Below are 115,343 nucleotides of genomic sequence, written 5' to 3' on the forward strand. Positions count from 1 at the left end.
CAGGGGGAATTCCTAAGCGACGTTTGATAAAAGAATTGGGTAATTCAGATAAGTTAAACACTAATCCAACCAGTAACCCATACTCTAACCAGTTAAAAGATGCCAAAGATATCCAATTAGGCAGAGGGTCTTTGATGAGCAAAGGTTCTAATATTTGGCATAATAAGACGCTGACCGCATTGGTTAAGGGAAGACTGACTAAGCCGCGCCATTTTTTGTTTGCTCCAAATAATGACTGGTTAATGGGAAAGTTTAACGGTTCAAATAGTGGAGTTTTCCAGAGGAATGCTTCGATTATTCCCGCGATAAATAATGGACAAATTAGCCAGAGTATATTGGATGTATCCTGAAAAAATACTTGTAAAATCGGGGGCATAGTGGTAAAATATAGAGTGAGCGAAATTTCTCAATTTATTATAGCGCATTTTCAGTGAAATCAAATAGGAAACAGGGAATAGAAAAATGTTGGTTGGGCATGGCCGACCTGTTTAAGTAGCAAGCATTGGCCACCCTAGCCAAAAATATATCGCCAATATATCGCCAATATATCGCCAAATTTATCTGATTAAGTTAATCATATAAATATTGCATCATTTATATGATGTATTAACTAATAATATTGCAGAAAAAAAGCAGAAAAAAATGCAGGAAAAAATTACGGAAAGAATGCAGGAAAAAATCCAGGAAAGAATATTTAGCGATTGCCTCTGGTTTATAGATAGCCCAAAACCGTTGGCGGAAAATACCCCTGATTATCCTTTAGGGTATTTAACGGAAAATTACTTGATATTTTTCCAGAATAGCCAAGAAAGCTATTTAAGCTTAGACGATGTAGTTGGGGTATCTATATGCGATAGATTAGAAAATATTGAGGAAGCATTTTTTCAAGTTAAAGCTTATCATTTGGTAGAATTATCAGCAGTTTTGGGTTTGGGAAAAAAACGCCAACGCCGGTTAAAAACTTATGAATTTGCTTGTCCCAATACTGAGGTGCGATCGCGCTGGATAGTGGCGATTCAAAACCTGATTCGAGGTTTACCGATTGACAACCAAAATCCGGCAGTTAATCAGCGGTTACAGATATTTTTAAATCCGACAAGTGGCAAAAAACAAAGCCGGATAATTTTCCAGCAAATTAGTCCATTATTAGACAATAGTCATCTGGAATATACCTTAACAGAAACCACCCGTACTGGTCAAATTCAAGACACCTTAAGTGAAATTAATCTCTCAGAAATTGATGGGATTATCATCGTCGGGGGTGATGGCAGCATCCATGAAGCAATCAATGGATTAATGAATCGTTCTGATTGGCAAACAGCAATCCTCAAACCCATTGGCATTATTCCAACGGGAACGGGGAATGGGTTAGCTAAAACTTTATTAGAAATTTCCGGTGAACCGGACGATCCCTTAAGTGCGGCTTTTCTGATTGCCAAAGGAATTACCCAAGGAAAATATCGCCCTTTGGATCTTGCTAAAACTCAACAATCTGGCCAAATATTTTATAGTTTTCTTTCTCTTGGTTGGGGAATTATTAGTGATGTAGATATTGAATCAGAAAAATTAAGGTTTTTAGGCAGTCTCAGAACCGATATTTATGCCCTGATGCGAATTGCGACATTGCGTCATTATCCAGGAAAATTTGCTTATTTACCCGCTTATTTACCAGAAACAGAGGCGATTACGCGTAGCGGATCCCTTACGGGAGTCGCCTCTCTCATGGGTGAATACCAAAGTGAATGTCAAACCTTTAAAAAATGTCCAAATTGTCTGGCAGCAGATAAACAAATACCGCCAACAAAGCAGCAAGATTGGCAAGTGATGCAAGATGACTTTGTATTAATTTGGGCGATGAATATTAGTCATGCTACCCAAAATATCAAAGCGGCACCTCACGCCCATTTATCTGATGGGATGATGGATATTATTATAGTCCGCCGGGGAATTTCTAAGTTAAACTTACTCTTAGCTTTCTTAAAAGCTGCCCAGGGAAAGCATCTCTCGTTACCGGGAATCGAATTTTATAAAGTACGGGGTTTTCGCTTAGAACCCTTAACCCCCCAGGGTATTTTAACGGTGGATGGGGAGCAAGTCGAGTATTTACCAATAGAAATGGAGGTAAAAAGAGGATTAGCCAGAGTGATTTGTGCGTGAAAAATGCGATCGGCTATCAGTCTTGGGCGTTAAATATCGGCACCAAATATCGGCCTTTCATATTCAGAATAAAGCTGAAAGCTAAACCCTGAAGGCTGACCTCTGAAAGCTGACCTCTGAAAGCTGACCTCTGAAAGCTGACCTCTGAAAGCTGACCTCTGAAAGCTGACCTTTGAAAGCTGACGCTGTATTCTCAGGAACTTGTTGACCGGGTAAATGGATCTAGACACTTAAGAAACCGGCAAGGGATTGAACTTCTAGGGTATTGTTCACAGGGTATATATAGATCGGATGTCTGGGGTGCGAACTACTCATTTAACTCTAATCACTCTAAATCCTGCCCTAGAAAACGCTTTTGACCACTTCGGAAATAAGGAGACAAGCAAAATGAAAAAACTGCGAAAATTCCGCTGGGTGGCGCTAGGATTAGCTGTATTTCTCAGCGTCAACTTGTTGAATTTTGGCTTCCCCCTGGGGGTTCAGTCAAAATTACCGCCTACCACCAACCAAACCCCCAGCCAAACTCCCGGTTTTGTTTGGCAAAACAGCAACCTCCCCAGTCTTGAGGAGGTTTTCCAACTCGCCCAAAACTCGGATAGCAACCAATTACAAAGATTAGCGGAAGGCGATCGCCTCTTTCGAGAAGGAAATGTCTCTGGGGCAGAACGAATTTATCGCGAAGTTAAACCCCCTTACTCCTCAAATGTTGGCAGAAACGATCTGCCTGAACCTGTCTATGATGCCGAACAACTGGGAGGAGCAGCGCGAGTTTATTGGCGCGAAGCCCAAGCGGGATTTGAACAAAAAATGCAAAGCCGACTGTTTATTGCCCTAGAACAGTTAGTAGAAGACTATCCGCAATTTATCCCCGGTCATTTATTATTAGTAGATGCTTTGAGACAATACGATCGCCTCTTCTTGGCGATCGCCGCCCTAGAAAGGGCCACCAACCTCTATCCCAATGAACCGTCATTAATTGCTGCCGAAATCAAAGCCTTAGCCGAGGATAAACAATGGCTAGAAGCCTCAATTTCTGCGCGGCAATTTGCCCTACTCTTTCCCGAACACGAAAAGGCGGGAGAATTCACCAAAATTGCCGATGAATATTTGAAAAAATATCAAGGAGGGATGAAGCGGAGATTAATCGGTCAAGCGATTCTCAGTGGCGCGATTAATATTGGCGATTACCTCCTAACCGGCAATGCCGCTGGCGGCATTCCCACCCTGCAATTAACCATGCTCTTATTGCAAGGCGAATCTTCCTTTGGCAAACAATTTTCTGAAGCTTACAAACAAGAGTATAGAAGCCAAGGGATGTTAGTTGAAGACCCACAAATTTTAGAATATGTAGACCGATTAGGTCAGCAAGTCGCCAGCTTAATGGGTCGCGATGAATTTGAATATGAATTTAATGTGATTGCCGATGATTCCCTCAATGCTTTTGCCATGCCCGGAGGTAAAATATTTATTCATACGGGGGCATTAATGCAACTGAAATCCGAAGCAGAATTAATGGGATTAATCGGCCATGAAGTCGGCCACGCGGTACTATCCCACGGCTATCAGCGCATTGCTAAAGGGACATTATTATCCAATTTAAACCGTGTTTTACCCTTAGGAGATGTGATTGCTGAACTGTTAAATCGGGCTTATTCTCGTCAGAATGAACGGCAATCAGATATTTTAGGAACGCGAGTTTTAGCGGGTACAAAATATGCTGCCGATGGCGTCAGAAATGTGATGGTCAGACTTGATAAACTTTACGGAGATAAAGCCCCACCGCCGTGGTTATCGACTCACCCACCCTCCGCAGAACGGGTGCGATATTTAGAGGAAATGATTGTGGAAAATAGTTATAACCCTTATGGTTATGAAGGGGTGGACGAACTAGCCGCAATTCAAGCCCGAATCAAAGAAATCGTCCCGCAAAAGAGTTAGAATTATTCGTTATTTGTTATTTGTTATTTGTTATTTGTTGTTAGCATATTAACCTAAATAACAAATAACAAATAGGCAACAAAATAACCAAAATTAAATTAGCAGAAATTTGGCCAAAAGTTTCCGGATGTGAAAGGTAGGATGCGGGAAATAGGAATGGTAGATGCACCCTGATTGACGCTTCCCGGCTTGCGAGTCAAGCTGGGATTTTTTTTCTCTGATAGAGAATAGATAAAGAATAGATGCGGGAAAGAAGACGCTTCCCTTAAATTAGCAGAAATTTAGCAGAAATTTGGCCAAAAGTTTCCGGATGTGAAAGGTAGGATGCGAGAAATAGGAATGGTAGATGCACCCTGATGTACGCTTCCCGGCTTGCGAGTCAAGCTGGGATTTTTTTTCTCTGATAGAGAATAGATAAAGAATAGATGCGGGAAAGAAGACGCTTCCCTTAAATTAGCAGAAATTTAGCAGAAATTTGGCCAAAAGTTTCCGGATGTGAAAGGTAGGATGCGGGAAATAGGAATGGTAGATGCACCCTGATTGACGCTTCCCGGCTTGCGAGTCAAGCTGGGATTTTTTTTCTCTGATAGAGAATAGATAAAGAATAGATGCGGGAAAGAAGACGCTTCCCTTAAATTAGCAGAAATTTAGCAGAAATTTGGCCAAAAGTTTCCGGATGTGAAAAGTAGGATGCGGGAAATAGGAATGGTAGATGCACCCTGATTGACGCTTCCCGGCTTGCGAGTCAAGCTGGGATTTTTTTTCTCTGATAGAGAATAGATAAAGAATAGATGCGGGAAAGAAGACGCTTTCCTTAAATTAGCAGAAATTTAGCATAAATTTGGCCAAAAGTTTCCGGATGTTAAAGGTAGGATGCGGGAAATAGGAATGGTAGATGCACCCTGATTTACGCTTCCCGGCTTGCGAGTCAAGCTGGGTTTTTTTTCTCTGATAGAGAATATAGGCGGTTTAAACCGCTGGCTTAAATTTAACATAAATTTGCTGATTTTTTCCGGATTAATCGTGACTTCTTGTGGAAAAAAAAATGGTAGATGCACCCTGATTGACATTTCCCGGCTTGCGAGTCAAGCTGGGATTTTTTTCTTTGCTGAATATTTATTGCTTATTGCTTATTTGTTTTTGGGTATTTGCTCTGGATAAGCCATAATAAATCACGAATCACAAAGCCCTAAGTTTTTGATGTTTTGAGTTTATTGGTAAATTGGGATGGACTTTTTGTTAGAGGTAATCTAATGGTAAAAATGCTGCCTTTTCCCAGTTCACTTTGGAGGTGGATTTGGCCGTTATGGTTTTTGACGATCGCCTCAGCAATGGCTAATCCTAAACCAGCGCCTCCGGTGGTTCGAGAGCGATCGCTGTTCACCCGATAAAACCGATTAAAGATTCGGGTTTGGTCTTCGGGACTGATGCCAATTCCCGTATCTTTAATATGAATCATCGCGTCATTAGCAGCACTCTCTAAAATTAGGTTAACTTCACCCCCCGCATTGCTATATTGAATGGCGTTACTGACTAAATTCATCACGAGACGATAGAGTTGGTCTTCATAGCCAAGCAGGGTTAAAGGTTGATAACTATTAATATGTTTGTTAAGAGTAATATTGGCGGCGATCGCTAAAGCGGCGAGTTCTTCTTGAACATCACTAATAATATCATTTAAACAACAGACATTTGGCTCTTGGGGCATAATTTGCCGATCCATGCGCGATAACCAAAGTAAGTCTTTCACCAGTTGATACAGACGGTGATTTTGCCGTTGAATACTGTGTAAAGTTTCTCTAATTTCGCTTTGATTTAATTGGGGCATTCTTAAAGTAGATTCTACGGTAGCGCGGATAGCCGCCAGGGGGGTGCGTAGTTCATGGGCAGCATCGCCAGTAAACTGTTGGATTTGCTGATAAGATTGATAAATGGGTTGCATGGCTAATCCGGCTAACCACCAACTGGCAAATCCAACTAATAATAAGGCGATGGGCAATCCCACAATTAAAATCAGCTTGACCGCCGCTAAATAATGTTCCCATTCAGCCAGCGATCGCCCCAGTTGTAAATATCCCCAATCCCGATAATCTTGGGTATGCAAGGTGACAGAAATTTGATGGTAACGAGTGCCATTAGTATCAACAACTGTTTGCCAAGTTTTTTGGGGTGATTTGCTGGATAAACCAGGAGGATGAATGCCTGCTAAGGCCACTAAATTACCGGATAAATCGAGTAAGCGAAGGTAATAGTGTCCTTGGGCGATCGCACCGAGGACATGACTATTGGGGTTTCTCGGTTCCGTGGCACATTTTTCGGTGACGATACATAAATCCGGCAAAAATCGCCGTAATTCAGGGGCTAAAATCCCCGGTTCTTCTAATAAGGTTTCCAGGCTATCATGGATGGTTCCAGCCACCGATTCTAATTCCCGATCTAAGGTGACTTGGTGAGCATGGGCGATCGCTTCATAAACCCCGACTCCACAAATACTTAAAATCACCCCCATGACTCCCGCATACCAGCAAGCTAGTCGCGATCGAGTCTTTTGAAAAAGCTGATTTTGTTGCATCATTTGTGATTGGTTATTTGTTGTTTGTTGTTGGGTAGGGATTCTTTGGTTATTGGTTGTTTGTTGTTTGTTGTTTGTTATTGGTTGTTTGTTGTTTGTTGTTTGAATCAGCCCCAATCACGAATAACTATTAACTATTAACTATTGACTATTAGTTAATAGCTATTAATTATTAACCATTAACCGATATCCCAACCCATAAACCGTTTCAATAATTAAGTCAGATTGATGTTCAGAAAGCTTGCGTCTGAGGAGGCGAATTTGTGCCGCTACCACATTACTTTCTGGTTCCGCATCAAATTCCCAAAGTTGATTGAAAATTTGGTCGCGGGTGACAATTTGGTTGGGATGACGCATAAAATATTCTAGCAGTTGAAATTCTTTATTAGTTAGGGCGATCGCGGCTATTTCCCCGCTATTATTCTGCTGATATAAGTAGCGAGTGCCATAATCTAATCTGCTATTTTTGAAATGAAGTTGCGGGGGTTGAACTTGGGGCGATCGCCGCTGTAAAGCTCGCAACCGGGCTAACAATTCTCCCATACCAAATGGCTTGACCAAGTAATCATCAGCCCCCGCATCCAACCCCGCAACTTTATCCGCTTGAGTATCTTTGGCGGTGAGCATAATCACCGGCAAAGGATTCTTTTTTTGCCGCAAACGCTTACATAATTCTAAACCAGATAATCCGGGCAGTAACCAATCAAAAATTGCCAAGGTATATTGAGTACCACTCTCTAGATAGTCCCAGGCATCTTGACCATTTTCTACCCAGTCTACAATATAGGCTTCTTGGGTTAATGTGCGTTTAATCGCTGCCCCTAAATCAGGCTCATCTTCTACTAACAAAAGTCTCATCGCTGTCGATTTGATTGGGTTGTTTTTTCTCCTAATAGATGTTATCCTAAATTTTGATAAATGGGTAGCAATCTAAAAATGCCATTGACGCGATCGCCTGTTTCAGACCGTGGGAATAAAACCAGTAATTTCTAATCTCTAATTCTTAAGCGTGGATTCTTTTGGCCACAAGCTGTTCCTCTAATGCGGCAATCCGATTATAGGCAGCAGTGAGTTGTGCGGTGAGTCGCTGAATTTGGATATCGGGGGTAATCTCGGTTTGCTCCCCTTCAACCATATCCTCTAGGTCATTGTCATTGCCCAAAATATCTTGATGAATTAGGGAGCGATCGAACATTTCGCTAGTGGGATAGCAAACTTCATCATCCAGATATAACAGTGAGCGATCCATCGGTGACGATAGATCCAAATCTTTTAACGATGATTCAAGGCTTGTGCCATTGGTCGGAGAATTGGCCGCAGAATTTTGACCCTGTAGCCTGGGTTGCCAACTTGCCCGATCTGAGTAAAAATTCTGAGATTCTCGACGAGAATCGATGATTTCTCCATTGGCATAGTAGTCGGAAATTCTGGCATCAAACGGAGACCCTTCAACGGAGTGGTTATTTGTCCAGCCATTTTTAGTACCGATAAGCGCGATTTTCCGATTAAGCTGCTCGATCATTTGATAAAGAATATCGACTTTATGAATTAATGTCATTATCTGGCTTTCTACAGAACCCATACCAGACCCCCATGATTATAAAAAAATCTTCTAATCAATCTTAAGTAATAATTTGGTCAAATTTGGATTATTTCTACATTTATTTAATATTTATTGCGAAAATGTTGATTTTCTTTAAAAAAATATGTCACGCAACAATCCTTAACATTGGGGCTAACAATCTGCCACAGGGTTGATTTATTTCCAGAATTAGGACTGAGGCAATTTTTGGCATTTCACTCGGAGATGTAGGGACAATTGATGAATTGCCTCTATAGCAAGCAGGTCGTTGTATCAGACTCACCTGTAATTTAGGACAGGACTCGGCGAAGTCCCTACCCATTTCACGGAATCGTCAGTAAAATATGAAGTTATATTAAGAAAGGTAACAAAATTGACATCTTTTCTGGATGAGCCGTTGTTACCCTGTCCATAATCGATTAAAGTTAGGGGTTTACCTAATGACGTTATTGCCACAACTTACTCAACCAAGCAGTTCTCAGACTCATGGTCAGACCAGCAGTGATTTGATTCGAGCATTTTTCCAGTTTAGTGAGGGAAAATGGCGCTCAGAACGGCGGTATTACACCCTACCGGAAGGGCCGACGGAAGAACTGGTGAGTATTGTCACGGTTGAGTTTCTCGAACCCGGTCATGTTTCTTTGTTAGAGTTGGGGTCTTTGCATCAGTTGTCTTTGGCAGAATGTGAAGCCCTCTGTGGGAGTAAGGTCTACTGGGAAAGTACCGATTCCAGGAACGGGAAGAAAAAGTCGGCGGGTTCTACGGTGTTTGGGGCGTTGAATAGTATTTTGTACCGCGATCGCGGTTTTGCCACCTTGAATCCGGTTACGGCGAAATTTTACCTGCCCAACCCGGAAACATTGTGTCTGCGAACAGAGTACAATGGGTCAGTCTTTGAAGAAGAAATTAAACATATTGGCCAGCAGTACCGCACCAGGCAATCGATTATGTCCCGTGCCGGTGAACAAATTATGATTGGTCAGTATCTAGAAAAACGTATCCAATAAACATTTCCCGTAAACATTGAAGCGACGATCTTTTATTCTCGGTGCCGGAGTCCTGACTTTGGGACAATTATTAGCCGCTTGTGGGGGTGAGAAAAAATCCACCCTCCAAGTTCGTTTGTTGCAAAATTCCATTCCGGCAGTGGTGTTGAATCAGTACCGTAAACAAATTCAAAATCAGGTGGTGTTGGATTTTGTTCCCGTTGCCCAGTTGCAAGATATTTTTTCTCAGCTTCAAACTTGGCAGCAAACTCCGACTACTGAAACCAGTCAACGGTTTAACTTGCCGTTTTTGGGTAGACGAAAACCAGATGGGGTGATTTCTGATTTGGTGACTTTGGGCGATTATTGGTTAGCTTCGGCGATCGCCCAAGAACTGATTCAACCGTTGGATACTCAGAAACTCAAGCAGTGGCAACAATTACCCCTCCGTTGGCAAGCTTTGGTGCAACGCGATCGCCAGGGCAACCTCGACCCGAATGGGGCAGTCTGGGGCGCCCCTTATCGCTGGGGCAGTACCGTGATCGTCTATCGGCTGGATAAATTAAAACATTTTGATTGGTTGCCAACGGATTGGAGTGATTTATGGCGTCCAGAATTGCGCGATCGCCTTTCCCTGCTTGACCAACCCAGAGAAATCATTGGTTTAACCTTAAAAAAACTCGGTCATTCCTACAACACCGCAGATTTAACCAAAGTTCCTCAACTCAAAGAAGAACTACAAAATTTACACAAACTCGTTAAATTCTACAGTTCCGATACCTATCTACAACCCTTAATTCTAGGGGATACCTGGGTGGCGGTGGGTTGGTCTACAGATATCTTGCCTATGCTGCAACGGTATTCTAATCTAGGGGCGGTGATTCCGGCTTCGGGGACTGCGTTGTGGGCTGATTTGTGGGTGCGACCGGCAGCCAAAAAAGAGACAAATAAAGACACCAATCAAGACAGAAATTCACCCAACAAATCAAAATCTGATGACCTTCTTTCTCAATGGATTGACTTTTGCTGGGAACGGGCGATCGTGGAGCAAATCTCTTTGAGAACGAAAGCCGTTTCGCCTATGTTGAATCAAAATCAACCCAACTTACCCAAAGGATTACAAAATAATTCCCTGTTAAATGCCCTGTTATTGCCAGAAGCGGATATTTTAGAAAAATCTGAATTTATGCAACCGCTGCCCCCAGAAGTTACCCAAAAGTATCAAGATTTATGGGTGGAAATTCGGCGATCGTAGGTCAAAAAAGAAATAAAAGAAACCGGGTTTCGGCGATTTTGTCACCCAGCCAAAAATTAAGAAACCCCGGTTTCTGGAACCTCTGACCCTCCTGGCTTCAATCCTCAAGGGTTTCCAGGGTGCTGGGGTCTTCTGGAATTGGCATAATAAAGCGATTATTGGCACGAACAAAACAATTACCATTAATACTATCCACCGGAATCCAAGGTTTGCCTCGGTAATCCAAAAGCACAATTTGATTGGCCATATTTCCAGTGACCGCTTGTAAACGTTGTCCGGTTTTAAAAACGGTTAAAACTGACCATTGAGTAATGTCATGGCGGTTATTTTCTTGTAACGGGGCAGGAACGTCTATGCTATCGAGATAGACTCCCTGAAATTGGCGAGGCATCCGACAATTTAACCCCTTGGGATCGCGATCGCTTACTTGCCAATTCACCTGCCGATTTCCCCGTCTTTGGGGAAAAATATAATCACCGTCGGCATTAGTAGAAGGAACTGCCCAAACAGGCGGACAGACCAAAGCCGTACTCGCAAGCATAAACAATAAATTTTTAAAATTTTTCAGTAGTTTCATAATGATAAAATCTCCAATTCTAAAGCGTTAGTCCAGTAGTGTTAGTCCAGTAGGGTTAGTCCAGTAGTGTTAGTCCAGTAACCCAGGAAATTCCGTATTCCTAAGAGTTAGTATTTTGTGAGTATTTTGTATTTCTCAGGATATCCCCTGGGAGTTTACGATCAAAAAAAATTTGGCGTGATGCGGGTCAGATCGTCATCCAGTGGAGTCATGGACTTACTTGAGGATGGCGTTTTCAGTATATTTTTCAGTATAACTCTGCGGGTAGAGATTGCGTGATTTCAGAGATTTCAGAAATATTGAACCTTTTTTTCTGCCTTTTGGTCTAAATCCACAGTAATCAGACCACAGTAAGGGAGAAACCAGAGGTGTTGATGGTTTCAGTGGATGTTAACCAAAATGAGGGGTCAGACGCGGATCTGGTGCAGCGTTGTTTAAAGGGCGATCGCCAAACTTTTCGAGTCTTGTACCAGCGCTATCAGCATAAAGTCAGATCCACGCTTTACCAGTTGTGTGGTACATCAGTGCTGGATGATTTGATGCAAGATGTGTTTTTGCGAGCCTGGAAAGGACTGCCTAAGCTGAAAAATCCGCAGCATTTTTCCACCTGGTTGTATCGAATTACTTGGAATGTGGCTACGGATCGGCGACAGCAATTTGCCAAACAACGTTCTGAACAGGAAACTCTGAATAATCACGCTGAATCCACAACCTCAGACCCTTCTGATTTGATGCATTTACATTATCAAGATTTAGTCAAAAGAGGGTTGGCTGAATTGAGTTTTGACCATCGCACGATTCTGGTGTTACACGACCTAGAAGATTTGCCGCAAAAGCAGATTGCCGAAATTTTAGCGGTGCCGGTAGGAACGGTGAAGTCTCGCTTATTTCATGCGCGGGCTGCCATGCGTAAATTTTTAGAAAAACAGGGGGTTCAATTATGAATAAGTTGCCAAACAATGACCCAAAGCTGGTGGAGTTTCTCCGCCAAAATCGTCCAGATTTGCCACCAGAAAATCTGGATTTGGAAGCACAGATTATGGCGGCGGTGGCGGCAACTTCCCTGTCAGAATCGGTGCAAAATTCTCCGGTGATTCCGTTCCGGCGACGGAGTTTCTGGCTGATGCCGCCGGCGATCGCGGCTGGTTTACTGATGGCTTGGGGAACCAGTCGCCTGTTCACCCCGCCACCCCAGACGACCACCGATCTCGCGAGTTTAGAGGTTTTTATTGAAAATACTTGGGATGGGGTTTTGGACAAGGATAGCCAAGATTGGTATTTAGATTTTTAACTAGGGTATTTGATTCAGATTGATTCAATTTGAACCTTTTTCAAAGCTGGCGAGTCTAAAAGCTCAAAAATTATCCGAATATGGGAAAAATTTCATTTGAACCTTTTTTAAAGTTAACTGATCTAAAGGATCAGGAATTATCCCGCAGGATGAATTCATCAATTCACTGATTTACTTAATTGTTTGAAGAGGATAGTATGATGTTCTTAAGTCGTTTTTCTAGTTTGGCTATTCTGATGGTGGCGCTGAGTGGGACAGCAGCGATCGCGGCTCCTGAATCTTTGCCTTACGATCAGTTTGAGCAAATGATTGCCCAAGGCCCTGGAGGTGGGGGTCGCGGCCTGGGGAATGGCCCAGGGAGAGGGGGCGATCGCTGGATTTCTGAGTTGAATTTGACCGCTGACCAACAACAACAAATTGAGCAAATTCGTCAATCATCTCAGGGTGAATTTGATCGGTTAGATGAGCAGATGCGTCAAGCGCACGAGCAAATGCGTCAGTTGATGAGTTCTAATGCGTCTGATAGTCAACTGCGAAATCAACATCGGCAAATGCAAGAGTTACATCAGCAAATGGGGAATTTGCGATTTGAACAGATGTTAAAAATTCGCAACGTTTTGACCGAAGCCCAACGACGGCAAATCGGTGAAAATATGCAGGGACGTTGGCAAGATGATGAGGATGGCGGTGGTCGCGGTCAAGGTCGCGGTCAAGGTCAGGGTCGCGGTCAAGGTCAGGGTCGCGGTCAGGGTCGCGGTCAATCTGTAAAATAGTCACGAATTTTAAGTGATTCACCCATTCGGGGATCTCTTGGGATAAAATAATCAATTGTGGGATCGGTGTTTAGCTTGTCCCACAATTTTTATGGGTTGGCGATCGCGCTGCTTTCTTTCGGTATCCGGCGATCTTGGTGCCGCCGAATCGCTGATTAAGAAAAGCAATTCACTTTAAATTTGCAAAAATATAGTATATTAATCTTAGCGTTGAGATTGATTGTATGCCCGGAGTCCTAAAACTCAAAATCACAGAAAGTGGTGAACAGCTTAAAACCCTGCTCTCCAAACAGACAACTGCCCGGGGTCGGGAACGAGTCCAAGCACTGTATCTGTTAAAAATTGGCCAAGTAAGAACACTCAAAGAACTGGCGATTTTATTAGGGCGAGATACTGCTACCCTTTATCGATGGTTCCAACGGTATAAAGAAGATGGTCTTGAGGGAATCCTTGAGGTAAAAAAAGGCCAAGGACGAAAACCCGCAATTCCCGCAGATGTGATGCAAAAATTAAAGCAGCACCTGGATCAACAGGAAACATTTAAGAGCTACGGGGAAGTAAAAACTTGGTTAAAACGTGAATTTGGGGTTGATGCTTCTTATAAAGTTGTCCATGAAGCGGTGCGCTATAAACTGAAATGTAAACTGAAGCGGTCACGCCAAAAAAAACATTATACAGGGAAAGGAAAAAATCAGTCTGTTTAAATGCGATCGCCGCCTTGAAAAATCAGGGATTAATGGTGACATATCAGGTATCGTCCGTTAGCCGGTGGCGATTGCCGCTGCTCTGCTGACATGGGTAATTTATTGGTAGCGATCGCTTCCCTATTTCTTCTCTATTTTTTCAATATTTTCGGTTTTATTATTGTCTTTTGTGATGCCAGCCATTAGACCGATTATTAGCCAGAGATAAAATCGAAAAAAATAAAAAATGAATTTATTCGCCAAATTTATTGGCCAATTGATAATTGTGGCAATATCTCTGAGTAAAATAGTTTTTTAAAATTATTTAAAACATAAAAATTAAGCCATTACTGAGATGACTCACTATCTGAGGCGGATTTTATTTTTATTTTACGAATCATTTCCCTGACCACATCGGTTTTTGTCCGTTTGGTTGCCTGACAATAGGCTTCGAGTTTTTCCAGTTCTAGTTCCGGCAGACGAATAGTGAGCACTCTGTCTGATAAGCGTTTTTTAGGTGACATAATCTGTGAAGTGGTAGTACAATTCTATTGTGTTTCTATTCTATTATATCCCGATTATATGTCGATCGCTATCTGAGGTCGTCGCCCCCTGAAGCGATGTCATGGAAGTAAAATCAACAGGAATCTTGCGATCGCTGACTTAATTTCGACACCAGCGATCCCAGAATCCCGATCCAGGTGATAGATCCGGCTGAGGCGATGGATCTTGGTCAGATCAACCATCATGGGCGATCGTAGTCAGCCGATGAATTTTGTAGCCAGTTTAACCAAATAACTTTTGCGGTCTTCTCCTACCCTTTAAACCAAATTGCTCAAGCGATCAACAAATCTTCTTGCTGTGGCATGGCGATCGGTAATTTACTCAAACCAGAGAGGAATTTAATAATTTTTTTATCAATTATTAATGATTTTTCCATAAAATCCGCCAAACAATTAATCATTTGCCGATTGGGGACGTGGAAAGGCTTTTAATAAAAGCCGATCGGCCTAAGATTATAGCAATCCTCGACTAGAATCAACATTTAATTGAGAATCATGTTTAAATCTTGCCGTATTCCGCTGTAATTCAGCTTATTTAATTAATTTAATTGATTTAATTGCCAGCATCCCCGGAAATTCCAATTTGTTGTAAATTAACCAGTGGATGCGAAAAAAGTAGAAAAAAGTCTATTTATTTGCCAGAGATGGTCAGGCGATCGCCTAGACATTCGCCTAAACTTTCCCGGTAATTCGACAAAATTTGACCATTGTTGATCTCAGACAAAGAGAGAATCTTTAAAAAAAGCCCTTCTAGATCATCCCGCAGAGGGTGGCAGGATTGAATCACCGGGTTTTTGCTCGTGACCCAATCTAGGGTAAAATTGGGAAAAAACCGAGGGGCGCCGATGACTATACCAAGACTCTGGATTTTTTGCTGCTAGTCCTCTGAATCGACATTTCCAGGGATTGCTCAGGCGGTCTTTTTTCAACTAAAATTAGATATTCATTGATTCAGAGGGGTTGGCAGCGCCAAAAACCCAATCATCTCGATGGCGGTGAATTGAAGCCTTGCTTAAACTTCCATTCTCTCCGGTAGATTTCGGATATGTACCGGAGGTAAAAATGGTTAATGATTTCGCGAATGTTTGTGGATTTTTCAGGAGAGTCAAGTTACGGTGGCAAAACCATGACTTGAATTCTGAAAAATCATCGACCAATTCCCTCCCACACTCCATGAGAATGTAGCTGATGACTTTATTAGAACAAATCAACAGGGCGCTCGAACAACTAGAATCCTCAGAAAATGTTTTAGATAGTAATTCCTCTGAAGCATCTTCTGAGCAAATTCAGCAGTTAATAACTCTATTATGTGATGTAGAAAATTCAACAGACCCGGATAATAAAAATCCGCTTAACCCGCTTAACTCAACTCAGGAGATTCATCATCTCACCAATTTGCTCTTGCAAGAATTAGAAAGTTGTAGCGATGGTAACTTAGATGAATCTCGGCGCACATATGAGATTGATCGCTTGCTGGCTCGCCTTTTTAATTTGCTTAAATATTCTGAAAATGGCAACTTTTACTCCTCAGAAGCGGTGCCGAATTACCTCGAAAATTCCTTGGATTCAATTTCTTATTCCGAGGAAGTTGTCGGTGATTTAAGCCCAGAGAATTATCCTGATTATTCCGAGGATCACTTTAGGCAGATTTCCGCATTTTTGCAGGGTCTGCAAGGGTCTAAACCGAAAAAAAAACCCTCGGCGGTTTCCGGAATCACCGATACAGATCCATTGGCAGCAGCAGAATTTCCAGGGATGAATCAACCCCTGATGAATGTGATGAATCAGCTAGAAAAACCTAGTGAATTAGAGTCAGAACCTGAGTTACAATCAGACATTATATTAGAGTCAGAAGAGTCAGAGGAGTCAGAACCGGAACCAGAGCGATCGCCTCAAGTGGAAGCAGAATCACTCCCAGAACCGGATATAGAAGAAGTGGCTCGTTCCCTGGATTTTTTGCGTCAACTGATGTTTACGGAGAAACCACCCCAGACCACTCCAGTAAAAGAGGTTAATCCTGAAAAGACTTCAGCCCAACCCGCAGACTCACTGCCGAATTCACCATTAAAAAATCAAGCTTTATCGGATCTATCCGAGCCAAAAGTTGAAATTGATGTTGAAATTGATGTTGAAATTGATTCAGACAATCAACGGTCAAAGGCTCCAGAATCGATCGCAGATCGGGTTGATTTTTCGGCTCAACTAAGTCAAGAATATCCCGTTGATTTGTCGGCTCAACTAAGTCAAGGGGAATCTTTAAATTCTGAGGGGAGCAATCAGGAGCAGCCTGCGGATTTTGTGGCGGTAGAAGTTTTAGAGCCTTTAAATCAGTCACCACAAACAAAGCCAACGTCAGAGTTGGAAATCCTGCAAAATCTTTTGGTGAATCCAGAAGTTGACCCCCTGCGAAAATTTAATCAACAATTGGATCAAAAACTTTCGCACATTGATCGGCAGATTCATAATCCCGAAAATTTGATTAATTTGCTGATGCCGGTGATTGCCGAACTCTTAAGTCTGAAAGTAGAAGAATCCAAAGAGGATATTTCGCGAGCGATCGCGCCAGTTATTGACCAAGCGATTCAAGAACGATCGCTGCAAGATAAAAGCGCCATGAGTGCGGTTTTAGCCACGTTGATTCCCGAAGCCATTTCTTACCAAATTAAACAAGCCCCAGAAGATATTGCCAAGGCGATCGCCCCAGAAATTGCTCCGGCAATTCGAGAGCAAATAAAGCTAGATCGAGCGGCGATCGCCAACGTCCTTGCTCCCCAAATGGGAGACGCGATTAAAGAGCAAATTAAACTAGAACAAGAAGCAATGGTAGATGCACTTTATCCGGTGATTGGTTCTACCGTTGCTAGATATATTGCTGAAGCCATTAAGGATATTAATGAAAAGATTGCTAAAGCCCTCAGCGGCCAAACAATTCGCCGGAAAATCCAAGCAAAACTTCAGGGAGTTTCTGAAGGAGAGCTAATTTTTAAAGAGGCGATCGCTTCCCGCGTACAAGGAGTATTTTTAATTCACAAACAGTCGGGGTTAATTATTTCCGAAGCCCAACCGCCAGAACATCAACTAGAGTCAGAAATGGTTGCTGGTATGCTCACGGCAATTCGCAGCTTTGTCAATGACTGCATTGTTCAGACCGGAGAAGTTGCGGAGTTAAATGATATTGAATATGGTTTATCCACGATTAAACTAGAAGTGGCGGGCTATTGCTATATAGCCGTATTAATCAAAGGAGATCATCCCCCCAAGCAATTGGTGTATCAAATCAGAAAAACTCTCAGCAAAATTGTTCTCTATTATAGTAAAGTAGTTCAGGAATTTGACGGCGATACCGACAGCGTACCCCAAAAAATTCATCAAATGCTGGATGATTTAATCGCCATTAGTCAAATCAAAAAACACCAAAATCTACCTTTACTGCAACTTTTCCTCATCGCCATTGCCGGATTAATTTTCCTGTCTTTGGGCTGGAACTTTTATCAAAATTTTCAAGGGCGGCAGCAGGAAAACCAAGTATTAAATGCTTTGGATGCCGACCCAGAGTTAAAGATTTATCCTTGGACGGTTCAAGTAGACCAAGATACAGTCACAGTCCGAGGTAAAGTGCCAAATCCAATGCTGCGTTATCAAGCAGAAAAAATTGTGAAAAATGCGGTGCCAAATTTGAAGTTAAATAATCAAATTATCGCCCCAGAAAAATCCTCTCTGCACAAGTTGGTTGAAGATGAAGTCAATCGAGTGGCGGAAACCCTCAATAAAATGGCGGGGATTTCAATTACGGTGAAATATGTTGAGGGAAAAGTCACCGTAGACGGAACGGTGATTGAGGCAACGGATAGCCAAACCATCGCCCAAGCTTTTGGCAACATTCCTGGAGTGACTTCCGTGGTTAGTTCCGTACAACTGCAACCTTTAAGGATTGATACGCGGATTTACTTTGAACAAAATTCTAGTAAAATTAAACCAGAAGATGTGAATACGAAACTGGTTGAGGTTCAAAGGTTTTTGACTCAATATCCCCAAGTCCATTTAAATCTCGTTGGTCACAGCGATCGCACAGGTCAACCCTCCCGCAATCAGCGTTTAGCACTGAATCGTGCTGAAAGCGTTCAAAAAGCCTTGATATCAATGGGGATCGCCCCTGGAAGGCTAAACATTTCCGCCAACCCAGCACCCCCCATCGATGTAACTCAAGACCAACCGGAATGGCAGCAGCGATGTGTGATTTTTTACCCAATTATCTCGCCTGCCTATCGACCATAGTCCCTGAGTTTTTCCGAGACCTCACAGTAATTTTTTCTTGAACAAATCTTTGATTGTTGAGCGTATTGTTGAGCGTCAAGACCTCCAGGTAAAATGCTGAGAATATACCGCCGATATCCTCTATTTTCCAGGTTTTGTTTCCAGGTTTTGTTTCCAGGTTTTGTTCCTCTGATGATCCGATAAGTTCTGATTCCTTCTCCCTAAACCTTATTTGGCTGAAACATTTAATTAAAAAACTGATCCAACCCCGTCATTTAGAATATCTAAAAGTGAATGAGTCATTACAAATTTTAGATATGTCGATTGGGGTAAAATCTTTTGCGGACGATCCCGATCCGGATGAAGTAAAAATCGGCAATGATATTCGCTTAGGCTTTCCAGAATTGTTTTGCCTTGAAGAAATTCTTCAACAAGTGATCGAAGAAAGACAAGATAATTTTGAACTAAAGGGGATTACTCGATTTGACGATCCGCAGCAACCTTTATATATTGATTTATGATCGCCTATCCCGATGATGATTTACCTGTTAACCGATTAATAATTTTAGTTTAAAATCCGACCGATACTATCCTGATGTATCAAAAATTAGTTAAATAAAATAACGAAAATAATTGATTTTTTAATAAAAAAACTAAATATTATAATATAGTTTAAATTAATTAATAATTTAATTAAAAAATTAATTTAACTTGAATTATTTGAATTTATTTAAATAGCAAAATGGCAAATTGATTCATAAATTAATTTTTTTATTGAGTGCCAATGAAAATATTTTACCTAAAATTAAGCCTAATCAGGAATCGCTGAATCAGAATATTTTTCAAGACAAAGAATTTATTAGCCAAACTAAAGAAGGCAAAGAGATTGTTTTATCATTTTCTTGCTCATGGATGAAAATAACTGCCCACGATCCTCCTGAATTTGTTTATATAGGTCGAGATATCACCGATCAAAAACAGGCAGATCAAGCTTTTATGCCAAGGGAGAAGCCGAGTTAGCCGCCCAAATTAAAACTAATTTTTTGGCCAATATGAGCCATAAAATTAGGACGCCAATGAATCCAATTTTTGCGATGACATAACTGTTATTAATGACTCCATTGACACCGGATCAGCGTGATTTTGCCAAAATAACCTAGCGAATCAGTCTTAGGGTTGATTAATGAAATTTTATATCTGGCCAAAGAAGCCGGTCAAATTAATTTGTAGCAGGTAAATTTTGATTTATCTATTTGCTTGTAAAATCTTTTATAATTGTTAGCTATATATAACCGCAGATAAAAAACTATGAATCAATTTTTGTCTTCCTAATCAGATCCCTATCTCTGTGGATAAAGCGATTTGAACAAATTTTAATTAATTTAATTTGTAATCCTATTAATTTTACTCAAAAATGCGAAATATTCAGGTAAAAATGCAATAAAAAAATGACAATAGCGTCGTGATTTATTTGGTTGTCAGTGATACGGTTATTGGCATTCTGCCAACGGATATTGGCAAAATATTTAAGCCTTTTTCTCAGTTATATGGCAGCACCACTCGCCAATATGGGGGGACGGGTTTGGGTCTAGCGATTTGCAAACAATTAGTCACCCTCATGGGAGAAAAAATTGGGCTGAACAGTCAGGTGGGACGCGGATCTGACTTTTGGTTAACCCTTCCTTTTGCCAAACAGACATATTCTCAAGTTCCGGTAAAAATTGCTTCGCCTTTCAAAGGAATTCATCTCTTAGTGATAGATGACAATATCAATCATTGTTATATGATTCGCAATTCCCTCAGCGATTGGCAAGTGAAAATTACTGAAGCGAATAGCGCCGAAGCAGCCTGGAACTTTTTGCAAAACTATTCTCATAGTTCCCCAGAAAAGTTGTATGATTTGATCTTAATTGATGCGGAAATTTCTGGGGTAGATGGAGTCGCATTCGGCAAGACCATTAAAGAAACCCCCCGGTTGGCTTCAATTCCGCTAATTTTGATGCGATCGACTCAGCAGCAGGAACTGGCCAGACAATGCCTGGATCTAGGTTTTTTCGCCGATTCAGTCAAGCGGGTGAAAGCTTCTCGATTGTTTGATTTGATCGTCGAGGCTTTAGAAACTCCTGTAGTTAAAGAGATCGATAGATTGATTCCCCTGATTTCTCAAGATTTACAGGTCTACAAACCGACAAAGTTGAAGGTCAGCGATTAAAAATTTTACTTGCTGAAGATAATGTGGTAAATTAGAAAGTGGCGTTGAAGCTGCTGGAAAATTTGGGATATACTGCCGATGTGGTGACAAATGGCGCAGAAGTGATTCAGCGTTTGCAACAGATGCCTTATGATGTGGTACTAATGGATTGCCAAATGCCTGTCCTAGATAAATATCAGGCCAACCAAGAGATCCGCCGTCGCTGGACTGCCGATCGCCTAGAAGCCACTCAAATCATCCGTCGTCCTGTGGTGATTGCCATGACCGCTAACGCCGTGAGTCACCATGAGCAGCTATGTCTTGATGCCGGGATGGACGATTATATTAGTAAACCTGTAGGTTTGGAACAACTTCGCGCTATACTCACCCATTGGTCGCAAAAGCTTTTTCAGCAATCATTTTCCTAAGCGGAAAATTTTTGCCCAGCGCGAACGGGTCTCATAATTTGGATGAGCTATTTCTATGGCGATTTAAATGACGATCTCAGGATGACTCAAGACCAGGGATGATATATAAAAGGGGCATATACCAGGGGCAATGCGATCGCTAAATTCCAAAATTACCGTGCTGTTAAAGCATCAGATTTGTTCACTTCTTTGTTATATTTATGATTTCTAAAAAAATTTGCCTGGTTGGTGACTTCAATGTGGGTAAAACCAGTTTAATTCGTCGGTTTGTCGATCGCCAATTTAGCGATCAATATCTCTCTACGGTCGGGGTGAAAATTTCTCGCAAAAATGTAGACTTAGAGGAAGTAGGCGGGAAAAAAAATGTCCAGGTACAATTGCTGATTTGGGACTTAGAAGGTAGTACCAAGTTTAAGGCGATCGCCCCGACTTATTTGCAAGGATCCAAAGGCGTGATTATTGTGGCGGATCTGACTCGTTCAGAAACGATTGAGCATATTCAAGATCATATTAAGTTATTTTTGTCTATGAACCCGAAAGGGCAAATTATCGTCGCTTTGAATAAGTCTGATTTACTTGATGAAGTCAAAATTGCCAAAATGATGGCTAGTTATCAACTGGACTCGGAAAAAATCAGCGCTATCTATAATACTTCAGCCAAAACCGGGAAAAATGTTGATGAAATTTTTCAGACTTTGACTGCGAAAATTATGGAGACATCAGAATGAACCATTTATTCGGAAAAATATTAGGCGTACAAAGTTTAGAATTTATTGAAATAGATCGTAAATTCAATATTTTAGACCATTCTCCTGGGATTAACCGATTTGCGGAACATCCCGGTGAGGTGCAAGTCGGACAGGATAGCCGGATTTACTTTCCAGAGTTGATTGGACTTGAAGATATTTTGTCAACTTTGTTCGCGGGGCATCAAGAACAACTGGAACTCATGGCTATTTGCCGAGAAACTGCCAGCGGGGAACCTTTGTATTTCAACTTTTATGCGATTCCGAAAACAGATGAATTGATCGAAAATTATCATTTGGTGATTTTTTTCCAAGATGTCACCCAACAAAGTGTCTTAGAAAGGAAATATGTTCAAATTACCAACGATCTGACCTTAGTCAATCGAAATTTATCGGTTTATAAAAATTACCTTCAATATATTATCAAGTACATGGCAGATGCCTTGTTTGTCACCAATGCTTCGGGAATTATTGAAGAGTGTAATCACGCCGCCCAAAACTTATTAGAAATCAGTGAAGATAGGCTCATCGATCAACCTATTTACCAATTCTTTAAAGACGTTAAATTATTGCCCGTTCAAAATTATTTTCCTGAACTATTAACCATTCAAACTATTAATAATTTGGAGGTTAGTTATAAGAAACCATCCGGGTTAAATTTAACCGTCTTATTTAATTGTTCATTGATTAAAATCGACAATGAAAATAAATTTGTATATATAGGTAGAGATATCACTGAACGAAAACGGCTGGAAAAAGAAATGGAAATCGCCTTGCCGAAAGAACGAGAACTCAACGAACTGAAATCTAACTTTCTGTCAATGACTTCCCATGAGTTTAGAAACCCACTGACAGTGATTCTCTCAGCGGCAGAATTGTTGCAGTTTAATCTCCAAAACGTTTCAGAACCTAAAACTTCAAAGTATATTGAGCAAATTCATAAATCCGTAGAAAATTTATTGGAACTGTTAGATAATTTGCTGATTTTAGGCAAAGCCGATTCAAATAAGTTAGTCGTGCAAAGAAAACTAATTAATCTGGCTGATTTTTGTGATGATTTATTAGAAAATCTAGAGTTAAGCAGTCCCATCAGAAGAATTTCTCTAGTGAATCAATGTGAAGATAATCTTTGGCCAATCGATGAAAAGTTATTGGAGCATATTTTGAATAATTTATTGTCAAATGCCCTGAAATATTCCCCAAATCAAACCCCGGTTTATTTGAGATTATACCCAGAAGATAATGCGGTCTGTTTGGAAGTCGAAGATCAAGGTATTGGCATTCCTTTAGAAGATCAGAAGCATTTATTTGAGTTGTTTCATCGCGGCAAAAATGTGGGCAAGATTCCCGGAAATGGCCTGGGACTGGCAATTGTGAAAAAATCTGTGGATATCTATGGCGGCAGTTTCACGGTTTCTAGTCAAGAAGGGGTGGGCACAATTGTTAAAGTGAATTTGCCTTTGACATAAGGGTCAGGGTCACGATCGCTCGATCGCCCGATCGCCTGTTTCGGCTTCCGGTTCAGGGGTGTCAGCTTGGGGGCTGAGGTTTAGGGTGGCGTAAATTTCCCCCAGGGGCGCATCAATGGCAAGGCTTTCGATCTGGGCGATCGCCTCTAAGCCTTGATAGGTTTGTAGCAACCAGAGATTATTTTCCATCCGGTGAAATATTTCGACTAAATATTCTTGAGAACTGACCAGAATATAGTCTTGTAAGCTGGGAATTGTCCGATAATACTGGAATTTTTTCCCCCGATCGAAAGATTCGGTGGATTCTGATAAAACTTCTATGATGACTTTGGGCGATTCCACATAAGCACGGCTGGGATCGTCGTGAGGATCGCAGGTGACAATTAAATCGGGATAGAAAAAGCATTTTCCCTGGGCAATGTTCACTTTGAGATCCGCAAAGTAGGTGCGACAGGATGTACTTTTAAGGTAGCTGCGTAACAACACATAAAGGTTGCCACTGATAATATTATGGATACCTCCGGTGCCAGCCATTGCGTACATTTCGCCATCGATATATTCATATTTGATGGGGCTATGGCGTTCGCGATCGAGGTATTCTTCTGGGCTGATGTAGTCGGAGGATCTTACGGCAATCATGGCAGTTTCTATGGCGGTTTTAATCAGTGGTATAAGTCTATTATAGCATGAAGCAATTTCAACCGCGATCGCCCCTAAATTTTCCCCTCTATTCTCATCGCCACTTTCACCCAGAAAAGTTTTATTTCTCATATGTCATTCCCGCGAATGCGGGAATCTATAAGTATTTTCTGCTATTTAGTCATGTGTCATTACCGCGAATGCGGGAATCTATCAGTATTTTCTGCTAATTTAGATAAATTATTTTTCCACTTATTCGATCAAAAAGATATCGTCGCAATCGTTATCAATAATTGCCGTAGCCGCTTGTTTGGGGTTGTCTCGTTTTAGGTGAATTTTTTGGGCGGGAAAGTAGATGGTTTGATAAGCATGAATTGTTGCTTCGGGAGATAATCCTTCTTGCGATCGCGGAATAGCTCTGTTTAAGGCAGTTTCCCAGCTACATTCCACCCAAAAAGACAGGTCATAATAGGATTGAAACTCTTTTTTTAATAAAAATATTCCTTCTAAGATAATGATATTAATATCGGCAAATTCGTAGTGATGCGGGCGATATTTTCTGGCGGTTTCTTCGGCATAATCCATTTCCAGGGAAATTGAGCGAAACTGGCGGAGTGGGAAGACTAATTTAGTGAATAATTCATCAAAGCGAATAGCATGATGATAAAAATGTTCTGCGGGGTTGTTCTGGCTAAATCGCTGGTTGGGTAAATTCAGCCAGCCATCAATATTAATACTGGCTACTCGGAGATTTCTTTGTCGTAGCATACTGACAATTTTTTCCGCTAAATAGCCTTTTCCCGATGCATCAATTCCAGATATTGCTACTAACATCGCTGACTGGTTAGAAAGGAATGAACCCTGAGAAGCGATCGCATCTATAATCGGCAAAATCATATAGTTATACCATTGATAATTTGGGTTGCGAAAAAGAAACCGGGTTTCTGAACCTCACAGTTAACCCCAAGAAACCTCAAGAAACCGGGTTTCTGTGGTGCTAATGTAGGGGCGAATGGCCATTCGCCCCTACGGTTGTTTTAACAAAAGAAACCCGGTTTCTGAACCTCACAGTTAACCTCAAATGCCGTGATATTTTCTGATTTTTTCTCGGACTTATCAGCCATATAAAGCAATATAGGTAATAATGCTAATGGCAATTGTGTCATTCTCACGAGTATTTAAAGCATTAATTACTTGAATGTTGCCATTGATAATATAGCTACAGTGATTGGTATCTAGTAAATAAGACATGATATTAAAACTGGGTTTCTGAGCGAGTTTCGTAAACGAAATTAAGGCACTCTTCCAAGTCATCCCCCTGCCAAGTACCGGCGAATTTTAGTAAATCTTTGGCGGTTTTACCTCTTTTTAGCGGGGGCAATTTTCGCAAGGAAGATGCTTTATTTGGTTCGGTTGCTTCTAGGGAGTCGAGAAACTCACTCACGAGGGCAAGTCTTTCCGGTGAGAGGTGATTCACTTGGCTGGTGATTTTTTGGCGTAATTCAGTTGTATTCATGGTTTGGTTAAGTAAGTTAATTTAATTATAGCGTAATTGTCGTGGAGAAAAAAAACCGGGTTTCTGTGGTGGAGAAAAGAAACCGGGTTTCTGTGGTGGAGAAAAGAAACCGGGTTTCTGTGGTGCTAATGTAGGGGCGAATGGCCATTCGCCCCTACGGTTGTTTTCACAAAAGAAACCCGGTTTCTGAACCTCACAGTTAACTCCAAGAAACCTCAAGAAACCGGGTTTCTGTGGTGCTAATGTAGGGGCGAATGGCCATTCGCCCCTACGGTTGTTTTCACAAAAGAAACCCGGTTTCTGAGCCGACTGTACCCAAAAAAGAAACCGGGTTTCTGTCGTGGAGAAAAGAAACCAGGTTTCTGTGGTGCTAATGTAGGGGCGAATGGCCATTCGCCCCTACGGTTGTTGCCAAAAAGAAACCCGGTTTCTGGGCTGCCAAAAATAAACCCGGTTTCTGGGCTTCTCAACCTAGGGACGCAATAGAATTAGAATATTTAATCAAAGGTTTAAGGTGCGTTGAGGTGAGGGTTAAGTCATGCTAGTTGATATTTTAATGTTATTTGCTGGCCCTGTAGCGAAGCAAGCAGTCGGCGATATTCGCCAGTGGGCACAGAAGAAAGCCGAGGAACAAAAGGACCACATTGAACAAGCCCTGCTAAAGGCCCACCACCGGGCTTTAGAAAAAATTTGCGGCTATTGTCAGGGTACACCAGAGTGGGAAGGGACTCAGCCGCAAATTCTTGCACGGATAAATCAGCTAAAGCAAGATGGTGAAGTGATACTAGGCATGGTGGAGGCGGGGCAGTCTCCGGGAGTTGAGGGCGGTTTGGGGCAACCTCAACAGCAGGAAATTGCCAAACAATTGACGCAGCGCCTAGAACAAGAACATCAATGGTTGCGAGAAGCCCCTCCGGTATTAGTGCGGGCATTTCAAGGTTTATATTTACCAATGCTAGTGCATTATTTCCGCTTAGAAATTAAATATAATGACGTGGTTTTTCGTACCTTAGCCCACGATTTGCTCACCGAAATTGGCGGGAAAGTCGGCAATATCGATCGGGAACACCAGCAAATTCGGGTGAGAATTGATGAGGGTGTGGATACATTTATCGCCTCTTGTCAGGGGTTAGATGAACGGTTTAATCAAGTGCTGAAAACCTTAAAAGGGACGAGTCCCGTTCCGGCGGATTTTTCGGCTTTTATTCAGGAAAAAACCCAGGAATTTTTTGGCCGAGAATTTGTGTTTGAGGAAATTCAGAAATTTTGCCATAAACAAGCCAAGGGTTATTTTATCATAGAAGCTGAACCCGGAGTAGGTAAGAGTGCGTTGTTAGCCCAATATGTGCAGCAAACCGGATGTTTGGCTTATTTTAATATCCTCTCAGAAAACCGCACCAGCACCGATGATTTTATTAAAAGTATTTGCGCTCAACTGATTTCTCGCTATGGGTTAGCTTATGACTTGCCCCTGCATCCGGATAATACCCGCAATGGCAATTTTTTGAGTAAGTTATTAACGGAAGCGGCGGCAAAAACTGACCGTTTAGTGATTGCGGTGGATGCCTTGGATGAGGTGGATCTAAACACCCAAAGTCCGGGGGTAAATGTGCTTTATCTCCCGGCAACTTTACCCAATGGGGTCTATTTTATCCTGACCAAACGCCCGAAGCCTTTGCCTTTTGTGGTATCGGCACCGCAGCAGGAGTTTGATATGATGTCCCCTGAATATTATCAGGCGAATTTAGCGGATATTCAAGGGTTTATTCGGTATCGCTGCCAACGAGAACCGATCCAACGCTGGCTAACTGCCCAAGGGGTGACAGAGGCGAAATTTACGGAAGTATTGGCAGAGAATAGCGAGAATAATTTTATGTATTTAAAGTATGTTCTCGATGATATTGAAAAGTGGGATATTGAGAAGGGAAAATATGCGGATTTGAACTTGGCAAATTTGCCCAAGGGTTTGGAACAATATTATGAGCAACATTGGCAACGTATGGGAATGATGACTAAGCCGTTACCTCGGACTAAGTTAAAAATTATCTATTTATTGTCCAAAACTCGTAAGCCTGTGTCCTGCGATTTGTTGGCGTATTTTGCTGAGGAAGACCCGTTAACGGTGCAGGATGTTTTGGATGAATGGGAGCAATTTTTACGCCATCGGTCTGTGGAGAATGAGGAGGTTTATAGTATTTACCACAAGAGTTTTCAGGACTTTTTATTCAATAAGAGAACGGTACAAAAGGCGGGGATATCTTTGCGGGATATTGAACAGGCGATCGCAGATAACTTGTGGGAAGATTTATATGGAAAAGATGAGAATAATTAGTAGGTTGGGTTGACGCAGGAAACCCAACAAAAATCAAACCACAGCCAGGTTACAGCGGTTTTCTATTAAATCTACCACAAACACCTGTAGGGGCGAAGCATTCCGGCAAATAAATCATTGCTGAAAATATTAATCTGAATACCGGAATGCTTCGCCCGATAGTGGTTTAGAAAAGATGAGAATAATTAGTAGGTTGGGTTGAGGAACGAAACCCAACAAAAATTAAACCAAAGCCAGGTTACAGCGGTTTTCTATTAAATCTACCACAAACACCTGTAGGGGCGAAGCATTCCGGCAAATAAATCATTGCTGAAAATATTAATCTGAATACCGGAATGCTTCGCCCGATCGTGGTTCAGGAAGAAAGAAAATTGCTGTAGAGTCCGAGTGCGTTGGGTTTCGCTTCGCTCTACCCAACCTACGAAAAACTGATAATTTTTGGCAGGGTTTGTATGGAGAATGATGAGGAGAATAATTAGCTAAATAACACAGGGCGACGAGTCTCATAAACCATTTTTAGACAATCCTCCAAATCATCACCAGACCAAGTTCCAGCGTGTCTGAGAAAAGACCGACCGGAAGCCGGACGAAAAGGGGCAGGATTGTCTGGAGATGGCGACTGGGTTGGATTAGAGAGAACTGTCACCCGCACTTGGCATCCCGCTAAGGCATCGGCATGGCTGACAATTTCTTCCCAAGTTCCCTCGATTTCTAGTGGTTTTGTTGTCATAGAATATCCTATTTAATATTGCCCTTGAATTGATTATAGCGGTTTTCTTTCTTACTAAACCGCGATCGGGCGAAGCATTCCGGTAGTAGGGGCGAATGGCCATTCGCCCCTACAATATTCTAAGCAATAGGTTATCTGCCGGAATGCTTCGCCCCTACAGGTGTTTGTGGTTTATTTAATAGTTTCTCGTAGGTTGGGTAGAGCGAAGCGAAACCCAACGCACTGAACCACGATCGGGCGAAGCATTCCGGTATTCAGGTTAATCTTTTAAGCAATAGGTTATCTGCCGGAATGCTTCGCCCCTACAAATCCGCCGTGGTTTTCATTGTGGTTTATTTAATAGAAAATCGCTGTATAGTAGGGAGCAAGAACGCCCTATTCCGCTTTAACCTGTAGCCATGACCGACTTCAGCCAAAAACTCAATAAACTATCCCCAGAAAAGCGGCGCTATGCCCTGGATACCCTGCCCGGTCATCTCGTCAGCACCGCCAAAACTGCACGGCTGTACCAATTGCTCACGGATTTTGACTTTATCCAGGCAAAACTGGCGGAGTGCGGGGTGCAAGCCTTAATTGAAGATTACAATTTGGCGATGAGTGCCGATGTTTTACTGAACCCGGAACAGACGGAAACCCTGCAATTAATCGCGGGGACGTTGCGGCTATCGACTCATATTTTAGAACCGGATAAGACCCAACTAGCGGGGCAATTTCTGGGGCGGTTGTTGTCTTTTGAGAATCCAGAGATTGTCGCTTTACTAGAACAAGCTAAACAATGGCGCGAAAACACCTGGTTTCGTCCCCTCACTGCCAACCTCACCCCTCCCGGCGGGCCACTGATTCGCACCTTTGCTGGGCATAGAAGCCGGGTAAATGCAGTAGCCATGACCCTGGACGGCCTTCAAGCGGTTTCCGCATCCGATGATGAAACCCTGAAACTGTGGGATTTGGCTACGGGGAAGAAACTGGCCACTTTCACGGGGCATAGTAACGCGGTAAATGCAGTAGCCATTACCCCGGACGGGAAACGAGCGGTTTCCGCATCCGAGGATGACACCCTGAAACTGTGGGATTTGGCTACGGGGACGGAACTGGCCACCTTCACGGGGCATAGTAACGCGGTACAAGCAGTAGCCATTACCCCAGACGGGAAACAAGCGGTTTCCGCATCCTGGGATGAAACCCTGAAACTGTGGGATTTGGCTACGGGGTCGGAACTGGCCACCTTCACGGGGCATAGTGACGGGGTAACAGCAGTAGCCATCACCCCAGACGGCCTTCAAGCGGTTTCCGCGTCCTATGATGACACCCTGAAACTGTGGGATTTGGCTACGGGGTCGGAACTGGCCACCTTCAGGGGGCATAGTGACGGGGTAGAAGCAGTAGCCATCACCCCGGACGGCCTTCAAGCGGTTTCCGCATCCTCGGATAACACCCTGAAACTGTGGGATTTGGCTACCGGGTCGGAACTGGCCACTTTCACGGGGCATAGTAGCAGGGTGACAGCAGTAGCCATCACCCCGGACGGCCTTCAAGCGGTTTCCGCATCCTTTGAAACCCTGAAACTGTGGGATTTGGCTACGGGGTCGGAACTGGCCACCTTCAGGGGGCATAGTGACGGGGTAGAAGCAGTAGCCATCACCCCGGACGGCCTTCAAGCGGTTTCCGCATCCTTTGAAACCCTGAAACTGTGGGATTTGGCTACGGGGTCGGAACTGGCCACCTTCAGGGGGCATAGTGGCGGGGTAGAAGCAGTAGCCATCACCCCGGACGGCCTTCAAGCGGTTTCCGCATCCTTTGAAACCCTGAAACTGTGGGATTTGGCTACGGGGTCGGAACTGGCCACCTTCAGGGGGCATAGTCGCGGGGTAGAAGCAGTAGCCATCACCCCGGACGGCCTTCAAGCGGTTTCCGCATCCTCGGATAACACCCTGAAACTGTGGGATTTGGCTACGGGGTCGCAACTGACCACCTTCAGGGGGCATAGTCGCGGGGTAAATGCAGTAGCGATCGCCCCGGACGGGAAACGAGCGGTTTCCCCATCCGGGGATCACACCCTGAAACTGTGGGATTTGGCTACGGGGTCGGAACTGGCCACCTTCACCGGGCATAGTGGCTCGGTATATGCAGTAGCCATTACCCCGGACGGCCTTCAAGCGGTTTCCGCATCCTGGGATGAAACCCTGAAACTGTGGGATTTGGCTACGGGGTCGGAACTGGCCACTTTCACGGGGCATAGGTACTCGGTAGAAGCAGTAGCCATCACCCCGGACGGGAAAAAAGCGGTTTCCGCATCCTATGACACCCTAAAACTGTGGGATTTGGCTACGGGGTCGGAACTGGCCACCTTCACGGGGCATAGTGGCTTGGTAAATGCAGTAGCCATCACCCCGGAGGGGAAACAAGCGGTTTCCGCATCCTGGGATGAAACCCTGAAACTGTGGGATTTGGCTACGGGGGAAGAGTTAGCCACCTTTACCGGAGAGGCTAGGATGCGTTCCTGTGCCGTTGCTGCTGATGGGGTAGTGGTGGCGGGGGATGAGTCAGGGGTGGTGCATTTTCTGCGGTTGGAGGGGGTGGATTTTCTGCGGTTGGAGAGAAATGCCCCCTTAACCTTGCCTTCTGAAAGTCCCTTGAGTTTACTGTCTGAGGGCTTATCTCTGGTACAGCAGGGACGAGAGGAGGAGGCGATGTCCTGCTGGGAGAAAGCGGTCAAACTGCGACCCGATGCTGCCCCGATGATTTGGGGAAATGGGGAAAAAGCTCTCTCTAAACAAGGTGAAGCGCTGTGGGAAGCAAAAAACTATGAAGGGGCGGTGCGTTGTTTTCAAGGGGCGGTAAAAGTGCAACCGGGTAACGCTGAATATTGGCATTGTTTGGCAGCGTCACAATACAATTCTGGGGATGCAGAAGCGGCACTGTCTAGTTATGAAACTGCCTTAAAGTTACAACCTGACGACGCTAATATTTGGGATAATCGCGGTTATGCTTTGTTTAGTTTAGGTCGCTATGAGGAGGCAATGGCGAGTCACCAAAAAGCCTTAGAGTTAGACTCTAATTATGCCAATGCTTACTATAATATTGCTTGTCTTTATGGGGTGCAAGGGGATGTAGATTTAGCGGTTGAAAACTTACAACGGGCGATTTCGTTAGATTCAGAATGTCGCGAGGTGGCGAAAACTGAAAATCACTTCGATAGGATTCGCGGGGATAGTCGATTTCGGGCGTTGTTAGGGGAGTGAGAAACCGGGTTTTTGTCGTGGAGAAAAGAAACCGGGTTTCTGTGGTGGTAATTACGGTTAACGGTTGTTGCCAAAAAGAAACCCGGTTTCTGAACCCCCAAAAAGAAACCCGGTTTCTGAACATTGTGATATTATAACTACAATCCATCAATAAAAATATCCTGATAATGACCGATTTTATTTACCCGTTTCCGCCCTTATTTCCCGGTATTCTGATTAAACGCTATAAACGTTTTTTGGCTGATATTGAGTTGACAACCGGCGAAAAAATTACCGCCCATTGTGCCAACCCTGGGAAAATGTTGGGATTATCAGAACCTGGGTTTCGGGTGATGGTTTCCCGCAGTGATAATCCTAAGAGAAAGTTAGCTTATAGTTTGGAGTTGGTGGAGGCAAAAAATCAGTACCAAGCTACCTGGGTGGGGGTGAATACCAGTTTACCCAATCAGGTGATTAAACTAGCATTAGAAAACCGCATTTTTCCCCAGTTAGGAGATTATAAAACCGTGAAGCCAGAGGTACGTTATGGTCAGGATAATAAGAGTCGCGTAGATTTTTTGTTGACCGGAAATTCAGGAAACAGCCCCATTTATGTAGAGGTAAAAAATGTGACTTGGGCTGATGGGAATATTGCCCGTTTTCCTGATGCGGTGACGACCCGGGGACAGAAACATTTACAGGAGTTAATGGGAATTGTCGCTGCCGGGGGACGGGCGGTGACTTTATATTTTATTAACCGCAATGATTGCACTCATTTTGCTCCTGGGGATAGCATCGATCCGGTTTATGGTGCTAAGTTACGAGAGGCGATCGCCTGTGGAATGGAAATATTACCCTGTCGGTTTGAACCTAGTCCCCAAGGAGTAAAATTTTTGGGATTTGCTGAATTATGCGTCAATGATTAATCAATCATTAATTACCAAAAAAACAGGGTGGAAAATGCCCACCCGAATTATGTTAATTACGGTTTAATCAACCTTGCTAAATCGCCGGTAATTGAAGATTAAAAATGCCATTAGCCTCGCGTTGGATCGCGCCATTGTTAATAGCTTGATACAAGTTATGCAGGGCTTTTAAATCTGAAGGCTGGTAGACTTTCCAAGCTAAGACTTGGCGAATAAGTGCTTCGGACTCCACACTCATAACCCCAGTCATAAATGCTGACTGGACTAATTTATGAATCATCATACAAACACGCACCCTGGGAAATCAATTTCTTCCTATATAACATAATTTTGCTCTTGAGTGGTTGAGTTATATCAGCTAACTTGGTGATTTTTAGCACTTTGATCGGTGATATCGATCGCAAAATCTGGACGAGAAACCAGGAGTTATAGAAGAAACGGGGTTTTTTTTCACGATTAGGAGTGGATTTTGTAAACTGGAGCAACTAAATTTTAGTTTATGATTAGTTTGTGATTCAATTTATCATCTCATCCTATGGTAGCTATAGAATATCGTCAGCGTCGCGAGCAATTGATGGAAAAAATCGGTCAAGGAACTGCTATATTTCATAGTGCGCCCCTGGCGGTGATGCACAATGATGTGGAATATACTTTTCGGCAGGATAGCAGTTTTTTCTATTTGACCGGGTTTGATGAACCCGACGCGGTAATTGTGCTGGCGCCACACCATAAAGAGCACCGTTTCGTGTTGTTTGTCCAACCAAAAGACCCGGATAAAGAAGTCTGGACGGGATATCGCGCTGGGGTGGAAGGGGCTAAAGAACGTTATGGGGCTGATGAAGCTTATCCCATTACGGAATTAAATGAAAAGTTGCCCCAATATTTGCTGGAAGCCGATCGCATTTATTATCATTTTGGGCGCGATCGCAACTTTAATGAAACCATTGTCAAAATTTGGCAACGGTTAATGACCACTTATCCCAAGCGGGGCACAGGCCCGATCGCCATTCAAGACTCTGGCACAATTCTTAACCCCATGCGCCAAATTAAAAGTATGGCGGAATTAGAATTAATGCGAAAAGCGGCGGCTATTTCCGTAGAGGCCCATAACCATGCCCGCGAATTTGCTAAACCGGGACGCTATGAATATGAAATTCAAGCGGAAATGGACTATATTTTTCGCAAACATGGCGGCAATGGCCCTGCTTATCCTTCGATTATTGCCTCTGGGCCAAATAGCTGTGTTTTGCACTATGTGGAAAACAATCGCCAACTCCAAGACGGGGATTTATTGTTAATTGATGCGGGCTGTGCATACAATTATTACAATGCGGATATTACCCGCACTTTTCCGGTAAATGGCCAATTTACTCCCGAACAAAAAATCCTCTATGACATTGTTTTAGAGGCTCAAGAAAAGGCGATCGCACAAGTAAAACCGGGCAATCCTTACAATCAAGTCCATGAAACAGCGGTCAGAGTTTTAGTAGAAGGATTGCTAGATTTAGGACTCTTAATGGGGGACATAGAAGAAATTATTAAAGAGGAAAAATATAAACCATTTTATATGCATCGGACTGGTCATTGGTTAGGTCTAGATGTGCATGATGTAGGGGTTTATCAATATGGCGAAAATCCCTATCCTTTACAACCAGGAAATGTGCTGACGGTAGAACCAGGAATTTATATCGGGCCGACCACAAAACCCGTGGAAGGGCAACCAGAAATCCCTGACCGTTGGCGAGGGATTGGTATTCGGATTGAGGATGATGTTTTAGTCACTGCGGAAGGCCATGATATTTTAACTTCTGGGGTGCCTAAATAAACCCAAAAAACGGGTAAAAACCGGGTTTATTTTTTTAAAACGTAGGGGCGAATGGCCATTCGCCCCTACATATTCACCACAGAAACCCGGTTTCTTTTCTGGATAGCAGTGGGGTTTCAGAAACCGGGTTTCTTTTTGGCAATATAGGGGCGAATGGCCATTCGCCCCTATATATTCACCACAGAAACCCGGTTTCTTTTCTGGATAGCAGAAACCCGTTTTATTTTATTGAGTTTAACAAAAATTCATACAATTTGGGCCCTACGTCCTTTTCGCCCAAATAAACCTTGGAATTGTATAGTTTTAAAATTGGTAAAATAGTCGGTTTTAACCGACTGTAGGGGTCAACGGCCGTTGACCCCTACAGGCGGGGATTTTAATCCCCGCCGGATTTTAATCCCCGCCGAATTTTAATCCCCGCAATCGTCGGTTAATTGCGGGGGTACATAAACCGCCTGGGGTTAAAACCCCCGGCTAATAGCGGAAGTCGGTTAAAACCGACTCTGGATTATTTTCAAATTGGTAATACCATTTACAAAAATTCATACAATTTGGCTGCTACGTTTTTTTCGCCCAAATAAACCTTGGAATTGTATAGGTTTTAAAATTGATATAAATCGGCATCAAGAATATTGAGCAAATCTTTTTCAAAACTTTTTTAAACCTCAATTTTCATGGTTTGTTATGGAGTCTTTTAAAAATAGCATCGCGGCTGACTGTCTCACTATTTTCGCCTTCTTTAATCGCATTTTTCATCGCAATATCTTCTAGGGCTTCCGCTAAAATTTCCGAAAACTCTTCTTGTTGTTCTTGGAGTAACTCAACGATTGCCGCTTTGAGTAATTCTTTCAGTTTAGTTTCGTCTAGGGTGATTTCAGTCATAGTGTTTTTTGTAATTTGTCAACTAAATTATAACTCACCAGAATAAACCCGATTCGTCAGAAACCGGGTTTCTTATTGAAAGGATCCAGAAAACGGGTTTATTTTTGGCAAAATAGGGGCGAATGGCCATTCGCCCCTACATTAGCACCACAGAAACCCGGTTTCTTTTCTTTCTGCTTTTATGTCAAAATTATCGCAGAAACCCGGTTTCTTTTTCCTGTGAAAATTATCGCTTATGAAAATCCTGTTAATTGAAGATGATGTGCGGATTTCAGGGCCGATCGCCGAAGCTTTAAGCGATCGCCGCTATGTAGTAGAAATTGCCAGCGATGGTGAATTGGGGTTGACTTTTGCGGAAACCAATGCTTTTGACTTAATTATTCTGGATCTCATGTTGCCCAAACTCGATGGAATTTCCTTATGTCGGCAGCTAAGAAACGCCGGAAATAAAACCCCGATTTTGATGCTAACAGCCAGAGATACTAGCAGCGATAAAGTGTTAGGATTAGATGTGGGGGCTGATGACTATGTGGTCAAGCCATTTGATTTGCCAGAATTGTTAGCGAGAATTCGGGCGCTTTTGCGGCGAGAAACGGTGAAATTTTCCCCGATTTTGGAGTGGGGAAAATTAAGGCTAAATCCCAATGAATGTCAGGTAATCTACGAAGATAAACCATTAACTTTAACACCGAAAGAATATGCTTTGTTAGAGTTATTTTTAAGAAATGGCAGTCGCGTTCTCAGCCGTAGTGTAATTTTAGAACGAGTCTGGGCTTTTGAAGATATGCCCGGAGAAGAAACCGTTAAAGTGCATTTACGCAGTTTGCGCCAAAAGCTGAAGGCGGCTGGGGCTCCGGCAAATTTTATTGAAAACGTTTATGGTTTGGGATATCGACTCAATGTTAATCTCTAAGCAAATCTCCAAGCAAATATCTAAGCAAATATCTAAGCAAATCTCTAAGGGGCAGTTTAGCAAATTACAAACTCGGCTGCTGCTGTCGTATTTGTTGGTAATTGCCACGATTTTAGGGGCATTTTCTACGGCGGTTTATGCTCTGGTTGCCCGCGATCGCCATCAACAATTAAATGCATCTTTGCGTCAGATTGCGGCTGCATCTGCCAGCACCTTAGAAATTATTGAACATGAATATGAAGAACTAACCACAGAAGAAGAATATAAAGGATATATTCCCAGAGATGCTAATGGCAATTTTCTGCCCATTAGCTTATCTCAACTGATGGATAAATATCAAGCCAAGTCCATTCCCGATTTTGTGACTAATCCCCTAATATCGACCGAGCAAGGGGTCGAATGGTTCGATCGCAAACAAGAGTTAATGGTGCGGGAAGGGAACTTTTTTCCCAAAAATTATTTGCCGAAAATTGTATCCCCAAAAGGACAAATTGTTCAACAGGGAAATATTCGTAGTTTCATTTTGCCGGTTTATGCGGCGGCCAAATCAGAGCAATCAAAACCAGAGCAATTATTAGGCTATGTGCGAGCCACCAAATCAATGGATTTGTTAAACGCTGAGTTGCGTCGGTTTCAGCAAGGGTTAATGGCTGGAGTTGCGATTGTTTCTGGACTGGTGACAGTGGGCGGCTTTTGGCTCGTGAGCGAGTCACTCAAGCCAATTTTGCAAAGTTTTGAGCAACTGAAACAATTTACCTCGGATGCTTCCCATGAATTGCGAAGCCCATTGACGGCAATTCGGGCATCGATCGCGGTGATGCAAAGTCACCCAGAACGAGTTCATCCTGCTGACGTGGACAAGCTGAAGGCGATCGCCTCTGCGTCAGCCCAAATGAGCCAACTGGTTGACGATTTGCTATTGTTAACTCGCATGGATCGCCAAGCCCCCGATCGCGCGGCATGGCGACAAATTGCCCTCGATGAAATATTAGAAGACTTGGTAGATTTGTACAGCGATCGGGCAGAGGAGGCAAACCTCAAACTGCAATCTCAACTTATCCCTAACCTGGAGGTTTATGCAGATGCCTTTCAACTATGTCGCTTATTTACTAATTTATTAGCCAATGCCCTGCAATATACCCCATCTGGGGGCACCGTCACCGTCTCATCGCAGCGCAGCCGCACTCATGCCCTAGTTCGCATTGAAGACACCGGCATTGGTATTGCCTCCGACCAATTGCCCCATATATTCGATCGCTTTTGGCGGGCTGACCAAGCCAGAAGCCAACATCAAGGAGGATCGGGCTTGGGACTGGCGATCGCCAAAACCATCGCCCAGACTCATGGCGGCGACATCACCGTACACAGCCAACTCGGTCAAGGAAGTTGCTTTCAGGTGAAAATACCGCTCCCGTAACCAAAGCGATCGGGCCGAAACCGGGTTTCTTAATTACAGCGAACACCTCTGTAGGGGCAAAGCATACTCTTCGAGAAGGCTTCGCCTACGGGCAGTTAATTTTCGGTTTTCACCGTTAACATAATTACCCGAATGCTTTGCCCGAACCCAAGATCGGTTTTCCGCTGTAGGGGCAAAGCATACTCTTCGAGAAGGCTTCGCCTACGGGCAGTTAATTCTGGGTTTTCACCGTTAACATAATTACCCGAATGCTTTGCCCGAACCCAAGATCGATTTTCCGCCAAAGTTATCGCCGAAACCCGGTTTCTTTCTTTCCCAGATTTTTACTATTTGTTTCCTACAATTACCTTATGATCACTTCTGACCAGCAATAATCACGTTCACAAATTGGCTATGAAATCTAAAGCAGTTGCACTATTTCTCAGTCTTGGCCTAGCGACAACCGTGGCGGCCTGTTCCAGTCAGCCCGGTGGTCAGACAGAAGGACAACCAACTCCCCCAGCTTCTACCACTCAAGATGGTGGAGAAGAAGGAGGTGCTCCCACTGCCCCAGCCCCGACCACTCCCACTCCAGGTACAACCGGAGGAACCACTCAAACTGCGCCTAATTCTACCAGTCCTCAAGGAGGTGGCGAAAATGGCGAAGATGGTCAAGACGATCAAGACGATCAAGACGATCAAGATGGTGAAGATGACCAAGATGGTGAAGGTGGAGAATCTTAGTCCATTGCCACTTTTGTTTTGTTTCGTGGCAACGATTTAACCATCTTAACCATCATTTGATAACAACAATTTGATTTGCTTTTGATTTGCTTGGGGATTTTCCTAGTCTTGAATCCGATATAGCACTTGGTAGAGTTATGAAGTACAAAAAAAGTCATTCCCGCGCAGGCGGGAATCCAGAAAACCTCTGTACTTCATCGGGATCATAAACGCTATATCTTGGCTAGGGTATCCCTCCCTATATTTTCAAATCATTAATCCAGATGAAATCATCAATCTTTTTTAGCTAAATTTGGCATTAATCCCATGATTTTATGTATCGATCGCGTTCTCACCCCAGAACAGATAGAAGAAATTCATCGCATTCTCAAAGATGCTGAGTTTGTCGATGGTAAACTCACCGCTGGGAAGTATGCGAAAACCGTTAAAGATAACTATCAATTGAAAGGAGATACGGATGCCGCCAAAAATTTGAGGGAAATTGTGCATAATGCGATCGCCCAAAATCCCCTATTTAAAGCCGCCGTTCGTCCCAAAACAATTCGGCCAATTTTGTTTAGTCGTTATGAACCGGGAATGTCTTATGGTTGGCATACGGATAATGCAATTATGGGGGATGGAAAATTAGCGCGATCGGATGTATCCCTGACTTTATTTCTCAGCGATCCAGATACTTATCAAGGAGGTGAATTAGTCATCGATACCAGTCTCGGTGAACAATCTTTTAAACTGCCCGCTGGGTCAATGATTGTTTATCCTTCTACATTTCTCCATCAAGTTACTGAAGTAACCCAGGGAATTCGTTTCGCTGCGGTGACTTGGGTTCAAAGCTTAGTTCGTGATGTTCAGCAACGAGAAATTCTCTTTGAACTGGATACGGTGAGAAAGTCAATATTTGAGCAATATGGCAAAACCGTAGAATTTGATTTACTCTGCAAAACCCACGCTAATTTACTCCGGCAATGGGTGGAAATTTAAGCAAAATTATCCAAAAATAACTATCTTTTAGGACGATGCATCTAAAAATATTCAGTTTTTTCGGTTCAGGGATATTTCATGGGGTTCAGGGGATTTATCAATGCCTAAAATTGCCAAATTTAGCCAAATTATCCAAATTATCCAAAAAATTCATCTCCCGGCAAAGTACAGCGATCGCTTATCTGCTTTTATGGGGGAATTTCTAGGCAACAGCGGACATTTTTTGGTCTTGAAAAATTTGTCAGATATTGCTATTTACGGGTTACAGGATTTCCTCCATGACCCAACGGATTATCTGCTGATTGTGGCAATGCTGATTCAAACTGCCTACTTATCCAGGCCGAATGCTTTCCCGCTATTGGGTAATTTAGTCGGAGTCAGTATCTACACATTAGTTGATTTGCCCATCGATGGCAGTCAATTTTTTCAAGAATCATCCCATGTAGCATTTTGGGTGTTTTCTTTCGTAATTGCTGTACTCCAATTTGCCCGCGATCGCTGGAAAAATGCCCTAGAACGCTGGATTATTCCCTTAGAAAGTGTAGTGCGGATGCTGATGGTTTTAGCATTTTATTTAGTGGTCAGATCGGGAGAAAATGCAGCGGAATTGATCACCATAGAAATGCTCGGTCAGCTTACTGATAGGAATACCCATGTATTTCTGTCTAGCAGTCTAGTATTAGTTGGGCTACTACTAGGATTTCAGCGATTGCAAATTGTTATGCAGCAGCAACAACTAAAAAAAACATCGGAATTACTGCGAAATTTAGCTGAGTGGGGCATGGGAACTCATGTAGTAGAAACATTGGTCAAAAATCCCCAGGGATTAAAATTTCAAAGGTGCGATCGCACAATATTATTCATGGACATTCGTGGCTTCACCACATGGTGCGAACAAAGCCAACCAGATATTGTGGCCAATATTCTCAACAATTATTATCAAAAAACTGAATTAGCCGCTTATAATTTTCACCCTTTACGCCTTACATTTACCGCTGATGAAGTTATGGCCATTTATGCAACCCCAGAACAAGCGATCGCCGCCGCCAAAGCCATGCAAAAAGCCGCCAAAGAAGCACTCTCATCCTATCAGCTTGGGGCGGGTTGTGCGGTTCACTGTGGGGAAGTAGTTGAGGGATTATTTGGCGGAGAAGATGTCCGTACTTATACAGTAATTGGTGATGTAGTCAATACCGCCAAGCGTTTAGAAGGTGCCACCTTAGCCGGAGAAATTACCATATCAGATATCGTTTATCAAAGATTAAACCAACAGCTTGAAGTTAAGCATTGCCGAACCCATAAATTAAAAGGAAAAAACACCGCCATGAAAAGTTGGGTATTGGTTGAATAAATTAAATTTATTCCTAAAAATAATTGGCATATTCCAATCTGGTAATTATGCCGGTATGTAGGGGCGAAACATTCCGGCAGATATTTCTCGGTTAAAACATAAATTTAATCCCGGAATGCTTCGCCCCTACCGCTTATATTCTATTGTCGTTTTTTTCCAGGGGTTTTCTAGTTACTAAACCAAAGGGCGAAGCATGACCGGATGAAATTTCTGCTTTTAACCAATAATTTATCGGCGGTCATGCTTCGCCCCTACTGCTATTCGATTGTTCTTTTAGTAAAAATTAGGTACTTATGATGATTAACTTCCGCAAACTTCACCGAAAATCTGCTCCCATTGTCTTTATTCCCTTATTTCTTTCTGCATTAACCGGCGTCGCTTACCGACTGGGCAGAAATTGGTTTGGTATTTCTGGAGAAATCGCTGGATTTTTGCTCAATCTTCACGAAGGGAGATTTCTTGGCCAACCCCTAGTTCCGGTTTATGTATTATTAGTTGGGCTGGGATTATTGGGCATGATTTTCACAGGTTTTACCATGATCAAATGGCAGCGTAAAGCCTCAAAATTTCAGCCAAAAAAAGACTGGAGATGGGTTCATCGCGTGCTCTCTTTGATCGCATTTTTGCCCCTATTTCTTAGCGCCATCACCGGCGTTGGTTATCGTCTAGGGAGGGCTTGGTTTGGTCTATCTCGCGAGCAAGCTTCTATCCTGTTAGAAATTCATCAAGGCTCATATTTGGGTAATACTTTCAAGTCTTTTTATGTGTTGCTGGTTGGCGCAAGTTTGCTGGCTTTATTAATCACCGGCATTCAAATGACAGGGATTTTCCGCAAACTTCAAGCTTAAGCTAGAAACCGGAACCCAGAAACCGGGTTTCTTGTGGGAAATCCACCGTTAACTCTGATATTCACAACAGAAACCCGGTTTCTTTTTTAGCTTGTTTATTGGCGCCAGAAACCGGGTTTCTTATTGTAGATACACCGTTAACTCTAATATTCACAACATAAACCCGGTTTTTTTATGATTTACTACTTGTTTATTTTCCCTTTTTATGCTATAAAAATAATCATGGTGATGGAGCTCGCCAAAACCGCAGTAAGTTTGCCAAAAATTTGACAATATTCTGAATATTTTACCATTTTTTAACCATCTGTTTTTTATATTATAAAGTAAGTAGTCAAGGAGCCTTCTGTCTCATGTTAAAAATTAATAAAAGTTATGTGGTTGATCAAAATAAACAGGCGATCGCCGTGCAAATTCCCATTGCTGAATTTGAACGCATCGAGCAATTGATTTCTAAATTCGGTTTAGACCAAATCCTCGAATCAGACGCGGAAGATGCTTGGTTAAATCAAGATTTATCTCGGCTAAGTGAATACGATGCTTACGAATGGCAAGCGGGAGAATTAGGATCGGGTAAGCCGGTGAATTATGTGGAGGGTGTTGGTTTAGTTATAGGAGAAGAATGACCATTTTATCTTTGCAAATTGGGGATATTGTTACGGCGCGATTTCCCCAACAAAATCCTCAAGCCCATGAACAAGAAGGACAACGACCGGCAATTGTAGTGGGGTTGCCCAATCGAGTCGGGAATCCGCGTTTTCCATTAGTCATTTTGGTGCCAATCACCAGCGATCGAGGGCAAGCATGGGCGAATGATTCCCCTGATTTATATCCTAAATTTCCCGCCGGAACTGCTGGATTGCGTCAGCCCTCTATTGCATTATTAGATCAGATCAGAGTTTTAGATTTCACCAGAATTACAGAGTATTGGGGAAGACTAACTCCCGAAGAATACGATCCCATTTTAAGGGGACTTAAAAGAATGATTGATCCTTAAGCGATCGCCATCACTGGACTCAGAAACAGGGTTTCTTGTTAGAAATCCACCGTTAACTCTGATATTCACAACAGAAACCCGGTTTCTTTTTTAGCTTGTTTATTTGCGCCAGAAACCGGGTTTCTTATGGTACATCCACCGTTAACTCTAATATTCACAACAGAAACCCGGTTTCTTTATGATTTACTACTTGTTTATTTTCCCTTTTTATGCTATAAAAATAATGATGGCGATGGGGCTCGCCAAAACCGCCGTAAGTTTGCCAAGAATTTGCCAAGAATTTGACCAGACCAAGGCTGATGGCTCCTACTATTCCGACTTGTTGCGGAAGAGTAGGGGCTTTGGGTTCTGATTACTCTTTCTGCCACAAGTCACGTTTTTCCACAACTTTAAATTTCCACACATTCAAATTAACGTGACGATATGTTAGAAAGCATTATCTGGATTTTATTGATGGGTTGTTTCGTGGGGCAGATTGCTCGACGGCTAAGAGCACCGGCATTGGTGGGCATGACCCTGGTCGGTATTCTCCTCGGCCCCCAAATGGGCAATGTGATTAGTGGGGAAGTGCTGGGGGCAGCGGACTCCCTGCGGACGATCGCCGTGATGGTGATTTTGATGAAAGCAGGGTTGGGTCTAGACCGGGAAAAGCTGTCTCAACAAGGGACTGTGGCGTTAAGACTAGGGTTCTTACCGGCAGCTTGTGAAGCGATCGCCGTTGCGGTGGCGGCGGTTTGGCTATTCAAATTTGACTTAGCTACCGGATTGTTGCTGGGCTGCGTGATTAGTGCCGAGTCCCCAGCAGTGATTGTCCCCGGAATGTTGCGGTTAAAAAGCCTGGGATGGGGGGTGAAAAAAGGAATTCCCGATGCGATTTTAACCGGAAGTGCCTTATCGGATGTATTGCTGCTTTTGGTGTTTAGCTTGCTGCTGGCGTTTCTGTCTCAAAATACCGCCACCAGCTTGACTTTGCCCGGTGGAATTACCCTCAGTCCCTTGCAATTATTGCCGTTTCAAATCATTGCCCAAATTGGTTTAGGGGTATTGTTAGGTTGGTTGATGGCGCGAATTTTGGTGTTTCTGCTGTCGCAACAAAAATGGATGCAAAATAAGGTTTTGGATGCTCTGGTTGCCGCCAGTTTTGCCCTATTTTTGGTGGTATTAAGCGAAGATTTTCCTGTATTTTCCGGCTATTTAGCGGTGATGGTGACGGGATTTTTTCTAATAGAAATGGATACCCCCTTAGCCCGACGGTTGCGAGTCGGTTTTGATAGCTTATGGGTGGTGGCGGAAATTGTCCTTTTTGTGTTGCTGGGGGCTAGTATTCAACTGAATGTTTTGGGCGATCGCTTGCTGGTGGGACTGCTGGTGTTGGCGATCGGCACTTTGGTGGGGCGATCGCTGGGTTGGTATCTGTCCACTTTGGGGAGTAACTGGAGTTGGAAAGAACGGCTGTTTTTGCTGCCGGGAAATTCCGCCAAAGCCACGGTACAAGCGGCGATTGGGGCTATTCCCCTAGCCCAAGGAATTCAAGGAGGAGACACGATTTTAGCGATCGCCGCTTTGTCGATTTTAGTCACCGCACCCTTGGGGGCTTGGGCAATTCCCACTTTTGCTCCCAAACTGTTAGAAAAGGGTGAAGTTGACCCCACTAAAGTCGCAGTTTCCCGTCACATTATTTTATTAGCTGCGGTAGATACTTCGGCAATTGCCACGGAGACTTTAACCAAAGCGGCAGAATTAGCCCGTCGCAGTGATGGGGAAGTGGTGGTGCTCCATGTGCGCGTAGGAGAAGATATCCAAGAAGTAGAAAAATTGCGGAATCGCAGCAAGCAACTCCTGGCAGATATTCCCCATCAATTTATTACTACTGATGGAGACGTACCCGCAGAAATTATTCGCATTGCTCAAGAATATAATGCAGCAGAAATTGTCATGGGTAAACGCGGCGATCGTGCCGATGATCATGTGTTAGTTGGGTCGGATTTGCAAGCGGTGTTAGCAACAAGTACATTGCCGATTATTGTAGTGGAAAATAAGTCAATTTAAACTCAACCCAGAAAGCCTCGAAAAACCGGGTTTATGAAACTACCCATAAACCCGGTTTTTTTTTACATATTTATCGTTTTTGATAGGCTAAATATACAGCTTCTAAGAATAACTCCGCTGTAACTCCTTTTGGCATTTTTTCTAAATTTAGGGCGGTTTGTACCCGTTGGGTTATCTGATAGCTGAGTTCAACTTTTGCCTCGGAAAAAAGACTGGAACGACGGCGTAAATACTCGCGAATCAGGGCAAAATCATCGGGGCTTAACCCAGAGATATCCGTAGCTTCTAAGAGGCGATCTGCCAGAGAATCAGCTTTTTCTGAAAAGGAAAATTCCGCCGAGGCTACTGCTTCTTCATCCTGTACTACCAAGGTTCCAGCTACCCAATCACCGATGCGTTTTTCTCGCTGGCCGAACATAATCATAAACATACCAATAAATAATAAATCATCCACGGGTCTTAGCAACGATCTTAAGGTTGCTTGTGGCAAGCCAACGGGTCTACCATCATCACGAATCACCCTAATTTTTGCCTGTCTTTTCCCTGGGGTTTGTCCCTGCCATAAGGTTTCAAAAAAAGCAAAATAACCCACATAGACAAAGAAAAAGATTAAGCCCAGAATGGCAAATCCCCAAAGCTCAAGGCGATCGCCGCCCAATAGGTCTTGTAAAAAATTGACTGATATGGCGAAAAAGATTAAGTATAATATGATTAAAATCACCAAACTCAGCAACCAATATAAATAGTCAAGGCATAAAGCATAAGTCCGACTGCCGATGCCGGCTAAGGTAAACTCAAGTTCTACACTTTCTGGGGTTTGAATTTTAACTCGATTGAAGATATTCATGGGATGATTTAATTGATTAATTTACAGCGCTTCGCGCCCTTGGAACGGGAAGGATCAATCAGGAACTTTTTTGTAGTACGGGCGTTTCGAGAAGGGCGAAGCATAAAGCCCTACGGGCATAGCTTCGCTTACCGGGTAATGGCTTTGCTATGGTAAGCATTAGTTGGCTGCCCCGAATGCTTCGCCCCTACTGCTGCATTATTTAATTATTATCTAATTTATTAATCTGGAAATATGCCCACAGGATAAAAACATTGGGTTTTATTTATTCCCACCGAAATGAGCGCTAAATTTACTCATTGCTCAATTTCATGTCTAATCCTTCTTTTCGAGTGCAAAGGTCATAATATATAGTAGATTTAATGATTTGGTAAAAGGGGACTAAGACCATCCCAAATAGAATGCCCAGGATGTAAGCAACCAAGAAAGATATGGTAATAAAAATTGGTGAGTTTTGATCCATAGCTAAAGTGTTGATCAGAGTTCTTTGGATGAGATCGGATAAAACGTTAACGACCATTTGCAGGGGTACAAAAATCAATCCGGCGACGATAAAAATTGTAAAAATTTTCCCAGCATAGCCTTTGGTCAGCTTTTGACTTCTTTGAACTGTTCCCCAAGCAGTTAAATTATGCTCGATCGCTAATGGCACTTCAATCAGGGACAATCCAATTGTAAATCGGATGTAAAAAATCAAGAAAGCTGCTATAATAAATAATGCCAATAATCCAGCTATCCAATAAGCTAGGGGAGAAGATTGTGAGCCAATAAGAATGCCTACGACTATGCCCGATCCGAATCCCATCACCACAGCAAAACCCAGACTAACTGCCATAATTAGTAAAAATGCGAAAAAAGAAGCCAGCCACAATTTCCAGATTTTCGGCATGACATGAGCACTGGCTTCTTTAACGGTTTCCGGTTTATTGGTTAAAACTCCAAAAGCCAAGCGGCAAATTAAGGCTAGGTTTGTAATCGATTTAGCCGATGTAAAAATTAATAAGATTAGCCAGATAGGACTGGCAGCCCAGAGAATTGATGGGTTGATTTGCTGGAAAAAAATTAGAAAAGGAATCGGTAGAAGCGTTAAAATAGGGATTAATGCCCATAAGCTGGCGGTGACACCAATCGGGAAGTAGGTAGAAAAGCGATCGCGATAAAGGCGAAGTCCCGCACTAACCACATTTCCCACAGTCATGGGTTTTAATGGAGTATTAGCCATTGGTTTGATGCTCCCAGGTAAGATTGTTCGATCGCGATCTTACGCTACCCTAGAGAAATAGGGAGGCTTATGTTAGCAAAATTTAGCAAAATTTAGCAATAATCAGCAATAATCTATCAATATTTCATCGAGTTTTATGAATATTCGCCGTTGGATTGCCCGCAGGGAAACTAACTGGAAACAATTAGAAACATTGTTAAGAAAAGCTGAAAAAAAAGGGATGTCTCGCTTAAATGCCGATGAGGTGCGGCAGATGGCCAGTTTGTATCGATCGCTTTCTGGGGACTTAGCCCGGGCAAAGACTTACAATGTGGGCAATGCGGTAATCCAAGAATTGCAGCAACTAACTTCTCGCAGTTATAACCAAATTTATCAAGGTTCTCGACGACAAGAATGGCAGAAAGCTTGGGAATTTTGCCTTTGGGGTTTCCCTCAGTTAGTGCAGCAAACGTTTCCCTATATTGCGATCGCTACTGGGCTGTTTCTCTTGGGGGTTTTAGTCGCTTGGTGGTATGCATGGCAAGACCCGATGTTTCTATCATTAATGGTGCCGGAAAGTTTAATCGAAAAAGTGCGCGATCGCGGCGAATTGTGGATGGGTTCTATTGTCGGGTGGGAACCCTTAGCATCGACTTCAATTATGCAGAATAATTTACAGGTTGCCTTTAGCGCCATTGGCGGAGGAATCACTGCCGGTCTTGTGACTGTTTATATTCTAGTTTTCAATGGATTACATATTGGGGCGATCGCCACCTTAGTAGGACAAAATAATTTAGCCTATCCATTTTGGGCATTTGTTTTTCCCCACGGCGCCCTAGAATTACCGGCCATATTTTTTGCTGGTGGTGCGGGATTGCTGATTGCCAGAGGGTTATTATTTCCGGGAAAATATCAACGGGCAGCGGCATTGCGCTTCTATGGTTCCCAAGCCATTCAACTGCTGTTTGGCATCGTGCCAATGTTAATTACTGCCGGAATCATTGAAGGATTTTTATCCCCAAATCCCGCCATTCCTGATATTTTGAAATATATTATCGGCCTGGGAATATTTGGGGTATTTTTTATGTATTGTAGGCGGAAACGTTAATTTTTGGCCTTAATTTTTATCCTCTTTCCTCACAACTGATTTCTCGCTTTTAATCTTAAATATTGATCGACTAATTGGTCGCTAATTTCATGGGCAGGGGCATCAAGAACTAAAACCCCTTTTTGGCGCAATTGGGCAAAGGCAACCTGACGTTGTGCCAGCAAATCAAGGGCAACCGCACGTTCGTAAGTTTGAGGGATTTCCAGGGTGGAGGTATGGGCGATCGCATCGACTTGAGGGTCGCGGAGGGTGACGCAAAACGGCAGATAACGGGGGGCTAACCGCTGCATGGCTGCCAGCAATTCTGCGGAGGCGGTGACATCAATAATATCTGTAATTAAGACTACCAGGGCTCTTCGGCTTTGTTGTTTGGCCACTTTGGTGACAGCCCCCATATAGTCCGGTTCCCAAAGCACCGGCTGAATGGGGGTGAGACGTTCCAGGAGGTGACTGAGTTGGTGTTGACCCCGTTCCGGGGGCATCCATGTCACGACCTCGCGATCGAAAACCCCAACTCCCACGCGATCGCCCCGATTCAACCCCGCCAAAGCCAGACCCAGGGCGGCATTCAGCCCCCAATCAAACCGCTGCAATCCCTTCACCCGCGCCGTCATCAACCGTCCGCGATCGAGCAAAATGATTAAAGTTTGTTCTCGTTCCGCCTCCAAAACCCGCACCTGTAGGGGATTATGCCCAGATAAGCCGGTGCGTCTGGCGGTGGCTTTCCAATCAATCATCCGAGGATCGTCCCCTTGGGTATATTCCCGCAGTTCGGCGAATTCCGTTCCCATAGAAAACCGTCGAGACGATCGCAAACTGCCCGTGGATTGCAAGGTTAAGCGAATCGTCAGCGATCGCAATCCCACCAAATCGGGATATACCGCCACCGTTTGCGGCTGCTTCACTGACCACTGATGCCATGCCAAACCCCACTGCCCCAACTGTCGCACTTGAATATCGCCCCATTCAAATTGACCGCGATCCTCTGGGTGAACCGTATAAGTCAGTTCTTGACTGCTATTCGCCGTTAACGTGGCTTGCAGTTCTTTAGCCGATACTTTGAATTGGAGAGGATAGCCATCGCGGATCGAAATCTGGGCAGTGGTAGCTGGCGATCGCACCGTCAAAGTGACCGGATTATCTCGCCCAATGGATAATTTGCCCAAAGGAGTCCGAGAAATTTCCCCGCGCTGAAATTTGACCCGGAATCCATCCAGAAACACCATCCCCAAAATCAGTCCATCAAATCCCAGGGTCATCATTAGGGCCACTGACTGAGTAAACCACTGGGCAGCAAATAGGGCGATCGCCATCCCCAGTCCCAGCAGTAAAAAAGCGCGTTTTGAGGGAATTATCATCGGTTTGTTGTTGGTTGTTGGTTGTTGGGTAGGGATTCTTTGGGTAGGGATTCTTTGGGTAGGGATTCTTTGGGTAGGGATTCTTTGGGTAGGGATTCTTTGGGTAGGGATTCTTTGGGTAGGGATTCTTTGGGTAGGGATTCTTTGGGTAGGGATTCTTTGGGTAGGGATTCTTTGGGTAGGGATTCTTTGGGTAGGGATTCTTTGGGTAGGGATTCTTTGGGTAGGGATTCTTTGGTTGTTTGTTCTTTGTTGCTGGGTAGGGATTATGCATGTTGTTTGCCCCGGAAGCCCCGGAAGCTCCGGGGCGACCACCCTTCGACAGGCTCAGGGTAAACGGGCGGGATCGCCCCTACACCCTACACCTCTTACCCTGAGCCTGCCGAAGGGCTACACCCTACACCCTCTCTCCCCCGCCCCTCCGCCCCTCCGCTCCTCCGCTCCTCCGCTTCTTATCTCGGAACCCCAACCTGACTCAGTAAACCAGAAATCACCGCATCAATGGCAATGCCGTCAAGTTGGGCTTCCGGTTTGAGGATGAGGCGATGGCGCAACAACGGCAGGGCAACGGCTTTGACATCATCTGGGGTGACGTAATCCCGTCCTTGGATCCAGGAATGGGCTTGACTCGCACGCAACCACAGCACCAGCGATCGCGGTGATGCCCCTAATGCTAAATCTCGATCTTGTCGCGATCGCTCCCCTAGGGCAATTAAATAATCCAAAATACTCTCAGCAACAGTTATTTTGGCAACCGCTTGACGGGCTTGTAAAATCTGTTCTACCGTCGCGATCGCCGCAACTTTATTCACATCTAAAGATTGCTTTTGATGGGCTAATAACATTTGCTTACTGGCGGCGGCATTGGGATAATCTACCATCACCTTAAATAAGAACCGATCTAATTGCGCTTCCGGTAGGGGATAAGTACCTTCAAATTCCAAAGAATTTTGGGTAGCGATCGTCCAAAATAGTGCGGGTAACGGCAAACTTTGCCCGTCTAAAGTCACTTGTTTTTCTTCCATTGCTTCTAGCAATGCGGACTGAGTTTTCGGCGGAGTCCGATTAATTTCATCCGCCAGTAAAATCTCCGTAAAAACTGGCCCTTTTTTCAAGGTAAACGCCCGACTATTCAAATCAAAAATATTCGTCCCTAAAATATCTGCGGGTAAAATATCTGGGGTTAATTGGACTCGCCGAAAATCTGCCTTAATCAAATGAGAGAGGGTTTTTGCCAATAAAGTTTTGCCCGTTCCTGGGACACCTTCTAAAATAATATGTCCCCCGGATAAAAGGGCAACCATCACCTGTTCAACTACCGTTGTTTGTCCCACAACGATGTTATTTAAGGCTTTAATGATATCAGTAATAATTGTGTGATCGAGAGTCATTGCCATTTAGGGTTATTGGGTAGGGATTCTTTGGTTATTGGGTTTTGGTTATTGGCTGTCCCCCCCTTTGAAGGGGGAGTTGGGGGGTTATTGGGTAGGGATTCTTTGGTTATTATCATTACGAATAACCAATCACCAACAACTCCAATAACTATTTACGGATAGCTTGCCATTTTTCTAACCAAAGGCGTAATTTTGCTTCGGATAAAAATCGGCGATCGCTGTCAGATTGTAGTAATAATTGTAACTCAGAAGCATCGCGTCCGGTTTGGTTGTGCCAAGCGGTGATTAAATCTTCCGGAGATAACAAATTCGAGCCTAGTCCTAAACTTTTTTGTAGGGCTAATTGCTCGGCTTTGCTGATAGTTTGAGTGAGAAAATCGCTACTTTCGGCTTTGCGTAAAACGCTGGCCAGGGCTTTGATATAGCTTTCGCTATTATTAATTTGGGGAGACCCGATCGCCTCTGCCTGACCAAAGCGGCGATTTTGGGCGGCGATCGCCACTATAAAGATAATTGCCCCTTGAACAAAAATTAGCAATAAAGGGGTTTTCGCCAAATATGCCCACCAATTGCCCGTCACCTCCGCTTCATCTGCTGCATCCGCATCTCGATAACCGTGCATATATTCATCCACCCAAATCGGCTGATTGGTAGCGGCTAAAAGTTCCGCCAGAAACTCATAATTTCCCGGTTCATGCTGATAAGCATTAGCCGCTAGATAGGGGGTAATTACAGAAATTTCCCGTCCTTTTCCCTTGGTTTCCGCCCACGCCACCGCCCCAAAGCGATCGCCTAATAATTCAACTTGATCGGTTGCCAAAGAAGCCCTTCTTCTGGTTTCAATTTTCACCGTTCCGTGTGGACTATTGAGTTCGCTAGTAAAGGGGGCTTCGGTGACATCTTGCCAAACCCCCAAGGTGACAATGGTATGACCTTGTTCCAACCACGGGTCAACGGATTGATCTAGGGGCGATCGGGTCAAATTTCCCCGTACCCGCAATAAAGTAATCGGGGGTTGATTTTTCAAAGCCGATAAGGGACGTTGCCAACGTTGGATCGGCGTGCCCCGCTGTTCCATAAAAGCGTACCATGCACCATAGCCATTAGGATCTCGACTATAGGTAGAACCGGAACTCAGGCGATCGCGACTGGGGGCAAGTCCCAAAGTCAGCAACATGATCGCCACCAGGGCGATCGCGGCGAATTTTATCCCTTGAGATTTAGATTTCGATTGAAAAACTTTAATCATTTCTGCACAATAGCCTCGTAAGCTTCCTGACAGCGGGCAAACATATCGGCATTTGCCTGTTGCTTACCAAAATAAAGCCGTTCGTGAGTTTCTAGCAACACTTTATAAGCGGAATAGTTCGGTTGTTCCTGGAGAAGTTGATCGTATTCCCGGTCAGTACGACTCACTTGTTGGGGAATAATTCCACGGTCATCTAGCTGCTGCAACATTGCCCTGTATAAACAATAGCAAGCAGCGGTATAATTCCCTTTCTCCTGATATTTTCGCGATCGCCCTAACAAATCTTTAACGGTCAGCGATCGGTTTTCTGAAAAATGCGATCGCCTATCAGAGGTTTTTGACATTTGCCAATACCAAAACTGGACAATCCAGCTTTGGAGTTGCCAACAAACCGCGATCGTCAGCACAATTCCCAGAACATAAAACAACCAGTTAAAATTGCCAGTCGGTACAGTTGGCCAATCTAAAGATGGGAATAGATTCGGGAAAAATTGCGAGAATTTCAACTCCGTCCATTCTTGGAGTTGCTGTTGACCCTGCTGCCAACGCCAGCTTAGATTTGTAGTTTCAAATTCAGCCACAGACATAATCATTAATTTATGGGCATTTTGTAATTTTAATCTATTGTATCTGTTTTTTCAAAAGTAGGGTGTGTTAGGCAACAACATAAAAACCCATAATTATCACCAAAACCCGCACCGTAACGCTTATCCTTACAAATAACTCACAAACAACTCACAAACCACAAATAGGTTGTGTTAGGTAAATTAAGAAATAAAAACAATCAAAAATTATCCTTAATATCATATAATTAATACCATTTACAAAAAATCATGCAACAGTAGAGGCGCTACGTCCAATCGCCCAAATAAACCTTAAAATTGTCGTAGTAGTTTTTAAAATTGGTAAAATAGTCAGTTTTAACCGACTGTAGGGGTCAACGGCCGTTGACCCCTACGGGGATTTTAATCCTCGCCGGATTTTAATCCCCGCAATCGTCGGTTAATTGCGGGGGTACATAAACCGCCGGGGGTTAAAACCCCCGGCTAATAGCGCAAGTCGGTTAAAACCGACTGTGGATTATTTTGAAATTGGTAATACTATTTATAAAAATTCATACAATTTGGGCGCTACGTCCAAGCGCCCAAATAACCATTGGAATTGTAGCAGGAGTTTTTAAAATTGGTATAACCTCTTAAAATAAGACTTTGATAAAAATTAAATAGCAAAAATATTTTTAATAATTATTCACCAAAAAACCTAGACTAATATTACTAATAGACTATTCCATTCCATTGTCCCGATTAAACGGTTAAAGAATAAGGTACTTGGTGAATAAAATTTTCACATATTTTCTTCTGGCTGATCGCCATTTCGTGGGGATGGCTTTTCCCTGGTTAAACCTTTGACAATATTAATATGTTTGAGGCTAATAAACCGATGTTTTGTTTGAGGCTAATAAACCGATATTCATACCCCGTGATAAAATTGGGAATGTTCCAAAATAGCTGACCAATTTTCTGGCAATAAGCGATTAAGTATTCTGCCCCATTCAGTTGTTGAATTACCTCCTTCTCTATGGCTTTTCCTGCTTTCATTTCCATAAAAATGATAAATTTATCCCGATCTTCATCGGAAAATAGAGTCAGCCCCCAGGATCATCTCAATTAAGCGATAAGTAATTATAACGTTTGTAACTGAGCGATCGCCTTCTCCAGTAACTCAGTCATGGCTAACCCCACTCAGAACATCAATATCTGATCTTATCGATTATCACTGCTTTCAGGCATATTTCGCATTCAACCCATTATGCTCCTTGTTGTAACGCGAATACTGCCTGAGTGGAAGGCTAGACCTTGAATACTTTAGTCTGTGAAACTTTTGTATTCAAACTACTAGCCTTGTCTTTATATGAAAAATAGCAGGCTAAATCGAATTTTAGGACTAGAAATACAGCGCCGTCGGGTAGAGCAAGGCTGGTCACAGGAGTATCTGGCAGAAGTTACAGGTCCTGTGCCGTCTGCACAGAACATATATCAGTCAGCTTGAGCGAGGGCTAAAAAGTCCATCTGTTAGAGTTTTTAGTCACATTACTAAAGCTTTAGGGATCTCAATGAGCGAGTTTTTGCAGGTTGTTGAGAAACTCTTAAATGTTGACGGAGAATGAAATTGAACGGTTAAGGCAAGCCATTATTGCAACTATTGCCTCTCCCATGATTGGATCGATAGAGGACTACACATGGGAAGCAATTTTTCATTATGTCAAAGATATTACTTTGTCCGATCCTGCCTTGGGACGCAGCAAGCTTCTCTATGATGCTGTTGACACACAAATCGCAACTGGCTGGTCTTTTAAGTCTTTGCAACTGAAGAATTTCATGGCCACCAATACGTTTTCATTTGTTATTCAAAGGGCGGATATTATTAAAAAGGCTGAAGAACTTGGTTTTCCTGGTTTGGCTGAGAAGTCTTCTCCTGATGAATTACGGGCAGCTATTATTCAGCATTGGAACGACAAGATTATTTCGAGTAAATCAGAGCAAGGTGTCGTGAATAGTTATGAAGGGATACTATTAAAGACAATCGAAGGATGCGAGTACGTCTACTGCGAGTTTTCTCTCGATCCTCTTGATGCAAGTTCCTTAATTAGCGCTTTAATTAGCGCCATATCAATGTTCCTGAATAATTTTTGTGGCAATTGCTTTAGCCATAGGAATAATTTTTGGCGGCCATTGAATAGGGTAGTTTTTCCCACTCCTCTTTTGCCACTAAACATAACTAAATGTCGGGTGTCGTAACGACTAAGAAAGTTGTTTACCAAGTTAAGGTTAGTCATAGAGAAATTAAGTTAAGTAAAGTGATAGGGTGGAGAAACTTGCCCTAATTGTAATTCCCACCTGGGGCAAGCTTTTTGCCAATGCAAGACTTGCTCGATTAGTAAAGGTTCTTCTTGAAAATTGACTAAAAGATAAATTCGTGATTCCGTACCCGGAGAAGGAATAATAATCGTTGATGGATAGCTTTGGGTAACTAAATGAACGAAATTTTGCCATTCTGAACCTTGCAGAATATAAAAGTCTTGTTGGGCTTCATAGTGCTGTTTTTTAGCTAAAAAATATTGTCTTCCCCGGCTCTCAGAAGAGAGTACAGGCTCCTCTAGCTTACGCGGAATACATTTTAAAACATATTCCCCTTTTCCCTCAAGTTGTTCAATTTTTTCTTGATATTCTTGGGCATTAGAACTAAGATGGTTCAGTAAATTGTCTGCCTCTAAAAAAGATGTGCCAAAACGTAAGGGTAAAATAGTCGTTTGCTGAAATAATTCGCAGATGACGCGATCATGACATAAAACGGCTTGAATCAAGCATTCATCATCATTTTGTAAAGTGTCTAAACAAACTTCGGGTTCGACTACGGCTGAGAGGTCTCCACCAGTTATCAGTAACACTGGGTTAGCAATTCCCACCGGCAATGTTAAGCTCTCTATTGGGGGTTTTAAAAAAGCGTAAGTATATAAATTATACAATTTCATAGGGCTTACCAAAGGAAAATTTTAAATTTTTTACAAATCTTTGTATTGGGGCGTTGAATTGATGTTTTAGTCTTTTCAAGACTATAACACCAAATTCTCAGCTATAATATTATAAACTATTCAGGAATTGTTATGACAACCACTCGTGTACCCAGCCCAATTAAACCTAAAATTAGCACTATGCCTCGGAAGCAATCTGAAGCATCTCAGCAACTTGAGCTTTATAAGTTAATTACTGAAAAACAACGCATCCAAAAAGAATTAAAATTTATGGAGCAGCGCATTCAGCAATTAAAAAATCGTCTAACGGTTCTGGATCATCAAATTGAGAGTACAGAACAGAATATTCAAGATTTGCGTGAAGTCAATCCTAGTTTACCTAAAGGGATGCATTCCTCTAAAACTGTTGCTCAATCCTCTAATAATTTTCAAGCCTTTTACCTAGAATATTAAAGCTTAATCAAGGGCGGGTTTTGAGGAAGCCTCGAATTCTTGAGGTGGTAAAACCCGCCTTTACTAAGAAAAGTCATGCTAGAAAAAATCTTAGCTAGTATCAATTTTGAATTTGAAAACGCATAGGATAATAAATCCAACAACCCCTTTGATTTTTTCTAATCATTTTAGAGAGAATATTCAGACTGGTTTTCTACAGCTTCTTCTTCTAAGGCTTGAATTTTTAATAACAGTTCTTCTTCCTTAATTTCAAACTCTTCCTCAGAAATATCGCCCAGATCATAAGCCAGTTGCAAGGCTAATAAAAGTTTGTGTAAATTTTCTGTGTCATCATATTCCGTATTTGCACGCTCTTGAATTTTCTCCCCGATCCACATCAAACCACCAATCGGTCCAGTAACCGGAAAGCATAAAATATCAAGAAACATAATTGATTTTCTCCTTACATGAGTTGGGCAAAGGTATAGGGTGCGGTTAAATTGTTATAGCGAATTCGCAAGCGCTCGCCAAACTCTTGATCGATCGCTTCAACTTTCTGGCTAAATTCAGGCTCTTGATCCCAAGGAATTAAATAAGCTGCATTATAAATCATGTCATCGGTCATCGGCTCGCTTTCGACCATCTCTTGAGCACAATGACTTAATTGCTCTCTAAAGACTTGAATAATATCTTGTTTCCGTTGAAATAAAGTGCCTTCTATGAGTTGACCTATATGGATAATTTCTTCCATTGTTAAGTTTTTCCCCATCATCGCATCCCGTTGTTGCTTTAACTCAGGATTAGACTCCAAAGCCCTTTGTAATTCTGACTGGCTATCCCAAAAAATCTTAATGCTAACTTCTCGTTTGCCTGACAATTTAGCAAATAATTCTTTCAGTTGATTTTTATACGGGTTAATTAATTGTTCTGCCACCGTTTCCCAGGTTTTTACAACTAATCCAAACCGCAATGGAAGCAAAGTTCTAAATCCGGCTTCCATCACGCTTTCTAATACTTTTTCATGGCAAATTAAATACCGACGAGATGCCAAATATTTTTCTTTATGAGCAACGGAGTAGAGAAAACTAAAACCGTCAATCACCTCACAGTGAACGGGTTCATTATCAATCCCTGACAAAACTATTTTGTCAGGAATCTGATCAGCAAATATTCCATATAAATAAAGACCAACCGCCATAAGCATTCTCCAAAATTAAACGGGCTGAGAAGTTAAAACTAAACGCAGTTTTAGATGAATTAAATCAAGTTTTGCTAAACCTAAATCAACATTCCCTTCAACAACAACTCCTGTATTTAAAAGTCGATCAACCAATTCCAATACTGAAGGTTTGGTACTATCTTCTCCTGGGTAATAACTTCCTGGCTCTGGTAAAAGAGTACCAAATTCTCCTAGATTGATATTTAACTCTTTTGGATCAACTTCAAAAATTTCACACAAATGGAGAATCTGTTCTTGTAATTTTTGGATACTTTCTGCGGCTCTATCTAAATCAGACTCACTGATAATTCCGCCTTCCATCCGGCGAATGATTTGGGCTTCGAGCAATTGGCGTACCAATTCCACGACAGTTAACAGTAAAGGTGCTAAACCGGCTTTACTATTACTTTCTGGACGGGTCAGCAAAGCCTCATTAGCAGAATCATAAGGTGTGCAAACAAGTGTCATGATCGCAGTTACGCAGTTAGTGAATCAGTTTTTGACGGCGAATCTCAAGTGTGGAACTTCGCACACTTGATATTTTATCTAAGGTGAAATGACGTAAACCTCCCTCTAACCGATTAGAACTCAAGCTGGGAATTTTCTGGCTTTTCGGAATGTGCTTCATCGTTCGGACTGAGATCATGGCTTTCTACGGCGATCGATTGGGTTAAGGATTTTAAGGCTTAAAGTTCCGCTTCTAAGGTTTGGAGTCGGTTTGAAAGTTCTTGATTTTCTGCTAATAAAGCTTGGGATTGGCTATGGAGATAGGGGTCTCCTTCCCACCAATTAATTCCCATCTCCCGTGCTTTATCAACAGAGGCAATTAACAGACGAATGCGGATATGCAGAAGTTCCGTAGAGGCGATCGAAGTAGAGGCGATCGAAACAGAAATATCGCCCCACAATTCCTTTATCTAAAACTCGTTCAAGGATATCCGCTAAACTCGAACCTTAAGTTGCCGTTGTCAGGGTGTTATTTGAGTGGGTTTTGAGCGGGTTGGCAAAAGTGGAGGAATTCACGGTTGGTTTCACTCAAAAAGAATATAAAACTGGTCTTGTTGTTTCAGCAAGTTCTTTTGCAGTAAAGAACGAATAGCTTTTTCTGCTTGATTTTGCTTGAGGTTTAAAGTTTTGTAAATTTCATGAAAGCTGGCTTTGTGGGTTTGCTCCAAATAATGATAAATTTTTTGTTCATGTTCCTTTAAAGGATCAGGAGGTAACGCACTGGCATCTGGACGCTCCGTTTCCTCTACAACGGGTAAGGATTCTGTCGGATTGCCGTTGAGAATTTCCCATAAAATGGTTGTCGATTTATCAATGGATAAATTCGTGCGCGACAAGAGAACATCTGCACAAATATCGCGGAAATCTGCGTGGTCTGGGGTAGCCACAATATCGTGTTCAGCGCAGACTTTGGCAATCATTAAACAAGAGCGCAAACCTGACGTTTTTTCCGCCGCAGTTTCCAGACGGAAGGTTTTGACGAGGTTGACAATAAATAAGGCATCTTCTCGACGAATTCCTGTTTTTTGGGCGATAATTTCAGTCTGAGTCAGTTCATCCGGTTCAGGCATATTAATTGTCACCAACCGATCCATTAAGGCGTCTTGGGTAGCATGAACCCCACAATATTCTTCCGGGTTGGAGGTAAAAATTGCCCGAAATTGAGAATGGACTTGCAGGTAATCGGGTTGATTACTACTCGGTGGCAGGGTCAGGATTTTTTCTTCTAAGGCAGAGAGTAAAACGTTGTTAACTTCGGGTCGAGAACGGTTAAATTCATCATAAACTAAGGTAAATCCTTCTCGACAGGCCATCGTCAATCGAGAATCCACCCAGTTGTGTTTGAGTTCGTCCTCAACTTTGAGAACGCTGTGGATATAGTTATCCATCAGTTTTTTGTGGGTATAACCAGACTGACTGCCAATTAAATCGGAACTGGTAAAGTCATCATCTCCGAAAATCAGCATTACAGGTCTGGCTAAACAATTGGCCAGGTGCATAGCCAGTGTGGTTTTCCCCGTTCCGGCAGGGCCACGCAGATGAATGGAAAAACCAGAGTGCAGGTAACGTAATGCCCGGACTGTAATTTGATGAATCGAAGGCGTAACGACAAATTGACCAGGGCGAACGCGGAGGACGGATCTTCTTGTTTGAGGTTCAGCAACTGTCATGGTTGAAATCTAGTAAACGTCAATAAATCTGAGAAGTTTGATGGAGAAAGTTGACAAACTGCAAAAAAGTGTGCTAGTGTTAATACGTAGATATATAGTTACCTAACCTAACCTACAATTCTTGCAAATCTGTTGGCGGCAAGACTAACCGTTATTGCCTGCTAAGGGGAACAGGTAACTAGCCTTTTCAGGAATCCCGGCTCCGCCAGAACAAGAATTATACTTTTTAAAAGTTGAGTTCAGTCTTTCAAAAAAAAAGTAGGCTAGGATTAGTCATGTGTATGTACGACCTAAAACTCATTGTTGTATCTTAATAATAACCCTCTAGTTTAGCTAGGAAAAGCAACTAGAGGGTTTTTACTCTAGGCTTGAGTCGGGTTAGAATTAACCTGGAGAATTATTTTCCAAAAATATAGATAGACAACTCTTGGCGAAATTTACGCAAATCTTCTTTTTGCTGTTTCGCTTGAGCTAAACGTTGTTTTTGGGTAGCTGTTAAAAACAGACGGTTTTCTTGTTGCAATTTTTGGTGAAATTGGCGCAGGAAATTCGCTTGTTTTTTCGCTTGAGATAGGCGTTCTTTTTGGGTAGCTGTTAAGAACACGCGGTTTTCTTGTTGCAATTTTTGGTAAAATTCGCGCAAAAAAATCGCTTGCTCCTCAGCTTGCAGTTGCCTTTTAGTTTTGGCATCCGACAGAAAAGCTTGGGTCTCTTGGCAGAGTTCAGCTACTTGTTCAGCAATTGACAAACGCTCCTGTCGGAATTTTTCCATGAGAGCAGGCATGGGTTTTCCTCAATAACACTAGATCATGGATTAACCCCAATCACCAGTCGAAACATTACATTTACCGTGACTGGGGGTTAGACAGTAGAAATAACTGCTTTTCTTTTCTCCCCCGTGGGAGGAATTTTTCCCATTCCCAAAGTCAGGCAATTAAAGAAAAGCAGATACCGCTCAAAAATTTAAAAATTCCTCAGTCGCAAGACTGAAGAATCTATGATTATGTAAGTTCTTAGGCAGGAACCGCAGCCGATTGAGTCAGACCAACGGCTTCAGCATATTTCAGGTAGGTTTCAACAGAAGCGATCACGACTCGGGCTTCAACAGCCAATAATTCAATTCCGACCAGAGAGACGCGAGCCCAAGCATCAATAACGATCCCTTTGTCAAGAATCCGGTCAATAACTTCAGCCAAGCTAGAAGAAGAATTAGTTTTTTCGACAGCCATGGTAATACACCTTTTTGTTTGTCTCATTGTTGATGCTGATTTCATGGAGGAGCTAGAAATGTATTAGTTTTTTCTGGCTGCCTTCATTGTTTCAGCTTCCAAACAATATCATCCGTTCTTTGATGTGTCAATACCTGATGCCCGTTTTTTTTGTTAACAATTGTTAAGAACTTGTAAGAAGTGGGTGTTTCTGATACATTTACGCGACATCCTGTTTTCCGGCTATTCCCGGAAACGGACAATGCTGGCAATATCACCTTTGAACCTGATAGAGGCGGTATCCCGCAAAGCTGGTAGTGCAGGCACCCCCGATCAGATCCAAGAAAAAGGATGAACATTAAAAGAAAACATAGCGATGATTGCTGTTGCTACCTCGTCCCAACTCCTCGATCGCAGGCGACAGACTGGTCGATTCAAGCACCTCAGCCGTAAGGCCGATTCTCTGGATCAAGTTCTTGGGTTTCACCAGAGTGGTATTCAGTCATTGCTGAGGCGGCAAGGAACGCAATAATATCCCCAAAAGCGGCGAAAGCCTCATCCGAGCCCCGTTGATTCTCAATTTCCTCCAGAATAATTGACGCGATCGCATCGGACTCATTTTCAGGTAACGTTTGTAACAGAGCGTTGTAAAATCATAGGATGGTATAAATCGAGGCGAATAAATCTTTCTTGTGAGGCCAGCCGATGATTTATCCCGAATGCCAGTCAAAAAATCTTAATAAATATGGTCATAAAAGAAAAAAAACAAAACTATCGATTCAACGATTTTTGGCTCAGTTTATTGAATATTCCTCGTACAGGGGATATTAAGAAAGCGTTATAAAACACTATATTCTACTTTTATTGGGGATTTTTATCTATTCCACATCAATGGGGATATATTATATCAATTACGCTATCTTCAATATTGTTGTACAAAAATAAGTTATTTTCATGGATTAGATAGATCGTGTAAAGGGTATCAAGTAGAAAAATTTCTGGTTGCTTGTTATTATAGAAACAACTTTCAGATAAAGAATATTCCAAAGAATGACAAAGAAAAATTAGTTATTGGCCAAAAAATTGGTGATATATTATCTGATAATATATCATTATTACAAAAAATCAAGCATCAAACAAACACCAAGAAAACTGGGAGCCAAGAATCAATGTCTCAAGAGATTGCTGTCGGCAAAAAAGTCAAAGTAGTAGGACTACCCCCCTATATTAAAACAGCGGAACCCATCCCAATGCTGCGGCCTCCTAATGTAATTCGCATAGGGGAAGAAGGCATCGTCATTGAACAAAAAGCGATAAATTCTTGGGCGGTTCGGTTTGAGAAAGCGGCGTTTTTAATTGATAGTCAATATATTGAATTAGTGGACTAGACAATCAACCCGGAACCAACCGGGTTTCTGAGACACAAGTGATATGGGGATGGTTGGCGGTGGGGGTCTATGGGATTGCCAAAAAAATCACCAAGAAAGCCCAAGCCAATGTCAAAGGATTACAATTTAGGCAGCAATTTTGATTTTATGGAGTAAATCTGGTGTCATTACAAGCAAACATCATTCCTCCCGCAAACGGTCAAGACCCCCAAGGCGCAATCGTCTTATTGCACGGTTGGGGTGCGAATTTACACGATTTAGCCCCCCTCGGACTGGCATTAAACTTACCGGAGTACCAATTTATTTTTCCTGATGCCCCATTCCCCCATCACACGGTCCCCGGTGGTCAAATGTGGTACGACTTAGAAAGTGAGAATTATTTTGGGTTAGCGGAAAGTCGGCAAATGCTCATAGACTGGCTGAAATCCCTAGAAAGTCAAACGGGTGTGCCACTTTCTCGGACGATTTTAAGCGGATTTTCCCAAGGGGGGGCGATGATCCTGGATGTGGGAGTGAGAATTCCTGTCGCGGGTTTAGTCTCCATGAGTGGTTATTTGCACGCCGCCCCGGAACCTGTGGGCGATCGCCTGCCACCGATGTTAATCATGCACGGCAGCAACGATCCGGTTGTGCCATTGCAGGCAGCCCGTCAAGCCCGAGAAATGTACCTGATGTTAGGGGCATCGGTAAAATACCATGAATTTGAGATGAGCCATGAAATTTGCCCACAAGAGATTACCCTGATGCGTAATTTTATTCACCAAGTAATCTCCCCCAAACCCACCGTTGAACAAAGCGTAGATAAATCTTGACTTTTAAACCTTGACTCTTAAATCTTGACTCTTTGGTTTGTTACTTAGCAGGTTGCGATACAATTAAAGATGCATCCGTAGGCAGGTGCTATTCACGAGAGGGGCGAACTATGGTAAATTCGACAATTTCCACAGACGATCTTGCAGCAGTGACAGAAGATCAGGTAAAAAGTCTCGCTGCACGTCTCGATCTAGATGAGTATGACAATGCTTTTGATGGCTTAAATGACTGGCATCTACTCAGGGCGATCGCATTCCATCGACCTGAACTCGTAGAACCTTACATTTACCTTCTGGATCTAGAAGCCTACGACGAAGCATAATCTCAGCCAAACCCAAAGGTGAAGAAGTATTAATTGGCTTGTTATTTGAATTTCGGATCGCGAAGCGTGCCGGAGGCATTTGTTTGATCTTTCCAGCCAATCAACCCTAGGAAAAGGGATCCTGTTTTCTAATTTTTTTATCAAAAAATTACTAAATCGTCATTCAATTTCCGACTTATTGATCCTGATTGGTGAAAAGTTATGCCAGAAATTTCGCGGTATCGGGTCAGAAAATACTTCTTCATCTTTGATTTTTTTAGCCCACGATTTTAGCCCACGGGTTAAACCCGATCGCCACTCAGCGATATGCCTAGGTTTTGCCGGAAGCCACATCGATTGCCTGGCGAAAATGTTGGGAAAAATTATGGGGAGGAATGCCCACCATTAAGGCAGCATCATGGCGCAGATGAATTTCCACATTTCGGGGGCGATCGCGAAATAAATCCACTTCGGGTAAATGTCGGTCTGTGAGAAAATGTACCACTTGATTCGCCGAACCGCGCCACCCTTGATTATCATTCAATTCTGCCATATATTGCCCATCAATCAAGACATCCAACTGGAGCAAAAACCGCTGAATATTTCGGTCAGATTTCGCCAATAGCTGCTCTAAAGTAAAGCCAGTAAAACAAATAATTGATAAATCTTTCTGTTGGCGCAATTCGGTTAATAATTCGCTTAAACCCGCAGCCTGTAACATCGGTTCTCCCCCAGAAATCGTCACCCCTTCAGTGCCAGGAACCGATAAAATAGTCTGGGCTAAAATCGTGGGTTCTACCAAGTGCGCCTGTATCTGGGGAATCCATTCTGGAGAAATACAATCGCCACAGTTAAAACAACAACCTTGAACCCAAAGAGCAAACCGTTGTCCGGGTCCCAAGGTGCGGGTGACTGGACAAATTTCTGCGAGATTTAATAAAGTCATTGTCAAGTTATTGTAAACTCATTATAAAGTTATTACCCCATAATTGATATTCTATTTTAGAATTAATACAGGAGAAAAAATAATGGCCATTTATCTGGATTCGGCGATCGCCTCTGAAGCGGAAATCGCCCGCAGGATGGGTTGGGTCAAGGGCATCACCACCAATCCTACCTTATTAGCAAAAAGCCAACAACCCCCAGAAACAACCCTAATTCAATTAGCCAGCTTAACCCCTGGGCCAGTATTTTATCAGGTGACGGCGATGGATTATGAGGGGATGATCGCCGAAGGACAAGCAGCTTATGAAATCATTGGCAACCAAACAATTTTGAAAATTCCGGCGACTCCCGTAGGCTTTGAAGTGGTGGCATCTTTATCTTGGGAAATTACCTGTTCGGTCACGGCAATTTATCATCCCATTCAAGCGGCGATCGCCTCAGAAGCGGGGGCAAAAATCGCGATCGCTTATGTTAACCGGGCAACTCGGTTATTAGGAGATGGCATTGCCCTAGTCCGAGATATGGCTGCAATTCTCAAAGGTACAGATACAGAAATTTTAGCCGCCAGTATTAAATCCCCAGAAGAAGCTGCCTTAGCCTTGCAAGCGGGGGCGGATCATTTAACCCTACCCTTGGCCATGTTACAGGCGATCGCCACCCACGATCTCTCAGAAAAAACCGTCGCCGAATTTAATCAAAATGGCATTGGCTTAAAAACATTAGAACTTGCCCCAGATATCAATACGGATATGGATCTGGATATGGATATGGATATGGATATTTAGTTTTATGACGGGGCAACTTCTTCGGGAAATGCCCCGTCAGTGATTAAAGCCTAAATCGTCAGCCCTGAAAGCAGACCAATTAATTGCCAGTTAATTTCCTGAACCAATTAAATAAATTAAAATATGCTGAATCACTAAATAAATCGCCAAAACATTAAAACCTAGGGCTAGAAAAAAGGCAAAAAACCCAAATAAATTTAAAGTCACTTCATAATTGCCTGGATTAATCCGGCGGCGTCTTTCAATAGCCACTGCCTGAAAGAGTTGACTATTGCTTAAGTGTTGACCGTAATTTTTATCTTGAAAAAATAGCTTAATCAATGGATACTTTTTCGGATGGACAATCAGGCCATTAGGAGCGATCGACACTTGATCCACTTGTTCTAACATAAACACAAAAGACTTCTTAGCTTCTCGGAAAAAATCAGGAAACAAAAAACAGGCTAAATATTTATCTGTCAGCAATAAGGCGGCTAATTCTCCCCGATATCGCACCGCGATCGCCTCTAGAATTTCTGACGGAGACTGGACTAAAGTTAAAGTTGATTTAGCCAGTTTAGGAATCGCATAATAATATGAAAGACTCAAATAACCTTCACGGGGAAATCGGCCAATTTCCCGCAGTCGTTGCTCGCATTCTTCTTCCAGAGATAAAGGTTCTTGATTCACCGATTCAACGATTTTTTCCAGACGAGGTTTTCGCGAATCTGAGCGGGAAGGTTGGCGAGCGACGGGTTTTGACTTGTAAGAATTATTTGAAGTTTTCTGAGAAACACCGCTAAATAGACGCGGTTTTTTTGGGGCAATAGTTTCTGAAGTTGAGGCGATCGCCCCTGGATTGCTTAAATCAAAAGTTTGACGCCAACTGGGACTGGCATTGCTAAACTTTTTGCCAGAAACAACTAAAGACGTAATCGAATCAGCCTTTAAACTCAGGGCTCCTTGATAAATAAAGTTAGCCATAATTTGTTGTTTAGGCAGTAACTCCGCTTCTAGAATCACCTCTAAACAGCCATTTTTTACCGTAGCCGTAGCCGTAATTCCATTGGGTTGCAAAGATTGGTTAATCAGTTGCGCGATCGCCCTGGCATTTCCTTTTTTAGCCAGTTCTAGCAAATTAGATGGTGTCATTGAATCCTAATTTCATCGAAGCCTATATATCACTACATATTAACCTTCTCCAACAGAAAATGCCGATTTTTTTGTGAATTTTTCTCTCACTAAATACAGCCTAAATTTAATTCAATAAACTTGGGTCAGGACTTACGCAGTTCAAAACTAATCTCAGAGGCTTTGCTCCGAAAAAATCAAGAATAACATCTAGATCGTAAGTCCTGACTAACCATAAACTAAGCCCCGGAAAACCTCATAATTTTACTGGCGAGTAATTTCTGCCATATGTTTGGCAAAATCTCGATATTTTGTATATTTAGGGATTCTGTCTTGAGCGATACTATAGTTGGAATGATCTGCTGGCACTTCTTTCATTAACACCAAAGCCTCATTCCAGAGGGTAGCAATTTTTTCCCACTCTTCGCTACCGCTGGCCACTTGAGTCATTTCCCAAGCTTGATTCGCCTTATTGACCGCTTGATAAAATTGCACAGAAATTGTTGCCGAACCACTGGCAGAATTCGCTCCATTTGTTACCGTTGACTGTGGGGATTGCCCCTGAGTAGAGGTGTTCTGTGGGGCTGTAGCACTGGCAACTGGAGTCGGGCTGCCGCCTGGAGTCGGTTTAGGAGCGTTGGTGGCCTCCGGTGGTTGTGTAGTCTTCGTTTCGCTGGCCTTGGATGCGTCCGCTGGCTTTTCCGGAGATGCCGGAGTAGAAGGCACGCTCGTCGGTTGAGAATCGGTGGTTTCTTTTTCCGCCTGAAAACCAGGCCACAAAAAGTAAGCAGCGGCTCCTCCACCTAGGAATAACAACAATACCACCGCCAAAATCAACAGGTTCTTTTTAGAGAATTTCTTCGAGGATTTCTGGTTTTGTTTACTGCTATCCCCTTCTAGGGCATAGTCATCATCATCATCATCTGCCATTGAACGCTGATCGAGGAAATCATTGTCTTCAATGGGCATATCATCGTCATCCACCAAGGGCAAATCATTGTCACCATCATGGTCATCATTCTCACCATCAGCAACAATGGGTCCGGGTGGATGCTCTAGATCGATCTGCTGTTGCCAAGCAGTGCGACCGCCGATTTGGCGTCCGCCTATTTTAACCTTCGGATTAATATTCGCAATACCTAAATTGGCAAGTCCTTGATGAATGAAGGGAACGAGGGTATCCTGATCTGGAACCATTTCTGATTCAATCAAGAGAAGTAGATTTCCCTGCTTCAAAGTGGCTTTAGCGGTAATCCCTTGGGGTTGGAAAAAGTGATTGAGTACGGCGGCGATCGCCTTCTCGTCACCTTGTTTGGCGCGTTCTTTGAGATCAGTTGGTGCTTTAGATAAAGGCATAGGGCAGTACGGATTATTGGATTAATTCTACTGTTAAGACTACCCATATTAAACGGTTTTATGGTAAGGAGTTCTTAACCAAAGTTTTAATTCTCGTCTGGGAAAAAACCAGTCTTACTTAACAACAGCGAAAAAGATAATTTTGACTCAGATGACTGATACCCGGTCTAAAACCACCGGATTGGGCTTAACGATCCATCCGAAAAATCTTACGAGATTTGTCAGACGTTCTCTGGCATTTATCCCTTGGCTAAATGGCAAAGCTTAAATTTTTCCGTTTACCGTCAACCGGCAAAAACCAAAACAATCTCATGTCACCTGCCACCCCCTGATTAAAAAAGACCTAGAGCTAGTCTACGACCCTCAATAATCCTTGGCGAAGCCCATCAAATACTCGATCGATTTGACTTTGCTCTTCAGGGGATAAAGAATCCTTAGATAACAGAGTCGCCATAAAAATTTGTTGATCCGCACGAGTAATTCTATGGGTGGTAAAAATGCGAGTAACGATTTGATTGATACTAGAATCTGACGGGTTTGGGATTTGACTTGGCATAGAACTGAATCAGCCTAATGACTAGAGTTTACTGTTTATGTTCAGTAAAGGGATCGGGCTTGCTTGTTTAAAACGGGGGAATGATCGGGCAACGGGGATGAATGTATCAGCCATTGACTCTGACAAATCATATTTTCTGATAATCACTTATACATTTTAGCCCAGGATTGAAGCTGAGTTAAAGATGAATCAGAAATTTTCCCAACAAAGCCCTGATACCTCAGCTTTGGCAGTGGTTGAATCCGCTTGATTTTTGATGTTTTGGCCAGATTCGACTCCAGAGATCGCATCGGCTACCGAGAGATTTCTCTAAGGCACTGAAATCACCACCAGATGCTTATAGGAACGAAGGGGAAAGAATCCTCCCTAGACAATTGAGTTAATTGAATAACAGAAATCAGGTTGTTTCCCATTGTTTTCCAAAAGCGATTCTCGCAAGGGATCCGCTGCGCGGCATCGCTCACACCACTGAGAAAATCCGTGGACAATGAATCTGAGCATCTGATGGATTCGCGAATCACTGAGCAAGACAACATCAAAAATCGCTTCACCTTTCAACATCAACCAAATCAACGGATGTTGATTTCACTCATAAATATGCCAAATATGCTTTAATTCGGTGCGGCTAAAATGCCCTTAGCCCGATTATCCAGGGTACGAGCTAAATTGGCAATTGGTCTTTGAGGGGTTTGTCCCTCAAGATACAGCAAAAACACAAAAGCACCAATGGCATCGCGACGAAAAGCCACGATATCCAAATTGGCCGGAACTCCTTCCATATTTAATTTCAGATTAACCCCGGCCACCGCTTCCCCAATATTCTCCAGTCTTAACGGAGTTTGTTGGAGAATTTGTGTAGCCCCCATCCCTTCTGTGATCATCCGTTGCAGAGATCCGGGTGAGGCCAAAATTGCCTCAAAGTCATTCTGTTCCTGGGGACTTTGTAGGGGGGTGGTCATTCCCAGCAGCATCTCAAAATTATTCGGTTCTATAAAAGCAAAGACACTGGCTATGGACAAGCCTTCTTGAGTTAGTTCCCGTCTAAGCTGGTTCAATTCATCCGCGGGCATTCCTTGAAATCCTGAAGGCAGGTCTTGGGCGCGGATCACCAATTGAGACCAGTCTCGGCCTTGATTCCGTGGTTGCGTCCTTTGAGACGGCACATTTTGAGCCAGTATTTGAGCCTCAATCGGGCGATCGGTTTCCGCTTGACTGGGAGTCCCCCCGATCCATATCCCAGTAAACAGACAAATAACAACAAACAAGTTTTTTGGATGCATATTTGGATGCATATATTTTTGCTCCTTTGATTTCGTGGGTGTTATGTAGGCGTTATTTTGTAAGCGTTTCTGAATTCATTATGAGACGATTTGGGGATCAACAGGTGCCATTGCCCTGGACAAATACCTAACTATTCATCGGCAAAGATGAGGTTAGGGTGCCAACCCGGATTGACTCAAGGGAAAAACGCCGATATCTCCAGGCCAGGAATTGTCTCGACCAGATATTAAGACTCTCGCCTAAGTCCTGACGATGAATGCAGCATTATTTTTAAGTTTAGAATCTTAAAATACTGTAAAATTTTCACAAACCGATAAGATTGGTTTTATCTTCTACGGAAAAATCACTATGGCTATTGGCTACGTTGCCTTGGTTCTCCATGCCCATTTACCTTTTGTCCGACACCCAGAAAGTGACTATGTTCTAGAAGAAGAATGGCTCTATGAAGCCATTACCGAGACATATATCCCTTTACTGCGAGTATTTGAAGGACTCAGGAACGATGGGATTGATTTTAAAATCACGATGAGCATGACTCCGCCGTTAGTCTCCATGCTCCGGGATCCCTTACTACAAGAACGCTATGACGAACATTTATCTAAGCTCGAAGAACTGATCGAGCTAGAAATTGAACACAATCAACATAATGGCCACATCCGTTACCTCGCCGAACATTATGCCAGCGAGTTTAACGCAACTCGCGAGATATGGGAGCGTTATAGCGGAGATTTAGTAACGGCATTTAAACAATTCCAAGACAGCAATAACTTAGAAATTATCACCTGCGGGGCGACTCATGGCTATTTGCCATTGATGAAAATGTATCCCCAAGCTGTCTGGGCTCAATTACAAGTAGCGTGCCAGCATTATGAGGAAAACTTTGGTCGTCCCCCCAAAGGCATATGGCTACCAGAATGTGCTTATTATGAAGGCTTGGAGCGGATGCTGGCAGATGTGGGTTTACGCTATTTCCTGACTGATGGCCACGGGATTTTGTACGGTCGGCCTCGGCCTCGGTTTGGCACTTATTCGCCAATTTTCACGGAAACAGGGGTGGCGGCTTTCGGTCGAGACCATGAGTCTTCACAACAGGTTTGGTCTTCTGAGGTGGGCTATCCTGGTGCGGCGGAATATCGAGAGTTTTACAAAGACTTGGGCTGGGAAGCGGAATATGAGTATATTAAGCCCTACATTATGCCCAATGGACAGCGCAAGAATATTGGGATTAAATATCACAAGATTACCGGGCGCGGTTTGGGTTTAGGGGATAAACAACTCTACGATCCCTACTGGGCTAGAGAAAAAGCTGCCGAACACGCCGGGAACTTTATGTTCAACCGGGAAAGACAGGTGGATCATCTTTATAATCTGATGCAGCGTCCGCCAATTGTGGTGTCTCCTTACGATGCTGAGTTATTTGGCCACTGGTGGTATGAAGGCCCCTGGTTTATTGATTATTTATTCCGCAAGTCTTGGTATGACCAAGGGACTTATGAGATGACTCATTTGGCGGATTATCTGCGGACTCACAAAACTCACCAGGTTTGCCGTCCGTCCCAGTCCAGTTGGGGTTACAAGGGATATCACGAGTATTGGCTTAATGATACGAATGCTTGGATTTATTCCCATTTGCACAAGGGTGCGGAACGGATGATTTCGTTGAGCCTTCGCGAGGCGGCTGACGAGTTGGAAGAAAAAGCTCTGAACCAAGCGGCACGGGAGTTGTTGCTGGCGCAGTCTTCGGACTGGGCATTTATTATGCGGACTGGGACGATGGTTCCCTATGCGGTGCGGCGCACCCGATCGCATTTGATGCGGTTAAATAAAATCTATGATGATGTAAATAGCGGAAAAATAGATTCCGGTTGGCTGGAAAAAGTCGAGGCGATCGACAATATTTTCCCCAGTATTAACTATCGAGTGTATCGACCTCTATAATTGATATTTTGCAGGGATTGATTTTAGATTTTAGAGGGTTAATTTCATCTAAAATCTAAAATCTTTTCCAGCCAATCAAGAGTGAAAGAAAATTCATGTCCTCAAAATGGGTCTGCCCGCTTTCGGTGGAACCCGTTTTTTTATCAAAGCTATTCATTTGGTGCTGGCTATTCGGGGCGATACCGCGCAGCGGATCCCGAAGCTTGCCCCCGCGAATGCGGGGGGTTCGCCCAACAAAGCCAAGAAACATTCTTCAGGACTGCTCCTACTTTATTGAAAACCGAAAATTTCACCCAGAGCCCGCAAAATATCTAGATAAAAATTGCCCCCCATTTCTCTAAATAACTCAAAAGGCATTCCTGGATTGCCAAAAAAAGGTCGGAGTGTCCAACCGAGTTGACAGCCCACTAATCCATACAGAATCAACCACAATTGCAAAATTTTCTCGCGGGTTTCTTGCCCTACCAATTCGTTTTCTGAGAAGGCTTGCATTGCTTCATAGAAAAATTTAATCCCCAAAAATCCGGTTAGACTAAATATGATTACATTCAACAATTTAAAAAATTGATAGTTATTGGTAGTCGTCGTCATAAATAACAAGGTGATGGGCGCAAAGCTAAATAATAAGACGCTAATCACCGCCATTGCTGATAATAACAGAGCGACATATTGCCCAAACGGTTTTCTGGAGCCAAAAAAGACATTAAAAAAGTATAATGTGGGTAAACAAATCATTAATGTCATTAAGTACAAAGCTGGCAGTTTCACCATTGAGGCTAAAGCTTGTTGCCAACTGCTAGAAGCGCCAATAATTCCGCCATAAATGGCAAAAAATATGGAGCTACAAATGAGCAAGGCGTTAATTTTTTGGTAAAGTTGTACGTTTTGGGAAATTTCTTGGAGAAAGTTTTGCCGGTCTTGCAATAGCCAAATTAAAACAGAAAAGTATTTTCCGGCTGCAAATTGCTGTTTTGGCATCATAGGGCTCCTGGTGGGTAAAAAAAACGAATGGTTGATGTGGCGCGATCGCTGATTAACCCGCCACATCAACCATTATAGTGAATGCATATACTGAATATTGAAAGAATTAGCCAGATTTTGTTAAATTTTCCTAAAATTATGGTGATTTGTTAATTGATATTTGCAGAAGTGTTGAATTGGTACTGATGAATTACCTAAAAGTGGTTATGGCCTTGATTGACCAAAATTAACGAACAGTCCTCCAGGATATCCGGTTAATAGATTAATCCCAGTAATTTGACGGTGACTTGGTGAAATCCTTGATTCCCTAGTAATTTACTGGTTAAAGCAACAATCTTTCAATCTAAATAGAATCTAAATAAAATAGTTGTAACTCATTGGCATGAGATTTATTTACATTGATGAAACCCAATTTAAAATCCTGCTTTTTGCCCAAATATGCCAAACTAAATTTCTGCCTAACGGGATATTAATTTTGAGAGTAATCACCGAGATGTATTTTGAATATTTTTATTATAGAATCACCATTTTTGGCGTTTTATGCGATAAATAAAGGTTGAACGCACGATAAATTCACTTTTATAGCAATCCTAAATCAATTGGGAAATAAGCCCTCACCCCTCTCCCCTCTCCCAAAAGGGGAGAGGGGAGCAGCTTCATAAATCATTTAAGATTGCTATATTTTCCATATTTGTGCGATTCGGAAGAGCGCAAAAGCGGAGGCCAACAGGCTGAAGTGTGGCGGGGGTGAGGGTTACAGGGGTTCCATTAACGCCAAAGAGCCCGATCAACTGTGGTTCTTGTTGTCCATCAAGGAGGACAATTACCCGGATTTCCTGGGAACAACCCCAGGGGTAGTTAGGCAACAGCCCCATCGGGAGACTCACTATCAATCTTGTGAAGCGGGCTTATTGGTGGTAACTCTTAACCAGATAGGGAACTCCCGAAGAGCCAATTAGGGTTAGGCGTGGGTCAGCGAGAGCGCGAAAGCTCCGCTTGAACCCTCTCTAAGAGTAAGTAGCGAAACTGGTTGATACCCTGCGTCCAAAAGGACAAGGGGAAAGCGGGGTGAGCTTAATTTCTCACCCCGGAAAGTCAAAGGATTTTACATTCCTTTGATGTCGAAATCCCGAAGTACCCAGGGGGATAGGGCGGCACAAGAAAGCCAATACACCCGAAACCACGGAACGAAGTGTGCGACCTGAACTGGTCAGATGAAACGGGACTCCCAGTCCCCTAGGGATTTTCACCCCTAGCCCTCGTGGAAAGGACTCAGTGAGTCCGGTCACGGCCTAGTAGGTAACGAAACAGCCGGAATGCAGACCCCAAAAGTAGCCAAAACTGCTAGGGATTAAGCGGTGAGGAGCAAGAGGGAAGAGGTGGAAGGTTGAACATAGTCCATAGCTACTGATTAAACTACGTGATACGTGAAACAGCCAAATTATCCCTGACAGGCTGTAGCCAAAAACGGCAAAGAAGGTAGTTCTGAATGGTACTTCGTTATTCAGAAGTGAAAACAAAACCCTTCCGTAGAATAGGTAGTCAACCTAACCACATCAATAACTTCAAATGACGCAACAGGGTAAGCCCTACAGAGTCTTAAGGGAGGTCGAAACCTTAAGTAGGTCTGAGGCAACAAAGACGGAAATCTCTGGAGGGTAGAAGATGAGGGAAAAAGCGAACGCTGCCCTGTAATGGGGTAGATAGGGGTTCAAAATTTGCCCCCGAACGAAAGTAATAGCAGACTTCCCTTGGGTCTTACACGAAAGAAACAATGACACAAGAAACCTCAAACGGAGTCATAAGTTAGATGTCAAGAACAATCTTGATAAATGGAGATAACGGACAACTTAAGGACTGGTCACAGGTCAACTGGAAGAAAATCCGAAAGAATGTCAGGAATCTAAGACAAAGAATCTTTCGTGCCAGAAAACTTGGTCAGTGGAAGCAATTGAGAAGATTGCAGAAATTGATGATAAAAAGCCGTTCAAACCTACTGCTTAGTGTCAGACAAATTACTCAGGTTAACACCGGAAAGCAAACGGCAGGGATAGACAAGGAGGTAATAAACACCCCTGCACAGCGAGTAAAACTTGTCAATGAGTGGAAAATGCCAAAAGCATCACCCACAAAACGGGTGTACATACCCAAATCAAATGCTAAGAAACGTCCTTTAGGCATCCCAACCATAAAGGATAGAGTCGCACAAGCAATAGTCAAAAATTCATTAGAACCAGAATGGGAAGCAGTGTTTGAAGCCAACTCTTATGGCTTCAGACCCGGTAGAAACTGCCAAGACGCCATAGGACAATGTTGGATTAGACTCAACACAAGTCCCACTTGCGGCGGACACAAATGGGTTCTAGACGCTGACATCAAAGGGTTCTTTGATAACATTGCCCATGAAACCATTATGGAAATGATAGGTTTTGTTCCACGTGGAAAACTTATCAAGGACTGGCTAGAAGCTGGGTTTATCGATGAAGGTAAATACAACCCCACAGAGACAGGTACACCTCAAGGTGGTGTCATAAGTCCACTATTAGCAAATATTGGATTGCATGGGTTAGAAACAGTCATTAAACAAGCTAACCCAAAGCTAGGCATCATTCGGTATGCAGACGACTTTGTTGTTACATCAAAGGACAAAGAATCGCTTGAAAATGCACTTACCCAGAGCGAGCAATGGTTATCAGAAAGAGGACTAAAAATCAGCGCTGAGAAAACAAAAATGGTTCACATTGATGATGGATTCAATTTCTTGGGGTTCAACATACGCCAATACAATGGCAAATGTTTAATTAAACCCCAGAAAGAAAAAGTATTGGCATTCTGTAAAAAGATAGGACAGACTCTATCCGAAATGAAAGCCAACACACAAGAACAAGTCATCAATAGAATAAACCCACTTCTCAGAGGTTTTGCGAACTACTACAGAGGTGTGGTTAGCAAAGAAACCTTTAGCTACATCAATTATCGAGTGTGGCAATACCTCTGGCGTTGGTCTCTAAGACGGCATCCCAACAAACCAAAAAAATGGGTGAAAAATCGCTACTTTAAGCGATATAGAGGAGTTGATTGGATGTTCATGTGTCAGGGAACTGGTAGAAAAGGCAAGGAAAAATCCGAAATCTTATACGACATCAGCAAAACCCCAATTGTCAGGCACATCAAAGTCAAAGGTCAGGCAAGTCCAGACGACCCTACCCTCCGGGAATACTGGCATAGTCGAAGCATCAAAAACGGGAAAAACCACTGGGCAAAAGGCTCAAAATACGAGCAAATAGCCAAATTCCAGGAATGGAAATGCCCGATATGTGGAGACAGCTTATTCAACGGAGAAGAAATAGAAACCCATCACATAGTACCCGTGAAAGATGGCGGCTCGGACGACACCGAGAATCTCATCCACTTGCACAAAGCGTGTCACAAACAGGTACACTCAAAACCCAAGTTAATGGCTGGAAGTAAGGCTTGAGCCGTGTGATTGGAAACAGTCACGCACGGTTCTTGGGGGAGGGGAGAGAGGCGACTCCCGAACCTTACCCGATAACTCGTCGTTGGTTCACAGGTAGGTCGATGACTAAAGCACTCCTAGCTGCTGCTTTAAGTCGCGAATTGCCGCGCTGGTATCAGGTTGATAGGCAATTGTCAAACATCGGGCGACGAGATCAGCTAGGTTCACCGCAGGGAAGTATTGGCTTTGGGAGTTTACCCGTTGCTATCCAGCAATGTCGTGATGATGGCAGCAATTAAATGTGCATCTCGTCGGTGTTTTGGCAAGGGAGATATGAGCAACACTTTTCCAGAACGATATTTAATTCGGGGAATGGAACCGTCGGCGATCGCACAATATCTGATACTCCTACAATATCTGATACTCCTGCCCGGTTGCCGGTAGCCTTACCACACTGCCCGCTGGCAATTTATTTCTGGTGGTTCAAAATCTTTCCGACGGTCAATTCGGGGACGAGAGGTCTATGATTAAACTACAGATCGGCGATATCCAGCTATGATCTAAGAAAAATATCGCTTTACCATCGGCTTCCATGAGTTACTGCATTAATCCCAATTGTCCCAAACCGAGCGATCCTTTAAATGCGAATAACCGAATTTGTCGTCAATGCGGTACGGAATTACTGATTGCCGGACGCTATCGGGTGACGAAGTTGCTGGGAGAGGGCGGTTTTGCCAAAACTTATGAAGTGGACGATCGCGGTTTTGCCAAAGTTTTAAAAGTGCTGCAACTAAAAGAACCCAAGGCGATCGCCCTGTTTAAACAAGAAGCCAATGTTTTACAAAAACTCAGACACCCAGGAATTCCCAGGGTTGAACCCCAAGGCTATTTTACCGTTAAGATGCGAGCCAGCAAAATGTCCATACATTGCTTGGTTATGCAAAAGATTTACGGTCAAAACTTAGAAGAATGGTTAGGCGATCGGGGCAACTACCCAATCACTCAAGAAGAAGCCATTGACTGGCTCAAACAAATGACCGATATTTTGCAAGAAGTTCACCGCTGGCAATTTTTCCATCGAGATATCAAACCCACCAATATCATGCTGCAACCCAATGGTCAATTAGCATTAATTGACTTTGGTTCAGTGCGCGAAGTCACCGGCACTTATTTAGCAAAAATGGGCGTGGGACATCGCGGAACGGTGATTGCTTCCAAAGGCTATGCGCCCCCAGAACAAGAAAATGGTCATCCCGTCCCCCAATCAGATTTTTTTGCTTTGGGACGGACTTTTGTGCATTTACTCACGGGTAAACATCCCCTGGAATTTTATGACCCCTGCACTGATACTTTGCAATGGCGAAATTCGGCTCCGAAAATTTCTCCATTCTTGGCAGATTTTATTGACTATCTGATTTCTCGCTTGCCCGGAAATCGGCCTCAAAACACCCATGTTATTCTCCAGCAATTAACAGAAATTGAAAAAAATATAACAGTCAAAAACAACTTTTTATTTTATTATCCTTTATTATATCAAGGTTTGCCAAAAGCAAAACCCTGGAAAAAACCGAACCTAAAATCTAAAAAATTGGCTGTTGCCACAGTTTTATTAATTGGTATAGTGGGCTACTTAGAAGTCAATATATATAAATATATCCGGGCTAATTTAACTGAAAATAATTCGACAGAATCGCCATTGTCAACATCACCGTTGCCGCATAAAAATGATAATAAATTTGAGACAATTCAACCTCCTCAGATGCCGGAAAAAAGTCTCACAGATAACCGGGAAGTTTCTCCGGTTAAAACTGCGCCTTTGGCTAGGGCAATGCTTAATGTCACGGCGGCAATATCGCCCCAAAAACCGGGTTCTGAATCTAATAAAAAACCAGCGATTGCCAAAAGTATTGCTTCAGCAATTACCCCCAATTTATCAGACAAAAATATTTCTTTATATAAAACCTTATCTGGACACGATCAAGATGTTCAATCGGTGGCAATTACCCCCGATGGCACAGAAATTGCCAGCGGCAGTTTTGACGGCACGATAAAAATTTGGAACCTGAAAACCGGCGAACTGATGCAAACGCTAACCGGACATTCTGATGCGGGGGAAATTGTTTCTTCCATTGCCATTAGTCCTGATGGTAAAATATTAGTCAGTAGCACTAATAGTTACGGAGGCAATATTAAAATTTGGGATTTATCCAGTGGCTTGTTATTAGCGACTTTAAACGCCCAACAAGTTGGGGTTTCTGTGGTGGCGATTAGCCCGGATAGCCAATTCTTAGCTAGTGGGGGGTATGATGGCACAATTCAACTTTGGAACTTGGCATTAGGCGAAGAAATTGGCACATTTTCGGGGCATTTGGGCCGGGTATTTTCCGTGGCGTTTAGTCCCAATGGTCAAGTCCTCGCCAGTGGGGCAGAAGATGGTTCCGTTCATCTATGGAATTTAAACCAAATTCAAGGAAAAGTTGGCTTTAATCTTCAGCCCGATCGCCGCTTATTGGGACATATTGGTATCGTGCATTCGGTTGTATTTAGTCCCGATAGTCAGCGGTTAGCCAGTGGCAGTGCGGATAAAACTATTAAACTTTGGCAAGTAGAAACCGGAGAAGCGATCGCCACTTTAGCTAGTCATTCTGGCAGTATGCTATCCGTTGCCATTAGTCCCAATGGGCAAATTTTAGCCGGTGGCAGCTTACTCGGTCGCATTAAATTGTGGAATCTTGATACTGGAGAAGTGATTGATACTTTATCGGCGCATTCCCGATGGGTGGAATCGGTAGTTTTTAGCCCCGATGGTCATATCCTTGCCAGTGGCAGCAGCGATCGCACCGTAAAAATTTGGGACTTAGAAAAATCTCCTCGTTAATCATTCCCCAACCGCTGAAATATCCACTAATTTTTTCTGATTCATATCCACCACATAATGTAAACCATAATAACGATTTGACCAGCGATCGAATGCCAAATATTTCTCATCAGTCCAAGCTAGATTCGTAAAAGGACGCCAAGACAGAGGAATTCCTTGAATCTGATAAAATTTGCCCGTAGTCATATCTTCAATAAATATCTGTTCTTGGCAGCCCTTACCGTCAGACAAAGCTTGACAAATCGTAAACGCTTGATAAGTCTGTTCTGGATTCACCGTAATATTATCCCGTTCCTGGTTGGGTAATAAGGAAATTTCCACAATTTTTATCTCTTGTTGTATCTCTTGTTGTATCTCTTGTTGTATCTCTTGTTGTATCTCTTGTTGTATCTTTTGTTCTATCTTTTGTTCTATCTTTTGGGTCAGGGCTTCAAACCCTTGGCTACTCTGTACCGGAATCGCCGATAAGTCATTCGGGTTAATGCCCGGGGTCAACGTCGCCGAAGCCTCACTCCCATAGAGAACCAAGAGAAAACACCTGAACAACAACAACCCGCATAACCCCCAGGGGATAAATTCAATCCGGTGAAAAATTTGATCAAAGTCAACATGGTCTTGTCGGTGGAAAAATTTTAAATTCATCACAATTCACCAGCACATTCAGATCGATCGCATCCATTTTATCGATTCTGCCGCCGATCTTGATATTGAGCGATCGCTCTCGATCGGGTTCGCCTCTCAGCCACCCCGCTGACAGTGCTATCTTGACAGAACAACCGATCGCTCACCCTGAATTATCATCTGTATTATGAATGGACATATCCTGCTGGTAGAAAATGAAGTAAAGCTGGCTCAGTTCATTGAACTAGAACTAAAATATGAAAACTACCAAGTCACTGTAGCCCCAAATGGCATATCAGGACTGAAAGCCGCCCAAGAATTGAACCCGGATCTGGTGATTCTGGATTCCATGTTGTCGGGACTCTCAGGATTAGAACTGTGTCGCATTTTGCGAACCAACGGCAATATGGTGCCGGTAATTTTATTAACCCCTAAAGATGATGTACCCGCTCGCGTAGCGGGTTTAGATGCGGGGGCTGATGACTATATACTCAAACCCGTCAGCACAGAAGAACTCCTAGACCGAATTCGGACTTACCTCCGACGCACTCAAGAAGATGACCCAGACAGATTAACCTTTGCGGATCTGAATCTCAACCAACGAACTCGTGAAGTGTTTCGCGGCGGCAGATTAATCGAACTGACGGCCAAAGAGTTTGACCTGTTAGAATACCTCATTTCTCATCCCCGCGAAGTCCTCAGCCGGGAGCAAATTCTCGCAAATGTCTGGGGTTATGATTTTATGGGCGATTCTAATATTATTGAGGTCTATATTCGCTATTTGCGATTGAAACTAGAGGCCAAAAATGAAAAGCGTCTGATTCAAACCGTGCGGGGAATCGGCTATGTGTTGCGAGATTAGGTAAATCGGGATATTTTCGAGATATTTTCGGAATATTTTCGGCGTATTTTCGGGGTATTTTCGGCGGTTTATGACAGATCCGTGCTGATTTTTTTGCCCTAAAGTCTAGTTAAGCAAATAAATTTTACTCAGTTCTGGTTTTTTCCCAACCTTCAGGCTATCGATAGGAAAAATTATGGGAAAAAGCCGGTTTCTTTTTTTGGCTCTAATTTTTATAGCAGTTATTTAATATATGAGTTTTAAATCACTATCTATAAATATGCAAATATTTTCATATTCATAGTTTTTAAGAAATTTAAGCAGAAAAATAATCACCAAAATTTCTAAAAGTTAAATCTTTATAAAAATTCAGCAGTTCAGGTAATTTTTGCTGTTAGGCTACTAAATCAGGCAGAATCAAAAAATTGCTCCCCAAATCATTGCTCACCAAATCATTATCGGCCAAAGCAATCAGAGAAATTTTGGCTCGATCCTGTAGAAAGATGAAAGGGCGATTTCACCAAAATCTGTCAGATAGTTCCAGTAGTTTTTATTAATAGATTGTTCAGGAAGTTTATGGCACCAATAAATTCGCTTCCTAATTTTAAGTTACCTCCAGAACTGATCGATATTCTCCAATCCTGCCCCGGTTTTACCTTTGCCTCAAACGTCGAGGAACTGATCGACTTGGCGGTTCGGGATGCGGAGTTCAATATCTTAATGCCCGGTTATCACGAAGTAGCATACGAAGTTCCCAATCGGGGCAAAGTAGTTGAAGCGGTGGTATGCAAAGTTAAAAATGGTATCTGCGCTAACTATACCGAGCCCTATATGCGACGGCGCGATCCCGATTGTATGGTGATTGGTGACGACCAACCCACCAATAAAAAGACCTTTAATTCCCGGTATGGCTTTGATTTTGACACCCTGCGATCGCAGACTTTTGAATGGCTGAAAACCCAGGAACTGGCCTTATTTGTTTTCGTGGCTGGGGTTCAAGGCAAAGGACCGGAGATCGTAGTTGTGGCACCGGCCAATGCAGGCTTTTTTGCCTTTGGACTATCCTTGCTCCAAGGGATTCACGACCCAGCCAGCTTAGGCCCAGAATTTTCCCTGGGAGGGGTAATCTATGTGGCTCCGCCTTTCCGCCATACAGTCTTTGGCGGCAAACAAGTGGTGGTCCACAATCGTTGTCCTGGTTTACACGAAATATTTAGCTACAACCTCTATCCTGGGCCTAGTGCCAAAAAAGGGATTTACGGCATTCTGTTAACTTTGGGCGAACAAGAAAACTGGATTACCGCTCACGCTTCCACCGTCAGAGTCGTCACTCCCTACGATAATCACATCACCTTGATGCATGAAGGGGCAAGTGGCGGCGGTAAAAGCGAGATGCTGGAGCAAATTCACCGTCGGTTTGACGGTAGCCTGCTGCTGGGGAAAAATATCATCACTGGAGACGAGCGCACCTTAATCTTGCCCAGGGGCTGCGAACTGCATCCTGTCACCGATGACATGGCATTGTGCCATCCCAGTCTCCGTAGACCGGAAAATCAAGATAAACTGGCGGTGATGGATGCAGAAAATGCCTGGTTTGTTCGCCTGAACCATATCACTCGCTACGGCACAGACCCCGCCCTGGAAGAATTGACCATCCATCCCCCGCAACCCCTGCTATTCCTGAATATTGATGCGCCTCCCCATAGCACTGCCCTGATTTGGGATCATGTTGAGGACGCACCGGGTCAACCTTGCCCCAACCCCCGTGTGGTAATTCCACGAGCAATTATCCCGCAAGTGGTGAACCGCCCTGTAAGTGTGGATATTCGCAGCTTTGGGGTACGCACTCCTCCCTGTACTAAGGAATTGCCCACTTATGGAATTATCGGCCTACTGCATTTTCTGCCACCAGCCCTAGCTTGGCTGTGGCGACTGGTTGCTCCTCGCGGCTACGCCAACCCCAGTATTGTGCAAAAAGAGGGGATGACTTCTGAGGGGGTCGGTTCTTATTGGCCTTTTGCCACGGGTCGGCGAGTGATTCAAGCGAATTTAATTCTGCAACAAATTATTTCTACTCCTAAAGTGCGTTATGTTTTATGTCCCAATCAGCATATTGGGGCTTGGGAAGTGGGCTTTATGCCTCAGTGGATCGCACGGGAATATCTCGCTCGTCGTGGTGGCGCTCGAATTAGTCGAGAGCAAGCGGTGGCTTCTCGTTGTTCCCTGTTGGGCTATACTCTGCGATCGATGATTGTGGAAGGCCAAACTATTGGTAATTGGTTTTTTCGGGTCAATTTACAGCCGGAGGTCGGAGATGAAGCTTTCGATCGCGGTGCAGAAATTCTCAAGGAATTTTTTGACCAGCAAATTAAGCAGTTTCTCGAACCGGATCTTGACCCCGTAGGTCGAGAGATTATCGATTGCTGTTTATCGAATGGCACTCTGCAAGATTATGAACGCTTGATTCCTTATCCCGTGGTGGTGAACGAAAGTTAAAGATTCAGCGATCAGGAGCGGAGGAGCGGAGGAGCGGGGGAAAATAATTGATAATTGACAATTATCAATTGTCAATTATCAATTGTCAATTAGGGCGAAGCATTGGCCAATATAAATTTGGGCAGGGATGCAAATATTTTTGTGGCCAATGCTGTCGCCCCTACAAACCTCTGCCCGGAGAGCCCCTCATCCCCTCCTCCCCTCCTCATTCCCTCTGTGTTCTGCGATCGCAATTACTCTAGTTTTTCCAAAGTCTCCCGGACGTCAACTAGGTGGTTGTTAAACACTTCCAAAGCTGCATCGAGCACTTTAAAAATCGCCAAATCCCGGATTGAGTAAAACACCTGGTTGCCTTGCTTGCGAGCGATCACCAAGTTACTGCGACGCAACACCGTCAGTTGTTGAGAAACTGAAGATGCTTCTAACTCTAGATAGTGAGCAATATCATTGACGTTTTTTTCTCCTGTACGCAGGGTATCCAGAATTTGAATCCGGATCGGATTAGAAAGCACCTTGAAAAAATCTGCCTTAAAGTAACTTGCTGGAAAACGCATTTCAATATTTGAGGATGTTATTTTTTTATTTTTATCGGACTGCCGCACTCAGGTAATGCGGGGCTTTTTCTCGGAGAGAAGCCCCGACAAAATCCTAGATAGAGAGTAGCGACCTAAGTCCTACTGTATTTTCCAAGATTTGCCATCTACAGGAGAGGGCGGCGTTGCATTTCGGTATATATGTTATAGCTGTCAAGGCAGAAATTTCCTGCCGAAATGCGCGGGTCCCTACTCCCTGAACAAGATTAAACGAAAAAATCCCCCCGTGTGGTATTCAACTTTACTTCAAGGGCTGAATTGGCAAAAAGCTGAATTGGCAAAAGAAGATATTTTATAGGCGATCGCTTTTAGTCGCTTTTGATCGGAGATATTTCCCTCAGCCAAAGTCACGGATCTTGTTTTCTATTTTCTATTCCCTGTTTCCTTTTACATCTCTAATAAAAAATGCTATATTATAGTTAACCCAAATAAGGATATTGTGGCGGCTTCATTTTCAGCAAAATACTCCAGTAGTGACTGGCATACTCAGCGGTCATTTCCAAGTCTCGTAACTTATGGATTTTGCAGATTTTCACTAAATCATAACTCACTTGTATCGCTGGGATTAAATTAATCCATCCTAAAGATTTAAAATGTTGTAAAAATAAATGTATCGCCACTTTTAACTTTTGTTTATGGCGAAAATAAAGCCACCATTTCATTTGATGTTCGGCGATACTTTCTGGTAAACCTAAATGAGCTTCTGCTTCTAATAATTTATCCTTAACCTGATGATAAAACTGCATTTCTAAATCAAAATCACCGGCTTGATAAGCCAAATCAGCCGGATCCGCTAATTGATAAGCTTGACTAATTAAATTGCCAACAGTTTCGGCGGTTTTTGCGTCATAACCTAAACATTGATAAATTTCGGCGGCACTTTCTGCCAATTCAGTAAATTTTTCCGCATCATGTAGCCAATAAATTTGCGCTTGTAACTTTCCTAACTTCAAAGCCAGATAATCATTCATGCCTGTTTAAACCCTTTGGTTAGCATTGACTTAGATAGATTATATCCCAAAGTAATCAACCAGAATTTTTTATCTTCTCATAGTTCCACTGCTTCTAGTCTGACGTTTCTAGGTTCACTGCCAATTAAATATTGAATTGATTGGAAATAATACCATTTACAAAAATTTAGGCAACAATAAGTATTTATATTGTAGGGTGGGCAAAAATCCACACACATCGGAGGATGCATAGGATAGAGGATAGAGGAAATAGGATAGAGGATGCTGATCAAATAGGAAAAAGTCCTCTCCCCTCTCTTTTCTCCCCTCTCTTTTCTCTCCTCTCTTTCCTCTCTTCATAGTAGCCCACCCTACGAATGTTAGGGGCTGTTGGATGAATTTTTGAAATTGGTATAAATATGCTAAAATAAAAATCAGCCACTTTTCTGAGTCTCTTGACTCCCCTCTCCCGAATTGGGAGATGGAACCGCGATCTTGAGGGATTTTGTCTCAGTCTAAAAAAAGGAAATTTAGCTATGTTTGGAATTGACGATGTTATTAATGCCATCCTAGCTGGGTCTAAGGGTGCCATACCTTTGGCGGTAAAGCAAGCTCAACGTCAAGAGTTATTTATTACAATACTAAAAAAATTTAATCTCGATCCAGAGCATCCCCCAGCCGACTTTACTGGGGTTTATCAATATGCTTTGGTCGAGTATGGGGCGAATCAATTAGGAATATTGAATCAGGAAGATTTGCGGTTGATTCTGGAACTATTTCGCCAAAAAGAAATAAAAGAAGCATTTCACCAGGCGTTCAATGGAGACAATCCAAGATTTTTTTTAAATCAAGTAGAAAAATATATTGAAGAATATGCCCTCGGAGATGAAATCCGCGATCGCCGCATAAATATTTTGCCCGAATTGGCTAAATTTAGCGATATTTTTATTGAGATAGTTAAACGCACTCGCAACCCCGCAGAAGTGCGACGCGATCAGACAATCGATCGCTTATACGCAGAGTTCAAAAGCGCGATCGCTCAACTTAACCAACGATTCGAGAGTCTGCATAGTTTACCACCAGGCGATCGCCCCGCATTTTCTAATAGCAATTTTACCCAGCAATTACATAACTGGTTTGATGCTTTATATGATTTCGAGAGAGAAGATGTTTGGGAATCAGACTATTTTGAATGGATCATTCAAGTTCCCGCAAGGCGAAGATATGACCGAATTTTAGTGAGAGGCATTGAAGGGGAAGCAAATATTAATGATTTAAAAGCTTTAGAGGAATCCGTAGAAAAACATCAGACTGATGAAGGGTGGTTAGTGGCGCCGAGTCGGGTGAGTCAAGCGGTTAGAGATGCAGTAGAGGGCGATCGCCGTTTATTTTGCTATACCTTTGATGAATTGATTGATGAAGCCGTAAACTTTAGCGGTTATTTGAATTGGTTAGAAACTGAGGTTAAACGCCAAAAAATCGATACATTATATGTACCCCTTGCTTGTACTAAAGAAGAACTCGACCCAAAAACTCAGCAAAGTCTGGGAAAAAGTCGCTATGACCAACGCAATGGTTGGATAGATCGCTACATTAATACTTGGTTAAACGATTCTGCTAAAGAACATTTATCGATTTTAGGGGAATTTGGCACGGGCAAAACTTGGTTTGTTTTGCACTATGCGTGGCAAGCGGTGCAAAAATATCGGACAGCAAAAGCAGAAGGGAATAAACTGCCTCGTTTACCTTTGGTGATTCCTTTGCGAGACTATGCCAAAGCAGTATCAGTGGAATCGCTGTTTTCCGAATTTTTCTTTCGCCAACATGATGTAGGTTTGCCCAATTATAAAGCCTTTGAACAACTCAACCGTATGGGTAAATTGTTGTTAATTTTTGATGGCTTTGACGAAATGGCAGCCAAGGTCGATCGCCAGAAAATGATTAATAACTTTTGGGAATTGGCTAAAGTGGTGGTGCCCGGTTCCAAGGCTATTCTCACTTGTCGCACAGAGCATTTTCCCGAAGCCAAAGAAGGGCGGGATTTACTCAATGCGGAACTGCAAGCCTCAACATCCAAATTAATCAGACAACCCCCACACTTTGAAGTGTTGGAGTTAGAAAAACTGAATAATGAGCAAATTCGAGAAGTATTGTGCAAACGAGAAGCCAAGCCCGAAACTATCGCGAAAATTATGGCTAATCCTGAATTAGTGGACTTAGCCCGTCGTCCGGTAATGGTCAATTTAATTTTGGAAGCATTACCAGAGATTGAATCAGGAAAGCCCATCGATTTAGCCAGAATTTATCTCTATGCGGTGCGGCGCAAAATGGAACGGGATATTAAAACCGATCGCACCTTTACCTCAATGACGGATAAGCTTTATTTTCTTTGTGAGTTAGCTTGGGAAATGCTTTCTACTGACCAAATGAGCCTCAACTATCGCCTATTTCCCGACCGGATTCGCCGCTGTTTTGGTCCAGTGGTGCAGGAACAAAAAGATTTAGATCATTGGCATTATGACATGATGGGTCAAACCCTATTAATTCGCAATGCTGATGGTGACTATTCCCCAGCCCATCGTTCTTTATTAGAGTTTTTTGTTGCCTATAAATTCGCCGTGCAATTGGGGATATTAGCGCCGGACTTTGCGGAAATCGCTACTATTTCATTTGCGGATAACTTGCGCGAAACCTTTGGCCAAGCCCCTCTGACTAAAGCCTTGCTGGATTTATTGCTGCCCATGCTAAATCTGGAAATCGCTAAACAGCGATTACTTGATTTAATTGCTGCCACGAAAGGGAAAACTGAAGCGGAAGTGGGTTATCTGGGTGGCAATGCGGCAACGGTATTGTTAAAAGTTGATCCAACCAGTCTGCAAAATCGTGATTTCAGCAATACGGTAATTTTAGGCGCTGATTTTACTACAGCTAATTTACGCAATGTTAATTTTACCAATGCTAATCTGAACGAATCTTTATTTGCCAAGGCTTTTGATTTTGTTTTATCAGTCGCCTTCAGTCCCGATGGCAGATTCTTAGCCACGGGTCACGATAATGGAGAAGTTCGTCTTTGGGAAGTGGCGGACGGCGAGCAAATAGCCATCTATCGCGGGCATAGCAATTCCGTAAGGTCGGTGGCCATCAGTCCCGACGGCAATATTCTGGCCTCTGGCAGTGATGACCAGACCATAAAACTCTGGGATCTCCATAGCGGCGACTGCCTGCAAACCTTGCCGGGACATAGCAATCCGGTAAAGTCGGTGGCCATCAGTCCCGACGGCAAAATTTTGGCCTCTGGCAGTTATGACAATACGATCAAACTCTGGGATATCGAGAGTGGAGAATGTCTGAAAACTTTACAGGGGCATAGCAATTCGGTATTCTCGGTGGCAATCAGTCCCGACGGGAATATCCTGGCCTCTGGCAGTTATGACAATACGATCAAACTCTGGGATCTCCATAGCGGTGACTGTTTGCAAACTTTGCCAGGGCATAACAATTGGGTCAGGTCGGTGGCCATCAGTCCCGACGGGAAAACTCTAGCCTCTGGCAGTAATGACCATACGATCAAACTCTGGGATCTCCATAGCGGTCACTGCCTGCAAACTTTGCCGGGACATAGCGATTGGGTATGGTCGGTGGCCATCAGTCCCGACGGGAATATTTTGGCCTCTGGCAGTGTTGACAATACGATCAAACTCTGGAATCTCCATAGCGGCCAATGCCTGCAAACTTTGCAGGAGCATAGCAATTCAGTATGGTCGGTGGCAATCAGTCCCGACGGGAAAACTTTGGCCTCTGGCAGTGTTGACAATACGATCAAACTCTGGGATTTCCATAGCGGCGACTGCCTACAAACTTTGCAGGGGCATAGCAATTCGGTATTCTCGGTGGCCTACGCTCCCGACGGGAATATTCTGGCCTCCGGCGGTTCTGACAAAACGATACAACTCTGGGATCTCCATAGTGGCGACTGCCTGCAAACTTTACCGGGGCATAGCAGTTTGATATGGTCAGTGGCTTACGCTCCCGACGGGAAAACCCTGGCCTCTGGCAGTTATGACAATACGATCAAACTCTGGGATATTGATAGTGGCGACTGTCTTCAGACCTTTGAGGGGCATAGCAATTGGGTATTTTTGGTGGCCTACGCTCCCGACGGCAATATTCTGGCCTCTGGCAGTGATGACAATACGATCAAACTCTGGGATCTCCATAGCGGCCACTGCCTGCAAACCTTGCGGGGGCATAGCCATTCGTTATGGTCGGTGGCAATCAGTCCCGACGGCAATATTCTGGCTTCTGGCGGTTCTGACAATACGATCAAACTCTGGGATCTCCATAGCGGCGAATGCCTGCAAACTTTACCGGGGCATAGCAATTGGGTAAGATCGGTGGTATTCAGCCCGGACGGCAATATTCTGGCTTCTGGCAGTGATGACGAAACCATAAAACTCTGGGATCTCCATAGCGGCAAGTGTTTGCAAACCTTACGGGGGCATAGCAATTCGGTATGGTCGGTGGCAATCAGTCCTGACGGCAATATCCTGGCTTCTGGCAGTGATGACCAAACCATAAAACTCTGGGATATTCATAGCGGCGACTGTCTGCAAACCTTGCGGGGACATAGAAGCGTGGTATGGTCGGTGGCAATCAGTCCTGACGGCAAAACCTTGGCCTCTGGTAGTTCTGACGGAACGATTAAGATTTGGGATTTGCAGTCCGGTGAATGTCTGAAAACCATTAGCAATAAACTCTATGCCGGGGCGAAGATTGCCGGAGTCACCGGGTTGACGGCAGCCGAGAAAGCCTCGTTGATTGCGTTGGGGGCGGTGGAGTTTTAGAAACCGGGTTTCTGCGACAATTTAGGCAAGCCCAAAATTAACTAAAGAAACCCGGTTTCTCGCACCCAAGCGACAATTTAGGCAAGCCCAAAATTAACTAAAGAAACCCGGGTTCTCGCAGGAAAGAAACCGGGTTTCTATGACAAGGTTGGTGCGGTGACAGAGATGCGATCGCTCGTACCCGGTTTCTGCCTAAAAATTGGTCAAAAGCAATAGTTAAATGGGGATATTTTATCGTCGCCCTTACTGCCCGGTTTGGCGATCGCGATCGGGGATATTTTCCAGTAATTTCAATATAGCAATTCTCATAGTTATGAAGTACAAAAAAACCTGTCATTCCCGCGCAGGCGGGAATCCAGAAAAGCTCTGTACTTCCGAAGGGACAATAACCGCTATAAATAGCCAATCGGTGTAAAGATAGGCGATCGGTCTGTTGGCGTTCTGCTTCAGTCGGTTGCTGACTGTTTTTTTCCGGTTATATGTAAGTAGGTGAACATAATTAATTGCACTTTTCGTTTCCCGCCGATAGACTGTGGATTCCCGCCTTCGCGGGAATGACAGTTTTTCTTCTGATATGGCCTGTGGTGTATTTATTTCTGCCCACCTACTTATAATCAATTTATCGCCAGTATAGAAAGCTTGTCAATGAAAGATAATCAGAGGTTAAATAATGCCAAAATCACGTCATATTTCTCTATCAAAAAAGGGAGAATATCAAGTTCTGGTCATTCCCCACGAATTTGCTTTATCGGGGACAGAGGTTTTGCTACGTCAAGAAGGCGATCGCTTAATTATTGAACCGATCGCTTCTACTTCTCTGCTTGATCTGCTGAATACATTGCCAGATATTGCCGATGAGTTTCCTGACATTGATGAAGCACTACTCTTGATGATATTAAATTTTAGTCCGAGCGAATGACCTATCAATATCTCCTCGATACCAATATTTTGTCAGACTTGGTTAAACGGCTCAGTGCGATTAAATTGAGAGATGCGATTTTCTTGGATTGCTGTAATTGTTCCGGCATGATTAATCCTCCTGTTTCATAGCATTCAGACTGGTTGGTAATTTTCGTGATTATCGATAATTTCGGATAAATCACTTAGTCTGGGTAAATCTTTTAGGGCGGATTTGAATGAATCACTTTCAGTCAAAATATCCTCAAGAGTTAAATAATGAACGATCGCCCGATTTATTTCAGGATATTGCGATCGCCGTGGGATAAAGGTTCTCTTATACCCAACTCCTGCCAAAATAATGCCAATATCAGCTTCGGTTTCTGTGATTTTTTGGTAGAATTCATCTGCATCACTTTGAGGTAATGGCTTGCCCCTTAACTTACATTGAAAATAAATTTTTTGCTGATTAGACCTCTTGCAAAATAAATATTTCGACCCCCCCAACCCCCCTTTTTAAGGGGGGCTTTTAGGAATTTTGCAAGAGGTCTATTTTCATTGTAGCCACTGCCATCAACCCCACCATCGGGTCCGAGAGACCCTGCTTCCAGTCCTAGTTCGACCGCAAAACAGCGACCCAGCCGCTGTTTTGCTTGATTATCTGAATTCAAATATCCAGCAATTAATGCCCTAATTTGAGTTGCATCCATTAGATAGATTAAGATTGTTAACTTTATGCTTCAGTTTTATATTTTTGAGGAATCAATTTTTCATACAATAGATTGATTCCAAGTATGGCACATTCATTTTCCTTTCCCTTCATATCATATTGTGCTATTTTTGCCAATGTCTTAGTATCAAGTTGAACCGTGACTTCTGACCTTTGTGATGTTTTTTGAGAATCTTGATTAGTTTGACTATTGTTTTTAATTTTATTCAGATAATCTTGCTCTTTTTCTCCATAGGCTAAAGCGTACTTAATTGCTTGAGGAATAATTTGTTTCATCGGCACTCCCAGCCAAATAGAACAAAGTTCATCAGCTTTTCTTTTTTCTTCAGTTTCAAAACAAAATCTAAATCGATCTTGTTCTAACATGGAATCGGATTTCTGTAACCCAATTGATAAGGCTCGTTCTTTGATTCCATCGGTTGTTTGATCCTGGCTGACTGTCATAGACACCTCCTAGATTATTAAACATTCATGGCAAAGATTATAAAAATATTCATAAGTAGATGCAAATCCTGGACAATCCCAAATATACTTATTTTGCTCTAGAGCACTATCTATTTCATCTTGAAAATTCTCCATTGCTGGGGCAACTTGACAATTTTTAGGTTTGGGATTTGCTGCCTCTAATTTAGAAATTACTCGATCTTGTTCAATGCCAAGAGGTACAACTAAAAATATCGGATAGTAATTAATTCCTGGTTCGCGGTTGGCTCTTATTTCTATATCCGCAGCCGTATCTAAGAAGCTGGGCAAGTCGTTGAGCGATCGCTTTTGCGATTTATTAATTGGAATCACAATGGTATCTGGATAGTTATTACTCATCATTGTCACCATATCTTCTGGGGGGCTATCAGTATCAATGACGATATAATCATAAGTCGCCAAATCTGCCTTCTTTATTTGCTTAAATTGACGGTTAAAATCGGGAGGATTCCAGAGGATATCTAACCAGCCATCGATTGAACTTAAAAATTCTTGATATTTTGGGCGTCTACCTTTGTAGAAACTCCAGGCATCAGGACGCGGATCGCAATCAACGAGAAGGATTTGCCCTAATTGTTCTTTTCTAAGAACCCCAGCGATATGCACCGCTAAGGTAGTCTTGCCTACTCCACCTTTGTCGTAATGACAAAGAATAATGTGAGCCCTTAGTTATCTCCATCACACTTGACATTTTCTATTATATAGCATTTTTTTATTTTCATGTGTGAAATGTTTGGGCTAGGCAGACAAATTAACCATGAGTTAATTATGAGAAAAAAACCAGGGTTTTTCCTCATCATTGAACTTCTTTTTGGTTTGGGAATGGCGCGATCGCATTCTCTGGCAGTTTCGACATATAAATTCAGCTAGAAACCCGGTTTCTTGAAGAAACCGGGTTTCTACGCCAAGAATTAAAGTTATCTGTTTTTTGCCAAAATATCTGCGTGCCTAACCCACCCTACCCCACTAGGTAAGATTTAAAGATTTAGAAATTTAGATATTTAGAGAATTCCTCAGTGCCTCTTGCACCAAAGTCAAAATATCCGTGGGCAAAATACCCAACTGCCTTTGAAATACGGACTCATCAACAGTGGCAATTTTATCAGCCCTAATTAAAGATGTCTTTTTTAGTCCAGTTTGGGCAAAATCAGGATAATTATCCTCTAGCAAAACCCAAGTATCTCGCAATTGCCCGGAGGGAATTTTGGAAAAAATGCCCAAAATAATTAGCTCTTGGCGATGACGGGCTATCACTAAAGCTGGTCGCAGCTTATTAGAGGCTAAATCGCTAAAAGGAAAGCGAACTAGCCAAGTTTCATAACAGTTAGGCTGGTTCGTCATTATATATATCTTCTTCTGGGTCGTTCCACTCTGAAAAACCTGTTTCTGCCAATTTCATCATCACTGTAGCTGCGATTTTTTCTGATATTTCTTCATCTAGGGCGATCAGTTCGTCCAAGGGCAAATTAAAAATGATTTGTTTGATTTCGGCTACTGTCATACTGTTTGTCCAATCAAGATTTGTATTCCTTCGTTAACCAATGGAGTTTGGTCAGTCCAGAAAATATAATTTTATTTGGGATATGACTTATTATAGCATCTTACTTTTGCATCGGCTTTTGCAGAAACCGGGTTTCTGCAAAAGCCTCCCTGTGGAGATGCCAAAATTATCGCAGAAACCCGGTTTTTTTCTTATCATTAAACGTCTTTTTGGTTCGGGGATGGGGCGATCGCATTCTTTGGCAGTTTCTATCCATTCCTGCATAATTACCTCTACATTTTGCACCGCTTCTTGATAGGTTTTTCCGTCAGCGGCACAACCCGGTAATTCTGGAACTTCAGCGATAAATGCTTGGTATTCTTGACTCCAATAGAGGATTATTTTATAATGAAGCATCATTTTCACCTCATACTTAGGTTCTTTCGGCATTAGGGAGAAAAATGTATTTGATACATAATTTCAGTCGGTGAGCTACGGCACGAATTAAAGTTATCTGTTTGTGGCCAAAATATCTGCGTGCCTAACCCACCCTACCCTTAATATGTCAGTCGGTGGGCTACGGCACGAATTAAAGTTATCTGTTTGTGGCCAAAATATCTGCGTGCCTAACCCACCCTACCCCTGATCTAAAGAAACCGGGTTTCTTCAAGAAACCCGGTTTCTGATTAATCAATTATTACAGTATCATTACAGTTTTGTGCCACATTCAGAACAGCATTTATGGCTGGAAGGATTAACCGTATGGCAACTGGGACATTCTAGGATACTGTTAGCCAGCACCTCGGTTGCCGTCTGGGGTAAACCCATCATTTCGGTGTTGCTCTTTCCGGGGGCAACCATTGGGTAACAGTTTTCTGCCCGCTTCACATGGACATCTAAAATTACCGGGCCATTATGAGCTAACATTTGCGCGATCGCCCCTGGCAATTCTTCGCGAGTATTCACGGTAATGCCTTTAATGCCGTAAACATTGGCTAACTTCACAAAATCCGGGGTGCCTTGTTCCAGGTCAGTGGCTTCATACCGTTCCCCATAAAAAGTTTCTTGCCATTGCCGCACCATGCCCAACCAACCATTATTCAGGATGACGATTTTTGCCCCCACTTTGTAATGGGAAATAGTGCCAAGTTCCTGCATATTCATTTGGAAACTGCCATCCCCAGAAATGCAGATGGTTTCCACCTCTGGCAGGGCTAATTTCACCCCCACCGCAGCGGGAACACCATAGCCCATTGTCCCCAAACCTCCACTTGTCACCCATTTGCGCGGGCCGGTTTTCAGGAATTGGGCTGCCCACATTTGGTGTTGACCCACGTCGGTGGTGTAGTACGCATGAGGGGCTTGGCGACACAACTCCACAATCGCTTCTTGGGGGGAAAGGGTTTCCGAAGGATGGGGCTCTTCCAGGGGATATTGTTTTTGCCATTGGGCAATGCGATCGCGCCATGCTTTCGTTTGTTCTGGGTTCAATCCATTGCCCATTTCGTGATTGCGCCGCAACAGGTCGATCAATACCTGACGCACATCCCCCACAATAGGCACATCGGGTTTACGATTTTTCCCCACTTCTGCCGGGTCAATATCAATGTGGATTACCTTAGCGTCCTTGGCAAATGTATCTAACTTGCCGGTTACACGGTCGTCAAACCGCGCCCCCACCGCAATCAACAAATCACAGTTACTCACTGCAAAGTTGGCATAAGCAGTTCCGTGCATCCCCAACATCCCCAGGGACAGAGGATGGTGCTCATCAAAAGCGCCTTTACCCATCAAGGTGGTGGTGACAGGAATTTTGAAATGTTCCGCCACTTCTTGAATTTCCGCATGGGCATTAGAGGCGATCGCGCCGCCCCCCACATACATCAACGGCTTACTGGATTCCCGAATCAATTGCAGGGCTTGATTAATTTGCCGGGGATTTCCTTTCACCGTCGGACGATATCCGGGCAAATGCACCGTCCCCGGATTAATCGGCTCATAATCACATTCCAAAATTCCCATATCCTTGGGGACATCAATCAACACCGGGCCTGGTCTGCCGGTACTTGCCAAGTGGAACGCTTCTGCCACCACGCGAGCAATATCATTAGGATTGCGAATCACATAAGAATGCTTCACCACCGGCAAAGTAATCCCAAAAATATCCACTTCCTGAAACGCATCACTGCCAATCAAACCACTGGGAACCTGTCCGGTAATCGCCACAATTGGCACGGAATCGAGATAAGCAGTCGCCAAACCTGTCACCAAGTTGGTTGCCCCCGGCCCAGAAGTGGCCATACAAACCCCCACTTTTCCCGTAGCCCGGGCGTAGCCATCGGCTGCATGGGCAGCCGCTTGTTCATGTCTAACCAGAATATGCTTCAGTTCCCCTGCGGCTTCAGCACGATAAAGTTCATCATAAATCGGCAGGTTTGCCCCACCGGGATAACCAAAAATATGCTGTACCCCGTGACGTTTCAAGCTATCAATCAAAGCAAAAGCGCCGCTCACTCTTTTAACTGTTACATTTTGCAGTTGCATAACTAATCCTCGTAATCTTCGCAAATGTTTTAGCTGTTGATGAATTCTGATGAATTCGGTTTAGGGATCAAAATTATCATGTCAAAATTTAGATAATTTTTATGTCCTTAATTTATATATAATTTTTCTCATACAGCGGGAATTATATAGCCCATATTTTTTATTTTGGTATTTTGACTTGATTGGGGATTTGATTGGGGATTTGATTGGGGATTTGATTGGGGATTTGATTGGGGATTTGATTGAGGATTTGATTGGGGAGAGTTTGTCAGACTTACTCGGTGCAAATTTCCTGGGTAAGTCTGAGATTAGTCAGGTTTTCAGGTTAGTTTGCTAATCGATTTCCTCTTCCTAGGAACTAATCTCTAATCCATATAAGGTAATGATCTCATGGTTCTTTGATTTGATTTATTAGTCACTCGTTTAAGGGATTCACTTATTAATCATGCCCTAAAATTTCGGGATTGGCAATTTTCTTGATATTTATTTAAGAATATTCATATTTAGATAAATTTGTGTCCCGCTATTTCCCTTCGTGTACCGTTATTTGCCGCATATTGTCAGAAGATTATCACAAAATTTGTCAAAAAAGCTTAAAAAAAAATTAAATTTGTCTCAAATCCTTTCCTTTAGAAACCAGGTTTCGTAGAAGTTACCCGGTTTCTTTGATCGAGGGACTTTTCTACCTCCTCTCCTCCCTTGGTCGATCGCAGGTGGATCGCTGGTTGGTAAATAGACCCTAGTCTATCAAAAACCCCCCAAGCATCCGTTTCTCCTGTGGGAAACGAGAAATTGGGGAGTTTTTATAGTGAAAAATTCACTCTAAATGAATATTATTTCACTGTTATTTCACCTGGAACTGAGTGCCACGATAACATCCTTGAAAAGAGGTTAACTGACTGCCGGTTAGCTGCTCCAGTTTAGTGACTAACGAACTTGGAGATTGGGATTCCGAGGCATTCCATTCATACATGAAATTACCTAAAGATTGCCCGGTTTCTTCATAGCTATATTCTTGGACTAAGATATTTTCAACTCCAAGTACCTGTTGATCGTGGTAGCCATTAACGATAATTTTGGAAATCACTGCACCGGGTTCTGCTTTAATTTTCCACTGTACAGGTTCATAGGCAGAAAGTGCTAGAACGATCGGTTGTTTTTGTTTGGCAATTTGCACCGTAACTTCCCCGGTTGGGCGGTAGTCAATGCGATGATCTCCACGGGCTTCATAGATGCCAATTAGATGCAGGGCAGATTGATTTTTGTTTTGGTTTTTGTAGGCAGAAAAATCTTGACTTCCCCCAGAACCACAAGGACTTTCTGAATTGACTGAAATTACAGGATTTGTTGTGATATTGGTTCGGGTTTGGAACTTTTGGCAAGGAATTAATCCAGCCACTATTCCTACAGAGGCGATCGCGCCAATTGCTCCACCAATGGGTAGCAGTTTTTTTAAGGATCCGAGTAAATTAACCTGAGTAATTTTCTCTACGGTTTCTTGCACTGCTGCTTTCGTATCTCCCAGGACATCTCCCAGAAAATTGCTGTTGCCATCAAGTCCTGCTAACATGAGCAAACTTTCCGGGTTTTCCAGCAAGTTTTGGATGACTTTGGCTTCGCCGATATAGAGATTTCTGCTTTCTCGGTCGAGGAGTAACCAATATTGGTCCGTTTGATTTAGACCATAATCTTGAATTTGGGGTGCAATTTGAGGATGTTGCAGGAAAACTTGCCAAGCTAAAGCCGAACCAGTCCCGACATTTTTCCCATCGCTATACATTAATTGGTTAATGTCCGGTTCCCAGTGCCACGCCACCCAACGGCGTGGGTATTCATAGCCGAGGGATTTTTCCAACCGCGCATGGGCAGTCAGGTTTAAAGGTTGAACTAATGGATTAGACATCGATATTTCTCGCTGGTTTAAATAAAAAAAATTAGACCAAAGTTAGACCAAAGCTGGACAAAACCTAGGCCAAAACTAGATCGCACCCGGAACCGATATAGGCGATCGCCCAACAGAAAAGTTACAATTCAAAGAATTAACCACAGCCCGAATCGTTATCGGGATGTGTAGGGGCGATCGCCTAAAAATCTGGATTTCAGTAGAAGCCGTGATTTTTGCTAAAAATCTGCGGATCGGCAAATCAGGCAACACCAATCACTGGCCATAGGAAAAAAACCATGTTTACTCATTTTTTTATTAGGCGACCAGTCTTTGCCTCTGTCTGTTCCCTAATCATTATTCTGATTGGGATGGTGGGATATACTCGTTTGCCCTTGCAAGAATATCCTAGCATCGACCCCCCAGCAGTCAATGTGTCCACCACCTATCCTGGTGCCAACCCCAGGGTGGTGGAAACGGAAATCACTGATGTGCTAGAAGATGCCATTAACGGCATTGAAGGGGTGAAAACGATGCGATCGGAAAGTCGCGAGTCCGTTAGTTCAATTACTGTGGAGTTTGAACTCAGCCGGAACATCGAAGAAGCCGCCCAAGACGTGCGAAGTCGGGTTGACCGTGCGATCGGCAACCTGCCGGAAGACGCAGAAACCCCCGTTGTCAGCAAACGAGACGGAGACTCATCGCCAATTCTCTGGTTTGCTGTCTACAGCGATAAGTTCAGCACCTTAGAATTAAGCGACTACGTTGATCGCTATGTGACTGATATCCTGGAAACCGTTCCCGGAGTCAGCAACATCATCATCAGAGGCGAACGGCGTTATGCCATGCGCGTCTGGCTCGATCCGGCAAAACTGGCCGCCCGCAACCTCACAGTCCTCGACGTAGAACAAACCCTCAGAGAACAAAACATCGAAATTCCCAGCGGCAGAATTGAGGGAAATACTTTAGAATATTCCGTCCGTACCCTCGGTAGACTGCAAACCCCGGAAGAGTATCAACAGTTAGTCATCAGAAAAAATCCTGATGGTTCCCAAGTTTACTTGCGCGACCTAGGAATAGTGGAAATTGGCGCCGAAGACGATCGCTCATTCGTCAGATTTAACGGCATAAATGCCGTAGGTTTAGGGATTGTCAAAATCTCTAAATCCAACACCCTGGATGTAGCCAACGGGGTGAAAGCGAAAATGGCTGAACTCGCCCAAAATTTTCCCGAAGGACTGAATTACCAGTTATCTTTTGATACCTCGAAATTTATTAGTTTAGCCATCACAGAAGTGTGGCATTCTCTTTATCTTTCAATTTTCCTGGTAATTTTAGTCATCTTCTTTTTCCTGCGGGACTGGCGAGCCACCTTAGTTCCATCGGTGACAATTCCTGTCTCCTTAGTTGGGGCATTTGGCATCATGTTCGCCCTGGGCTATTCCATTAATACCCTCACCTTATTTTCTCTTACCTTAGCCACTGGCTTAGTGGTGGATGACACCATTGTGGTGCTAGAAAATATTGTCCGTTATATCGAAGAAAAAAAGATGTCCCCCTATCAAGCGGCAATGGCTGGAGTGGGTGAAGTCGTCTTTGCGGTCATTGCCACTACTGTGGTGTTAGTTGCGGTATTTGTTCCCATTGGATTTTCCAGCGGCACCATCGGGCGATTACTCACGGAATTTTCCATCACCCTGGCAGGTTCGGTGGTGATTTCTACCATTGTGGCCTTAACTTTAGCCCCGCCATTATCCGCGAGAATCTTAAAAAATCCATCGTCTATAACCCGTTCGCCAAGGAAAAGTTTACTCAACATTTTCTTTGGCTATATTGAAGTATTCTTACGCAAAGTCGAAAGAAGCTATCGCTGGTCACTGATCAAAATCATGCCATTAAAATTTGTCATGGTTGGGGGATTTTTTCTCTCTTTAGTATTGACTTTGATTTTATTTCAACAAATTCCTCAAGGCTTTTTACCTACGGAAGATAGAGGATCAATCTTTACCATCGTCAGAGCACCCCAAGGGGTTTCTCTCAGCTATACCGATAACCTAATTCGTCAAGTCGAAGAAGTGTATAGCCAAGTACCAGAAGTGGAAACTTATTTTACTGTAGGGGCTTTCGGTCGAGGTACAGCAGGAGAAGTGAATCAAGGAATCGCATTTGTTAGACTCAAAGATTGGAGTCAGCGCAAAAATCCCGACCAATCCCAACAAGAAATCATTAATCGATTGCGGCCAAAATTTGGCGCAATTCCTGATGGAATTGTCTTGGCAACTAATCCCTCTTCTTTACCAGGGGCAGGATTTGGTCAAGCGGTAGAATTTGTCCTCCAAGGCCCGGATTTTGACGAATTAGCCCAAGTTTCTGAGGAGTTTACTCGGCGAGCCCAAGAATTACCGCAACTGGTGAATGTTGATACAGATTTAACTATCAATAAGCCGGAATTAACTATTTCCATTGATAGAAATCAAGCGGCTAACTTAGGAATTTCCGTGCGGGATATTGCGCGAACTATGCAAATTCTTTTAGGCGGGCAAAAAATCACCAGTTTTAATCAAGGAAACCGCCGCTATGAAGTCGTGGTTCAAGCGGAAAAAGAATTTCGTTCGACTCCCGAAGATATTCGTCAATTATATGTCCGCAATCGGGAAGGTCAGTTAGTTCCTTTGAGTAATTTAGTCACCATTACCCCCGACACAACGCCGCCCCAAATTAACCACTTTAATCGGTTTCGGGCTGCCCGAATTTCCGGAAGTGTAGCCCCCGGATTCAGTTTAGGAGAAGCCTTAGACGCTTTGGACAATTTAGCTAAAGAGGTACTTCCTGCGGATATGCGTACTGCTTTATCCGGTCAGTCTTTGGAGTTTAAAGAAGCGGGACAATCCACAATCTTTACTTTTGCCTTATCTTTGGCTTTTATCTTTTTAGTGTTAGCGGCTCAGTTTGAAAGCTATATTGATCCGATCATTATTTTGCTGGCGGTGCCGTTATCATTATTAGGTGCATTTGTGGCATTAATATGGGCAGGTTTGGAACTCGATATTTTTAGTCAGATTGGCTTAATTATGTTAATTGGTTTGGCAACGAAAAACTCGATTTTAATTGTGGAGTTTGCCAACCAGTTACGAGAACAAGGAATGTCAATTACTAAGGCAGCAATTAATGCGGCAGAACTCCGCTTTCGACCGATTTTAATGACCGCTTTTTCTACCATTTTTGGCATTTTGCCCTTGGCATTTGCTACCGGGGCTGGGGCTGCTTCTCGCGTGTCTTTGGGCATGACTGTGGTGGGGGGAATGTTTGTCTCTACCCTGTTAAGTTTGTATGTGATTCCCGTGTTTTATGCGATCGCGATGCAAGCCCAATATCGCTTAATGCATCATGGTCATAAGGAGAAAGAAGTGTGATCATAAAGAAACCGGGTTTCGCCGAAGTTACCCGGTTTTTAAACTGTTGATGGTTGATGGTTCATTAAATATGATAAAATGTTAGGGTGGGTAATTTTTGCCCGCCCTAACATTTTTTTGACTTTATAAATTATGTCATCATTCGCGATCGCACTGAAAATCCTTCGTAGGGTGGGACGAGACGCGGCAGTGATTTTGGGATAAAAGCGATCGCCTTTATTCCGCGTCGTAGCCCACCAAAACCAGCCTTCGTAGCTTGTAGGGTGGGCAATTCATAAATTAAATTCAAGCATGGGTTAATTTTATTGGTTAATTTTCAATTGCCCACCAGTTCTAGTGCGAATGCTTATGATTGAGTGTCTAACTCAAGCTGCTTAACCACTTCTTTTTGTTTCTCTGCACTTTTCACCACTTCATAGCTTAAACGCATATTTAATCTGGCTTGATTTTCAATAATATCTTTAACCGTGACAATCTGAATCTTATCATAACTCTGAGTCATGTATTTACTCCGATAAAATTCAGCATATTTTGCCGTTTTTAGCATATCTTTGGTGGGATTATCTAAGGTGATATGGCAATACTAGCATTTTCTAGGGTCATGGTTCCGATTAAGTGTCGGATATTTCCGGATTTGACTTTCCCAGATTTCACTTGGAAAATTATTTTTTCTGGTTCGTTTTTATCCCCTTGAAAATAGACAACGCCATCAACTCCTTGATCTGACTCCTTTTTGGTGTTAATGACTGCTCGGTTATTGGTGTAAGTTAAAATTGCCCATTTTTCAAATTATTTTCGAGTGGGATCGTCCGCTTTATTGGCTAAGGCTATGGCATTTTCTATATCTTTGGGAATCCCATTGAGTTTAATTTGTTCTAATACTCCCTTACCAAAGTATTAGTCTAATCTTTTTAATATTAAACTAATACTTTGGTAGGTAATATCAATGCCGATCCATTGTCGATTTAATCTTTGCGAAACCGCAACTGTTGTCCCACAGCCACAGTAAGCATCTAATACCATATCATTTTCATTAGAACTGGCTTGAATGATTCTTTCTAATAATGCTTCTGGTTTTTGGGTTGGATAACCTAACCGTTCTTTAGCTGATGGTGCAATAATTGGAATTTTCCAAACATCAGACATTTTCACTCCTTTAGCATCTTCATCTGTTGTTTGTGAAGGTACTCTTTTTCCGCTTTTGTCATGTCGAGAAACAATCTTTTTACTTCCAAACCGTTTTAAATTTGATGCAGCACGTTACTCTAAAAGTACGTTAAATAAGGATTTTTTATCATTTTTGGTGTAAAATAAAATTATGTCGTGATTTATAGAAAAACTTTTTTCTGCAACTGCCCATTTTTTATAACTCCAGATTATTTCATTTTGAAAATTGCCCATATGAACGCAAAAAACAGCATCTAATACTAATTTTAAATAGTGACTAGCTGTTGGATCGCAATGTAAGTAAAAACTGCCGGTAGGTTTTAAAACCCGATGAATTTCGGTGATTCTTAAAGTCATGCTGACCAAATAAGCCAGCAAACTGCCCTCTCTTAAAACATTCCTTAAGCCTGTAATTAAATCAATGCATTGCTGAGTGAATAAGCCATGATAGTTATCAAAAATTTCATGGATTCCTTGAATAGCGCGATCGTCCCATTCCCAAGTATCAATAAATGCTTGGGCTTGTGCTTTGTCCTCTGAACCAATATTATTGTAGATTTGATTATAATTACCTTTAGAGTTAAAAGGCGGATCGATATAACATAAGTCAACGGACTCATTTTTGATGTAGCGTCTTAAAACTTCTAAGTTGTCCCCGTAATAAAGCTGATTAACCATATTTTTTAGCCTACTTGCTTTTGTTGAGATTTCTTAATCTCCACTTTGCTCAATTACCACAATGCCATAAGCATCAGGGATTTAAATAAGCTTAAAAATCAGATTATGACGGATGTTTTGTGAATAAATATTAACTAAATGTCAGATTATCACGGAAAATGACGGGCATCAACTAAGCTATAATGGTTAAATCGATTCGCCTGTCTAAGTTAAATGAATGTAACAGGAGCTTTACAATTTGCCGATCGCTTAGTGTTTCAGCAAACAGAAAAGCACTTAGATGACTCTCAGAAAATAGCTGTAGCTACAATAAATCGGTCGGCTGGGTCTTGATGGGGTAGGGAAATCTGGCGACTTAAAATAGCAATGGCATAATTCATCTCTGCTTCACGAGTTTTCAGTCTTTTCAAAGCTAAGTTAACCCATGTAATCGGGTCAGGATGTAAAGATATCCGGCCTTTTTCTGCTAAAATCAATGTTTCCCAAATGCTAATTGGACTCAGCCAAAGTTCAGTATTAGGATCGGCAATTGCAGTTTGAAGTTGGCTTGATAAGCGTTGGTCTCCCAGTAAATACCACAGCCAAATGTGGGTATATCTAGCAGCAGTTTCATTCTAACACCTTCCAGGGCTGAGGCTCTGGAGTAATTATATCTCCTAAAATTTCACCGCTTCCCTTCATTGCCCCAAAAGCGGGGCGGGGATCTGGGGTAGTAGCGGGATAGATAATCACTAAGGGTTTGCCTTCATGGATGACCGTAATCGGGGTTTTAGTCCGTTCGACTTCTATAAATAGATTCTGGAGAATTTGGGGCAGTTCATGGGTGGTAATTTCTGTCATTTGTCACCTCCTAAACCGTGAAATAAACCGTGAAAAATCATGTAAATGCCGCATCGCTTACAGCGGTTTTCTATTAAGTAGGTGGGCAGAAATAAATGCACTACAAACCATATCAGAAGAAAAACTGTCATTCCCGCGAAGGCGGGAATCCAATGATTTACGGTAGGGAACGAAAAGTGCAATTAATTATGTTCACCTACTTAAATCTACAATACCGATCGCAGCGATCGCTAATCTGGCCAATTCTCCTTCTCTTAACACCGTTGCGGACTTATACAGATCCTCGTGAGGGGGGCTCCTCTCTAGGGCGCGATCGCCTCAAACTCAACCAACAGGGCCGCCTGTTCTAAAACTAATTCAACGGCCAGCGCCTGCATATCTGGGGGATAACCATACTCTCGCAAAAGACGTTTAACCATAACTTTCATTCTCGCCTGCACACTGCTTTTGAGGTTCCAGTCAATACTGGCATTTTGGCGAATTCTCTGCACTAAAACAATCGCCAGTTCTCGGAGTTTATCTTTTCCCATCACTTCCCTGGCGCTGTTATTTTGGGCTAAAGCCTCATAAAAGGCGAGTTCGTAGGGTTCCAGTCCCAATTCTTCCCCCCGTTGTTGGGCGGTCTGGGTTTCTTTGGCGATCGCCAGTAACTCCTCAAGTACCTCTGCAACGCCGATCGCTTGGTTCTGATAGCGGCGTAGGGCTTCCTCCAGCATGGCCCAGAGGTGACGACTCTGGACTAATTGGGTGCGACTTTTTGCCCGGATCTCGTCCTTTAATAACCGCGTCAAGATTTCTACCGCTAGGTTCTGATGTTCCATCCCCCGCACTTCGGCCATGAATTCATCGGAGGTAATCGAAACATGGGAGTTTTTGATGCCTGCTTCGTCTAGGATGTTCACCACCGCATCGGACACTAACGCCTGATCCACTACCTGACGAATAGCCATCTCGATCTCCCCATTGCTCAATCCGCCGTTGCGAGATTCCAGTTTTTTCAGACTCCCTTGGATAGCTTGGAAAAAGGACACCGCCTCAGCCCGACTCAAGGCTTCAGGATGGGGAACCGCGAGAGAATAGGCTTTAGAGAGGGCGAGGACTGCATCTTGAAAGCGGCTTTTTCGGCTAGGGTGGGCGATGTAGTTGGTGGCGGTTTTGAGCAGGTTTAGTTTTGCTCTCGTGTCGGCGGTGTAATAACTTTGGTAGTCACAATCTGCCATAATCTGCTCGACCACCTCCAGTTTAGCCAGAAACACCGCTAAGGCTTGGTCTTGGTCGAGGGTGAGGCTACCTTTGCCGCCACTTTGGGAGTAAAAGGCCAGGGCTTCTTTCAAATAGGCGGCTAAACCCAGGTAGTCTACAATCAAGCCCCCGGTTTTCTCAAAGTAGACTCGGTTAATCCGTGCGATCGCCTGCATGAGATTATGACCTTTGAGGGGTTTGTCAATATATAGGGTATGGAGGCAGGGCACATCAAACCCCGTTAGCCACATATCGCAGACGATCGCCAACTCTAGGCAGTCGTCCGGGTCTTTCAGCCGTTGAGCCAGAATTTGCCGTTGGGTTTTGGTGGTATGGTGGCGGACGAGGGAGGCTTCATCGGCAGCAGAAGCGGTCATCACGACCTTAATTTTTCCCCCTTTGAGCGCGTCATCATGCCACTGGGGACGGAGTTTGACGATCTGTTCATAGAGATTAGCTGCGATCGCGCGACTCATCGTAACAATCATCCCTTTTCCTCGGTTGGCGGTTTGCCGTTGCTCAAAGTGGGTGACAATATCTTGGGCAATGATGGCGAGGCGTTGGGTAGAACCTACAATGGCATCCAGTTGAGTCTGTTTCGCCTTGGCTTTTTGGGTCTGGTCTAGGTCTTCAAAGGCTAAGTCTTCCTCCAGTTCATCGAGGAGTTGGCGGCCCGTTTCGTCTAAATCTACTTTCACGAGGCGGCTTTCATAGTAAATGGGAACCGTGGCCCCATCTTTCACCGCACGGGCGATATCGTAGATGTCGATATAGTCGCCGAAGATAGCCGGAGTGTTTTTATCCCCTTGTTCAATGGGAGTTCCCGTAAAGCCCACAAAAGTAGCATTAGGCAGGGCATCGCGGATATATTTAGCAAAGCCGTATTTAGTCTGTTTGCCGATTTCGTTTCCTGCTGCATCTTTGAGAGTGACTTGTCGGGCTTTAAAACCGTATTGGCTGCGGTGGGCTTCATCGGCAAGGACGACAATATTGGAACGGTTGCTAATTTGAGGATAGAGGGTTTCGTTGTCTTCCGGGGCGAATTTCTGAACCGTGGTAAAGACAATCCCCCCCGACCCCACATTCAGGAGTTCTCGCACTTGGGCGCGGTTGTTGGCCTGTTGGGGGTCTTGGCGCAGGAGTTGGCGGCATCCGGCGAAGGTATCAAACAGTTGGTCGTCTAGGTCGTTGCGATCGGTGAGAATAACCAGGGTGGGGTTATCGAGACTCAGGACTAATTTTCCCGCTAAAAAGACCATCGACAGGGATTTTCCGCTTCCTTGGGTATGCCAGAGAACGCCGCCTTTGCGATTTTTGGGGTCAGAGGCGGCCCGGTGGACGGAATCCAGGGCTTTATTGACGGCTTCATACTGGTGATAGGCGGCAATTTTTTTTATAGTTTGCACCCTGACAATTTCGGTTTCTGGGTTGATGGTTTTGGTTTGTTCAAAAACCGTAAAGTGGCGGATCAGGTCTAAGAGGGTGGCGGGGTTGAGAACTCGTTTAATCAGGGTTTCCAGTTCGTTTTCTGGGGAGTTGGGGTGGTCGGGGTCTTTCCAAGGGAGAAAGCGGTTATAGTCGGCGGAGAGGGACCCCAGGCGGGCGGTGAGGCCGTCGGAGACGATCAGCAGGGCGTTATAGGTGAAGAGGTTGGGGATTTCTTGTTTATAGGTTTGCAGTTGGTTAAAGGCACTTTTAACGGTAGCTTGGGGGTCGGCGGCGTTTTTGAGTTCAATCACTACTAGGGGCAGGCCGTTAATAAATAGGACGATATCCGGGCGGCGTGTGTGGTTGTTTTCGCTGACGGTGAATTGGTTAACGGCGAGAAATTCGTTATTTTCTGGGTGTTTCCAGTCGATGAGTTGCAGGGGTTCGCCTCTGGTTTCTCCCTCCCGTTGGTATTCTACGGTGATGCCTTCGGTGAGGTATTGGTGGCAGGTTTGGTTATTGTTGAGGAGGTCGGGGGTAGCGATGTTGAGGAGTTGTGTTAGGGCTTGTTGTTGGCTATCGGCGGGGATGTGGGGGTTTAAACTGTGGATGGCGTTTTTGAGTCGGTCTATCAGGACAACTTGATTAAAATTTTCCCGTTCTGAGTGGGGGCCGTTGGGTTGGATATCGTAGCCGTTGCGGTAGTCGTAACCCAAGGTGGTCAGGTGTTCGAGGGCATTTTGTTCTATAGAGTCTTCGCTAAGGTATGACATCGCTTTGGAAAAACTAGGTTTGTTGTTGCGCTTGAGTGCATTGGGTGTAAAACCCCAACTTCACTATAAACGAGATGAAAATGTTTGTCGGGTCAGCATTGGGATTCATGCCATAAACCCCAAAATTGTAGGGGCGTATTGCATACGCCCAAAAGGTTTGTCCGGTAGATTGGGGGTTAAATTAACTCCGAAAAACCCTAACTTATTTTCTCTGATGCACTCTAATTAGGTGGCCAGAAATAAATGCACCACAGACCCCATTAGAGGAGCAGAGGAGCAGAGGCGCAGAGGAGCAGAGGAGAGAGTGAATAGTGAATAGTGAATAGTGATATTTTTTCAACTTGTAGGGGCGAATGGCCATTCGCCCCTACGACTTTTGTACGGGCGAATGGCCATTCGCCCCTACGACTTCTCCCCTGCACCCCTGCACCCCTGCACCCCTGCACCTCTGCTCCTTCCTACACGCGGGAATCCAAGGATTTATGGTGGGGAACGAAAAGTGCAATTAATTATGTTCACCTACTTAAAAATATTATTCGGGGATTCGGAGTTTTCCACTCATCAGTTCAGGGAGGAGGGTGTCGCGGGTTTTGGTTAGGGTTTGGATTTGTTTTGAATTATAAAAAATTTTTTCTCGCACAGTATCAACTAGAGCATGAAAATTATTTAATGTTGTTTCATCAGGTAGTAAAATTTCTGCGATTTCAAAATGTTCTGGTTTTACCGCCGGGTAAGCACTCCCTGACGCATTAAAAGTTAGATAATCAACAAAGGTATCAGTTGTTACCCAACCGTAGAGATATGATGCAGGAATTAAATTAGGTGTTAAGGTAATAAATCCGGTTGATACAACTAAATTTGATACTGGATGAGAGATGTAAAGATATGATTTGCGATTAGGTCTAACGCCTGACCAAATAACATCTCCATGACTTACTAAACGTCTTGCTCTGCTTGGTGAATCCTTCAAAATATAAGGAGTTGTACTTTCTAATGTTCCAACTCCTACAGAAGAAATGTCTACATATTCAATATTTTTATGTTTGTAATCTTTGTTGATGCTTTTCGCGTTGATTTCCACAACATCCCCCAACTTACCGACGCGCCAACCTGCGGGGATTGCGCCTAACTCGGAAGGCTGCATCGCCCCACCGGAGGAGCGATAGGGTTGGCCGTTCTCGTTAGGAAACTCAAAGTCAATAAACCAATGCTTAAACAGCGTCTGCGCGATTTTTTCTAGGGTTTCGTTTTGTTTTCTGAGGTTTTCGATTTTGCGAGTTAAACTATGAATTAATTTTGTGACTCTAATCCTTTCTTCCCTTTCTGGCATAAAAATTGGAATTGAAAGCAAATTTTGTAAATTTAATTTTGGTTGCACTGCTCCTGTTATAAAGGGATTTATATTTAATTGCTGAAAATAATAAAAAATAAATTCATTAACTAAATAATCATTCCCTTGGAGAATATGGGCGTGATTATTCACCCAAAACTTTCCCTCCGCGATAAAAGCAATAGTAGTCTGTCTACTTCTTAAATTTTCACCATCTTCTGAAATCAAAACATATTGACCATCAAAAAGATAATCATTAACATAATCAACAATTCCTGAAGCACCGTAATAAGGATATTTTCCCTGTATTTCAAGTCTTTGTCGAGAGTTTAATGGTATCCGTTTTTTGTTATGAATAGTTGCAATGTCTGATAGTTTATACTCCTTCCACTCACTCATAAATCCATCTCCTTAATCCACAGCCAACCCAGTATGAGGTCGCACCTCTGGAGGATGAAACCCCAAAACAATCTTATCCTAGTAATTGTAGGGTGGGCAATGCCCACCCTACTCCTGCGCGACTATAATCAAGGTAGTCCATAACGCTCCTACTGGTGCCATGAACCTATCACTCACCCCAGAAATAGAACAACGGATTGCGGATCAACTCAACTCAGGACATTATCAATCCGCCCATGAGGTCATCTTAGCCGCCCTAGAACTCCTGAACCAACGCCAGCAATACCTGACTGAACTGCGTCAGGAAATCGCGATCGGTGTTACTCAAATTGAACAGGGACAAGTGATAGATGGAGAACAGGTCTTCGATCTCATCAATAATTTAGGGAATCCATAACTCCACAACCTCCTGTTGTGCATCAAAAACTCATAAATTCAACCCACCGCAAACCCCGTATAAGGTCGTACCTCTGGAGGATGAAACCCCAAAACAATTTTCTCTGGGGGAATTCCTGCTCGTAACAAATCATCCGCTATCCCATCCTCTAAACCGTCCTCATGAATCCAAACTTTATCCCCCACAACCTCCAAATGAACAATACAAGCATGAACCCGCTTTCCATTCACATCTCCCACCGTCAATAACAAATAATTCTGATGGTCTTCTGCAATAACTAGCTTTCGCTGTAAATTGCCGTGAGCATAAGGTAATTTTGCATACTCTTCTAAAATTTCTTTGATTATTCGATAATAATTTAGGGAATCCATGACTCCACAACCTCCTGTTGTGCATCAAAAACTAGCAAATTAAAACGCTGATTTTTTAGTAAAATTTCTCCAATTGGTTCTTGAAAAAGGGTTTCAAAAACATCCTTAGTAATAGCTAGGTAAAGTCTTCGGTTTGGATCGATATCCCGCATAATATCAGAATATAAAGTATATTGACCCAACGCATTCTCTAAATCATTAACCCGTGACTTGCCGATAAAACTCTTAATTTCTACTGCAATTTTTTGCTCATCTTTATCGGCAGAAAGTAACTTTTCTGCCCCCAAATCTACAAATAAATCTCTAGATCCGATATTCAAGATATAAGGATCGTTAGTAATAGTCCACCCTTCCTTAATTAAAGCATTTCTCACCGCATCATGGTAAATATCCTTAGCAGGCATTAATCCCCCTCCTCAATTTTAAACCCCACCTTTGCCAACTGCCGCTTAATTTCCTCATCCAAAATTGCCCCCTCCCGCATTTGTTCCCCTAACTCTTGGGTTAACTCTGCCATCTGCTCCTCAAACAGAATCCCATCGTCCTCCTCATCAGGAATCCCCACATAACGCCCCGGAGTTAAAACAAAATTGTGCTTTTCAATCTCTGCCAACTTTGCCGACTTACAAAATCCCTTAATATCGTGATATTTGCCCCCCTTCCGTTTCCATTGATGATAAGTCTCGGCAACCTTAGCGATATCTTCATCGGAAAACGCCCGATTGCGGCGATTCACCATATACCCCAACTCCGAGGCATCGATAAATAAAACCTCTCCCCGACGTTCCCGGTTTCGATTGCCGTTTTTGCGACGACTCAGCAACCACAAACAGGCCGGAATCCCCGTATTAAAAAATAACTGGGTGGGTAACATAACAATACAATCCACTAAATCCGCCTCTACAATAGCGCGGCGAATTTCCCCCTCTCCTCCCGTATTAGAAGATAAGGACCCATTGGACAAAACAAACCCCGCGCTGCCTGTCGGTGCCAAATGATAAATAAAATGCTGTACCCAAGCAAAATTAGCATTTCCTTCTGGGGGAACTCCATACTGCCAGCGTCCATCTTTCCGCAACAGTTCCCCACTCCAATCACTATCATTAAAAGGCGGATTCGCTAAGATAAAATCGGCCTTTAAATCTGGGTGAGCATCATTGAGAAAAGACCCCTCCCCATTCCATTTAATCTGAGAGGTATCAATTCCCCGAATGGCTAAATTCATCTTGCACAGTCGCCAAGTCGTCTCGTTGCTCTCCTGGCCGTAAATGGAGATATTATCCATTCGGCCTCGATGGTGCTGGACAAATTTTTCACTCCAGACGAACATTCCCCCGGACCCACAGCAAGGGTCAAACACCCGCCCCTCGTAAGGTTCGACCATCTCCACCAATAATTTCACAATACTTTCTGGGGTGTAAAACTGTCCCCCTTTCTTCCCTTCTGCGAGGGCAAATTCTCCCAGGAAATATTCATAAACGCGGCCTAATATATCCCCTTGGCTGAGTTTTTGCGCGTTTTGGTCTAAGTCTAGGTTCAGTTGTTCGGCGGTGGCTTTGTTGTCCCTGACTAATTTAGCACTACCGATGAGGTCGATTAATCCCCCCAAGGAACTTTTATCCAGTTTCTGCTGGGCGTAGACTTTGGGTAAAATCCCTTTCAGGTGGGGGTTTTCCTGTTCAATGGCGGTCATTGCGTCATCAACTAACTTGCCGATATTCGGCTGTTTTCCCTGAGCTTGGAGAAAGAACCAACGGGCCTTTAATGGCACAAAGAATACATTCTCGGCGAGATACTCGTCTTTGTCCTCCGGATCCGCGCCTTGATACTCTTCCTCCCCTAAAATGAGTTTTTGGTGCAGCACTTCAAAGGCATCCGAGATATATTTCAGGAAAATTAAGCCCAGAACAATATGCTTGTACTCTGCCGCGTCCATGTTTTTGCGGAGTTTGTCGGCAGACTTCCAGAGCTTTTGTTCTAAGGTTTCGTTGGTTTTGGGTTGAGCTTGTTTTTTCGGCATCTTTTAGACGATCGCAAGGACAAAAGGCTGTAGTGAACCCTGAATAAAGGGAATTAACGGCAATATTTCCGCCTGTGGGAATCTTAACATTGCCGTAGCTGCCTTGATCAACTACCTAATTGATAATTGATAATTGATAATTAATAATTAATAATTAATAATTAATAATTAATAATTAATAATTAATAATTGATAATTGATAATTGATTTCCCCTACACCCTACACCCTACACCCCAAAAGCCCCACACTTCCCACACTTCGATGGCGGCTTCCCACACTTCCCACACCCCCACACCCCCACACCCCACACCCTACACCCTACACCCTACACCCTACACCCTACACCCTACACCCTACACCCTACACCCCAAAAGCCCCCCCTGCTCCCCTTTGCCCGGTTAGTTATAATACACAAATCCTGACTAGCTGTCACCGGGACTATGGTTCAAACTTCTATCCCCCCTTATATCCTTTATCCCGACTCCGATGGTAAGCCGATCGCGGAAAATACCCTCCAGTATCGCTTAATTGTGCGTTTAGTCACCAATCTGAAACAACTCCTGCAACAACAAGTTGCTTTTTTTGCTGAACGAGATAAAGCCCAAGAAGAACGCGATCGGGCTTTCGCCAAATTGCGGGAACTGGGAATTGATCCAGAAACCCTTTAAAAGTAGGTTCGCTATGCTTTGGTAATTAAATCGTGCCAAAGCTAAAAGTTGGGCTAAAATTAATTAATGAACATACAGAAATAAGCGTTACGCTGTCGCTAACGCACCCTACAAATTCATTAATGAACATATAGAAATTGTGGTGCGTTACTAACCAAGTGCTCACCAAACCGATCGCGCCACTAAATAAGTCTAAATAAGTCCAAATAAGTTACTTACTGCGAACAGGGCGCAACCATTGCGCCCCTATTGGCTGGCATGATCTGAAAAAACAAAAATAGCCCGTTTTTTATATATAGGTAAAACCAGGCTATTTATATCAGGATAAAACGTGGTTAGGAATGGCACCACAGAGACACAGAGGAAACTTATATATATCTTATTTGTTTTATTTTAAGACTTTTTTAAAATTTAAAATAAAACAAAATTAAATTCATTATTTTAAGAATATTATTTTGTAATAAATTATATAGTAAATATCATAATTTGCGGTTTATCAAATGATAAACAAGTATTTTTTCCAATAAAAATTAACATAAAAAATAAAAAAAAATTAAAATAAGGTACATAAACCGCCGGGGGTTACAACCCCCGGCTAATAGCGCAAGTCGGTTAAAACCGACTGTGGATTATTTTGAAACTGGTAATAATATTTACAAAAATTCATACAATTTGGGCGCTACGTCCAAGCGCCCAAATAACCATTGGAATTGTAGCAGGAGTTTTTAAAATTGGTATAAAAAAAGTGTAAAACAAGCGTCACAAAAGCTTAGAAAGAGAAAACAGCCTACCCCCAACAGAGATAGGCTGGAAAGTATCTGATTAACTAATTGGGACTAAAACCGAGGCTTTAATTAAGTCAGGACTTACGCTCTGACCCTACGGGTAGAGGGAAAATTTTTGCCCGCCCTACGGATAGTATTTAATCGCCCGATCTGCGTAAGTCCTATAAGTTTCAGAATGAAAACGTATATCTGACACAGCCAATTAGTTCTGGTCGTTACCTCTTTCCTGGTCAAAGTACCACCGAATCGGCTGACCGGCACCGGGACCAAGATTACGATAGCCGGTTAATTTATACCGCACCATATCGCCAAGAGTAATTTCAAAATAGCGAATACGTTTCTTACTGGAAAAATTTCTTGCCCGACGTAGTGGCCAATTGTCAAATATAGAGAGACCATCACTGGACTCAGGGGTGGGCGTGGGCGTGGGCGTAGGCGTTTCCGTAGGCGTGGGCGTCGGCGTTACCGTAGGTGTCGGCGTCGGCGTTGGGGTTGGCGTTACCGTAGGCGTCGGCGTCGGCGTTGGGGTTGGCGTTACCGTAGGCGTCGGGGTCGGGGTCGGGGTTGGCGTTACCGTAGGCGTCGGGGTCGGGGTCGGGGTTGGCGTTACCGTAGGCGTCGGGGTCGGGGTCGGCGTTACCGTAGGCGTTGGAGTTTCTGTCCCACCCAAGTTAGGATTAAGTGGTGACGTGGGGGTTGTGGGCGCAGGTGACACCGGAGAATTTTGTGCGTTAGCTGGAGTGGTGGATCCCACTACTGTGGAGATCGCGCCAGCAGCGGCGACTAAACCGCTGATAACCAAGTTTTTGACTGGCGCTTTTAGATTGGAGAATCGCTGTTGTTTGTTCATAGTCCAAAATCCCGCAATAAACCCAATATGGTTGGGGAGGAAACGAGGCGGGTTGATAGCGTTTCCTGTGGACATTGGTGTCGGGCTTACTTGGACATTAGATGGCCAAATAATTCGACGGATCTGGACTCATTCCCTTCGCAAGAATATAAACACTCGTTGAGAGAAAAATACCAAGAACTGAATCACCCTATCTGAATGAATAATGTTCAGATGCGGTTGTGCGATCGGTTGCCCTAGCTAGATCCTTTGGATGGCTTTGGTTGACTCTTGGATCGCGAAAGATGCACGATCGCACATCATTTCCCAGCAAATGTCATTCACCCTATCTTCATCTTCATGGGGTGCGGACAAACTTCAGGAATATTGCTTATTTTTTTGACCCAAGCATTTGGTAACTCAAAAAATCAATCTTATTTTGTCAGTAAAGCTTGATTTGGTCGGTTATTCGGAAGCTGGTGGCATCAACTAGCGATCGCTGATCGAGCGGTTTAAAATTTGTCCTATCATTACAACCTTGACAAATATTTGTTAGTTTATTTGTTAGGTTATTCGTGAGGTAAATTATTGGTTAAGTAAATTTGTCCAGAAAGGAATGACTACAGAGGTCAACCTCAAACACCAAAGGGTGGAAAGATGGTGTGCGATCGCTCAACTTAAGGCAAAACTTCCTCTGCCTAAGTTACTGAATCATTACCGAAAAATATTTAGGATATTTAGGCAAAAATTTAGGACAAACAAAATTGGCGAAAAACATTAGTTGGCGATCTCGTTTGACCTCATGCTTGCCAAAGATCATTTTTGAAATTTTCCTTAGAGGGAAAATATGTTTTGGGTAGCGATGTAGACAATGAAAGCTTTAAATGAATCTTACTTAGTCAAGAACTTAGTCAATCTAGGATTTAGTCTCCACTTATAGGGGGGGGTGGGCGATGCCCACCTAAATGGTTAATCGTTACGTTGTATTGCTTTGACAATATCTCCTGGATTTCAGGTAGTCAAAGGTACACGATTTGGTTTTCTTAAAAAGCAATGCTATAGACTAAACTAGCATTGAATCTCATCCCATCCCCGGCAGATCCGGTCACATCAATAAATGACGGAGTAAACACTAAAGGAACTTTTTTGAACGGAACCACCGATAATCCCAAGGTCAAGTCTTGACCAGTCCATTCCACAATGCCATTCACATTTTCTGACAAATTAACTGCCGCGCTGCCAAAGACATTAAACGGAGTGCCACCCCAGTCATCATTAGGGCTAAAATCATCTTCAAAACGGTAAATTCCATTCCCCAAACCTAAAGATAAGATCGCTAAACTAAAAGGTTCTTTGAGGTTAGGTTTGAGGGGCAGAAGTTTACTCGCTACTACATAGACACTTTCGCCATTATCGCTGGCGCCCGATCGCCAAGTCACAATATTTTGGGCGCCAATGCCAATGCCAAAGTTATTCGGCAGGTTACGGCTGAGTTGCAGACTCAGGGAGCCGCCCCCAGCATTATCTTGTTCTCCCAGATCGTTACTCCAGCCGGTAATTGCTACTGACGCATCTAAACCCACTGAGGTTTCCGGGTCGCCCAAGCCAATGCTGGCGGCAAAGGAAGCATCGGCTTTTCGGGTAAAACGAGTGCGGTGAACGAAGACGATCCCCGCTGAACCTGTCCGCCAGTAGCCGCCAAAACCAATCGGGGTTTGAACGCTCACGGAGGGCGCTATACCTGCTCCGCCAATTTCCCGGGTGATTTTCCGCAACTGTGCTTGAGTAAAAGAATCCAGCAATTGCAGTAAACCGAGTACCTGCGGGCCAGTGAGGATCACTTCATTGCGTCCCTGGGCTTGTAACTCTTCGAGAACCGGCAACCATTTGTTAATTTCTGCCAGTTGTGCTGGGGAAAGTTGTTGATTTTTGGCGGCTTGCAAAAAGGCAATTAGCTCATCAAGTTCTTCGATGGTTAAAATTCGACCTGGAGGCAGGTTAGGCAGGGAACCTTCTAACTGAGCAATTTGCTCAGGGGTCAAAGAATTAAGTAAGCTATTGACCCGTTCAACTTGGGATAATGAGAGTTCGATCGCCTCTTGCCCTTGGAGTGCCTGCAATTCAGTGATTAACTGTTGATTTTGCTGACTTTGATCGGCAGTTAAATCCAGTTTTTCCAATGCTTGGAGAATTGAGATTAAATCAGCCAACTCGGCGGCGGTTAACCGATAATCTGATGCCGGTAACTCAACGACCTGATTTAAGCGCTCTTCTTCTTCGGGAGTCAAAGAATTGATAATTGCCTGAATTTCTCTGGC

At 43.2% G+C, this 115,343-nt stretch carries 110 protein-coding genes, 1 pseudogene and 1 riboswitch (2 of these 112 cut by a window edge); of the genes and pseudogenes, 50 read left to right on the forward strand and 61 right to left on the reverse strand.

Translation table 11 applies throughout. The features are described 5' to 3' along the window. On the reverse strand, nt 1–376 hold the 5' portion of the coding sequence (locus ABWT76_RS26325; RefSeq protein ID WP_054467289.1) for a CDP-archaeol synthase. The gene continues 179 nt to the left of window position 1, outside the view; the window shows 376 of its 555 coding nt (coding positions 1–376); it begins with the start codon at nt 374–376; the stop codon falls past the left edge of the window. 266 nt (nt 377–642) lie between these two features. Between ABWT76_RS26325 and ABWT76_RS26330 the strand changes: the two genes are divergently transcribed. After that, a complete protein-coding gene (locus tag ABWT76_RS26330; protein ID WP_156331847.1) occupies nt 643–2,157 on the forward strand; it encodes a diacylglycerol kinase family protein in 1,515 nt (504 codons plus the stop codon). 387 nt (nt 2,158–2,544) lie between these two features. Continuing rightward, on the forward strand, nt 2,545–4,095 hold the full coding sequence (locus ABWT76_RS26335) for a M48 family metallopeptidase (protein WP_054467292.1): 1,551 nt from the start codon (nt 2,545–2,547) through the stop codon (nt 4,093–4,095). Between the two features lie 1,189 nt (nt 4,096–5,284). Here the strand turns inward: ABWT76_RS26335 and rppB are convergent. The 3 genes from rppB to ABWT76_RS26350 form a co-directional block, all read right to left on the reverse strand. Beyond that, the gene (gene rppB, locus ABWT76_RS26340) at nt 5,285–6,670 is read right to left on the reverse strand and encodes a two-component system sensor histidine kinase RppB (protein ID WP_322096566.1); all 1,386 of its coding nucleotides are present in this window, start codon (nt 6,668–6,670) and stop codon (nt 5,285–5,287) included. A gap of 162 nt (nt 6,671–6,832) precedes the next feature. Next, nucleotides 6,833–7,525, reverse strand: a complete 693-nt coding sequence (gene rppA, locus ABWT76_RS26345; protein ID WP_054467297.1) for a two-component system response regulator RppA — start codon at nt 7,523–7,525, stop codon at nt 6,833–6,835. 145 nt (nt 7,526–7,670) lie between these two features. Then, nucleotides 7,671–8,225 carry a hypothetical protein gene (locus ABWT76_RS26350; RefSeq protein ID WP_054467299.1) on the reverse strand — a complete coding sequence of 185 codons (555 nt, stop codon included), beginning with the start codon at nt 8,223–8,225 and terminating at the stop codon, nt 7,671–7,673. A 464-nt stretch (nt 8,226–8,689) separates the two neighbouring features. On the opposite strand from ABWT76_RS26350, the gene ABWT76_RS26355 reads away from it, so the two are divergent. Both ABWT76_RS26355 and ABWT76_RS26360 read left to right on the forward strand, forming a co-directional pair. Beyond that, nucleotides 8,690–9,256, forward strand: a complete 567-nt coding sequence (locus ABWT76_RS26355) for a phycobiliprotein lyase (protein ID WP_082348917.1) — start codon at nt 8,690–8,692, stop codon at nt 9,254–9,256. A 16-nt stretch (nt 9,257–9,272) separates the two neighbouring features. Further along, a complete protein-coding gene (locus ABWT76_RS26360) occupies nt 9,273–10,490 on the forward strand; it encodes an extracellular solute-binding protein (RefSeq protein WP_190879401.1) in 1,218 nt (405 codons plus the stop codon). Between the two features lie 97 nt (nt 10,491–10,587). Here the strand turns inward: ABWT76_RS26360 and ABWT76_RS26365 are convergent, their stop codons facing one another. Continuing rightward, entirely contained in the window at nt 10,588–11,067 is a 480-nt protein-coding gene (locus ABWT76_RS26365; RefSeq protein ID WP_054467303.1) for a hypothetical protein, read from the reverse strand. A gap of 374 nt (nt 11,068–11,441) precedes the next feature. Between ABWT76_RS26365 and ABWT76_RS26370 the strand changes: the two genes are divergently transcribed. From ABWT76_RS26370 to ABWT76_RS26385, 4 genes are all read left to right on the forward strand, one after another. Further along, nucleotides 11,442–12,011 (forward strand): sigma-70 family RNA polymerase sigma factor, encoded by a 570-nt coding sequence (locus ABWT76_RS26370; protein ID WP_054467305.1) that lies wholly within the window; start codon nt 11,442–11,444, stop codon nt 12,009–12,011. Further along, nucleotides 12,008–12,358, forward strand: coding sequence for a hypothetical protein (locus ABWT76_RS26375; protein ID WP_054467307.1), 351 nt, complete (start codon nt 12,008–12,010; stop codon nt 12,356–12,358). The genes ABWT76_RS26370 and ABWT76_RS26375 overlap by 4 nt, the downstream gene beginning before the upstream one ends. Before the next feature lie 197 nt (nt 12,359–12,555). Then, the gene (locus tag ABWT76_RS26380) at nt 12,556–13,131 is read left to right on the forward strand and encodes a Spy/CpxP family protein refolding chaperone (protein ID WP_190879399.1); all 576 of its coding nucleotides are present in this window, start codon (nt 12,556–12,558) and stop codon (nt 13,129–13,131) included. Between the two features lie 224 nt (nt 13,132–13,355). Next, entirely contained in the window at nt 13,356–13,835 is a 480-nt protein-coding gene (locus tag ABWT76_RS26385) for a helix-turn-helix domain-containing protein (protein ID WP_054467311.1), read from the forward strand. Nucleotides 13,836–14,161: 326 nt separating this feature from the next. Here ABWT76_RS26385 and ABWT76_RS26390 read toward each other — a convergent pair whose 3' ends face one another. Further along, nucleotides 14,162–14,338, reverse strand: a complete 177-nt coding sequence (locus tag ABWT76_RS26390) for a ribbon-helix-helix protein, CopG family (RefSeq protein ID WP_156331849.1) — start codon at nt 14,336–14,338, stop codon at nt 14,162–14,164. A 1,227-nt stretch (nt 14,339–15,565) separates the two neighbouring features. On the opposite strand from ABWT76_RS26390, the gene ABWT76_RS26395 reads away from it, so the two are divergent. From ABWT76_RS26395 to ABWT76_RS26425, 7 genes are all read left to right on the forward strand, one after another. Beyond that, nucleotides 15,566–18,652: an OmpA family protein gene (locus ABWT76_RS26395; RefSeq protein WP_054467313.1), complete on the forward strand. Its 3,087-nt coding sequence runs from the start codon at nt 15,566–15,568 to the stop codon at nt 18,650–18,652. 269 nt (nt 18,653–18,921) lie between these two features. Next, nucleotides 18,922–19,152, forward strand: coding sequence for a hypothetical protein (locus tag ABWT76_RS26400; RefSeq protein WP_156331850.1), 231 nt, complete (start codon nt 18,922–18,924; stop codon nt 19,150–19,152). A gap of 229 nt (nt 19,153–19,381) precedes the next feature. Next, a complete protein-coding gene (locus tag ABWT76_RS26405) occupies nt 19,382–19,651 on the forward strand; it encodes a hypothetical protein (RefSeq protein ID WP_054467317.1) in 270 nt (89 codons plus the stop codon). Between the two features lie 442 nt (nt 19,652–20,093). Beyond that, complete coding sequence (locus ABWT76_RS26410; RefSeq protein ID WP_054467319.1) at nt 20,094–20,843, forward strand: ATP-binding protein; 750 nt, start codon at nt 20,094–20,096, stop codon at nt 20,841–20,843. 38 nt (nt 20,844–20,881) lie between these two features. After that, entirely contained in the window at nt 20,882–21,250 is a 369-nt protein-coding gene (locus ABWT76_RS26415; protein WP_054467321.1) for a response regulator, read from the forward strand. Between the two features lie 194 nt (nt 21,251–21,444). Beyond that, nucleotides 21,445–21,978, forward strand: a complete 534-nt coding sequence (locus ABWT76_RS26420) for a Rab family GTPase (RefSeq protein WP_156331852.1) — start codon at nt 21,445–21,447, stop codon at nt 21,976–21,978. After that, nucleotides 21,975–23,465, forward strand: a complete 1,491-nt coding sequence (locus tag ABWT76_RS26425) for an ATP-binding protein (RefSeq protein ID WP_190879397.1) — start codon at nt 21,975–21,977, stop codon at nt 23,463–23,465. The genes ABWT76_RS26420 and ABWT76_RS26425 overlap by 4 nt, the downstream gene beginning before the upstream one ends. Before the next feature lie 9 nt (nt 23,466–23,474). Here the strand turns inward: ABWT76_RS26425 and ABWT76_RS26430 are convergent, their stop codons facing one another. The 4 genes from ABWT76_RS26430 to ABWT76_RS26445 all read right to left on the reverse strand — a co-directional run bounded on the left by ABWT76_RS26430 (nt 23,475) and on the right by ABWT76_RS26445 (nt 25,620). Next, nucleotides 23,475–24,236, reverse strand: a complete 762-nt coding sequence (locus ABWT76_RS26430) for a Uma2 family endonuclease (RefSeq protein WP_231636836.1) — start codon at nt 24,234–24,236, stop codon at nt 23,475–23,477. A 120-nt stretch (nt 24,237–24,356) separates the two neighbouring features. Continuing rightward, nucleotides 24,357–25,001: a uridine kinase gene (locus tag ABWT76_RS26435; RefSeq protein WP_054467327.1), complete on the reverse strand. Its 645-nt coding sequence runs from the start codon at nt 24,999–25,001 to the stop codon at nt 24,357–24,359. A gap of 219 nt (nt 25,002–25,220) precedes the next feature. Beyond that, nucleotides 25,221–25,355, reverse strand: a complete 135-nt coding sequence (locus tag ABWT76_RS26440) for a type II toxin-antitoxin system VapC family toxin (protein WP_255353214.1) — start codon at nt 25,353–25,355, stop codon at nt 25,221–25,223. A gap of 4 nt (nt 25,356–25,359) precedes the next feature. After that, nucleotides 25,360–25,620, reverse strand: coding sequence for a hypothetical protein (locus ABWT76_RS26445; protein WP_054467329.1), 261 nt, complete (start codon nt 25,618–25,620; stop codon nt 25,360–25,362). 538 nt (nt 25,621–26,158) lie between these two features. Here ABWT76_RS26445 and ABWT76_RS26450 point away from each other — a divergent pair. Further along, the gene (locus ABWT76_RS26450) at nt 26,159–27,952 is read left to right on the forward strand and encodes an ATP-binding protein (protein ID WP_190879395.1); all 1,794 of its coding nucleotides are present in this window, start codon (nt 26,159–26,161) and stop codon (nt 27,950–27,952) included. Between the two features lie 475 nt (nt 27,953–28,427). Here the strand turns inward: ABWT76_RS26450 and ABWT76_RS26455 are convergent, their stop codons facing one another. Continuing rightward, on the reverse strand, nt 28,428–28,682 hold the full coding sequence (locus ABWT76_RS26455) for a hypothetical protein (RefSeq protein WP_054467335.1): 255 nt from the start codon (nt 28,680–28,682) through the stop codon (nt 28,428–28,430). Nucleotides 28,683–29,080: 398 nt separating this feature from the next. On the opposite strand from ABWT76_RS26455, the gene ABWT76_RS26460 reads away from it, so the two are divergent. Together ABWT76_RS26460 and sfsA are read left to right on the forward strand one after the other, a co-directional pair. Then, nucleotides 29,081–31,924 (forward strand): tetratricopeptide repeat protein, encoded by a 2,844-nt coding sequence (locus ABWT76_RS26460; RefSeq protein ID WP_354635215.1) that lies wholly within the window; start codon nt 29,081–29,083, stop codon nt 31,922–31,924. A 167-nt stretch (nt 31,925–32,091) separates the two neighbouring features. Continuing rightward, a complete protein-coding gene (sfsA, locus tag ABWT76_RS26465; protein WP_354635216.1) occupies nt 32,092–32,829 on the forward strand; it encodes a DNA/RNA nuclease SfsA in 738 nt (245 codons plus the stop codon). Nucleotides 32,830–32,905: 76 nt separating this feature from the next. Here the strand turns inward: sfsA and ABWT76_RS26470 are convergent, their stop codons facing one another. Beyond that, on the reverse strand, nt 32,906–33,112 hold the full coding sequence (locus tag ABWT76_RS26470) for a hypothetical protein (protein WP_313890646.1): 207 nt from the start codon (nt 33,110–33,112) through the stop codon (nt 32,906–32,908). Between the two features lie 252 nt (nt 33,113–33,364). On the opposite strand from ABWT76_RS26470, the gene ABWT76_RS26475 reads away from it, so the two are divergent. Further along, nucleotides 33,365–34,654, forward strand: coding sequence for an aminopeptidase P N-terminal domain-containing protein (locus ABWT76_RS26475; RefSeq protein ID WP_054467354.1), 1,290 nt, complete (start codon nt 33,365–33,367; stop codon nt 34,652–34,654). Nucleotides 34,655–35,326: 672 nt separating this feature from the next. Here the strand turns inward: ABWT76_RS26475 and ABWT76_RS26480 are convergent. Continuing rightward, nucleotides 35,327–35,536 (reverse strand): hypothetical protein, encoded by a 210-nt coding sequence (locus tag ABWT76_RS26480; RefSeq protein WP_054467357.1) that lies wholly within the window; start codon nt 35,534–35,536, stop codon nt 35,327–35,329. 235 nt (nt 35,537–35,771) lie between these two features. Between ABWT76_RS26480 and ABWT76_RS26485 the strand changes: the two genes are divergently transcribed. Together ABWT76_RS26485 and ABWT76_RS26490 are read left to right on the forward strand one after the other, a co-directional pair. Next, the gene (locus tag ABWT76_RS26485) at nt 35,772–36,449 is read left to right on the forward strand and encodes a response regulator transcription factor (protein ID WP_054467359.1); all 678 of its coding nucleotides are present in this window, start codon (nt 35,772–35,774) and stop codon (nt 36,447–36,449) included. Then, nucleotides 36,436–37,866: a cell wall metabolism sensor histidine kinase WalK gene (locus ABWT76_RS26490; protein ID WP_190879379.1), complete on the forward strand. Its 1,431-nt coding sequence runs from the start codon at nt 36,436–36,438 to the stop codon at nt 37,864–37,866. The genes ABWT76_RS26485 and ABWT76_RS26490 overlap by 14 nt, the downstream gene beginning before the upstream one ends. Nucleotides 37,867–37,961: 95 nt before the next feature. Here ABWT76_RS26490 and ABWT76_RS26495 read toward each other — a convergent pair whose 3' ends face one another. Next, nucleotides 37,962–38,150: a hypothetical protein gene (locus ABWT76_RS26495; RefSeq protein WP_054467361.1), complete on the reverse strand. Its 189-nt coding sequence runs from the start codon at nt 38,148–38,150 to the stop codon at nt 37,962–37,964. 109 nt (nt 38,151–38,259) lie between these two features. On the opposite strand from ABWT76_RS26495, the gene ABWT76_RS26500 reads away from it, so the two are divergent. The 7 genes from ABWT76_RS26500 to ABWT76_RS26530 all read left to right on the forward strand — a co-directional run bounded on the left by ABWT76_RS26500 (nt 38,260) and on the right by ABWT76_RS26530 (nt 44,809). After that, complete coding sequence (locus ABWT76_RS26500; protein WP_054467364.1) at nt 38,260–38,589, forward strand: hypothetical protein; 330 nt, start codon at nt 38,260–38,262, stop codon at nt 38,587–38,589. A gap of 306 nt (nt 38,590–38,895) precedes the next feature. Continuing rightward, nucleotides 38,896–39,567 (forward strand): Fe2+-dependent dioxygenase, encoded by a 672-nt coding sequence (locus tag ABWT76_RS26505; RefSeq protein ID WP_354635217.1) that lies wholly within the window; start codon nt 38,896–38,898, stop codon nt 39,565–39,567. Between the two features lie 100 nt (nt 39,568–39,667). Then, nucleotides 39,668–40,918: an adenylate/guanylate cyclase domain-containing protein gene (locus tag ABWT76_RS26510; RefSeq protein WP_354635218.1), complete on the forward strand. Its 1,251-nt coding sequence runs from the start codon at nt 39,668–39,670 to the stop codon at nt 40,916–40,918. A gap of 293 nt (nt 40,919–41,211) precedes the next feature. Further along, the gene (locus tag ABWT76_RS26515) at nt 41,212–41,766 is read left to right on the forward strand and encodes a PepSY domain-containing protein (protein WP_354635219.1); all 555 of its coding nucleotides are present in this window, start codon (nt 41,212–41,214) and stop codon (nt 41,764–41,766) included. Nucleotides 41,767–42,116: 350 nt separating this feature from the next. Then, nucleotides 42,117–42,389 (forward strand): hypothetical protein, encoded by a 273-nt coding sequence (locus tag ABWT76_RS26520; RefSeq protein WP_190879375.1) that lies wholly within the window; start codon nt 42,117–42,119, stop codon nt 42,387–42,389. After that, nucleotides 42,386–42,760 carry a type II toxin-antitoxin system PemK/MazF family toxin gene (locus ABWT76_RS26525; RefSeq protein ID WP_072160806.1) on the forward strand — a complete coding sequence of 125 codons (375 nt, stop codon included), beginning with the start codon at nt 42,386–42,388 and terminating at the stop codon, nt 42,758–42,760. Before ABWT76_RS26520 ends, ABWT76_RS26525 begins: the two co-directional genes overlap by 4 nt. 219 nt (nt 42,761–42,979) lie before the next feature. Continuing rightward, nucleotides 42,980–43,076, forward strand: a riboswitch (Fluoride riboswitch). 107 nt (nt 43,077–43,183) lie between these two features. Then, nucleotides 43,184–44,809 (forward strand): sodium:proton antiporter, encoded by a 1,626-nt coding sequence (locus ABWT76_RS26530; RefSeq protein WP_054467374.1) that lies wholly within the window; start codon nt 43,184–43,186, stop codon nt 44,807–44,809. Nucleotides 44,810–44,879: 70 nt separating this feature from the next. On the opposite strand, the gene ABWT76_RS26535 is transcribed toward ABWT76_RS26530, so the two are convergent. Beyond that, the gene (locus ABWT76_RS26535) at nt 44,880–45,656 is read right to left on the reverse strand and encodes an RDD family protein (protein ID WP_054467376.1); all 777 of its coding nucleotides are present in this window, start codon (nt 45,654–45,656) and stop codon (nt 44,880–44,882) included. A gap of 292 nt (nt 45,657–45,948) precedes the next feature. Beyond that, nucleotides 45,949–46,878 (reverse strand): hypothetical protein, encoded by a 930-nt coding sequence (locus ABWT76_RS26540; protein ID WP_054467378.1) that lies wholly within the window; start codon nt 46,876–46,878, stop codon nt 45,949–45,951. A gap of 136 nt (nt 46,879–47,014) precedes the next feature. On the opposite strand from ABWT76_RS26540, the gene ABWT76_RS26545 reads away from it, so the two are divergent. After that, complete coding sequence (locus tag ABWT76_RS26545) at nt 47,015–47,965, forward strand: stage II sporulation protein M (RefSeq protein ID WP_054467381.1); 951 nt, start codon at nt 47,015–47,017, stop codon at nt 47,963–47,965. 29 nt (nt 47,966–47,994) lie between these two features. Here the strand turns inward: ABWT76_RS26545 and ABWT76_RS26550 are convergent, their stop codons facing one another. The 5 genes from ABWT76_RS26550 to ABWT76_RS26570 form a co-directional block, all read right to left on the reverse strand. Then, the gene (locus ABWT76_RS26550; protein ID WP_199317409.1) at nt 47,995–49,323 is read right to left on the reverse strand and encodes a DUF58 domain-containing protein; all 1,329 of its coding nucleotides are present in this window, start codon (nt 49,321–49,323) and stop codon (nt 47,995–47,997) included. Between the two features lie 452 nt (nt 49,324–49,775). After that, a complete protein-coding gene (locus tag ABWT76_RS26555) occupies nt 49,776–50,720 on the reverse strand; it encodes a MoxR family ATPase (RefSeq protein ID WP_322096598.1) in 945 nt (314 codons plus the stop codon). A gap of 145 nt (nt 50,721–50,865) precedes the next feature. After that, nucleotides 50,866–51,966 (reverse strand): DUF4350 domain-containing protein, encoded by a 1,101-nt coding sequence (locus tag ABWT76_RS26560; RefSeq protein ID WP_190879373.1) that lies wholly within the window; start codon nt 51,964–51,966, stop codon nt 50,866–50,868. Continuing rightward, nucleotides 51,963–52,553: a DUF4129 domain-containing protein gene (locus ABWT76_RS26565; protein WP_054470334.1), complete on the reverse strand. Its 591-nt coding sequence runs from the start codon at nt 52,551–52,553 to the stop codon at nt 51,963–51,965. Before ABWT76_RS26565 ends, ABWT76_RS26560 begins: the two co-directional genes overlap by 4 nt. An 810-nt stretch (nt 52,554–53,363) precedes the next feature. Beyond that, nucleotides 53,364–53,570 (reverse strand): hypothetical protein, encoded by a 207-nt coding sequence (locus ABWT76_RS26570; protein ID WP_054470335.1) that lies wholly within the window; start codon nt 53,568–53,570, stop codon nt 53,364–53,366. Between the two features lie 407 nt (nt 53,571–53,977). Between ABWT76_RS26570 and ABWT76_RS26575 the strand changes: the two genes are divergently transcribed. Next, a complete protein-coding gene (locus ABWT76_RS26575) occupies nt 53,978–54,133 on the forward strand; it encodes a helix-turn-helix transcriptional regulator (protein WP_199317411.1) in 156 nt (51 codons plus the stop codon). Next, nucleotides 54,117–54,764 (forward strand): hypothetical protein, encoded by a 648-nt coding sequence (locus tag ABWT76_RS26580; protein ID WP_197285446.1) that lies wholly within the window; start codon nt 54,117–54,119, stop codon nt 54,762–54,764. The genes ABWT76_RS26575 and ABWT76_RS26580 overlap by 17 nt, the downstream gene beginning before the upstream one ends. A 50-nt stretch (nt 54,765–54,814) precedes the next feature. Here the strand turns inward: ABWT76_RS26580 and ABWT76_RS26585 are convergent, their stop codons facing one another. Then, nucleotides 54,815–55,498: a GvpL/GvpF family gas vesicle protein gene (locus ABWT76_RS26585; RefSeq protein ID WP_354635220.1), complete on the reverse strand. Its 684-nt coding sequence runs from the start codon at nt 55,496–55,498 to the stop codon at nt 54,815–54,817. 132 nt (nt 55,499–55,630) lie between these two features. Here ABWT76_RS26585 and ABWT76_RS26590 point away from each other — a divergent pair, with 132 nt between their 5' ends. Further along, entirely contained in the window at nt 55,631–55,951 is a 321-nt protein-coding gene (locus ABWT76_RS26590) for a gas vesicle protein (RefSeq protein WP_354635188.1), read from the forward strand. 167 nt (nt 55,952–56,118) lie between these two features. Here the strand turns inward: ABWT76_RS26590 and ABWT76_RS26595 are convergent, their stop codons facing one another. The 7 genes from ABWT76_RS26595 to gvpA all read right to left on the reverse strand — a co-directional run bounded on the left by ABWT76_RS26595 (nt 56,119) and on the right by gvpA (nt 60,555). Then, entirely contained in the window at nt 56,119–56,379 is a 261-nt protein-coding gene (locus ABWT76_RS26595) for a gas vesicle protein GvpG (RefSeq protein WP_054470461.1), read from the reverse strand. 14 nt (nt 56,380–56,393) lie between these two features. Further along, complete coding sequence (locus ABWT76_RS26600) at nt 56,394–57,128, reverse strand: GvpL/GvpF family gas vesicle protein (RefSeq protein ID WP_054470463.1); 735 nt, start codon at nt 57,126–57,128, stop codon at nt 56,394–56,396. A gap of 15 nt (nt 57,129–57,143) precedes the next feature. Continuing rightward, nucleotides 57,144–57,617, reverse strand: a complete 474-nt coding sequence (locus tag ABWT76_RS26605; RefSeq protein WP_054470466.1) for a gas vesicle protein K — start codon at nt 57,615–57,617, stop codon at nt 57,144–57,146. A gap of 218 nt (nt 57,618–57,835) precedes the next feature. After that, nucleotides 57,836–58,057, reverse strand: a complete 222-nt coding sequence (locus tag ABWT76_RS26610; RefSeq protein ID WP_369817816.1) for a hypothetical protein — start codon at nt 58,055–58,057, stop codon at nt 57,836–57,838. Nucleotides 58,058–58,180: 123 nt separating this feature from the next. Beyond that, nucleotides 58,181–59,326, reverse strand: coding sequence for a gas vesicle protein GvpN (gene gvpN, locus ABWT76_RS26615; RefSeq protein ID WP_354635221.1), 1,146 nt, complete (start codon nt 59,324–59,326; stop codon nt 58,181–58,183). Nucleotides 59,327–59,723: 397 nt separating this feature from the next. Continuing rightward, nucleotides 59,724–60,110: a gas vesicle protein GvpC gene (gene gvpC, locus ABWT76_RS26620; RefSeq protein WP_054470494.1), complete on the reverse strand. Its 387-nt coding sequence runs from the start codon at nt 60,108–60,110 to the stop codon at nt 59,724–59,726. A 229-nt stretch (nt 60,111–60,339) separates the two neighbouring features. Continuing rightward, complete coding sequence (gene gvpA / locus ABWT76_RS26625; RefSeq protein WP_054470142.1) at nt 60,340–60,555, reverse strand: gas vesicle structural protein GvpA; 216 nt, start codon at nt 60,553–60,555, stop codon at nt 60,340–60,342. A gap of 1,148 nt (nt 60,556–61,703) precedes the next feature. Between gvpA and sipA the strand changes: the two genes are divergently transcribed. From sipA to ABWT76_RS26640, 3 genes are all read left to right on the forward strand, one after another. Continuing rightward, the gene (gene sipA, locus ABWT76_RS26630) at nt 61,704–61,922 is read left to right on the forward strand and encodes a regulatory protein SipA (RefSeq protein ID WP_054470140.1); all 219 of its coding nucleotides are present in this window, start codon (nt 61,704–61,706) and stop codon (nt 61,920–61,922) included. A gap of 161 nt (nt 61,923–62,083) precedes the next feature. After that, the gene (locus tag ABWT76_RS26635) at nt 62,084–62,734 is read left to right on the forward strand and encodes an alpha/beta hydrolase (protein WP_054470138.1); all 651 of its coding nucleotides are present in this window, start codon (nt 62,084–62,086) and stop codon (nt 62,732–62,734) included. Between the two features lie 110 nt (nt 62,735–62,844). After that, a complete protein-coding gene (locus ABWT76_RS26640; RefSeq protein ID WP_054470136.1) occupies nt 62,845–63,057 on the forward strand; it encodes a DUF2555 domain-containing protein in 213 nt (70 codons plus the stop codon). Nucleotides 63,058–63,367: 310 nt separating this feature from the next. Here ABWT76_RS26640 and ABWT76_RS26645 read toward each other — a convergent pair whose 3' ends face one another. After that, entirely contained in the window at nt 63,368–63,982 is a 615-nt protein-coding gene (locus ABWT76_RS26645) for a 4Fe-4S single cluster domain-containing protein (protein ID WP_190880826.1), read from the reverse strand. 82 nt (nt 63,983–64,064) lie between these two features. Between ABWT76_RS26645 and ABWT76_RS26650 the strand changes: the two genes are divergently transcribed. Next, complete coding sequence (locus tag ABWT76_RS26650; RefSeq protein ID WP_082349188.1) at nt 64,065–64,766, forward strand: transaldolase family protein; 702 nt, start codon at nt 64,065–64,067, stop codon at nt 64,764–64,766. A gap of 90 nt (nt 64,767–64,856) precedes the next feature. Here ABWT76_RS26650 and ABWT76_RS26655 read toward each other — a convergent pair whose 3' ends face one another. Beyond that, nucleotides 64,857–65,897 carry a hypothetical protein gene (locus ABWT76_RS26655; protein ID WP_054470133.1) on the reverse strand — a complete coding sequence of 347 codons (1,041 nt, stop codon included), beginning with the start codon at nt 65,895–65,897 and terminating at the stop codon, nt 64,857–64,859. Between the two features lie 243 nt (nt 65,898–66,140). Next, on the reverse strand, nt 66,141–67,232 hold the full coding sequence (locus ABWT76_RS26660; protein WP_054470131.1) for a hypothetical protein: 1,092 nt from the start codon (nt 67,230–67,232) through the stop codon (nt 66,141–66,143). A 142-nt stretch (nt 67,233–67,374) separates the two neighbouring features. Between ABWT76_RS26660 and ABWT76_RS26665 the strand changes: the two genes are divergently transcribed. Further along, on the forward strand, nt 67,375–67,500 hold the full coding sequence (locus ABWT76_RS26665; RefSeq protein ID WP_354635222.1) for a hypothetical protein: 126 nt from the start codon (nt 67,375–67,377) through the stop codon (nt 67,498–67,500). Nucleotides 67,501–67,581: 81 nt separating this feature from the next. Here ABWT76_RS26665 and ABWT76_RS26670 read toward each other — a convergent pair whose 3' ends face one another. After that, on the reverse strand, nt 67,582–67,788 hold the full coding sequence (locus ABWT76_RS26670; RefSeq protein ID WP_054470129.1) for a hypothetical protein: 207 nt from the start codon (nt 67,786–67,788) through the stop codon (nt 67,582–67,584). Nucleotides 67,789–68,399: 611 nt separating this feature from the next. After that, a complete protein-coding gene (locus ABWT76_RS26675) occupies nt 68,400–69,080 on the reverse strand; it encodes a hypothetical protein (protein WP_054470128.1) in 681 nt (226 codons plus the stop codon). Nucleotides 69,081–69,417: 337 nt separating this feature from the next. Between ABWT76_RS26675 and ABWT76_RS26680 the strand changes: the two genes are divergently transcribed. Then, a complete protein-coding gene (locus ABWT76_RS26680) occupies nt 69,418–71,007 on the forward strand; it encodes a glycoside hydrolase family 57 protein (RefSeq protein WP_054470126.1) in 1,590 nt (529 codons plus the stop codon). Between the two features lie 55 nt (nt 71,008–71,062). Here the strand turns inward: ABWT76_RS26680 and ABWT76_RS26685 are convergent, their stop codons facing one another. Both ABWT76_RS26685 and ABWT76_RS26690 read right to left on the reverse strand, forming a co-directional pair. Continuing rightward, a complete protein-coding gene (locus tag ABWT76_RS26685; RefSeq protein ID WP_354635223.1) occupies nt 71,063–71,257 on the reverse strand; it encodes a hypothetical protein in 195 nt (64 codons plus the stop codon). A 20-nt stretch (nt 71,258–71,277) separates the two neighbouring features. After that, on the reverse strand, nt 71,278–71,988 hold the full coding sequence (locus ABWT76_RS26690; RefSeq protein ID WP_354635224.1) for an actin-binding WH2 domain-containing protein: 711 nt from the start codon (nt 71,986–71,988) through the stop codon (nt 71,278–71,280). Nucleotides 71,989–73,798: 1,810 nt separating this feature from the next. Here ABWT76_RS26690 and ltrA point away from each other — a divergent pair. The 3 genes from ltrA to ABWT76_RS26705 all read left to right on the forward strand — a co-directional run bounded on the left by ltrA (nt 73,799) and on the right by ABWT76_RS26705 (nt 78,323). Next, nucleotides 73,799–75,466, forward strand: a complete 1,668-nt coding sequence (ltrA, locus tag ABWT76_RS26695; RefSeq protein WP_354635225.1) for a group II intron reverse transcriptase/maturase — start codon at nt 73,799–73,801, stop codon at nt 75,464–75,466. A gap of 101 nt (nt 75,467–75,567) precedes the next feature. Beyond that, the gene (locus ABWT76_RS26700) at nt 75,568–75,744 is read left to right on the forward strand and encodes a hypothetical protein (protein ID WP_190878737.1); all 177 of its coding nucleotides are present in this window, start codon (nt 75,568–75,570) and stop codon (nt 75,742–75,744) included. A gap of 293 nt (nt 75,745–76,037) precedes the next feature. Next, complete coding sequence (locus ABWT76_RS26705; RefSeq protein ID WP_190878733.1) at nt 76,038–78,323, forward strand: serine/threonine-protein kinase; 2,286 nt, start codon at nt 76,038–76,040, stop codon at nt 78,321–78,323. On the opposite strand, the gene ABWT76_RS26710 is transcribed toward ABWT76_RS26705, so the two are convergent. After that, nucleotides 78,324–78,965 carry a hypothetical protein gene (locus ABWT76_RS26710; protein WP_190878731.1) on the reverse strand — a complete coding sequence of 214 codons (642 nt, stop codon included), beginning with the start codon at nt 78,963–78,965 and terminating at the stop codon, nt 78,324–78,326. Nucleotides 78,966–79,131: 166 nt separating this feature from the next. Between ABWT76_RS26710 and ABWT76_RS26715 the strand changes: the two genes are divergently transcribed. Next, nucleotides 79,132–79,806: a response regulator transcription factor gene (locus ABWT76_RS26715; RefSeq protein ID WP_054468981.1), complete on the forward strand. Its 675-nt coding sequence runs from the start codon at nt 79,132–79,134 to the stop codon at nt 79,804–79,806. Nucleotides 79,807–80,361: 555 nt separating this feature from the next. Further along, nucleotides 80,362–82,281: a DUF4914 family protein gene (locus tag ABWT76_RS26720; protein WP_054468982.1), complete on the forward strand. Its 1,920-nt coding sequence runs from the start codon at nt 80,362–80,364 to the stop codon at nt 82,279–82,281. A 233-nt stretch (nt 82,282–82,514) separates the two neighbouring features. On the opposite strand, the gene ABWT76_RS26725 is transcribed toward ABWT76_RS26720, so the two are convergent. Both ABWT76_RS26725 and ABWT76_RS26730 read right to left on the reverse strand, forming a co-directional pair. Next, a complete protein-coding gene (locus ABWT76_RS26725; RefSeq protein WP_054468983.1) occupies nt 82,515–82,835 on the reverse strand; it encodes a helix-turn-helix transcriptional regulator in 321 nt (106 codons plus the stop codon). A 458-nt stretch (nt 82,836–83,293) separates the two neighbouring features. Beyond that, entirely contained in the window at nt 83,294–83,845 is a 552-nt protein-coding gene (locus ABWT76_RS26730) for a hypothetical protein (RefSeq protein ID WP_354635226.1), read from the reverse strand. Between the two features lie 515 nt (nt 83,846–84,360). On the opposite strand from ABWT76_RS26730, the gene ABWT76_RS26735 reads away from it, so the two are divergent. Then, nucleotides 84,361–88,668: an NACHT domain-containing protein gene (locus ABWT76_RS26735; RefSeq protein WP_354635227.1), complete on the forward strand. Its 4,308-nt coding sequence runs from the start codon at nt 84,361–84,363 to the stop codon at nt 88,666–88,668. 97 nt (nt 88,669–88,765) lie between these two features. Here the strand turns inward: ABWT76_RS26735 and ABWT76_RS26740 are convergent, their stop codons facing one another. Then, on the reverse strand, nt 88,766–89,005 hold the full coding sequence (locus tag ABWT76_RS26740) for a hypothetical protein (RefSeq protein ID WP_156331954.1): 240 nt from the start codon (nt 89,003–89,005) through the stop codon (nt 88,766–88,768). 333 nt (nt 89,006–89,338) lie between these two features. On the opposite strand from ABWT76_RS26740, the gene ABWT76_RS26745 reads away from it, so the two are divergent. After that, a complete protein-coding gene (locus ABWT76_RS26745; protein ID WP_190878725.1) occupies nt 89,339–89,587 on the forward strand; it encodes an antitoxin in 249 nt (82 codons plus the stop codon). Between the two features lie 415 nt (nt 89,588–90,002). On the opposite strand, the gene ABWT76_RS26750 is transcribed toward ABWT76_RS26745, so the two are convergent. From ABWT76_RS26750 to ABWT76_RS26785, 8 genes are all read right to left on the reverse strand, one after another. Then, entirely contained in the window at nt 90,003–90,275 is a 273-nt protein-coding gene (locus tag ABWT76_RS26750; protein ID WP_190878723.1) for a hypothetical protein, read from the reverse strand. Nucleotides 90,276–90,298: 23 nt separating this feature from the next. Next, entirely contained in the window at nt 90,299–90,739 is a 441-nt protein-coding gene (locus tag ABWT76_RS26755) for a hypothetical protein (protein ID WP_354635228.1), read from the reverse strand. A 9-nt stretch (nt 90,740–90,748) separates the two neighbouring features. Then, on the reverse strand, nt 90,749–91,435 hold the full coding sequence (locus tag ABWT76_RS26760; protein WP_354636443.1) for a ParA family protein: 687 nt from the start codon (nt 91,433–91,435) through the stop codon (nt 90,749–90,751). A 336-nt stretch (nt 91,436–91,771) separates the two neighbouring features. Continuing rightward, nucleotides 91,772–92,119 (reverse strand): type II toxin-antitoxin system PemK/MazF family toxin, encoded by a 348-nt coding sequence (locus ABWT76_RS26765; RefSeq protein WP_054468990.1) that lies wholly within the window; start codon nt 92,117–92,119, stop codon nt 91,772–91,774. Continuing rightward, nucleotides 92,103–92,279 carry a hypothetical protein gene (locus ABWT76_RS26770; RefSeq protein ID WP_190878719.1) on the reverse strand — a complete coding sequence of 59 codons (177 nt, stop codon included), beginning with the start codon at nt 92,277–92,279 and terminating at the stop codon, nt 92,103–92,105. Before ABWT76_RS26770 ends, ABWT76_RS26765 begins: the two co-directional genes overlap by 17 nt. A 90-nt stretch (nt 92,280–92,369) precedes the next feature. Beyond that, nucleotides 92,370–92,708 carry a type II toxin-antitoxin system HicB family antitoxin gene (locus ABWT76_RS26775; RefSeq protein ID WP_242049918.1) on the reverse strand — a complete coding sequence of 113 codons (339 nt, stop codon included), beginning with the start codon at nt 92,706–92,708 and terminating at the stop codon, nt 92,370–92,372. Nucleotides 92,709–92,966: 258 nt separating this feature from the next. Beyond that, the gene (ilvB, locus tag ABWT76_RS26780) at nt 92,967–94,802 is read right to left on the reverse strand and encodes a biosynthetic-type acetolactate synthase large subunit (RefSeq protein ID WP_054468991.1); all 1,836 of its coding nucleotides are present in this window, start codon (nt 94,800–94,802) and stop codon (nt 92,967–92,969) included. A gap of 844 nt (nt 94,803–95,646) precedes the next feature. Continuing rightward, nucleotides 95,647–96,705, reverse strand: coding sequence for a hypothetical protein (locus ABWT76_RS26785; protein ID WP_354635229.1), 1,059 nt, complete (start codon nt 96,703–96,705; stop codon nt 95,647–95,649). Between the two features lie 278 nt (nt 96,706–96,983). Here ABWT76_RS26785 and ABWT76_RS26790 point away from each other — a divergent pair, with 278 nt between their 5' ends. After that, nucleotides 96,984–100,097, forward strand: coding sequence for an efflux RND transporter permease subunit (locus ABWT76_RS26790; protein ID WP_190878713.1), 3,114 nt, complete (start codon nt 96,984–96,986; stop codon nt 100,095–100,097). Between the two features lie 130 nt (nt 100,098–100,227). Here ABWT76_RS26790 and ABWT76_RS26795 read toward each other — a convergent pair whose 3' ends face one another. The 7 genes and pseudogenes from ABWT76_RS26795 to ABWT76_RS26825 all read right to left on the reverse strand — a co-directional run bounded on the left by ABWT76_RS26795 (nt 100,228) and on the right by ABWT76_RS26825 (nt 106,225). After that, nucleotides 100,228–100,386, reverse strand: a complete 159-nt coding sequence (locus ABWT76_RS26795) for a hypothetical protein (protein ID WP_354635230.1) — start codon at nt 100,384–100,386, stop codon at nt 100,228–100,230. A 57-nt stretch (nt 100,387–100,443) separates the two neighbouring features. Then, nucleotides 100,444–100,644 carry a hypothetical protein gene (locus ABWT76_RS26800; RefSeq protein ID WP_231636894.1) on the reverse strand — a complete coding sequence of 67 codons (201 nt, stop codon included), beginning with the start codon at nt 100,642–100,644 and terminating at the stop codon, nt 100,444–100,446. A 17-nt stretch (nt 100,645–100,661) separates the two neighbouring features. Continuing rightward, on the reverse strand, nt 100,662–100,871 hold the full coding sequence (locus ABWT76_RS26805; protein ID WP_313890625.1) for a restriction endonuclease: 210 nt from the start codon (nt 100,869–100,871) through the stop codon (nt 100,662–100,664). A 123-nt stretch (nt 100,872–100,994) separates the two neighbouring features. Further along, nucleotides 100,995–101,942: pseudogene (locus ABWT76_RS26810) on the reverse strand (DNA-methyltransferase). A gap of 287 nt (nt 101,943–102,229) precedes the next feature. Then, complete coding sequence (locus ABWT76_RS26815) at nt 102,230–102,529, reverse strand: PIN domain-containing protein (protein WP_313890626.1); 300 nt, start codon at nt 102,527–102,529, stop codon at nt 102,230–102,232. Nucleotides 102,530–102,551: 22 nt separating this feature from the next. Beyond that, nucleotides 102,552–102,782, reverse strand: a complete 231-nt coding sequence (locus tag ABWT76_RS26820; protein WP_054468994.1) for a type II toxin-antitoxin system Phd/YefM family antitoxin — start codon at nt 102,780–102,782, stop codon at nt 102,552–102,554. A 302-nt stretch (nt 102,783–103,084) separates the two neighbouring features. Further along, the gene (locus ABWT76_RS26825; RefSeq protein ID WP_354635231.1) at nt 103,085–106,225 is read right to left on the reverse strand and encodes a type I restriction endonuclease subunit R; all 3,141 of its coding nucleotides are present in this window, start codon (nt 106,223–106,225) and stop codon (nt 103,085–103,087) included. A gap of 353 nt (nt 106,226–106,578) precedes the next feature. Between ABWT76_RS26825 and ABWT76_RS26830 the strand changes: the two genes are divergently transcribed. Beyond that, nucleotides 106,579–106,734, forward strand: a complete 156-nt coding sequence (locus ABWT76_RS26830) for a hypothetical protein (protein WP_156331957.1) — start codon at nt 106,579–106,581, stop codon at nt 106,732–106,734. A 23-nt stretch (nt 106,735–106,757) separates the two neighbouring features. Here ABWT76_RS26830 and ABWT76_RS26835 read toward each other — a convergent pair whose 3' ends face one another. Then, complete coding sequence (locus ABWT76_RS26835) at nt 106,758–107,954, reverse strand: restriction endonuclease subunit S (RefSeq protein ID WP_354635232.1); 1,197 nt, start codon at nt 107,952–107,954, stop codon at nt 106,758–106,760. A 160-nt stretch (nt 107,955–108,114) separates the two neighbouring features. Between ABWT76_RS26835 and ABWT76_RS26840 the strand changes: the two genes are divergently transcribed. Further along, nucleotides 108,115–108,351 carry a type II toxin-antitoxin system ParD family antitoxin gene (locus ABWT76_RS26840; protein ID WP_354635233.1) on the forward strand — a complete coding sequence of 79 codons (237 nt, stop codon included), beginning with the start codon at nt 108,115–108,117 and terminating at the stop codon, nt 108,349–108,351. Nucleotides 108,352–108,389: 38 nt separating this feature from the next. Here ABWT76_RS26840 and ABWT76_RS26845 read toward each other — a convergent pair whose 3' ends face one another. The 3 genes from ABWT76_RS26845 to ABWT76_RS26855 are packed head-to-tail and all read right to left on the reverse strand — an operon-like array spanning nt 108,390 to nt 110,742. Continuing rightward, on the reverse strand, nt 108,390–108,722 hold the full coding sequence (locus ABWT76_RS26845; protein ID WP_354635234.1) for a XisI protein: 333 nt from the start codon (nt 108,720–108,722) through the stop codon (nt 108,390–108,392). After that, nucleotides 108,710–109,126, reverse strand: coding sequence for an element excision factor XisH family protein (locus ABWT76_RS26850; RefSeq protein ID WP_354635235.1), 417 nt, complete (start codon nt 109,124–109,126; stop codon nt 108,710–108,712). Before ABWT76_RS26850 ends, ABWT76_RS26845 begins: the two co-directional genes overlap by 13 nt. Next, the gene (locus ABWT76_RS26855) at nt 109,126–110,742 is read right to left on the reverse strand and encodes a class I SAM-dependent DNA methyltransferase (protein WP_354635236.1); all 1,617 of its coding nucleotides are present in this window, start codon (nt 110,740–110,742) and stop codon (nt 109,126–109,128) included. The genes ABWT76_RS26850 and ABWT76_RS26855 overlap by 1 nt, the downstream gene beginning before the upstream one ends. 441 nt (nt 110,743–111,183) lie before the next feature. On the opposite strand from ABWT76_RS26855, the gene ABWT76_RS30745 reads away from it, so the two are divergent. Beyond that, nucleotides 111,184–111,411, forward strand: a complete 228-nt coding sequence (locus tag ABWT76_RS30745; protein ID WP_054468999.1) for a hypothetical protein — start codon at nt 111,184–111,186, stop codon at nt 111,409–111,411. 987 nt (nt 111,412–112,398) lie between these two features. Here ABWT76_RS30745 and ABWT76_RS26865 read toward each other — a convergent pair. Continuing rightward, nucleotides 112,399–113,046 carry a hypothetical protein gene (locus tag ABWT76_RS26865; RefSeq protein WP_197285358.1) on the reverse strand — a complete coding sequence of 216 codons (648 nt, stop codon included), beginning with the start codon at nt 113,044–113,046 and terminating at the stop codon, nt 112,399–112,401. A gap of 595 nt (nt 113,047–113,641) precedes the next feature. Here ABWT76_RS26865 and ABWT76_RS26870 point away from each other — a divergent pair. After that, nucleotides 113,642–113,806: a hypothetical protein gene (locus ABWT76_RS26870; protein WP_354635237.1), complete on the forward strand. Its 165-nt coding sequence runs from the start codon at nt 113,642–113,644 to the stop codon at nt 113,804–113,806. A 262-nt stretch (nt 113,807–114,068) separates the two neighbouring features. On the opposite strand, the gene ABWT76_RS26875 is transcribed toward ABWT76_RS26870, so the two are convergent. Continuing rightward, nucleotides 114,069–115,343: the 3' portion of a hypothetical protein gene (locus ABWT76_RS26875; RefSeq protein WP_054469000.1), read on the reverse strand. Its footprint extends 672 nt past the window's final position; 1,275 of the gene's 1,947 nt are visible here — the last part of the coding sequence; the start codon falls outside the window, past its right edge; its stop codon occupies nt 114,069–114,071.

The organism is Planktothricoides raciborskii GIHE-MW2, assembly GCF_040564635.1.
Taxonomy (GTDB): Bacteria; Cyanobacteriota; Cyanobacteriia; order Cyanobacteriales; family Laspinemataceae; genus Planktothricoides; species Planktothricoides raciborskii.

What these genes read in the sequence shown, in the direction of transcription:
- ABWT76_RS26330 (WP_156331847.1), top strand. Translation starts at nt 643, where the DNA reads ATGCAGGAAAAAATTACGGAAAGAATGCAGGAAAAAATCCAGGAAAGA.
- ABWT76_RS26335 (WP_054467292.1), top strand. Translation starts at nt 2,545, where the DNA reads ATGAAAAAACTGCGAAAATTCCGCTGGGTGGCGCTAGGATTAGCTGTA.
- rppB (WP_322096566.1), bottom strand. Translation starts at nt 6,670, where the DNA reads ATGATGCAACAAAATCAGCTTTTTCAAAAGACTCGATCGCGACTAGCT.
- rppA (WP_054467297.1), bottom strand. Translation starts at nt 7,525, where the DNA reads ATGAGACTTTTGTTAGTAGAAGATGAGCCTGATTTAGGGGCAGCGATT.
- ABWT76_RS26350 (WP_054467299.1), bottom strand. Translation starts at nt 8,225, where the DNA reads ATGACATTAATTCATAAAGTCGATATTCTTTATCAAATGATCGAGCAG.
- ABWT76_RS26355 (WP_082348917.1), top strand. Translation starts at nt 8,690, where the DNA reads ATGACGTTATTGCCACAACTTACTCAACCAAGCAGTTCTCAGACTCAT.
- ABWT76_RS26365 (WP_054467303.1), bottom strand. Translation starts at nt 11,067, where the DNA reads ATGAAACTACTGAAAAATTTTAAAAATTTATTGTTTATGCTTGCGAGT.
- ABWT76_RS26370 (WP_054467305.1), top strand. Translation starts at nt 11,442, where the DNA reads ATGGTTTCAGTGGATGTTAACCAAAATGAGGGGTCAGACGCGGATCTG.
- ABWT76_RS26375 (WP_054467307.1), top strand. Translation starts at nt 12,008, where the DNA reads ATGAATAAGTTGCCAAACAATGACCCAAAGCTGGTGGAGTTTCTCCGC.
- ABWT76_RS26380 (WP_190879399.1), top strand. Translation starts at nt 12,556, where the DNA reads ATGATGTTCTTAAGTCGTTTTTCTAGTTTGGCTATTCTGATGGTGGCG.
- ABWT76_RS26385 (WP_054467311.1), top strand. Translation starts at nt 13,356, where the DNA reads ATGCCCGGAGTCCTAAAACTCAAAATCACAGAAAGTGGTGAACAGCTT.
- ABWT76_RS26390 (WP_156331849.1), bottom strand. Translation starts at nt 14,338, where the DNA reads ATGTCACCTAAAAAACGCTTATCAGACAGAGTGCTCACTATTCGTCTG.
- ABWT76_RS26395 (WP_054467313.1), top strand. Translation starts at nt 15,566, where the DNA reads ATGACTTTATTAGAACAAATCAACAGGGCGCTCGAACAACTAGAATCC.
- ABWT76_RS26425 (WP_190879397.1), top strand. Translation starts at nt 21,975, where the DNA reads ATGAACCATTTATTCGGAAAAATATTAGGCGTACAAAGTTTAGAATTT.
- ABWT76_RS26430 (WP_231636836.1), bottom strand. Translation starts at nt 24,236, where the DNA reads ATGAGAAATAAAACTTTTCTGGGTGAAAGTGGCGATGAGAATAGAGGG.
- ABWT76_RS26435 (WP_054467327.1), bottom strand. Translation starts at nt 25,001, where the DNA reads ATGATTTTGCCGATTATAGATGCGATCGCTTCTCAGGGTTCATTCCTT.
- ABWT76_RS26440 (WP_255353214.1), bottom strand. Translation starts at nt 25,355, where the DNA reads ATGTCTTATTTACTAGATACCAATCACTGTAGCTATATTATCAATGGC.
- ABWT76_RS26445 (WP_054467329.1), bottom strand. Translation starts at nt 25,620, where the DNA reads ATGAATACAACTGAATTACGCCAAAAAATCACCAGCCAAGTGAATCAC.
- ABWT76_RS26450 (WP_190879395.1), top strand. Translation starts at nt 26,159, where the DNA reads ATGCTAGTTGATATTTTAATGTTATTTGCTGGCCCTGTAGCGAAGCAA.
- ABWT76_RS26455 (WP_054467335.1), bottom strand. Translation starts at nt 28,682, where the DNA reads ATGACAACAAAACCACTAGAAATCGAGGGAACTTGGGAAGAAATTGTC.
- ABWT76_RS26460 (WP_354635215.1), top strand. Translation starts at nt 29,081, where the DNA reads ATGACCGACTTCAGCCAAAAACTCAATAAACTATCCCCAGAAAAGCGG.
- sfsA (WP_354635216.1), top strand. Translation starts at nt 32,092, where the DNA reads ATGACCGATTTTATTTACCCGTTTCCGCCCTTATTTCCCGGTATTCTG.
- ABWT76_RS26470 (WP_313890646.1), bottom strand. Translation starts at nt 33,112, where the DNA reads ATGATGATTCATAAATTAGTCCAGTCAGCATTTATGACTGGGGTTATG.
- ABWT76_RS26475 (WP_054467354.1), top strand. Translation starts at nt 33,365, where the DNA reads ATGGTAGCTATAGAATATCGTCAGCGTCGCGAGCAATTGATGGAAAAA.
- ABWT76_RS26480 (WP_054467357.1), bottom strand. Translation starts at nt 35,536, where the DNA reads ATGACTGAAATCACCCTAGACGAAACTAAACTGAAAGAATTACTCAAA.
- ABWT76_RS26485 (WP_054467359.1), top strand. Translation starts at nt 35,772, where the DNA reads ATGAAAATCCTGTTAATTGAAGATGATGTGCGGATTTCAGGGCCGATC.
- ABWT76_RS26490 (WP_190879379.1), top strand. Translation starts at nt 36,436, where the DNA reads ATGTTAATCTCTAAGCAAATCTCCAAGCAAATATCTAAGCAAATATCT.
- ABWT76_RS26500 (WP_054467364.1), top strand. Translation starts at nt 38,260, where the DNA reads ATGAAATCTAAAGCAGTTGCACTATTTCTCAGTCTTGGCCTAGCGACA.
- ABWT76_RS26505 (WP_354635217.1), top strand. Translation starts at nt 38,896, where the DNA reads ATGATTTTATGTATCGATCGCGTTCTCACCCCAGAACAGATAGAAGAA.
- ABWT76_RS26510 (WP_354635218.1), top strand. Translation starts at nt 39,668, where the DNA reads ATGCCTAAAATTGCCAAATTTAGCCAAATTATCCAAATTATCCAAAAA.
- ABWT76_RS26515 (WP_354635219.1), top strand. Translation starts at nt 41,212, where the DNA reads ATGATGATTAACTTCCGCAAACTTCACCGAAAATCTGCTCCCATTGTC.
- ABWT76_RS26520 (WP_190879375.1), top strand. Translation starts at nt 42,117, where the DNA reads ATGTTAAAAATTAATAAAAGTTATGTGGTTGATCAAAATAAACAGGCG.
- ABWT76_RS26525 (WP_072160806.1), top strand. Translation starts at nt 42,386, where the DNA reads ATGACCATTTTATCTTTGCAAATTGGGGATATTGTTACGGCGCGATTT.
- ABWT76_RS26530 (WP_054467374.1), top strand. Translation starts at nt 43,184, where the DNA reads ATGTTAGAAAGCATTATCTGGATTTTATTGATGGGTTGTTTCGTGGGG.
- ABWT76_RS26535 (WP_054467376.1), bottom strand. Translation starts at nt 45,656, where the DNA reads ATGAATATCTTCAATCGAGTTAAAATTCAAACCCCAGAAAGTGTAGAA.
- ABWT76_RS26540 (WP_054467378.1), bottom strand. Translation starts at nt 46,878, where the DNA reads ATGGCTAATACTCCATTAAAACCCATGACTGTGGGAAATGTGGTTAGT.
- ABWT76_RS26545 (WP_054467381.1), top strand. Translation starts at nt 47,015, where the DNA reads ATGAATATTCGCCGTTGGATTGCCCGCAGGGAAACTAACTGGAAACAA.
- ABWT76_RS26550 (WP_199317409.1), bottom strand. Translation starts at nt 49,323, where the DNA reads ATGATAATTCCCTCAAAACGCGCTTTTTTACTGCTGGGACTGGGGATG.
- ABWT76_RS26555 (WP_322096598.1), bottom strand. Translation starts at nt 50,720, where the DNA reads ATGGCAATGACTCTCGATCACACAATTATTACTGATATCATTAAAGCC.
- ABWT76_RS26560 (WP_190879373.1), bottom strand. Translation starts at nt 51,966, where the DNA reads ATGATTAAAGTTTTTCAATCGAAATCTAAATCTCAAGGGATAAAATTC.
- ABWT76_RS26565 (WP_054470334.1), bottom strand. Translation starts at nt 52,553, where the DNA reads ATGTCTGTGGCTGAATTTGAAACTACAAATCTAAGCTGGCGTTGGCAG.
- ABWT76_RS26570 (WP_054470335.1), bottom strand. Translation starts at nt 53,570, where the DNA reads ATGGAAATGAAAGCAGGAAAAGCCATAGAGAAGGAGGTAATTCAACAA.
- ABWT76_RS26580 (WP_197285446.1), top strand. Translation starts at nt 54,117, where the DNA reads ATGTTGACGGAGAATGAAATTGAACGGTTAAGGCAAGCCATTATTGCA.
- ABWT76_RS26585 (WP_354635220.1), bottom strand. Translation starts at nt 55,498, where the DNA reads ATGAAATTGTATAATTTATATACTTACGCTTTTTTAAAACCCCCAATA.
- ABWT76_RS26590 (WP_354635188.1), top strand. Translation starts at nt 55,631, where the DNA reads ATGACAACCACTCGTGTACCCAGCCCAATTAAACCTAAAATTAGCACT.
- ABWT76_RS26595 (WP_054470461.1), bottom strand. Translation starts at nt 56,379, where the DNA reads ATGTTTCTTGATATTTTATGCTTTCCGGTTACTGGACCGATTGGTGGT.
- ABWT76_RS26600 (WP_054470463.1), bottom strand. Translation starts at nt 57,128, where the DNA reads ATGGCGGTTGGTCTTTATTTATATGGAATATTTGCTGATCAGATTCCT.
- ABWT76_RS26605 (WP_054470466.1), bottom strand. Translation starts at nt 57,617, where the DNA reads ATGACACTTGTTTGCACACCTTATGATTCTGCTAATGAGGCTTTGCTG.
- gvpN (WP_354635221.1), bottom strand. Translation starts at nt 59,326, where the DNA reads ATGACAGTTGCTGAACCTCAAACAAGAAGATCCGTCCTCCGCGTTCGC.
- gvpC (WP_054470494.1), bottom strand. Translation starts at nt 60,110, where the DNA reads ATGCCTGCTCTCATGGAAAAATTCCGACAGGAGCGTTTGTCAATTGCT.
- gvpA (WP_054470142.1), bottom strand. Translation starts at nt 60,555, where the DNA reads ATGGCTGTCGAAAAAACTAATTCTTCTTCTAGCTTGGCTGAAGTTATT.
- sipA (WP_054470140.1), top strand. Translation starts at nt 61,704, where the DNA reads ATGTCTCAAGAGATTGCTGTCGGCAAAAAAGTCAAAGTAGTAGGACTA.
- ABWT76_RS26640 (WP_054470136.1), top strand. Translation starts at nt 62,845, where the DNA reads ATGGTAAATTCGACAATTTCCACAGACGATCTTGCAGCAGTGACAGAA.
- ABWT76_RS26645 (WP_190880826.1), bottom strand. Translation starts at nt 63,982, where the DNA reads ATGACTTTATTAAATCTCGCAGAAATTTGTCCAGTCACCCGCACCTTG.
- ABWT76_RS26650 (WP_082349188.1), top strand. Translation starts at nt 64,065, where the DNA reads ATGGCCATTTATCTGGATTCGGCGATCGCCTCTGAAGCGGAAATCGCC.
- ABWT76_RS26655 (WP_054470133.1), bottom strand. Translation starts at nt 65,897, where the DNA reads ATGACACCATCTAATTTGCTAGAACTGGCTAAAAAAGGAAATGCCAGG.
- ABWT76_RS26660 (WP_054470131.1), bottom strand. Translation starts at nt 67,232, where the DNA reads ATGCCTTTATCTAAAGCACCAACTGATCTCAAAGAACGCGCCAAACAA.
- ABWT76_RS26670 (WP_054470129.1), bottom strand. Translation starts at nt 67,788, where the DNA reads ATGCCAAGTCAAATCCCAAACCCGTCAGATTCTAGTATCAATCAAATC.
- ABWT76_RS26675 (WP_054470128.1), bottom strand. Translation starts at nt 69,080, where the DNA reads ATGCATCCAAATATGCATCCAAAAAACTTGTTTGTTGTTATTTGTCTG.
- ABWT76_RS26680 (WP_054470126.1), top strand. Translation starts at nt 69,418, where the DNA reads ATGGCTATTGGCTACGTTGCCTTGGTTCTCCATGCCCATTTACCTTTT.
- ABWT76_RS26685 (WP_354635223.1), bottom strand. Translation starts at nt 71,257, where the DNA reads ATGTTTCTTGGCTTTGTTGGGCGAACCCCCCGCATTCGCGGGGGCAAG.
- ABWT76_RS26690 (WP_354635224.1), bottom strand. Translation starts at nt 71,988, where the DNA reads ATGATGCCAAAACAGCAATTTGCAGCCGGAAAATACTTTTCTGTTTTA.
- ltrA (WP_354635225.1), top strand. Translation starts at nt 73,799, where the DNA reads ATGTCAAGAACAATCTTGATAAATGGAGATAACGGACAACTTAAGGAC.
- ABWT76_RS26700 (WP_190878737.1), top strand. Translation starts at nt 75,568, where the DNA reads ATGACTAAAGCACTCCTAGCTGCTGCTTTAAGTCGCGAATTGCCGCGC.
- ABWT76_RS26705 (WP_190878733.1), top strand. Translation starts at nt 76,038, where the DNA reads ATGAGTTACTGCATTAATCCCAATTGTCCCAAACCGAGCGATCCTTTA.
- ABWT76_RS26710 (WP_190878731.1), bottom strand. Translation starts at nt 78,965, where the DNA reads ATGAATTTAAAATTTTTCCACCGACAAGACCATGTTGACTTTGATCAA.
- ABWT76_RS26715 (WP_054468981.1), top strand. Translation starts at nt 79,132, where the DNA reads ATGAATGGACATATCCTGCTGGTAGAAAATGAAGTAAAGCTGGCTCAG.
- ABWT76_RS26720 (WP_054468982.1), top strand. Translation starts at nt 80,362, where the DNA reads ATGGCACCAATAAATTCGCTTCCTAATTTTAAGTTACCTCCAGAACTG.
- ABWT76_RS26725 (WP_054468983.1), bottom strand. Translation starts at nt 82,835, where the DNA reads ATGCGTTTTCCAGCAAGTTACTTTAAGGCAGATTTTTTCAAGGTGCTT.
- ABWT76_RS26730 (WP_354635226.1), bottom strand. Translation starts at nt 83,845, where the DNA reads ATGAATGATTATCTGGCTTTGAAGTTAGGAAAGTTACAAGCGCAAATT.
- ABWT76_RS26735 (WP_354635227.1), top strand. Translation starts at nt 84,361, where the DNA reads ATGTTTGGAATTGACGATGTTATTAATGCCATCCTAGCTGGGTCTAAG.
- ABWT76_RS26740 (WP_156331954.1), bottom strand. Translation starts at nt 89,005, where the DNA reads ATGACAGGTTTTTTTGTACTTCATAACTATGAGAATTGCTATATTGAA.
- ABWT76_RS26745 (WP_190878725.1), top strand. Translation starts at nt 89,339, where the DNA reads ATGCCAAAATCACGTCATATTTCTCTATCAAAAAAGGGAGAATATCAA.
- ABWT76_RS26750 (WP_190878723.1), bottom strand. Translation starts at nt 90,275, where the DNA reads ATGGATGCAACTCAAATTAGGGCATTAATTGCTGGATATTTGAATTCA.
- ABWT76_RS26755 (WP_354635228.1), bottom strand. Translation starts at nt 90,739, where the DNA reads ATGACAGTCAGCCAGGATCAAACAACCGATGGAATCAAAGAACGAGCC.
- ABWT76_RS26765 (WP_054468990.1), bottom strand. Translation starts at nt 92,119, where the DNA reads ATGACGAACCAGCCTAACTGTTATGAAACTTGGCTAGTTCGCTTTCCT.
- ABWT76_RS26770 (WP_190878719.1), bottom strand. Translation starts at nt 92,279, where the DNA reads ATGACAGTAGCCGAAATCAAACAAATCATTTTTAATTTGCCCTTGGAC.
- ABWT76_RS26775 (WP_242049918.1), bottom strand. Translation starts at nt 92,708, where the DNA reads ATGCCGAAAGAACCTAAGTATGAGGTGAAAATGATGCTTCATTATAAA.
- ilvB (WP_054468991.1), bottom strand. Translation starts at nt 94,802, where the DNA reads ATGCAACTGCAAAATGTAACAGTTAAAAGAGTGAGCGGCGCTTTTGCT.
- ABWT76_RS26785 (WP_354635229.1), bottom strand. Translation starts at nt 96,705, where the DNA reads ATGTCTAATCCATTAGTTCAACCTTTAAACCTGACTGCCCATGCGCGG.
- ABWT76_RS26790 (WP_190878713.1), top strand. Translation starts at nt 96,984, where the DNA reads ATGTTTACTCATTTTTTTATTAGGCGACCAGTCTTTGCCTCTGTCTGT.
- ABWT76_RS26800 (WP_231636894.1), bottom strand. Translation starts at nt 100,644, where the DNA reads ATGCTAAAAACGGCAAAATATGCTGAATTTTATCGGAGTAAATACATG.
- ABWT76_RS26820 (WP_054468994.1), bottom strand. Translation starts at nt 102,782, where the DNA reads ATGACAGAAATTACCACCCATGAACTGCCCCAAATTCTCCAGAATCTA.
- ABWT76_RS26825 (WP_354635231.1), bottom strand. Translation starts at nt 106,225, where the DNA reads ATGTCATACCTTAGCGAAGACTCTATAGAACAAAATGCCCTCGAACAC.
- ABWT76_RS26830 (WP_156331957.1), top strand. Translation starts at nt 106,579, where the DNA reads ATGGCCATTCGCCCCTACGACTTTTGTACGGGCGAATGGCCATTCGCC.
- ABWT76_RS26835 (WP_354635232.1), bottom strand. Translation starts at nt 107,954, where the DNA reads ATGAGTGAGTGGAAGGAGTATAAACTATCAGACATTGCAACTATTCAT.
- ABWT76_RS26840 (WP_354635233.1), top strand. Translation starts at nt 108,115, where the DNA reads ATGAACCTATCACTCACCCCAGAAATAGAACAACGGATTGCGGATCAA.
- ABWT76_RS26845 (WP_354635234.1), bottom strand. Translation starts at nt 108,722, where the DNA reads ATGGATTCCCTAAATTATTATCGAATAATCAAAGAAATTTTAGAAGAG.
- ABWT76_RS26850 (WP_354635235.1), bottom strand. Translation starts at nt 109,126, where the DNA reads ATGCCTGCTAAGGATATTTACCATGATGCGGTGAGAAATGCTTTAATT.
- ABWT76_RS26855 (WP_354635236.1), bottom strand. Translation starts at nt 110,742, where the DNA reads ATGCCGAAAAAACAAGCTCAACCCAAAACCAACGAAACCTTAGAACAA.
- ABWT76_RS30745 (WP_054468999.1), top strand. Translation starts at nt 111,184, where the DNA reads ATGGTTCAAACTTCTATCCCCCCTTATATCCTTTATCCCGACTCCGAT.
- ABWT76_RS26865 (WP_197285358.1), bottom strand. Translation starts at nt 113,046, where the DNA reads ATGAACAAACAACAGCGATTCTCCAATCTAAAAGCGCCAGTCAAAAAC.
- ABWT76_RS26870 (WP_354635237.1), top strand. Translation starts at nt 113,642, where the DNA reads ATGACTACAGAGGTCAACCTCAAACACCAAAGGGTGGAAAGATGGTGT.